The 115,343-nt window shown below is 44.4% G+C and carries 110 protein-coding genes, 2 tRNA genes, 1 riboswitch and 1 other annotated feature (2 of these 114 cut by a window edge); of the genes, 33 read left to right on the top strand and 79 right to left on the bottom strand.

The window, feature by feature from the left end; genetic code table 11:
- Window positions 1-697, top strand: the 3' portion of a protein-coding gene (locus R7Q09_RS03635; RefSeq protein WP_005378126.1) for an oligopeptide/dipeptide ABC transporter ATP-binding protein. The gene continues 299 nt to the left of window position 1, outside the view; the window shows 697 of its 996 coding nt (coding positions 300-996); the start codon falls outside the window, past its left edge; the stop codon is at window positions 695-697.
- Entirely contained in the window at window positions 694-1,485 is a 792-nt protein-coding gene (locus R7Q09_RS03630) for an ATP-binding cassette domain-containing protein (RefSeq protein ID WP_005393308.1), read from the top strand. Before R7Q09_RS03635 ends, R7Q09_RS03630 begins: the two co-directional genes overlap by 4 nt.
- 82 nt (window positions 1,486-1,567) lie before the next feature.
- Here the strand turns inward: R7Q09_RS03630 and R7Q09_RS03625 are convergent, their stop codons facing one another.
- Both R7Q09_RS03625 and R7Q09_RS03620 read right to left on the bottom strand, forming a co-directional pair.
- The gene (locus R7Q09_RS03625) at window positions 1,568-1,957 is read right to left on the bottom strand and encodes a DUF2750 domain-containing protein (RefSeq protein ID WP_005378129.1); all 390 of its coding nucleotides are present in this window, start codon (window positions 1,955-1,957) and stop codon (window positions 1,568-1,570) included.
- 68 nt (window positions 1,958-2,025) lie between these two features.
- Window positions 2,026-2,931: a manganese-dependent inorganic pyrophosphatase gene (locus R7Q09_RS03620; protein WP_017634678.1), complete on the bottom strand. Its 906-nt coding sequence runs from the start codon at window positions 2,929-2,931 to the stop codon at window positions 2,026-2,028.
- Window positions 2,932-3,117: 186 nt separating this feature from the next.
- On the opposite strand from R7Q09_RS03620, the gene R7Q09_RS03615 reads away from it, so the two are divergent.
- Window positions 3,118-4,332, top strand: coding sequence for a putative manganese transporter (locus R7Q09_RS03615; protein WP_171344588.1), 1,215 nt, complete (start codon window positions 3,118-3,120; stop codon window positions 4,330-4,332).
- A 77-nt stretch (window positions 4,333-4,409) separates the two neighbouring features.
- Here the strand turns inward: R7Q09_RS03615 and R7Q09_RS03610 are convergent, their stop codons facing one another.
- The 4 genes from R7Q09_RS03610 to torE form a co-directional block, all read right to left on the bottom strand.
- Window positions 4,410-6,149 carry a glycoside hydrolase family 36 protein gene (locus tag R7Q09_RS03610; protein ID WP_104978980.1) on the bottom strand — a complete coding sequence of 580 codons (1,740 nt, stop codon included), beginning with the start codon at window positions 6,147-6,149 and terminating at the stop codon, window positions 4,410-4,412.
- Between the two features lie 198 nt (window positions 6,150-6,347).
- Window positions 6,348-8,810, bottom strand: a complete 2,463-nt coding sequence (gene torA, locus R7Q09_RS03605) for a trimethylamine-N-oxide reductase TorA (protein ID WP_062730706.1) — start codon at window positions 8,808-8,810, stop codon at window positions 6,348-6,350.
- 26 nt (window positions 8,811-8,836) lie between these two features.
- Complete coding sequence (gene torC, locus R7Q09_RS03600; protein WP_213966532.1) at window positions 8,837-10,021, bottom strand: pentaheme c-type cytochrome TorC; 1,185 nt, start codon at window positions 10,019-10,021, stop codon at window positions 8,837-8,839.
- 50 nt (window positions 10,022-10,071) lie between these two features.
- Window positions 10,072-10,251 carry a trimethylamine N-oxide reductase system protein TorE gene (gene torE / locus R7Q09_RS03595; RefSeq protein WP_005378141.1) on the bottom strand — a complete coding sequence of 60 codons (180 nt, stop codon included), beginning with the start codon at window positions 10,249-10,251 and terminating at the stop codon, window positions 10,072-10,074.
- 462 nt (window positions 10,252-10,713) lie between these two features.
- On the opposite strand from torE, the gene R7Q09_RS03590 reads away from it, so the two are divergent.
- On the top strand, window positions 10,714-11,526 hold the full coding sequence (locus R7Q09_RS03590) for an ABC transporter permease (protein ID WP_017634681.1): 813 nt from the start codon (window positions 10,714-10,716) through the stop codon (window positions 11,524-11,526).
- Window positions 11,527-11,880: 354 nt separating this feature from the next.
- The gene (locus R7Q09_RS03585) at window positions 11,881-12,018 is read left to right on the top strand and encodes a hypothetical protein (protein ID WP_005378145.1); all 138 of its coding nucleotides are present in this window, start codon (window positions 11,881-11,883) and stop codon (window positions 12,016-12,018) included.
- An 85-nt stretch (window positions 12,019-12,103) separates the two neighbouring features.
- On the opposite strand, the gene focA is transcribed toward R7Q09_RS03585, so the two are convergent.
- Window positions 12,104-12,964: a formate transporter FocA gene (focA, locus tag R7Q09_RS03580; protein WP_005378146.1), complete on the bottom strand. Its 861-nt coding sequence runs from the start codon at window positions 12,962-12,964 to the stop codon at window positions 12,104-12,106.
- 299 nt (window positions 12,965-13,263) lie between these two features.
- Between focA and R7Q09_RS03575 the strand changes: the two genes are divergently transcribed.
- Complete coding sequence (locus tag R7Q09_RS03575; RefSeq protein ID WP_005387662.1) at window positions 13,264-13,497, top strand: TIGR02647 family protein; 234 nt, start codon at window positions 13,264-13,266, stop codon at window positions 13,495-13,497.
- Between the two features lie 43 nt (window positions 13,498-13,540).
- Here the strand turns inward: R7Q09_RS03575 and R7Q09_RS03570 are convergent, their stop codons facing one another.
- Window positions 13,541-13,987, bottom strand: a complete 447-nt coding sequence (locus tag R7Q09_RS03570) for a PACE efflux transporter (protein ID WP_154204695.1) — start codon at window positions 13,985-13,987, stop codon at window positions 13,541-13,543.
- Window positions 13,988-14,076: 89 nt separating this feature from the next.
- Here R7Q09_RS03570 and R7Q09_RS03565 point away from each other — a divergent pair, with 89 nt between their 5' ends.
- The 3 genes from R7Q09_RS03565 to R7Q09_RS03555 are packed head-to-tail and all read left to right on the top strand — an operon-like array spanning window position 14,077 to window position 16,436.
- Window positions 14,077-14,955 (top strand): LysR family transcriptional regulator, encoded by an 879-nt coding sequence (locus tag R7Q09_RS03565; protein WP_256901043.1) that lies wholly within the window; start codon window positions 14,077-14,079, stop codon window positions 14,953-14,955.
- A gap of 18 nt (window positions 14,956-14,973) precedes the next feature.
- Window positions 14,974-15,801 carry an NAD-dependent epimerase/dehydratase family protein gene (locus tag R7Q09_RS03560; protein ID WP_318070514.1) on the top strand — a complete coding sequence of 276 codons (828 nt, stop codon included), beginning with the start codon at window positions 14,974-14,976 and terminating at the stop codon, window positions 15,799-15,801.
- A complete protein-coding gene (locus R7Q09_RS03555) occupies window positions 15,798-16,436 on the top strand; it encodes a YdcF family protein (RefSeq protein ID WP_318070513.1) in 639 nt (212 codons plus the stop codon). The genes R7Q09_RS03560 and R7Q09_RS03555 overlap by 4 nt, the downstream gene beginning before the upstream one ends.
- Window positions 16,437-16,497: 61 nt before the next feature.
- On the opposite strand, the gene R7Q09_RS03550 is transcribed toward R7Q09_RS03555, so the two are convergent.
- On the bottom strand, window positions 16,498-17,076 hold the full coding sequence (locus tag R7Q09_RS03550) for a thymidine kinase (RefSeq protein WP_042522050.1): 579 nt from the start codon (window positions 17,074-17,076) through the stop codon (window positions 16,498-16,500).
- 87 nt (window positions 17,077-17,163) lie between these two features.
- Window positions 17,164-18,546 (bottom strand): cysteine--tRNA ligase, encoded by a 1,383-nt coding sequence (gene cysS / locus R7Q09_RS03545; protein WP_005378155.1) that lies wholly within the window; start codon window positions 18,544-18,546, stop codon window positions 17,164-17,166.
- A gap of 202 nt (window positions 18,547-18,748) precedes the next feature.
- Between cysS and R7Q09_RS03540 the strand changes: the two genes are divergently transcribed.
- The 4 genes from R7Q09_RS03540 to R7Q09_RS03525 all read left to right on the top strand — a co-directional run bounded on the left by R7Q09_RS03540 (window position 18,749) and on the right by R7Q09_RS03525 (window position 21,950).
- On the top strand, window positions 18,749-19,243 hold the full coding sequence (locus tag R7Q09_RS03540; RefSeq protein ID WP_005378156.1) for a peptidylprolyl isomerase: 495 nt from the start codon (window positions 18,749-18,751) through the stop codon (window positions 19,241-19,243).
- A gap of 60 nt (window positions 19,244-19,303) precedes the next feature.
- Entirely contained in the window at window positions 19,304-20,041 is a 738-nt protein-coding gene (gene lpxH, locus R7Q09_RS03535; protein WP_005389817.1) for a UDP-2,3-diacylglucosamine diphosphatase, read from the top strand.
- Between the two features lie 98 nt (window positions 20,042-20,139).
- On the top strand, window positions 20,140-21,354 hold the full coding sequence (locus tag R7Q09_RS03530) for an EAL and HDOD domain-containing protein (protein ID WP_318070512.1): 1,215 nt from the start codon (window positions 20,140-20,142) through the stop codon (window positions 21,352-21,354).
- A gap of 80 nt (window positions 21,355-21,434) precedes the next feature.
- Window positions 21,435-21,950 (top strand): YchJ family protein, encoded by a 516-nt coding sequence (locus tag R7Q09_RS03525; RefSeq protein ID WP_262639274.1) that lies wholly within the window; start codon window positions 21,435-21,437, stop codon window positions 21,948-21,950.
- 280 nt (window positions 21,951-22,230) lie between these two features.
- On the opposite strand, the gene hisIE is transcribed toward R7Q09_RS03525, so the two are convergent.
- From hisIE to hisG, 8 genes are all read right to left on the bottom strand, one after another.
- Window positions 22,231-22,866 (bottom strand): bifunctional phosphoribosyl-AMP cyclohydrolase/phosphoribosyl-ATP diphosphatase HisIE, encoded by a 636-nt coding sequence (gene hisIE / locus R7Q09_RS03520; RefSeq protein ID WP_020196969.1) that lies wholly within the window; start codon window positions 22,864-22,866, stop codon window positions 22,231-22,233.
- Window positions 22,863-23,636 carry an imidazole glycerol phosphate synthase subunit HisF gene (gene hisF, locus R7Q09_RS03515; RefSeq protein ID WP_004749837.1) on the bottom strand — a complete coding sequence of 258 codons (774 nt, stop codon included), beginning with the start codon at window positions 23,634-23,636 and terminating at the stop codon, window positions 22,863-22,865. Before hisF ends, hisIE begins: the two co-directional genes overlap by 4 nt.
- Window positions 23,618-24,355 (bottom strand): 1-(5-phosphoribosyl)-5-[(5-phosphoribosylamino)methylideneamino]imidazole-4-carboxamide isomerase, encoded by a 738-nt coding sequence (hisA, locus tag R7Q09_RS03510; RefSeq protein WP_005390889.1) that lies wholly within the window; start codon window positions 24,353-24,355, stop codon window positions 23,618-23,620. Before hisA ends, hisF begins: the two co-directional genes overlap by 19 nt.
- A 12-nt stretch (window positions 24,356-24,367) precedes the next feature.
- Window positions 24,368-24,982, bottom strand: coding sequence for an imidazole glycerol phosphate synthase subunit HisH (gene hisH / locus R7Q09_RS03505; protein ID WP_213896740.1), 615 nt, complete (start codon window positions 24,980-24,982; stop codon window positions 24,368-24,370).
- Window positions 24,983-25,008: 26 nt separating this feature from the next.
- On the bottom strand, window positions 25,009-26,082 hold the full coding sequence (gene hisB, locus R7Q09_RS03500; protein WP_318070511.1) for a bifunctional histidinol-phosphatase/imidazoleglycerol-phosphate dehydratase HisB: 1,074 nt from the start codon (window positions 26,080-26,082) through the stop codon (window positions 25,009-25,011).
- Window positions 26,083-26,151: 69 nt separating this feature from the next.
- Window positions 26,152-27,192, bottom strand: coding sequence for a histidinol-phosphate transaminase (gene hisC, locus R7Q09_RS03495; protein WP_017634689.1), 1,041 nt, complete (start codon window positions 27,190-27,192; stop codon window positions 26,152-26,154).
- Between the two features lie 18 nt (window positions 27,193-27,210).
- The gene (gene hisD, locus R7Q09_RS03490; RefSeq protein WP_033905089.1) at window positions 27,211-28,503 is read right to left on the bottom strand and encodes a histidinol dehydrogenase; all 1,293 of its coding nucleotides are present in this window, start codon (window positions 28,501-28,503) and stop codon (window positions 27,211-27,213) included.
- A 5-nt stretch (window positions 28,504-28,508) separates the two neighbouring features.
- Complete coding sequence (hisG, locus tag R7Q09_RS03485) at window positions 28,509-29,405, bottom strand: ATP phosphoribosyltransferase (protein ID WP_005378180.1); 897 nt, start codon at window positions 29,403-29,405, stop codon at window positions 28,509-28,511.
- Window positions 29,406-29,458: 53 nt separating this feature from the next.
- Window positions 29,459-29,596, bottom strand: a sequence feature (His leader region).
- Window positions 29,597-29,965: 369 nt separating this feature from the next.
- On the opposite strand from hisG, the gene R7Q09_RS03480 reads away from it, so the two are divergent.
- Window positions 29,966-30,919 carry a sigma-54 interaction domain-containing protein gene (locus tag R7Q09_RS03480; protein ID WP_005388056.1) on the top strand — a complete coding sequence of 318 codons (954 nt, stop codon included), beginning with the start codon at window positions 29,966-29,968 and terminating at the stop codon, window positions 30,917-30,919.
- 324 nt (window positions 30,920-31,243) lie between these two features.
- Here R7Q09_RS03480 and tet(35) read toward each other — a convergent pair whose 3' ends face one another.
- Complete coding sequence (tet(35), locus tag R7Q09_RS03475; protein WP_005378182.1) at window positions 31,244-32,845, bottom strand: tetracycline efflux Na+/H+ antiporter family transporter Tet(35); 1,602 nt, start codon at window positions 32,843-32,845, stop codon at window positions 31,244-31,246.
- 109 nt (window positions 32,846-32,954) lie between these two features.
- A riboswitch (Lysine riboswitch) is annotated at window positions 32,955-33,137 on the bottom strand.
- A gap of 582 nt (window positions 33,138-33,719) precedes the next feature.
- On the opposite strand from tet(35), the gene R7Q09_RS03470 reads away from it, so the two are divergent.
- Complete coding sequence (locus R7Q09_RS03470) at window positions 33,720-34,127, top strand: H-NS family nucleoid-associated regulatory protein (protein WP_005378185.1); 408 nt, start codon at window positions 33,720-33,722, stop codon at window positions 34,125-34,127.
- A 125-nt stretch (window positions 34,128-34,252) separates the two neighbouring features.
- On the opposite strand, the gene R7Q09_RS03465 is transcribed toward R7Q09_RS03470, so the two are convergent.
- Window positions 34,253-35,557 carry an inosine/guanosine kinase gene (locus R7Q09_RS03465; RefSeq protein ID WP_005378187.1) on the bottom strand — a complete coding sequence of 435 codons (1,305 nt, stop codon included), beginning with the start codon at window positions 35,555-35,557 and terminating at the stop codon, window positions 34,253-34,255.
- 117 nt (window positions 35,558-35,674) lie between these two features.
- On the bottom strand, window positions 35,675-35,944 hold the full coding sequence (locus tag R7Q09_RS03460) for a hypothetical protein (RefSeq protein WP_005378190.1): 270 nt from the start codon (window positions 35,942-35,944) through the stop codon (window positions 35,675-35,677).
- Window positions 35,945-36,132: 188 nt separating this feature from the next.
- On the opposite strand from R7Q09_RS03460, the gene mnmA reads away from it, so the two are divergent.
- The 3 genes from mnmA (at window position 36,133) to purB (ending at window position 39,427) form a co-directional block, all read left to right on the top strand.
- Window positions 36,133-37,275, top strand: coding sequence for a tRNA 2-thiouridine(34) synthase MnmA (gene mnmA, locus R7Q09_RS03455; RefSeq protein WP_318070510.1), 1,143 nt, complete (start codon window positions 36,133-36,135; stop codon window positions 37,273-37,275).
- Window positions 37,276-37,285: 10 nt separating this feature from the next.
- On the top strand, window positions 37,286-37,903 hold the full coding sequence (gene hflD / locus R7Q09_RS03450; protein WP_005378194.1) for a high frequency lysogenization protein HflD: 618 nt from the start codon (window positions 37,286-37,288) through the stop codon (window positions 37,901-37,903).
- 153 nt (window positions 37,904-38,056) lie between these two features.
- The gene (gene purB / locus R7Q09_RS03445; protein WP_213962621.1) at window positions 38,057-39,427 is read left to right on the top strand and encodes an adenylosuccinate lyase; all 1,371 of its coding nucleotides are present in this window, start codon (window positions 38,057-38,059) and stop codon (window positions 39,425-39,427) included.
- A 133-nt stretch (window positions 39,428-39,560) separates the two neighbouring features.
- Here the strand turns inward: purB and R7Q09_RS03440 are convergent, their stop codons facing one another.
- The 9 genes from R7Q09_RS03440 to htpX form a co-directional block, all read right to left on the bottom strand.
- Window positions 39,561-40,094, bottom strand: coding sequence for a DUF3833 domain-containing protein (locus R7Q09_RS03440; protein WP_137281853.1), 534 nt, complete (start codon window positions 40,092-40,094; stop codon window positions 39,561-39,563).
- Window positions 40,094-40,687, bottom strand: coding sequence for a chalcone isomerase family protein (locus tag R7Q09_RS03435; protein WP_017821712.1), 594 nt, complete (start codon window positions 40,685-40,687; stop codon window positions 40,094-40,096). The genes R7Q09_RS03440 and R7Q09_RS03435 overlap by 1 nt, the downstream gene beginning before the upstream one ends.
- Window positions 40,647-41,159 (bottom strand): DUF2878 domain-containing protein, encoded by a 513-nt coding sequence (locus R7Q09_RS03430; protein WP_318070509.1) that lies wholly within the window; start codon window positions 41,157-41,159, stop codon window positions 40,647-40,649. Before R7Q09_RS03430 ends, R7Q09_RS03435 begins: the two co-directional genes overlap by 41 nt.
- Before the next feature lie 6 nt (window positions 41,160-41,165).
- Entirely contained in the window at window positions 41,166-42,422 is a 1,257-nt protein-coding gene (locus tag R7Q09_RS03425; RefSeq protein ID WP_005388080.1) for an SAM-dependent methyltransferase, read from the bottom strand.
- Window positions 42,416-43,234 carry a DUF1365 domain-containing protein gene (locus R7Q09_RS03420; protein ID WP_025766884.1) on the bottom strand — a complete coding sequence of 273 codons (819 nt, stop codon included), beginning with the start codon at window positions 43,232-43,234 and terminating at the stop codon, window positions 42,416-42,418. The genes R7Q09_RS03425 and R7Q09_RS03420 overlap by 7 nt, the downstream gene beginning before the upstream one ends.
- Before the next feature lies 1 nt (window position 43,235).
- Window positions 43,236-44,546 carry an NAD(P)/FAD-dependent oxidoreductase gene (locus R7Q09_RS03415; protein ID WP_318070508.1) on the bottom strand — a complete coding sequence of 437 codons (1,311 nt, stop codon included), beginning with the start codon at window positions 44,544-44,546 and terminating at the stop codon, window positions 43,236-43,238.
- A 12-nt stretch (window positions 44,547-44,558) separates the two neighbouring features.
- Window positions 44,559-45,284, bottom strand: a complete 726-nt coding sequence (locus tag R7Q09_RS03410; protein WP_054577961.1) for an SDR family oxidoreductase — start codon at window positions 45,282-45,284, stop codon at window positions 44,559-44,561.
- Window positions 45,281-45,700, bottom strand: a complete 420-nt coding sequence (locus R7Q09_RS03405) for a nuclear transport factor 2 family protein (RefSeq protein ID WP_005378211.1) — start codon at window positions 45,698-45,700, stop codon at window positions 45,281-45,283. Before R7Q09_RS03405 ends, R7Q09_RS03410 begins: the two co-directional genes overlap by 4 nt.
- 209 nt (window positions 45,701-45,909) lie before the next feature.
- Window positions 45,910-46,779 carry a protease HtpX gene (gene htpX / locus R7Q09_RS03400; protein WP_005388085.1) on the bottom strand — a complete coding sequence of 290 codons (870 nt, stop codon included), beginning with the start codon at window positions 46,777-46,779 and terminating at the stop codon, window positions 45,910-45,912.
- Between the two features lie 509 nt (window positions 46,780-47,288).
- Between htpX and R7Q09_RS03395 the strand changes: the two genes are divergently transcribed.
- Complete coding sequence (locus R7Q09_RS03395) at window positions 47,289-47,456, top strand: hypothetical protein (RefSeq protein WP_005378215.1); 168 nt, start codon at window positions 47,289-47,291, stop codon at window positions 47,454-47,456.
- Between the two features lie 82 nt (window positions 47,457-47,538).
- Here R7Q09_RS03395 and bioD read toward each other — a convergent pair whose 3' ends face one another.
- Genes bioD through bioB form a run of 4 tightly spaced genes read right to left on the bottom strand, consistent with a single transcriptional unit; the run spans window position 47,539 to window position 51,233 of the window.
- Window positions 47,539-48,225: a dethiobiotin synthase gene (gene bioD / locus R7Q09_RS03390; protein ID WP_005378217.1), complete on the bottom strand. Its 687-nt coding sequence runs from the start codon at window positions 48,223-48,225 to the stop codon at window positions 47,539-47,541.
- On the bottom strand, window positions 48,222-49,043 hold the full coding sequence (bioC, locus tag R7Q09_RS03385; protein ID WP_005388087.1) for a malonyl-ACP O-methyltransferase BioC: 822 nt from the start codon (window positions 49,041-49,043) through the stop codon (window positions 48,222-48,224). The genes bioD and bioC overlap by 4 nt, the downstream gene beginning before the upstream one ends.
- Entirely contained in the window at window positions 49,043-50,194 is a 1,152-nt protein-coding gene (bioF, locus tag R7Q09_RS03380; RefSeq protein WP_318070507.1) for an 8-amino-7-oxononanoate synthase, read from the bottom strand. The genes bioC and bioF overlap by 1 nt, the downstream gene beginning before the upstream one ends.
- Window positions 50,181-51,233, bottom strand: a complete 1,053-nt coding sequence (gene bioB, locus R7Q09_RS03375) for a biotin synthase BioB (RefSeq protein ID WP_005378222.1) — start codon at window positions 51,231-51,233, stop codon at window positions 50,181-50,183. Before bioB ends, bioF begins: the two co-directional genes overlap by 14 nt.
- Before the next feature lie 130 nt (window positions 51,234-51,363).
- Between bioB and bioA the strand changes: the two genes are divergently transcribed.
- Window positions 51,364-52,644, top strand: a complete 1,281-nt coding sequence (bioA, locus tag R7Q09_RS03370) for an adenosylmethionine--8-amino-7-oxononanoate transaminase (protein WP_171344574.1) — start codon at window positions 51,364-51,366, stop codon at window positions 52,642-52,644.
- Between the two features lie 69 nt (window positions 52,645-52,713).
- On the opposite strand, the gene R7Q09_RS03365 is transcribed toward bioA, so the two are convergent.
- The 8 genes from R7Q09_RS03365 to lrp form a co-directional block, all read right to left on the bottom strand.
- Window positions 52,714-52,980: a DksA/TraR family C4-type zinc finger protein gene (locus R7Q09_RS03365; RefSeq protein ID WP_005437185.1), complete on the bottom strand. Its 267-nt coding sequence runs from the start codon at window positions 52,978-52,980 to the stop codon at window positions 52,714-52,716.
- Between the two features lie 137 nt (window positions 52,981-53,117).
- On the bottom strand, window positions 53,118-53,558 hold the full coding sequence (locus R7Q09_RS03360) for a hypothetical protein (protein ID WP_318070506.1): 441 nt from the start codon (window positions 53,556-53,558) through the stop codon (window positions 53,118-53,120).
- Entirely contained in the window at window positions 53,552-54,124 is a 573-nt protein-coding gene (locus R7Q09_RS03355; RefSeq protein ID WP_225455367.1) for an ATPase, read from the bottom strand. Before R7Q09_RS03355 ends, R7Q09_RS03360 begins: the two co-directional genes overlap by 7 nt.
- Before the next feature lie 365 nt (window positions 54,125-54,489).
- Window positions 54,490-55,797: a serine--tRNA ligase gene (serS, locus tag R7Q09_RS03350; RefSeq protein ID WP_005378225.1), complete on the bottom strand. Its 1,308-nt coding sequence runs from the start codon at window positions 55,795-55,797 to the stop codon at window positions 54,490-54,492.
- A 91-nt stretch (window positions 55,798-55,888) separates the two neighbouring features.
- Complete coding sequence (locus R7Q09_RS03345) at window positions 55,889-57,244, bottom strand: replication-associated recombination protein A (RefSeq protein ID WP_318070505.1); 1,356 nt, start codon at window positions 57,242-57,244, stop codon at window positions 55,889-55,891.
- A complete protein-coding gene (gene lolA / locus R7Q09_RS03340) occupies window positions 57,245-57,871 on the bottom strand; it encodes an outer membrane lipoprotein chaperone LolA (protein WP_005388103.1) in 627 nt (208 codons plus the stop codon).
- A gap of 61 nt (window positions 57,872-57,932) precedes the next feature.
- Window positions 57,933-60,980, bottom strand: a complete 3,048-nt coding sequence (locus tag R7Q09_RS03335) for a DNA translocase FtsK 4TM domain-containing protein (RefSeq protein WP_130546643.1) — start codon at window positions 60,978-60,980, stop codon at window positions 57,933-57,935.
- 152 nt (window positions 60,981-61,132) lie between these two features.
- The gene (lrp, locus tag R7Q09_RS03330; RefSeq protein ID WP_005378234.1) at window positions 61,133-61,627 is read right to left on the bottom strand and encodes a leucine-responsive transcriptional regulator Lrp; all 495 of its coding nucleotides are present in this window, start codon (window positions 61,625-61,627) and stop codon (window positions 61,133-61,135) included.
- Window positions 61,628-61,783: 156 nt separating this feature from the next.
- On the opposite strand from lrp, the gene ald reads away from it, so the two are divergent.
- Window positions 61,784-62,908 carry an alanine dehydrogenase gene (gene ald, locus R7Q09_RS03325; RefSeq protein WP_005378241.1) on the top strand — a complete coding sequence of 375 codons (1,125 nt, stop codon included), beginning with the start codon at window positions 61,784-61,786 and terminating at the stop codon, window positions 62,906-62,908.
- 93 nt (window positions 62,909-63,001) lie between these two features.
- Here ald and R7Q09_RS03320 read toward each other — a convergent pair whose 3' ends face one another.
- Both R7Q09_RS03320 and cysB read right to left on the bottom strand, forming a co-directional pair.
- On the bottom strand, window positions 63,002-64,198 hold the full coding sequence (locus R7Q09_RS03320) for a methyltransferase (RefSeq protein ID WP_318070504.1): 1,197 nt from the start codon (window positions 64,196-64,198) through the stop codon (window positions 63,002-63,004).
- 54 nt (window positions 64,199-64,252) lie between these two features.
- Entirely contained in the window at window positions 64,253-65,227 is a 975-nt protein-coding gene (gene cysB, locus R7Q09_RS03315) for an HTH-type transcriptional regulator CysB (protein WP_005388967.1), read from the bottom strand.
- A gap of 313 nt (window positions 65,228-65,540) precedes the next feature.
- Between cysB and R7Q09_RS03310 the strand changes: the two genes are divergently transcribed.
- A complete protein-coding gene (locus tag R7Q09_RS03310) occupies window positions 65,541-66,305 on the top strand; it encodes a hypothetical protein (protein WP_005378247.1) in 765 nt (254 codons plus the stop codon).
- A 97-nt stretch (window positions 66,306-66,402) separates the two neighbouring features.
- A complete protein-coding gene (miaE, locus tag R7Q09_RS03305; protein ID WP_017634952.1) occupies window positions 66,403-67,173 on the top strand; it encodes a tRNA isopentenyl-2-thiomethyl-A-37 hydroxylase MiaE in 771 nt (256 codons plus the stop codon).
- Between the two features lie 125 nt (window positions 67,174-67,298).
- Here miaE and R7Q09_RS03300 read toward each other — a convergent pair whose 3' ends face one another.
- Both R7Q09_RS03300 and R7Q09_RS03295 read right to left on the bottom strand, forming a co-directional pair.
- Entirely contained in the window at window positions 67,299-68,927 is a 1,629-nt protein-coding gene (locus tag R7Q09_RS03300) for a methyl-accepting chemotaxis protein (protein ID WP_047100808.1), read from the bottom strand.
- Window positions 68,928-69,082: 155 nt separating this feature from the next.
- Window positions 69,083-69,349, bottom strand: coding sequence for a hypothetical protein (locus R7Q09_RS03295; protein WP_005388970.1), 267 nt, complete (start codon window positions 69,347-69,349; stop codon window positions 69,083-69,085).
- Window positions 69,350-69,641: 292 nt separating this feature from the next.
- On the opposite strand from R7Q09_RS03295, the gene R7Q09_RS03290 reads away from it, so the two are divergent.
- Together R7Q09_RS03290 and R7Q09_RS03285 are read left to right on the top strand one after the other, a co-directional pair.
- Window positions 69,642-70,970, top strand: coding sequence for a sphingomyelin phosphodiesterase (locus R7Q09_RS03290; RefSeq protein ID WP_318070503.1), 1,329 nt, complete (start codon window positions 69,642-69,644; stop codon window positions 70,968-70,970).
- Entirely contained in the window at window positions 70,967-71,923 is a 957-nt protein-coding gene (locus tag R7Q09_RS03285) for an ATP-dependent dsDNA exonuclease (protein ID WP_253656958.1), read from the top strand. Before R7Q09_RS03290 ends, R7Q09_RS03285 begins: the two co-directional genes overlap by 4 nt.
- 84 nt (window positions 71,924-72,007) lie before the next feature.
- On the opposite strand, the gene trpS is transcribed toward R7Q09_RS03285, so the two are convergent.
- Window positions 72,008-73,030, bottom strand: a complete 1,023-nt coding sequence (trpS, locus tag R7Q09_RS03280) for a tryptophan--tRNA ligase (RefSeq protein ID WP_137281842.1) — start codon at window positions 73,028-73,030, stop codon at window positions 72,008-72,010.
- 601 nt (window positions 73,031-73,631) lie between these two features.
- Between trpS and R7Q09_RS03275 the strand changes: the two genes are divergently transcribed.
- Window positions 73,632-74,588, top strand: coding sequence for an AEC family transporter (locus tag R7Q09_RS03275; RefSeq protein ID WP_318070502.1), 957 nt, complete (start codon window positions 73,632-73,634; stop codon window positions 74,586-74,588).
- Window positions 74,589-74,632: 44 nt separating this feature from the next.
- Here R7Q09_RS03275 and R7Q09_RS03270 read toward each other — a convergent pair whose 3' ends face one another.
- From R7Q09_RS03270 to R7Q09_RS03255, 4 genes are all read right to left on the bottom strand, one after another.
- On the bottom strand, window positions 74,633-75,088 hold the full coding sequence (locus tag R7Q09_RS03270) for a MarR family winged helix-turn-helix transcriptional regulator (RefSeq protein WP_017635039.1): 456 nt from the start codon (window positions 75,086-75,088) through the stop codon (window positions 74,633-74,635).
- A 187-nt stretch (window positions 75,089-75,275) separates the two neighbouring features.
- Window positions 75,276-78,437 (bottom strand): efflux RND transporter permease subunit, encoded by a 3,162-nt coding sequence (locus R7Q09_RS03265; protein ID WP_005378264.1) that lies wholly within the window; start codon window positions 78,435-78,437, stop codon window positions 75,276-75,278.
- Between the two features lie 2 nt (window positions 78,438-78,439).
- Entirely contained in the window at window positions 78,440-79,579 is a 1,140-nt protein-coding gene (locus R7Q09_RS03260; protein ID WP_053349487.1) for an efflux RND transporter periplasmic adaptor subunit, read from the bottom strand.
- Window positions 79,580-80,045: 466 nt separating this feature from the next.
- The gene (locus R7Q09_RS03255) at window positions 80,046-81,683 is read right to left on the bottom strand and encodes a methyl-accepting chemotaxis protein (RefSeq protein ID WP_318070501.1); all 1,638 of its coding nucleotides are present in this window, start codon (window positions 81,681-81,683) and stop codon (window positions 80,046-80,048) included.
- A 774-nt stretch (window positions 81,684-82,457) separates the two neighbouring features.
- On the opposite strand from R7Q09_RS03255, the gene R7Q09_RS03250 reads away from it, so the two are divergent.
- Window positions 82,458-83,447 (top strand): Solitary outer membrane autotransporter beta-barrel domain, encoded by a 990-nt coding sequence (locus R7Q09_RS03250; protein WP_025766900.1) that lies wholly within the window; start codon window positions 82,458-82,460, stop codon window positions 83,445-83,447.
- Between the two features lie 5 nt (window positions 83,448-83,452).
- On the opposite strand, the gene R7Q09_RS03245 is transcribed toward R7Q09_RS03250, so the two are convergent.
- Entirely contained in the window at window positions 83,453-83,701 is a 249-nt protein-coding gene (locus R7Q09_RS03245; protein ID WP_064368010.1) for a hypothetical protein, read from the bottom strand.
- An 816-nt stretch (window positions 83,702-84,517) separates the two neighbouring features.
- Here R7Q09_RS03245 and R7Q09_RS03240 point away from each other — a divergent pair.
- From R7Q09_RS03240 to R7Q09_RS03230, 3 genes are all read left to right on the top strand, one after another.
- Window positions 84,518-85,849 (top strand): cytochrome ubiquinol oxidase subunit I, encoded by a 1,332-nt coding sequence (locus R7Q09_RS03240; protein WP_318070500.1) that lies wholly within the window; start codon window positions 84,518-84,520, stop codon window positions 85,847-85,849.
- Between the two features lie 2 nt (window positions 85,850-85,851).
- Entirely contained in the window at window positions 85,852-86,844 is a 993-nt protein-coding gene (locus R7Q09_RS03235) for a cytochrome d ubiquinol oxidase subunit II (RefSeq protein ID WP_318070499.1), read from the top strand.
- 350 nt (window positions 86,845-87,194) lie between these two features.
- Window positions 87,195-87,323 carry a hypothetical protein gene (locus R7Q09_RS03230; protein WP_017635045.1) on the top strand — a complete coding sequence of 43 codons (129 nt, stop codon included), beginning with the start codon at window positions 87,195-87,197 and terminating at the stop codon, window positions 87,321-87,323.
- A gap of 273 nt (window positions 87,324-87,596) precedes the next feature.
- Here R7Q09_RS03230 and R7Q09_RS03225 read toward each other — a convergent pair.
- Together R7Q09_RS03225 and R7Q09_RS03220 are read right to left on the bottom strand one after the other, a co-directional pair.
- Window positions 87,597-87,671 (bottom strand) — tRNA-OTHER (locus tag R7Q09_RS03225).
- Between the two features lie 484 nt (window positions 87,672-88,155).
- Window positions 88,156-88,521, bottom strand: coding sequence for a hypothetical protein (locus R7Q09_RS03220; RefSeq protein WP_029848594.1), 366 nt, complete (start codon window positions 88,519-88,521; stop codon window positions 88,156-88,158).
- Between the two features lie 247 nt (window positions 88,522-88,768).
- Here R7Q09_RS03220 and R7Q09_RS03215 point away from each other — a divergent pair, with 247 nt between their 5' ends.
- Together R7Q09_RS03215 and R7Q09_RS03210 are read left to right on the top strand one after the other, a co-directional pair.
- Window positions 88,769-89,329, top strand: coding sequence for a recombinase family protein (locus R7Q09_RS03215; protein ID WP_025789109.1), 561 nt, complete (start codon window positions 88,769-88,771; stop codon window positions 89,327-89,329).
- 177 nt (window positions 89,330-89,506) lie between these two features.
- A complete protein-coding gene (locus R7Q09_RS03210) occupies window positions 89,507-90,445 on the top strand; it encodes a hypothetical protein (RefSeq protein ID WP_318070498.1) in 939 nt (312 codons plus the stop codon).
- A 127-nt stretch (window positions 90,446-90,572) separates the two neighbouring features.
- Here R7Q09_RS03210 and R7Q09_RS03205 read toward each other — a convergent pair whose 3' ends face one another.
- From R7Q09_RS03205 to R7Q09_RS03190, 4 genes are all read right to left on the bottom strand, one after another.
- Window positions 90,573-92,276: a site-specific integrase gene (locus tag R7Q09_RS03205; protein WP_025789108.1), complete on the bottom strand. Its 1,704-nt coding sequence runs from the start codon at window positions 92,274-92,276 to the stop codon at window positions 90,573-90,575.
- Window positions 92,277-92,369: 93 nt separating this feature from the next.
- Window positions 92,370-92,457, bottom strand: a tRNA-Ser gene (locus R7Q09_RS03200).
- A 144-nt stretch (window positions 92,458-92,601) separates the two neighbouring features.
- Window positions 92,602-93,051: an L-alanine exporter AlaE gene (locus tag R7Q09_RS03195; RefSeq protein WP_005378276.1), complete on the bottom strand. Its 450-nt coding sequence runs from the start codon at window positions 93,049-93,051 to the stop codon at window positions 92,602-92,604.
- A gap of 502 nt (window positions 93,052-93,553) precedes the next feature.
- The gene (locus R7Q09_RS03190) at window positions 93,554-95,974 is read right to left on the bottom strand and encodes a hybrid sensor histidine kinase/response regulator (RefSeq protein WP_167415677.1); all 2,421 of its coding nucleotides are present in this window, start codon (window positions 95,972-95,974) and stop codon (window positions 93,554-93,556) included.
- 51 nt (window positions 95,975-96,025) lie between these two features.
- Here R7Q09_RS03190 and R7Q09_RS03185 point away from each other — a divergent pair, with 51 nt between their 5' ends.
- The gene (locus R7Q09_RS03185; protein ID WP_005378278.1) at window positions 96,026-96,637 is read left to right on the top strand and encodes a YecA family protein; all 612 of its coding nucleotides are present in this window, start codon (window positions 96,026-96,028) and stop codon (window positions 96,635-96,637) included.
- Between the two features lie 73 nt (window positions 96,638-96,710).
- Here the strand turns inward: R7Q09_RS03185 and R7Q09_RS03180 are convergent, their stop codons facing one another.
- From R7Q09_RS03180 to aspS, 21 genes are all read right to left on the bottom strand, one after another.
- Entirely contained in the window at window positions 96,711-97,877 is a 1,167-nt protein-coding gene (locus R7Q09_RS03180; protein WP_005378279.1) for a glutathionylspermidine synthase family protein, read from the bottom strand.
- 8 nt (window positions 97,878-97,885) lie between these two features.
- Window positions 97,886-98,455: a DUF1190 domain-containing protein gene (locus R7Q09_RS03175; RefSeq protein WP_025766906.1), complete on the bottom strand. Its 570-nt coding sequence runs from the start codon at window positions 98,453-98,455 to the stop codon at window positions 97,886-97,888.
- 8 nt (window positions 98,456-98,463) lie between these two features.
- Window positions 98,464-98,880, bottom strand: coding sequence for a DUF350 domain-containing protein (locus R7Q09_RS03170; protein WP_318070497.1), 417 nt, complete (start codon window positions 98,878-98,880; stop codon window positions 98,464-98,466).
- Entirely contained in the window at window positions 98,880-99,923 is a 1,044-nt protein-coding gene (locus R7Q09_RS03165; protein ID WP_017635053.1) for a potassium channel protein, read from the bottom strand. The genes R7Q09_RS03170 and R7Q09_RS03165 overlap by 1 nt, the downstream gene beginning before the upstream one ends.
- A gap of 118 nt (window positions 99,924-100,041) precedes the next feature.
- A complete protein-coding gene (gene nadA / locus R7Q09_RS03160) occupies window positions 100,042-101,103 on the bottom strand; it encodes a quinolinate synthase NadA (protein WP_064367997.1) in 1,062 nt (353 codons plus the stop codon).
- A gap of 251 nt (window positions 101,104-101,354) precedes the next feature.
- Window positions 101,355-102,107 (bottom strand): tol-pal system protein YbgF, encoded by a 753-nt coding sequence (gene ybgF, locus R7Q09_RS03155; RefSeq protein WP_167415111.1) that lies wholly within the window; start codon window positions 102,105-102,107, stop codon window positions 101,355-101,357.
- 15 nt (window positions 102,108-102,122) lie between these two features.
- Entirely contained in the window at window positions 102,123-102,647 is a 525-nt protein-coding gene (gene pal, locus R7Q09_RS03150) for a peptidoglycan-associated lipoprotein Pal (protein ID WP_005378293.1), read from the bottom strand.
- Between the two features lie 30 nt (window positions 102,648-102,677).
- A complete protein-coding gene (tolB, locus tag R7Q09_RS03145) occupies window positions 102,678-104,030 on the bottom strand; it encodes a Tol-Pal system beta propeller repeat protein TolB (protein WP_005387925.1) in 1,353 nt (450 codons plus the stop codon).
- 15 nt (window positions 104,031-104,045) lie between these two features.
- Window positions 104,046-105,110, bottom strand: a complete 1,065-nt coding sequence (gene tolA, locus R7Q09_RS03140) for a cell envelope integrity protein TolA (RefSeq protein ID WP_053303231.1) — start codon at window positions 105,108-105,110, stop codon at window positions 104,046-104,048.
- 13 nt (window positions 105,111-105,123) lie between these two features.
- Window positions 105,124-105,567, bottom strand: coding sequence for an ExbD/TolR family protein (locus R7Q09_RS03135; protein ID WP_005378298.1), 444 nt, complete (start codon window positions 105,565-105,567; stop codon window positions 105,124-105,126).
- 3 nt (window positions 105,568-105,570) lie between these two features.
- Complete coding sequence (gene tolQ, locus R7Q09_RS03130) at window positions 105,571-106,269, bottom strand: protein TolQ (RefSeq protein WP_005378301.1); 699 nt, start codon at window positions 106,267-106,269, stop codon at window positions 105,571-105,573.
- Window positions 106,259-106,678: a tol-pal system-associated acyl-CoA thioesterase gene (ybgC, locus tag R7Q09_RS03125; protein ID WP_017820044.1), complete on the bottom strand. Its 420-nt coding sequence runs from the start codon at window positions 106,676-106,678 to the stop codon at window positions 106,259-106,261. Before ybgC ends, tolQ begins: the two co-directional genes overlap by 11 nt.
- Before the next feature lie 172 nt (window positions 106,679-106,850).
- Complete coding sequence (gene ybgE, locus R7Q09_RS03120) at window positions 106,851-107,153, bottom strand: cyd operon protein YbgE (RefSeq protein WP_017820043.1); 303 nt, start codon at window positions 107,151-107,153, stop codon at window positions 106,851-106,853.
- Window positions 107,146-107,253, bottom strand: a complete 108-nt coding sequence (gene cydX / locus R7Q09_RS03115) for a cytochrome bd-I oxidase subunit CydX (protein WP_000270284.1) — start codon at window positions 107,251-107,253, stop codon at window positions 107,146-107,148. Before cydX ends, ybgE begins: the two co-directional genes overlap by 8 nt.
- 12 nt (window positions 107,254-107,265) lie before the next feature.
- Entirely contained in the window at window positions 107,266-108,402 is a 1,137-nt protein-coding gene (cydB, locus tag R7Q09_RS03110; protein ID WP_006742909.1) for a cytochrome d ubiquinol oxidase subunit II, read from the bottom strand.
- 17 nt (window positions 108,403-108,419) lie between these two features.
- Window positions 108,420-110,006 (bottom strand): cytochrome ubiquinol oxidase subunit I, encoded by a 1,587-nt coding sequence (cydA, locus tag R7Q09_RS03105; RefSeq protein WP_005378311.1) that lies wholly within the window; start codon window positions 110,004-110,006, stop codon window positions 108,420-108,422.
- Window positions 110,007-110,467: 461 nt separating this feature from the next.
- Window positions 110,468-111,472 (bottom strand): Holliday junction branch migration DNA helicase RuvB, encoded by a 1,005-nt coding sequence (gene ruvB, locus R7Q09_RS03100; RefSeq protein WP_005378312.1) that lies wholly within the window; start codon window positions 111,470-111,472, stop codon window positions 110,468-110,470.
- Between the two features lie 287 nt (window positions 111,473-111,759).
- Entirely contained in the window at window positions 111,760-112,371 is a 612-nt protein-coding gene (gene ruvA, locus R7Q09_RS03095; protein ID WP_017820041.1) for a Holliday junction branch migration protein RuvA, read from the bottom strand.
- A 67-nt stretch (window positions 112,372-112,438) separates the two neighbouring features.
- Window positions 112,439-112,960 carry a crossover junction endodeoxyribonuclease RuvC gene (ruvC, locus tag R7Q09_RS03090; protein WP_005387909.1) on the bottom strand — a complete coding sequence of 174 codons (522 nt, stop codon included), beginning with the start codon at window positions 112,958-112,960 and terminating at the stop codon, window positions 112,439-112,441.
- An 88-nt stretch (window positions 112,961-113,048) separates the two neighbouring features.
- Window positions 113,049-113,795 (bottom strand): YebC/PmpR family DNA-binding transcriptional regulator, encoded by a 747-nt coding sequence (locus R7Q09_RS03085; protein ID WP_005378402.1) that lies wholly within the window; start codon window positions 113,793-113,795, stop codon window positions 113,049-113,051.
- A gap of 142 nt (window positions 113,796-113,937) precedes the next feature.
- Window positions 113,938-115,343: the 3' portion of an aspartate--tRNA ligase gene (gene aspS, locus R7Q09_RS03080; RefSeq protein WP_005378401.1), read on the bottom strand. The gene runs 373 nt beyond the window's last position; the window shows 1,406 of its 1,779 coding nt (coding positions 374-1,779); its start codon lies beyond the right edge, outside the window; the stop codon is at window positions 113,938-113,940.

Genomic DNA, 115,343 nt, shown 5'->3' with positions numbered 1-115,343 from the left:
TTGTCTTGACCCTTCAGAGGAAGTCGGGCGTCAATTGATTGAATCCATTCCATCTCGCGCATTTGAAGGGAAATGGTGGGAGCGATTTAAATGGCGTAAAAAACAGGCCATCGCGCTTTTGCATAAAGTGGGTATTAAAGATCACAAGCGTTTAATGGGTAGCTACCCTTATGAACTGACTGATGGTGAGTGTCAAAAAGTCATGATTGCCATGGCGATAGCGACCAAACCAAAGTTGCTGATCGCAGATGAGCCAACCAACGACTTAGACCCGATTACTCAATCGCAAATTTTGCGTCTGTTGAGCCGCATGAACCAACTTAATAACACAACCATTTTGCTTATCGGCCACGACTTAGCGACCATAACACAGTGGGCAGGACGTATTACGGTAATGTATTGTGGTCAGTCGGTGGAGTCTGCCGATACCAGTAAAATCATTGCGGCACCCAAGCACCCGTACACCGATGCCTTGCTTAAAGCGATGCCTGACTTTAATGATTGGGTACCACACAAGCAAAAACTCCAATCCCTACCGGGCTCGATTCCGCCATTGCAGCATCTGCCTATCGGTTGTCGCCTCGGACCACGTTGCCCGTATGCGCAGAAACAATGTGTAGAAATTCCACACACCAGACGAATTAAGAATCATAAATTTAACTGCCACTTTCCATTGAACACGGAGAAAAAGTCATGAGTGCGTTACTTGAAGTCGATAATTTATCGAAGCAATTTGTTACGCGCTCCCGTCTGTTCAAACGTCAGGTTAATGAGGCAGTTAAACCGGTAAGCTTTACTTTAGAGCCAGGACAAACTATTGGTTTTATTGGTCAAAACGGGTCAGGAAAATCCACACTAGCTCGTATGCTTGCTGGCGTTGTTGAACCAAGCTCCGGAGAGATCCGTGTGAATGGCGAACGATTGGAGCACAAAGATTACGCGACACGCTGCAAGCTCATCCGCATGATTTTCCAAGATCCAAACACATCGTTAAACCCACGTATCCAGATTGGTCGTATTTTAGAAGGTCCGCTAAAGCGAAATACCAACATGCCGCCAGATGCGCGCATGCAGCGTGTAAAGAACACCCTGCTCCGCGTAGGATTGCTGCCTGAGCACGCCTATTTTTATCCACAAATGCTAGCTGCCGGTCAAAAACAGCGCGTGTGTTTGGCTCGTGCACTTATTCTTCAACCTTCCATCATTGTCGCTGATGAGGCGTTAAACGGTTTGGATATGGCAATGCGCTCGCAGATCATTAACTTATTCCTCGAGTTGCAAGAAGAGATGGGATTGTCATTTGTGTACGTGTCTCAGCACATTGGCATTGTTAAGCATATTACTGATAAAGTGATGGTGATGCATGAAGGTGAAGTGGTCGAGTTTGGCGAGACCAACCAAGTACTGACTCATCCCGAGCATCCTATTACTCAACGACTAGTCGAAAGCCACTTTTATAAAGCGCCAAGCCATCAAACAAAATAGCTTATCAAAGATGTAATCGTGCAAATGTAAAGAAGCCTGCTTTAACGCAGGCTTCTTTATTGCATGGGTACTAATCAAAGAACTAACGGCGGCTCGCTTGTTTGCGCAGTTCAAAATCAAACTCGTCAGGAAACAATACGACCCCTTCTTCATTTTGATTTGGGAATACAACAATCGATAGCTCGTCATCCTCTAGACCAGAGGTCCAACGGCTGTGCCACTTGTTTAAAGAGATCGCCTCAGGCTCGCAATCTTCCCAATCACCATTCGCCCATTGCAAAGCAAATTCTTCGTTTGGCCATACTGGTACACAATCATCATCTTCTGTATTTAACATGACACAGCCATGTTCGTCTTTCAGAATCCAAACCTTACGATTCGCCACAATCTCTTTTACGCAGTACTTTAAACGTTGCTCTTCGTTGTAGCGATTAATGGTATCCATCTGCTCTTGGGTCAGTTGCTCAGACATATTCGTCTCCTATTTCCCATAGAAAAATGCCCGCAGCTAGGCGGGCATTTAAAGTATATGCTAGAAAATTAAGCTAGCTCAGTTTGAAGCCAAGGCCAACCTTGCTTCTTACGGCTTAGCGTGTTTTCCATCATTAGCATGCCGTCTTTTTCGTGCTTAACAAGCTTCTCAGCCCACTCACCTTTGTATAGAAGACGAGTTTGAGCAGTCGTGATGTCTGTTAGCATTACAGCAGCGAACGCTAGGTTATCTTTCTCACAACGAGATTCTAGGTCTGCTTCTAGTGCTTCGATCATACCGTCAACTTGCTCAAGAGTTGCAAGTTCAACCTGACCAACCACTACGTCACGACCGTTGAATGGGTAACCTTTAAGGTCTTTCTCAACAAGCTCAGCCGCTGATAGACCTTCGATGTTTGTTTTAGCAATTAGAAGATCTTTAGTGAACGCGTCAACATCTTGTACGTCTGCGATTGCCGCTAGTTCAGCAACGGCATCTTTGTCTTTTTGTGTACAAGTTGGAGAAGCAAAACCTACTGTGTCAGATAGAATTGCTGACATCATTAGCTTAGCAATTTGTGGAGTAATCGCGTGACCTTCAATCTTGAACATGTTGAATAGAACAGTGTTGGTACAACCAACAGGCCAGATCCATGCTTCCATTGGGTTTACTGTCATCACGTCACCTAGACGGTGGTGGTCAACAATACCCGCAATTTCAGCTTCTGCGATATCGTCTGGTGCTTGTGCTAGATCTGAGTAATCTACTAGCCAAACGGTCTCACCCGCAACTGATGTGCGAAGCTCAGGAACTTCAGCGCCAGCAACTTCTAGGATGTGCTGAGTTTCACGGTTGATTTCGCCTTGGCGAATTGGCATAGCTTCAACGCCACGCGCTTTTAGAAGTTCAGTTGCAACGAGTGCACTACAAATACTGTCACTGTCTGGGTTCTTATGACCTACAACTAGAATCATGTTTCTTCCTATTCAAGTCAATTTTATACGCCGCCTAATACAGTTAATTAGGGCGTGTTTGCTCACAAAGGCCGATACTTTACCTGATTTCAGAGAGTTTGACACGAAGAAAAGTTCACAATGCTATTGCGAATAAATCTCACTTACATATAATGATAATTATTCCTATTTGCATTTGAGTAAACGATGAACGCGACCCAATTATTACACTCTGCACAACAGTTGTTTCAGCCTACTCAGTTTCGTTTAGCTTATAAGCGATTGCTGATCCCTATCGTCATGCTCATTTTGCTAGGCAATGAAAATACACGTGACGTTGCCGTACAGACGCTATCCGACTCATTCTGGGCGGTGTCATGCTATGTTGCTGCCACATTGGCTATTTATCATTATCTTTCAAACTTTATGTCGAAAACCAATCGAATTACCGAGCTATATCATCGCTCGCGTAATCATCAGGTTTTCTTTGCTTCTTTGTTGGGTGCTTTGCCTGGCTGTGGTGGCGCTATTGTTGTGACAACGCAATTTATTAGTGGCCGAGTGGGATTTGGTGCGATTGTCGCGGTACTTACTTCAACAATGGGTGACGCTGCCTTTTTACTTCTTGCCGCCAAGCCAAGTGTTGGATTAGGCGTGGTTGGATTAGGCATTATCGTGGGTACTCTTTCAGGGTTAGTCGTTAATGCTTTTCATGCTGATAACTTTCTGCGACCAGAACCAAAAGAAGCACCTCAGACACATGCTTGTTGCCAACACCAGACAGACCGACACACACCCCTTGAACAACGTGCAATCAATCTACAAGGCGCATTTTGGAAATGGCTTATTGTGCCTGCTAGTGTCGTTGCTGTGTTAATGTCTTTCCAAATAGATATTAATCAGCTGTTGTCTTTGCAGACCAATACCATTGAATGGCTAGGCGCTATCTTCGCGGTGATCACAATGTCGTTGTGGGCGATGACAAAAGAGCTCGGCGATTATCAGTCAACGGTCTCTGAAGATGAAAAAATCGTGGACTCACATCCGATTCAAAAAGCAGCACAAGATACGAATTTCGTCAGTGCTTGGGTGATCGTTGCTTTTCTGGCGTTTGAGCTGACAACCTATTTTTCTGGACTCGACCTTGTAGAAACCTTTTCTCATTGGGGAATTTGGATGCCATTAGCTGGCCTAGCCATTGGTATGTTGCCTGGTTGCGGACCGCAAATTTTAGTCACTAGCCTATACATTTCTGGTGCAGCGCCACTTTCTGCGCAACTGGCCAATGCGATTTCTAACGATGGTGACGCCCTATTCCCCGCCATTGCAATGGCACCGAAAGCTGCTTTGGTCGCGACAATTTATTCGTCCATTCCTGCGTTTATTGTTGGATACGGGTATTACTTTTTATTCGAGTTCTAACGCCCAGAGCATCAAAACGAGAAAGGAGCCGCAATAGGCTCCTTTCTTGATCTCGGTATTGGGCGATTTACTTCACGCTATGCTGTAACGATCGCTTTCGCATTGAGCCCTTTATCAACGCTCACCATTAACAACTGGCAAGGTTCTTGGTTTAGCTTTTCCCCTGTCCAGTAATCATACCAGTCCACCGGTTGATCAGACGTCAGCGTAAATTCCATCGCTCCGTAACTCGCATAATTAAACAAACAATGGAGGTCATTCTTCGTCGTTAGTTTTAAAAACGCGTGATTTAAACTCAAAGCGGTAAACTTTGCAGATTGTTGGTTACGTTGTTGACGTAACATGAGCTTAGACAGTGTCTTCTTAGCAAACGGCGTAATCTCAGGGAGCGGGTCACCAGACAGCAGCAAACCACCACTCGCTAATAACACCGTGCGATGAAATTCATACTCTTCTCTGGATGCAGATTGATTAGCTAATGAAGTGAACGTGGCGCAATCCGGGTCAATTTGCCACAATTTTCGATGCTGCCAACTACGGTAAAAGGTTTCTTTGGCTATCTGCTCGAATCGACGACTATGACGCTCTACATCGTCAGAAACACGCATTGCATCCACAAGTCCCAGAGATGGCCACATTGGCGCGTTACAGCCTAACAGCCATGCATCCCCTGCCCCTTTAGCGATCGCTTCCATACCCATGCGGTAGGCTTCTACACCGGTGACACCCGATTGGCTTCGTTTACCTTTTAACGTGCCCCAGTAGTTTGCGTCTAATTTGAATAGCTCAACGCCCCACTCTTGACGCATAACAGAGACCACATGAGTTAGGTGATCTTGCACTTCAGGGTTTGAAGTATCGAGAATGTACCAAGGCGTGCATCGCCAACCACCGTATGTGACATCTTCTGCTTTAAGTAAGCCACCATCCTTGTGGCGAACAAACCAATCTGGATGCTGTTTGAAGATCTCCGACTCAGGCTGTGCAATGAAAGGCGCCATCCAAATCGCCGGCTTTTTGCCTTTTGCACGGATACTATGAATGAGCTCTTTCACACCACCAGAAAACTTATCCGATGGGATTAACCAATCGCCCATAAAGGCTTGATAGCCATCATCCAGAAGTACCCACTCTAGGTCTTCGAGCTTATCTTGCATGCAATCAACGTTCTGCATGATGTTTTGCTCTGTCACGTCTGCGTAGTACGCATACCACGAACACCAACCAACAGGCGCATCTTGTGTCACACCTTGGCGAACAGGATGATGCTCTGCAATCATCTCGCCATAGGTTTGATAAAGCTCGGACAGCGATTGACCACAGAGTACCGCCACGGATTCAAGTTGATTACTTTCCCAATCCGCCACTTGAGTCAACTCACCATCAATTGCGGCTGATAAAACCCAATGCCCATCACGCAGTACAACATCAAAATAGCCAGCAAAGCGATGACATGATGTGAAGCCAAATAATGTGTAGCCCGCTGAACCTTCCACCACTAAATAGTTGTAATAACGCTTAGGGGCATCTTTAGGGTAGATTCGATAAGAAGGATTATTGTCTGGGCAGCGACCAATATCAACGGGGTGATTGATCGTTCCCGCCGTTTGCGCCAACATTTGAAAACCATCCCCAATTACGTTGGCCTCGTGCTCGTACAAAAACGGCATTTCGAGCAACACTTCACGGTCGGTAAAGGTTTTATTGTGGAGACCAGCAAAAGAAAAATGTAATTGATTACCCTCGACTTCAACTTGGAAGTCATTGTTATTCACAGTGATCTCAGTGTGATTTGCCAATTGAATGCTCTGAGCCATAAAGAGTCTACTCACTTAATTATTATTGTTTAGCTTGGCGCATTATCTCCTGCTTGTCTCACCCAATTCGTTACCATCATCACGAATACCAGTCTCGTTTAACGTTATGAAGTTACTATTGAGACAACGCTCACTGAAATTTTGATAAAAAAATACCAGCCCTGAGGCTGGTATTTCGATTTATGCAAACTGCACTAATTAAGCAACTTCGATCGGACCACCAAATGAAGTGACTGGTGGCACTTTACCTGTGAACTTCTCGAAGTCTACGATACATGTGTTCGCAGAAGTCGCCTGTGCAAGCTCAGAAGAACCGATGTCTTGCGTCAGCGTGTTAGGATCACCGTAGGTACAGATTGCGCCCTCTTTCTCGTTTAGAGGACCGTACCATGCACCTTCTTCGATACGAACAACGCCACGTGGGTAGCTGTCAGTCAAAACAGCACCAGCTAACAGCTGACCACGACCGTTGAATACACGTACCAAATCACCATCTTTGATGCCTTTTGCTTTGGCATCCGCTGGGTTGATGTAAACCGGCTCACGACCTTGTACCGCGTAAGTCGCGCGGAACTCTTCAGACTCACACATCTGAGAGTGCAGACGCTTATCAGGGTGGCAAGACTGCAACCAGAATGGGTATTTATCTGAACCAGGACCACCGTGTGAACGCTCTGATTTTTCGAACCACATTGGGTGCTCTTGACAGTGTTCGTAACCGTAACGGCCGATCTTACGAGACGTGATCTCGATGAAGCCAGACGGCGTACCTAGTGGATTCAGCTCAGGGTCTTTACGGAAGTCCGCATGACGAACCCAAGGTTTACCTTCACCGAAGTCTAGTACGCTCTTCTCCCAGAACTCGTTGAATTCTGGCATTTCGAACTTACCTTCGTTCGCTTTTTTACAATCGTTGTAAAGGCTTTCGATCCATTCCATCTCGCTCATACCACGAGTGTATTCTTCGCGGCGACCAAAACGCTGAGTTAGTTCACTCATGATTTGGAAGTCAGGCTTAGATTGGAACAATGGATCAACGAGGCGATGCATTGCAATCAGACCTTTGTTCGAGTATGAACCGTATACGTCGATGTCGTTACGTTCCCATTGCGTACACGCCGGTAGAACGATATCTGAGAAACGACATGTCGCAGTCCAAGCAAACTCGATCGTTACAACCGTTTGAAGTTTGCGGAACGCTTTCTTCATGCGGTTACGATCTTGATGGTGGTGCCATGGGTTACAACCCGAGATAACCATCATCTTGAAGTCTGGCAGTTTCACTTTACCGCCGTTGTAGTTGATCTCTTTGCCAGGTTCTAGCAGACAGTCGATCCAACGTGCAACTGGGATAGTACGACTGTAGCCGTTAAAGTCGTTGTTGTCCCACTTCGGTTTCATACCTTGGTCAAGGTTACGAGGGAAACCACCAGGGCCCGCGAAACCAGTAGAAGGCACACCGATACTTGAGTAGTGGTGACCGTAAGAGATACCACCGCCAGGTAGACCGATTTGACCAACCATTGCAGCAACCACAGCCGCTGCCCAGTATGGCTGCTCACCGTGCTCTTGACGCTGGATACACCACCCCATCAGGATCTGTGTACGACCGCTGACTAGCATGCGTGCGAATTCACGGATCTTGTCCGCTTTCACGCCACAAATCGCTGCTGCCCATTCAGGCGTCTTCTCTACTTTGTCTTTTGTCTTACCTTGAACGTATTGAATGAACTCTTCAAAGCCGAGACAGTAAGTATCAATGAACTTCTTATCGTACAGGTTTTCGTTGTACAACACGTGTGCCACAGCGAGCATGAACGCTACGTCTGTCAGCGGGTTGATGTACAAGTGATCGTTCTCTAAGTAGCGCTGAGTTTTGTTCTTCACTGGGTCTACAGATAGAACGTTGATCTCACCTTTCGCCACTTTTTCTTTTAGTTGTGCAAGGTACTTAAACGACTCATGCGTTTCACAGTTCCAACCTACTTGAAGGTTTTTCACTGGGTCGTTAGCCCAAAGAACGATGTTGTCAGAGTTTTCTAGGATCTCAGACCAAGACGTACCTTGTGCATACACTTCGGTTGAGCCTAGCACGTACGGCATAATGGTTTGACCTGCACCCGTCGAGTAGTCACCTACTTTAGTGATGAAGTTGCCATGCATACCTACTGCACGTTGCATGTGCGCAGTACAGTTGTTAAATGAACCCGTTTGGTTCCAACCTGTTTGACCTGCATGCAGCGCCCATGGGCCGTAGTCTTTTTGAATACGTTCTAGTTCGCGATAAAACAAATCTAGCGCTTCATCCCAAGTTACTCGGATGAAACGGTTGTTACCGCGAGTATCTGCGCTGTATTTATGTTTCTTCAACCAATCTAGACGAACCATTGGGTAACGAACACGTGAAGGGCTGTAGATAATACCCTTGATACCGTTCAACATTTCTGTTGGGTTTTTGTCTAGCTCTAGCGGCTTGATCTCTTGAACTTTACCCGCGTAGATGTGGGCGCGAAACGCGCCCCAGTGAGAACCGGTTACTTTCCAAGTACCTGTCGTCTCAACGGCATTTGCAGAGGCGGACGCCAATAAGCTAGGACCAATTACTGACGCTGCACTTGTGGTTGCTACACCTTTAAGAAAACTTCTTCGTGTAATAGCCATTTAAAATTACTCCAATCCGACGCTTATTAGTGGTGACCTTCAGCATAATCTGAAGAGTGTTTCTGTAGATACTTCAAGATCAGTGCTTCACTGTCTGTATCTAGGTTAACGAACGCCAACATACCGTCGAACATACCTGGCCAGGTGTTCGCGTCGAAGTGCGCTTCCGCAGGTTGAGTGTGACATACAGAGCAATTGGTCTTGTAGGCTTCACGAGATTTTTCCCAAACAGGATTGATGTCGTTCAGCATAGACTCTTTCTTAATCCATACTTTCGCCGCTACTTTTTCCCAAGGAAGGCCTGTTAACTCATCCACTTTTTTCTCACCAGTCGTCACAATGTTGTTGTCTGTTGCTGCTTCTTTCATCAGAGACGCAGTCGCAATGTTCTTACCGAAGTCTTCTTGAATTACACGACCAAAACCTTTTGCTTTGCGCCAACCGTCAATTTCGATCTCAACAAACTCGCCTTTGTCTTCAAGAACTTTAACGGTCGATGCAGGATTAAGAAGACCAGCTTCTTTACTGCCTTGCGCATCAAAGTAAATTGGTAGGTGACGAACGCTCACGAGTTGCTGACCAACGCCGTAATCAGTGTTAGAAGTCATACCCTCTAGATCACCCACGATACCGCCAATGCTGTCCATGCCTGCTGGTAGGTTGTGCGCAATACCCTTGTGACAGTCAACACAGCTTTGATCTTTCTCAGCGGCTTGCTTCATTTGGATACGAGCCGTAGGAGACATTTGCTCGAAATCCATCGATTCGTAGTTGTGACAGTTTTTACACTCCAGAGATTTGTTTGCCGAGAAACGATCCCATTCGTGTTTAGCAAGTTCGATACGACGCTCTTCGAACACCCCCGGTTCGTCGTAGTTGCCAAATACTTGTGCAAATACTTCTTTAGAAGCTTGCATCTTACGAGCGATCTTATCTGTCCAGTTATGTGGAACGTGACAATCAGGGCAGGTAGCACGAACACCAGAGTGGTTTTTCCAGTGCACCGTTTCTTGTAGCTCAACGTACACGTTGTCACGCATTGTGTGACAACTAATACAGAATTCTTCTGTGTTGGTTGCTTCTAGAGCGGTGTTAAAGCCACCCCAAAAGATAACACCAGCAATAAAGCCGCCCATAGTCAGCACACCTAGGCTGATATGTACAGCTGGGCGCGTCATGGTACGCCACAGTTTAATGATTAATGATTTCATTATTTGCTCTCTTAAAATCTTTTCAAAAGTGTGGTTATGAGCTCACTGGCTTACATGCCGTGCGCGCCTGGAGGCCCAAAGAAGAAGACTTGCAACATCCAAACGATGAACCCGTAGCCGCCGACAAAGGCCACACTCAGAATTGGGAAGAGAACAACTGCAATGAAGAGGAACGACTTCCACTCCAGGGAGCGTTTTTCACCACTCTCAATTTTATTAACATCACTCATACATTTGCCTATTTTGTATCTAGTGTTATTGAAAAGCCCGCGTAACCAAGCTTAAGTTTTTTACAATCTCTAATGGAAAATGTTAGACCATACTAATAGTAGGGTTCAATCAAATAAGCGACCTCAGACCTTGTAATTCAACACTTTTTTGAGCTCATCCAGAGATATGATGGATTGATGTTATTTATTAAAAAACATGAACAGATGTGACAAAATAAGTCTTTTAAGGAGTTGTTAAATAACCAACATTTAAGAAACATCGATCACATTTAAATCGTAATTACCATGCCATAAATCGACTTAAAAACTCGGAAAAAGATAACCACTTGTAAACAGAATGCTGCGTATTAATGTCTAAAATAGCACTCAAGGTTTACTTTAAGAACAGCAAAAAGTGCACGTAGTGGTTCATATAAAGGAGAGGCTTAGATACAATTATTCGCGTATTTTCAAGGAGCGATTATGGATAACGTGGTGGATATAAGCTGGGTCAAACTGGCACTGTTTGGTTTGATTTTATTGGTCCCCTTCTTTATCAATGCCCGCTACAAATTAGGGATAGCAAAAGACACCATAATCAGTGTTATCCGAATGACACTTCAGCTCATATTGATTGGCGTGTATTTAGAATATCTTTTTCAATTAAACAGCTTACTTGTCAATATACTTTGGCTTGCCATCATGCTACTGATTGGTGCCAGCTCAATTGCGGGAAAAGCTCACTTACCTAAAAAGCCACTTATGCTTCCGCTACTAACGGGCCTTACCTGTGGTCTAATACCACTTCTGATAGCAATTACAGCAGGCTTAGTGCAACCATCCCCTATTTACAATGCGCAGTACATGATCCCACTTGCTGGTATGTTATTGGGTAACAGCTTGAGTAGTAATATCATCGCTCTTCAGAATTTGTTTACGGCTTTTGAGCAGAGACAAGCAGAATATGAGGCTGCAATCTCACTTGGAGCCTCTCCTCGCTACGCATCCTTCCCCTTCATTCAAGAGGCTCTTAGAAAGTCCCTTGCCCCGACTTTAGCTTCTATGGCCACTACAGGACTGGTTACCTTACCGGGTATGATGACCGGTCAAATTCTAGGTGGCGCGAGCCCGATGGTTGCGATTAAATACCAGTTAGTAATTATGCTGGCTATTTTCGTCATGTTGAGTGCCTCCGTAACCATAACGTTAGAAATGACATTGCGCTGGGTACAAACCAAAGAAGGCCGAATCAAGATAAAAATCGAGCAACCCGAATCGACCAAAACTCACGGTTAGTTGGCGCTTGTGGGTAAAGCCCGTTAAACAACTTATGGTGCCAAGTCGAACGTACTTATAACTGAATAACTCAACTATTCTTCGAGCACTCATCAAGACGCTTTCAGATGAAAAGTCAGGCAGAATTCTTTTTGATATAAGCCTCTAATTTTATGAAATTTTCTTTGCAAGTTTAGATACGCACGACCTTTGATACAGGTTATCCACAGAAAATGTGGATAAGCCCCCAAAACCCATACGCAACCAGAAACATAGCAACATAAGTGATCAATCGAATCGTCATGCATTGATCACGTGACTGACATGTTCTAATTTTATAGTAAAGGCAGTGACCACAAACTTGGAGAGACGTACATGGATGTCTTAATGATCAAAGAAAATTACGATGAACTCCTGTCCGATGCACCTCTGGATTGGCTCGTTCAAGAACCAAAGGAAGTAACTTCTCATTGGCTCCCAACCGATTTTGGCATCAACGAAGAGTTGATTTAGCATGACTCGACTTATTTGACATTTGCAGAGACAAATAAAAAGAAAGGCGAACCATCTGGTTCGCCTTTCTTGTGATCTTCTAAACTTATCGCAAATGGTTATCTTCATCGCGTAGATAAATCATCCAATACCACATGCCAACAAATACGCCACCACCAATAATGTTTCCTATCGTAACAGGAATTAGGTTGTTTACGATGAACCCCATCATGTTTAAGTCCGCGTAGTTTGCAATATCTGCCCCTGTCATTTGCCAAAACGCTTCTGGCGCAAAGTACTTAATACCAATCGCCATAGGTACTTGGAACATGTTCGCAATACAGTGCTCAAAACCTGCCGACACGAACATAGCCACAGGCAAAATCATGACCGCTATTTTATCTGTCAATGTTCGCCCACTAAACGTCATCCAAACTGCAATACAAACTAATACGTTACACATGATGCCAAGCGCAACAGCGGCAAAGAAACCATGATGTAATTTGTGTTGGGAGATCGCCATCGCGTTAAGACCAACTTGGCCATGATCAAACATATATTGCTTGGTAACTAGCATACAGGCCACGAGCAAAATGGCCCCAACCATATTGCCAAAGTAAACCACCAACCAGTTTTTGATAAGTGCTTGCCAAGAGATTTTTCCACTCGCACGCGCAACTAGTGTCAGCACAGAGCTAGTGAAAAGCTCGCCGCCAGTAACCACCACCAAAATCAAACCAAGGCTAAATGCCAGACCACCAATGAGTCGTGTAATGCCCCAAGGCAGCTCGCCTGCGCCTGTCGTCACTGTGGTATAGAAGATGAAAGCAATACCAATATGAAGCCCCGCAGAAATGGCGAGCAGAAAAGATTTGATTGGAGCTTTCGTTGCTTTGCCTACCCCCACTTCAGCCGCGCGTTCCGCAGCTTGTGGCGGTAATAGTGAGTCAAACTGATTAAAGTTCATTCTGGTGTAACATTTAGAAACATTTAAAGAGGCGCGGATAATCGCTCTATTTCCCTATTTTTTCAAGTGCTATTTGGCGTGTTTACTAAAATCGTTGTTATTGGGAGATCAAGCAATAAATAGCGCCTATCATTCGCTACCGTAAGTATCATTGATACTTAACAAGTATTCGACCTTTCGAACAAAGATCCTGCGTTATATCAGCCTGATAGCGCCATACTTAACACTTCTTGTCGTTGAATGTTGCCCAACGCTACTTTTCAGACTAGCTTGGTAAAAAAAGCGCAAAGGAATCATTTATGAAATATTCAGCTGAACATATCGCCGAATTGAATCTACTTCTTCAGTTCGACCTAAGTAGTGCTGCAACTGGTATTAAAGTTCATACAGACGCGTCAGAAGAAATGCAGGCAGCCGTTGCTCGTCTATATAAGAAGCAACTTTGTACACAGCCTGACGGTGGTTATCTAACAGACGAAGGCATTGAAGTTGCAGAACATGCAGATAAGATTTTAAGAGTTCTGTCTGTGTAATTTGAACAAAAAACGCCACCGAACTCGGTGGCGTTTTTTAGTCCTATATTTTTCCTGTCGATGCCTGTGGCAATAATCGCTTTTTCATTTTGCTAAATGGTTGAACCTTGTCATACAACCAGTTAAAACCAGTGGCATAAAATAGGAAGAAAACGAGGAAGCCGGCTTCCAGCATCAGAGCTTGAAGAAGTGTAATTTCTAAGAACCAGGCAATCACAGGTAGAGAGATAAAGATCAATCCTCCCTCGAAACCAACAGTGTGTCCAAGCCGCATCGCTAAACTTCGCTCAGCTCGATTGTCACCAAACCACTTATCAAAATACAAGTTGTAGATGTAGTTCCATATCACGGTATACATGCTCAACCCGACCCCAACCAACGCGAGATCACTAGAACCCTTTCCAGTGATCAATGAAGCCGCTGGTACAATAATCGCGAGTGCGATTAACTCAAAAAGTACTGCATGAAAAATTCGTTCGTTACGAGTCATATTTCTCTGTCCAAATAGTTCTACTCAATGCTTAGAATTTTATCTACTATTTAGATAACCAAAAGTTAGATACCATCGGTTTAAGCGATATGTTTACCATCGAACAACTGCAAGCTTTCATTGCTACATCAGAAGCAGGATCATTTTCAGGAGCAGCTAGAAAACTGGGGCGAGCTCAATCTGTAGTGAGCCAGCACATCATGAATATGGAGATCGACTGTGGCGTTGAGCTTTTCGATCGATCAGGCAGGTATCCTAAATTAACTGAGAATGGCCTCGCGCTCATACCTTATGCACAAGCAACAATCAGCCAACTCGACCGCCTAAACAATAGGGCATCGCAGCTCTTTTCCACGCCAACGAACAAATTAGTCTTAGCTATTGATGAAGGGATTCCTCTGACTCGCTTGCCGGATGTGCTAAAGAAGTTAGAGCAACGCTTTCCACACTTACAAGTTGAATGCTTAACGGCATCAAGCCCTGATATCATTGAATTGGTTAAGTCGGAACGCGCCACGACTGGGATTATTTTGAGTGATTTACAAATGCCAAGGCACATCGATTTCACCAATCTTGGCAATATTGCATTTGATGTCTATGTCTCTTCAACACATCCTTTAGCAAAGCAGCAAATCACTCACATTGATCAACTAAAACAACATCGTCAATTGGTCATACGATCCAAAAGTGCAGAGCCATGTGGTCTCAATCAAGCATTTAGCCCAGATATCTGGTACGCTGATAACTACTATATTTTGTTGGAATTGGCGAATAAAGGGTTTGGTTGGTGCTTTCTACCACAGCATTTAGTCGCGTATTCACCTAATACATTAAAAAAGGTTGGGGATGATTTCACAAAACTGGCTTGGCAAGTCAATGTTGACCTTATTCAGCACCAGAAATGGCATTCAGATCCCCTCCATCAACAAGCCAAAGCAGAACTGCTCAACCTATTCGGGCAGACATAAGTAAGTAGGAAGACCCAAATGGCAAATACATTGATCGTAGGTGCAGGCTGGCTCGGAACTCCGCTAGCAGAAACATTGATGAAAGATGGACACTATGTTGTCGTCACTCGTCGTAGCCAAACTCGATTAAAAGAGTTACCCACCTCATTAACTCACTCCGCATTGTTCGATTTCAATCAATTGAACGCCACAGCACGGCTAGATGAGCTGCTCAAACAGCATCAAATTACGCACGTTATCGGTGCTTTTCCTCCAGGATTTCGTAAAGGACGCGGTCAAGAATATGCCCAGCAATGGCAAATACTTGCCAACGCAGCTAAGCAAAACAACGTTGAAAAACTTCTCATGATCAGCTCTACCACGGTTTACCCTAACCTTGCTTCCGATATGGAAGAAGCTGACGCGTCACTCTCTTTAGCAGCCGAAAGCCCTTATTTCTCTGATAATGCACGTATTATGCTTCAAGCAGAGCAGCATGTTATCGACTCGAATATTAGCTTTGTTATTCTACGTTGTAGCGGATTAATCGGGCCAGATAGACACCCATCTCGCTTTGCAGCAAGGCTTCAACAAGTTAGTCGTAAAGCACCAGCTAATATGCTTCATCAAGATGATGCTGTCTCGGTTGCGAAATTTGCCTTAGGCAATTTAAGCAACCAAGTCATTAACGTTACGACACCTCATACTGTCAGCAAGGCTGAGTTCTACCAAGCTGCCATAAACAAAATCGGAAGTGAGATACCTCTTCCACCCGTCACAGAGCAAGCTGACAAGCGTATTCTTGCTGACAAACTACTCTCACTTGGTTATCGATTTCACTTCAATTCAACTTTGGATGCGCTATGAGACTCTACAGACATATAGAAACGCTTTGGGATTACATGCAACTCAAACATGAACTGAAACCTGCGGACTGTTTGTTTGTGATGTGCAGTAATGATGTGCGTGTAGCGGAGCACGCTGCCAAGCTCTACCACCAAAAGTTGGCACCTTTGATTGTATTTTCAGGGGGTCAAGGTCGCTTCACAGATGGACTGTTTGAAAAAAGCGAGGCAGAAACCTTTGCCGAGATTGCAAAGTTTTCGGGCGTTCCAAGTGAAGCAATTTTGCTCGAAACTGAATCCACAAACAGTGGAGAAAATGTTCGCTTTACTGAGCAACGATTAAAAGAGGAAGGAAAACAGTGTTCCTCGTTTATTCTGGTACAAAAACCGTTTATGGAGCGTAGAGCAATCGCGACATTTGAAAAACAGTGGCAGTCACCCTACACTCAGCTCCAAGTAAGCTCTGCGGCTCTTCCATTTTTTGAATACATTAATGAAGACATGCCATTAATGATGGTGCTAGAAGCACTAATGGAAGATTTCTCTCGCGTAAAAAGCTATCCAGAGAAAGGATTTCAAACCGAGCAGAACATCCCTCAGCAAGTCGAATCTTCTTACCAGGCTTTACTCGAGCGATTTGGTTTTGACTTAGTCTAGCTTTTTCTAACCGACAAACAAAAAGCCACCAAGTACGGTGGCTTTTCTGTATCAATACGGCTTATTTACCGAGCGCTTCTTTGTAATGTTGGCGGCATACGGAGACATACTTATCGTTACCGCCGATCGCAACTTGATCGCCTTCTTTAATTGCCACGCCGTGTTCATCGGTACGAATAACCATATTCGCTTTGCGGCCACAATGGCAGATTGTTTTGAGCTCAACCAGCTTGTCTGCCCAAGATAATAGATACTTACTGCCTTCAAAAAGTTCGCCTAGAAAATCGGTGCGAAGGCCGTAACACAATACTGGAATATGCAACTTATCAACGACTTCAGTAAGTTGATAAACTTGTTCTTTCGACAAGAACTGACACTCATCAACAAGAATACAGTGACGTTTTTCAACCTCATTCAGATCTGCGATCTCTTGATACAAATTGGTATCCTGACGAAATAAATGTGCGTCAGATTGAAGACCAATACGAGAGCTCACTTTACCGACACCAAAACGATCATCTAGCGCAGCCGTAAAAATAACTGGCGTCATGCCGCGTTCTTGATAGTTGAAAGAGGATTGAAGAAGCGTTGTTGATTTACCCGCATTCATTGCTGAGTAATAGAAATACATCTGAGCCACAGAGCATTACCTAAAGTTAAAGTTTTAATTTATGGAAATGGAAAATAAAAGGGCTGAATTATCAGCCCTTTAAAAATGAAAATTCAATTACTTACGACGCCACGTTGTGCCTTCTGGACCATCTTCCAGAACAATGCCCATTTCGGTCAGCTTGTCACGAGCCATATCTGCATTCGCCCAATCTTTCGCAGCGCGAGAGTCATTACGCAGCTTGATCAGAGCTTCAATTTCAGCCACTTCATCATCGTTACCCGCATCACCTTTTAGGAAGGCTTCAGGATCTTGGTGAAGAATACCGATCACGTCAGCTAGTTCACGCATTAGCGCACCGAGTTCGCTCGCTTTCTCTAGGTTTTCTGTCTTCAGACGGTTAACTTCTCGCGCCATGTCGAACAGTACTGAGTAAGCTTCTGGTGTGTTGAAGTCATCGTTCATCGCTGCAGTGAAGCGAGATACGTATTCTTCACCACCAGCAGGCGCAGCGTTTAGGTCTAAACCACGTAGAGATGTGTACAGGCGCTCAAGCGAAGCACGTGCTTGGTTTAGGTTATCTTCGCTGTAGTTTAACTGGCTACGGTAGTGACCAGACATTAGGAAGTAACGCACTGTTTCAGCATCGTAGTGACCAAGAACGTCACGGATAGTAAAGAAGTTACCTAGAGATTTAGACATCTTCTCACGGTCTACCATTACCATGCCGCTGTGCATCCATGTGTTCACGTATTGTGTATCGTGTGCACAGCATGATTGTGCGATTTCATTTTCATGGTGTGGGAACTGAAGGTCAGAACCACCGCCGTGAATGTCGAAGTGGTTACCTAGGATTGAAGAGTTCATTGCTGAACACTCAATGTGCCAACCTGGACGACCTGGACCCCATGGTGACTCCCACGTTGGTTCACCCGGCTTTGACATCTTCCAAAGTACAAAGTCTAGAGGGCTGCGTTTTGCTGTTTCGATATCAACGCGCGCGCCAGCTTGAAGCTGATCAAGGTCTTGCTTGGAAAGCTTGCCGTATTCGTTGAATTTACCTACCTCAAACATTACGTCACCGTTATCTGCAACGTATGCAAAACCGCGCTCGATTAGCTTCTCAACCAATTCGATGATTTCAGCAATAAACTGTGTCGCACGAGGTTCAACGTCCGGACGTTTCATGTTCAGCGCATCAAAATCAGCGTGCATTTCACCAATCAAACGCTCAGTCAATGAATCGCAAGACTCACCATTTTCTGCGGCACGTTTGATGATCTTATCGTCGATATCTGTGATGTTACGTACAAACGTCAGATCATAGCCCAAGTAGCGAAGGTAACGTGATACAACGTCAAAAGAGACGAAAGTACGACCGTGACCAATGTGACAGAGATCGTAGATGGTAACTCCACAGACATACATACCGACTTTGCCAGCTGTAATTGGTTTGAATTCCTCTTTCTGTCTTGTGAGTGTGTTATATATCTTTAACATGATCTCTATCTATGATTGTGAATGAATAAAAGAAGATGAGTATATCAACTCCAACCTAGTTAGGTAATAGCAATTAACCGATAAAACGATAATCGGCTAAACTTCAAGCACAAAACGAAGAATTTCCTCTTCCTGAGTTTTTAAAGCACTAGAACTTAGGCTAGAATCTCGGGCTCAACACAACACAGTAAAGGAAAGTAGCATGATCACCCTTCACACTAATTTTGGTGACATCAAGATTCAACTAAACGAAGAGAAAGCGCCAGAGACAAGCGCAAACTTCCTTCAGTACTGCCGCGACGGTTTCTACGACAACACGCTTTTCCACCGTGTTATTGACGGCTTCATGATCCAAGGTGGTGGTATGGAGTCTGGTCTACGTGAAAAAGCGACTCGTGCACCTATCAAGAACGAAGCAAACAATGGCCTTAGCAACAAAGTGGGTACACTTGCTATGGCACGTACTATGGAGCCGCATTCAGCAAGCTCTCAGTTCTTCATCAACGTAAACAACAACACATTCCTAGACTTCCGTAGCGAAAGCCTAGATGGTTGGGGTTACTGTGTGTTCGGTGAAGTAATCGAAGGCATGGACATCGTAAATAAGATCAAAGGCGTTAGCACTGGTTCTTACGGCATGCACCAAGACGTACCTCTAGAAGACGTAGTAATCACTGGTACAACAATTGAAGAGTAATTCTTAGGAATTATTTTTAAAAGATAAGTTAATGGGGAGGCATAGCTTCCCCTTATTTCTATGACGACATTATTTATTTCCGATCTTCACCTTACCCCATCACGTCCTGATATCACGGAATGTTTTGTGACGTTCATGCGAACAGAAGCAACAAAAGCTGATGCACTTTATGTACTCGGCGATCTGTTTGAATTCTGGATTGGTGACGATGACAACACCCCTTTTGCAGACCAAATCCGTGCAGAATTTAAAGCACTGACGGATGCGGGTGTGCCAACTTTTTTCATCCAAGGCAATCGAGATTTTTTACTCGGCAAACGCTTTTGCAAAGAAACCGGTATGACATTACTCGACGATGTCTGCACGATTGATCTTTATGGTCAAAAAGCCGTAATCCTACATGGCGATACGCTCTGCATTGACGATGTGAAATACCAAGAGTTTAGAAAAACCGTTCACAAGCCATGGCTACAATGGTTGTTTAACCGTATTCCTTGGTTCATTAAGAAGAAAATTGTCTCAAAAGTTCAATCCGATATTCGTGATGATAAAATGAGCAAGTCATTAGATATCATGGACGTCAACCAAAATGAGGTCGAGAAAGTGATGTCTCAGAACTGCGTCAACTTAATGATTCATGGTCACACACATCGCCCGAACACACATTTTTTTGACGTCGATGGCGTTAAAAAGACCCGAATTGTTTTAGGGGATTGGTATACGCAAGGCTCAGTTTTAAAAGTAAATTCTGATAGTTTTGACCTACAAACGAGACCGTTCATACAGAATTTGCGTTAAGCATGTAGAGCGTGTAGAAGATTCACGCTCAAGTCGTAGATATTTTGTAAAAAATCGCTATTATCATAATACTAAGTTAAACAGAACGAAGTACCTAATTGAAGTATTCTTACGTAGCTCGCCAACCGATTCTGGATAGAGAAAAACGAACCATAGGTTACGAACTCCTCTTTCGAGACGGCCCTAAAAATACCTTCCCTGAAGTAGAACCAGAGCTGGCTACTAGTCGACTGCTATCCGATCATTTTTTGTCGACGCATTACAACACATTAGGAAACAAACTTGGCTTTGTTAACTTTCCGCATCAAAGCTTGGTGAACTTGGTCCCAACTTTGTTCCCTAAAGAATCTCTCGTCATTGAAGTCCTTGAAGACTGCGAACCGACAGAAGAACTGTTAGAAGCCATCAAGCACCTTCATGAGTGCGGATACAAAATTGCTCTGGATGATTTTGTTCCGACGAAAGCTTGGAAGCGTTTTCTTCCATACGTTTCCATAATCAAGTTTGATATTAGACTTGTGCCGATCAAGAAAGCTGCCATTTTTATTCAGGCGTTGAGCCCATTTAAAATCGACTTTCTTGCGGAAAAGGTAGAGACCTATGAAGAGTTTGAGCAAGCTCTAGAAGCCGGTTTTAACTATTTTCAAGGGTATTTTTTTAGCAAACCTGAGATGATCCAGAAAAAACGGTTGAACCCCGCGTTTCTTACCGTCATCCAACTTTGTAAAGAGATTGCAGATAAGCCCATCGACTTCAATGAGGTTGAACGTCTGTTTTCGATTGATGTGACGCTGTCATACAAGCTGCTTACTTACGTAAATTCAGGATATACATTAACGACTAAGATCAAATCGTTCAGACAGGCGCTTATTTATCTGGGTGAAGAGCGACTACGACGCTTTATTTCCTTAGTTGCAATTGCGTCCGTTCAAGAAGATAAACCTGACTCTCTTTACTCTTTAGCGATTCAGCGTGCACGAATGTGTGAACTGTTACTTAGTCAAATGAACACTAGGTATGACCCTGGGCAGGCTTTTTTGACAGGCATGTTTTCTTTACTCGGCTCTTTGCTCGATCAACCGCTCTCGGATGTCATTGAAGATATCCCAGTTGACGAAGATATAAAACTCGCATTAACCAGTCGAAAAGGCGTACTTGGTCACTTACTTTCGATGACGATCGCCTATGAACAAGCGGACTGGGAGTTAGCCGAGCGATATTGCACCGTTCTTAAATTAACCGAACCTCAATTAGCGGACGCTTTTAATCAATCTACCGAGTGGGCTCAAGAACTGCTGTCTCAAACGCCCTAAATCGCTATAATGCCTCACCTCCAGCCTCGCAATTGTGAGGTTGTTTGTTTTTACCGCTTAATTAATCGAGATTTCATTTTATGGCTTCTTCTTGCCCTTGCGGATCTAACCGCACCTACCAACAGTGTTGTGAAATGGCCCACAACAACCATGCTGACGTCACCACTCCAGAGCAGTTAATGCGCTCTCGTTACAGTGCGCATGTGTTAGGTCTAGTCGATTACGTGGTGAACACGTACCACCCAAGCTGTAATGCAGAAGAGCAACGTGAAGGCATTGCCCAATCTATCGACAGCGATTGGTGCAAACTTGAAGTTGTAAAAACAGAAGCTGGCAGTAATGACAATGAAGGCTTTGTCGAGTTTAGCGCTTATTTTGATGAAGACGGCAAGCGCTACTGCATGACCGAGCGTTCTCGCTTTGTAAAAGAAAATGGGCTTTGGTACTACATTGACGGCACATTTCCTGAAGAAGAGCCACAAGAAGAGCCAGAACAAGATCCACGCTTAAACCAGCCAGTAAGTAGCCTAAAAGTAGGTCGTAACGACCCGTGTATCTGTGGAAGCGGTAAGAAATTTAAGAAGTGTTGTGGGTAAGATCATCCACTCCTAGCTTATTGAGCTCTCTTTAATGAAATTCCTGATCTCGCCTAGGCTCGTTGGAGTGACGTGAATATATGTACCTGTTTGAAGTAAATAACTCTACTGCAAGCACCATTAGAAAATATACCGTCATTCTGAACAGCGAGGAACGAGTGTGATTCAGAATCTAATCGCTACTAGCACTGTTGCCGGTTTTTACCCCGAATCAAGAACACTAAATTAAAAAAGCCCCTAGGCTCGAGAGCATAGGGGCTTTCACTTATCTATAGCAAGCTTACTTATGACGCTCTTTCAGTTTGTTCACTACGTCATTCATCGATAAGCCTTGGTCTTGAAGCAATACCAGCAAGTGGTAAACCAAGTCTGCTGATTCACACACTAGCTCCGCCTTATCACCCGACGTCGCCGCAAGCGCGACTTCAACGCCTTCTTCGCCCACTTTTTGCGAAATACGCTTGGTGCCACGGGCATAAAGACTGGCAGTATAAGAGGAATCTGGGTCGGCACTTTTGCGGGCAGCCAATAGCTGCTCAAGTTGATGAAGCCACACCATTTGTGACTCCTCTTGAGGGTCCACATCCCAGCAAGTTGTGTTACCCAGGTGACACGTAGGGCCAATGGGATTAACTTTCACCAGTAGCGTATCGTTGTCGCAATCGAGCTGCATGTTCACCAATTGCAATACGTTGCCAGAAGTCTCACCTTTCGTCCAAAGACGTTGCTTGGTTCGAGAGAAAAACGTCACTTGACCAGTTTCGCCCGTTTTTGCCAACGCATCTTGGTTCATGTAACCCATCATCAGCACTTGGCTTGATTGGAAATCTTGTACGATGGCAGGTACCAGACCATCCACCTTTTCCCAGTTGATTCGCTCAGCTAGCGAACTTACTTCGGCGGCTTTCACACTCATAGTCGTACCTCAATGCCTTGTTGTTTCAAATACTGCTTTAATTCACCAATGTTGATGACTTGTTTGTGGAATACCGATGCGGCAAGCGCGCCATCCACATTGGCTTTTTGGTATGCTTCCGCAAAGTGCTCCATAGCACCCGCGCCACCCGATGCAATCAGCGGTACATTACATACTTCGCGCACCATATTCAGTTGTTCGATATCGTAGCCGTTACGCACACCGTCTTGGTTCATCATGTTCAGTACGATTTCACCAGCGCCGCGTTTTTGTACTTCTTGCACCCAATCACGCGTTTCCCATTGGGTCGCTTTGGTGCGTTCTTCATCACCAGTAAACTGGTAAACCTGATACTTGCCCGTCTCTTTGTCGTAGTATGAATCGATACCAACGACGATACATTGCACACCAAACTTATCAGCAAGGTCAGTAATCAATTGCGGGTTCGCTAATGCAGGTGAGTTGATAGACACCTTGTCTGCACCAAACTCAAGAATGCGCGCTGCGTCTTCCGCTGATTTAATACCACCAGCCACACAGAAAGGAATATCAATCACTTCAGCAACGCGAGCAACCCAACTTTTATCGACGACACGACCATCACTTGAAGCAGTAATATCGTAGAACACAAGCTCGTCTGCGCCCTCTTCCGCATAACGCTGCGCCAGAGGAACGATATCGCCAATGATTTCATGGTTACGGAACTGAACGCCCTTTACCACTTGTCCATCACGAACATCAAGACATGGAATTATTCGCTTTGCCAACATGCAAACGCCTCCTCTGCTGTGAACTTACCATCTAACAGTGCACGACCAACAATCACACCAGCCACACCGCTGCCTTTTAGCGCTTCGATATCTGCTAATGAGCCAATGCCACCTGAAGATTGAAACTGCACTTGTGGGTACTGTTTGCATAGGTCAACGTAAAGCTCTACGTTTGAGCCTTCTAGCGTACCGTCACGAGAAATGTCCGTACAAAGCACGTGCTGCAAACCTACCGTTAGGTAATCGTTGATCAGAGCTTCGATAGTCACGCCTGAGTCTTCTTGCCAACCAGAGATCGCCACTTTACGCGTGCCGTCTTGATCGATGTTGATGTCTAGCGCGAGAACGATTTTCTCTGCGCCGTATTTTTCCATCCAACCTTTCACAAGCTCTGGCTGTTTTACTGCTGTCGAACCAACAACAACACGCTGAGCACCAGCTTCTAGCAGGTCAATCACGTCTTGCTCTGTACGTACGCCGCCACCGATTTGGATGTTCGCTGGCGTGCTTGCTAGTAGCTTTGCAATCAAATCAAGCTGGCGTGCTGTCGTGTCTTTCGCGCCAGTTAAATCCACCAAGTGCAGCCAGTTAGCACCAGCTTGGTGGTACAAGTTGAACTGCTCTGCTGGGTCGACTTTGTACTCAGTTACTTGGCCGTAATCACCTTGATAAAGGCGAACCACCTGTCCTTCAATTAAATCAAGAGCTGGAATAATCACACTAAATCCCTTTTATAATTCTAAGAAGTTTTGAATAAGCTTCGCGCCCGCTTTTGAAGAACGCTCAGGGTGGAATTGCACGCCGTAGTAGTTACCGCTTTGTACTGCTGCTGTGAACGGGTTGCCGTACTCGCATTGAGCAATCGTGTAATCCCCAACAGGCATTGCAAAGCTGTGCACGAAGTAGAAATGCTCACCTTCTTCAATATCTTTGAAAAGTGGATTACCTGCTTTTGCAGAGACCGTGTTCCACCCCATATGCGGCAACGGCAAATCGCCAGTTTGTAGTAGCTTCACTTCGCCATCACAAAGTCCAAGACACTCAACTAACTCGTCGGCTTTCTGGCCTTTCTCTTGAGACACTTTGCCCAACAGTTGCATGCCTAAACAGATACCTAACAGCGGCTTTTCTACTTGTTTTACCAAGCTGATCAGATCGCGCTCTTCTAGGTTTTTCATCGCTTCGCTGGCGGTTCCCACGCCCGGTAGGAATAACTTATCTGCCGACAACACAACTTGTGGATCTTTTGAAATTGTTACGTCATAGCCTAGGCGTTCAATGGCAAACTTCACCGAAGAGACGTTGGCACAGCCAGTATCGATAATGACAACTTTCTGTTCTGTCACTGTTTTTCTCCTTGCTAAGGTTAGCCTTAAAGCACGCCTTTACTACTTGGTAGCTCAGTGCCTTCTACTTTGATTGCTTGGCGTAACGTACGACCAAACGCTTTAAATAGACTTTCAATGACGTGGTGATCATTGTTGCCCGCAGAAGAAAGGTGCAACGTACATGCTAATGTGTCAGTCAGAGAGCGGAAGAAGTGAACTACCATCTCTGTTGAAAGATCACCCACTTGCTCACGGCTGAATTGCGCGTCGAACTTAAGGTAAGGACGACCTGATAGGTCTAGTGCGCATTGTGCCAAACACTCATCCATTGGAAGGCTAAAGCCAAAGCGACCAATACCACGCTTGTCACCCAGTGCTTCTTTCAACGCTTGACCTAACGCAAGAGCGGTATCTTCCACTGTGTGGTGATCATCAATGTGCAGGTCACCTTCTACTTTGCACACCATCTGGAACCCGCCGTGTGTCGCGATTTGATCCAGCATGTGGTCGAAGAAGCCAAGACCAGTAGAGATGTCATTGCCGCCTTGTTCGTCAAGATTAACGAATACTTTGATGTCCGTTTCTTTTGTGGTGCGAACCACTTCAGCAACGCGTGCCTTCACCGTGAGATCTTTCAGGATCTGTTTCCAACCCATGGTTTCTGGGTTGTATTGAATGCCACGAATTGCCATGTTTTCTGCAAGTTGAAGATCAGTTTGACGATCGCCAATCACAACAGAATTTTGGAAATCCACTTTGCCACCTTGAAGGTACTCTTTTACCAAGCCCAATTTAGGCTTACGGCAAGAGCAGTTATCTTCATCAAAGTGAGGGCAAATCAGCACATCATCAAACTTCACACCTTGAGATTCAAAGATCTCCATCATCATGTTGTGTGGTGCATCAAAATCTTCTTGTGGGTAGCTGTCGGTACCCAAACCATCTTGGTTCGTGACCATCACTAGACGGTATCCTGCATCCTGCAACGACAACAGGCTTGGGATAACAAATGGCTCTAGCTTTAGTTTGTCTAAACGGTCTACTTGAAAATCAATCGGCGGCTCTACAATTAAGGTGCCATCACGATCAATAAAAAGGATTTTTTGTTGTTTGCTCACTCGAACTTCCTTATTGCTATTCTTTTGGCGCTCCCGCTATTGAGCGAGAGCGATAAATTCTGTCTCTATTTATGCGTAGTAGTTTCTGATAAATCCAAGCGTTTTTTCGCACTCGTCACGGTTACCCACACTGATACGCACACAATTTTCAATTGGCGAGTTACGCAAAATAATGCCCGTATCCCAAGCCGCTTTGAAAAGGTCATCGCCATCTGGGAATTTCACCAATAGGTAGTTCCCCCACCCTTCAAACACTTCCAAGCCCGGAATCATTGAAAGGCCAACTTGCAAGTAAGCACGGTTTGCATTCAAATCGAGAACTTGAAACTTCGCTCGCGCTAAACCAGCTTCCGAAAGAGCCTGAGTCGCAATTTCTGCCACTGGAACTGGGACTGGGTAAGGTGCGATAACTTTAAGAAGTACATTAATCAGCTCTTCGTTCGCAAGCGTAAATCCACAACGCAGACCTGCAAGCGCAAAAGCTTTCGACAGAGTACGCAGAATTGCAAGGTTCGGGTATTGCGCCAGTAGGTCTACCGTTGACGCTTCTGGACAAAAATCGATGTACGCTTCATCCATCACCACGATTGCACGGTCTTTTGTCATCTCAAGCAGAGACACAATGTCCTCACGCTTAACCAAGTTACCTGTTGGGTTGTTTGGCGAACATACAAAAACCAGTTTCACGTTATCCAGATTAGCTTCGATGCCTGCAAGGTCTAGTTGCCAATCTGACGTTAGCGGCACGGTTTTGCGCTCTACACCGATGGTTTCTGCACTGATGGCGTACATACCGTAAGTCGGTGGGCAGTAAAGAATCGCATCTTCACCCGGCTCACAGAATGCACGAATTAACAACTCAATACCTTCATCCGCACCACGAGATGTTAATGTTTGCTCTGGTTTCACACCCGCATAGGCTGCGTAAGCAGAAATCAGTTCTTTAGGCTGACATTCGCTGTAACGATTAAGACGAGCAAAGTCTGTTTTGTATTCATTGTTAAATGGTGATTCGTTGGCATTTAGCCATACGTCACCCGTACCACCGATTCGGCGAGCCGACATATAAGGGGTAAGCTGTTGGACTTGTTTACGCGCTAGCTTTTCCATCTCATTACTCTCTTATTCTTACTTACTTGCTAATTTTTCTACGCGGATAGTAACAGCACGTTTGTGAGCGTCCAGACCTTCTGCTTCAGCCATCGTGACTACCGTTGGTGCAAGGTTCTTTAAACCATCAGCAGAAAGCTCCTGAACCGTCATTCGTTTAGAGAAATCCGCCAAACCTAAGCTTGAATAAGTACGTGTGTAACCGTAAGTAGGAAGGACGTGGTTAGTCCCCGATGCGTAATCTCCCGCAGATTCAGGCGACCAATCCCCAAGGAAGATAGAGCCTGCATTATCAAGTAGAGGTAGAAGCTCACGAGGGTTCTTAGTCTGAACAATCAAGTGCTCAGGACCGTAGTAATTGGAAATAGAAACTGACTGCGTCATCGACTCGGAAATAATGATCAAGCTTGATGCCAGAGCCTTTTCTGCGATGTCTGCACGAGATAGCTCCTTAAGCTGACGTTGAACCGCATCCGTCACTTGATCAGCAATCACAGGAGAAGGAGTCACAAGTACCACTTGAGAATCAGGACCGTGTTCTGCTTGGCTCAAAAGATCCGCAGCGATAAAGTCTGCATCTGCGGTTTCATCTGCAATCACTAACACTTCTGATGGCCCTGCTGGCATATCAATCGCAGCACCGCGGAAATCATTGCTAACCTGTCGTTTTGCTTCGGTCACGTAAGCGTTGCCCGGACCAAAGATCTTATCTACTTTCGATACAGTCTCGGTGCCATAAGCCATTGCAGCAACTGCTTGGCCACCACCGACGTTGTACACTTCATCAATGCCACACAGTTTCGCGACATAAAGGATCTCATCTGCGATTGGCGGTGGAGAACAAAGAACGACTTTACGACAACCTGCAATTTTTGCAGGAACGCCGAGCATCAAAACAGTCGATGGCAAAGGCGCACTGCCACCAGGAATGTACAAACCCACTTTTTGAATTGGGCGTGTTACTTGTTCACAAAGGACACCTGGCTGCGTTTCCACCTTGATCGGTTGCGGCTTTTGCGCTTTGTGGAACTTAGAAATATTGGCGTAAGCTTGCTCTAGTGCGCTCTTCATTGACTCTGACAAACGCTCTGACGCTGCCTTAATTTCCTGAGAGGAAACACGAATGGATTCAGGCTTAACACGGTCAAACTTTTCGGTCAGCTCAATAAGAGCAGAGTCACCTTCTTCTCGAACTTTAGCAATAACTTCGGCCACAGCAGTGGTGATATTGGCACCTTCTGCAATAGCAGGGCGCTCCAAAATAGAGTCTTGCTGATTCTCACTTAATGATTGCCAAACGACTGTTCTCATGATGCTTACTCCATCATTTTTTCAATTGGTAGAACAAGAATTGAACTTGCGCCCAACTCTTTCAGCTGTTCCATTGTTTCCCAGAACAGGTTTTCAGAACTCACCAAGTGAACAGCCATTTTCTGCTTATCTGCAGAAAGAGGAAGAACAGTTGGATCTTCAGCACCTGGCAGTAGTGCTTTAATTTGATCTAACTTCTCTGCTGGGGCGTGAAGCATAATGTACTTAGATTCTTTTGCTTGTTGTACGCCTTGCATGCGAGTTAACAGCTTTTCGATTAGCGCCACTTTGTCTGCGTCGAACTCACCTGTGCGTTGAATCAATGTCGCTTTTGATTTGAAGATAATTTCAGCTTCTTTAAGGCCGTTCGCTTCCAGTGTTGCACCTGTAGAAACCAAATCAGCGATAGCATCAGCGAGACCCGCACGAGGCGCAACTTCTACAGAGCCTGTCAGCATACATGTAGAGAATGGAACGCCGGCTTCATCCATGTACGCTTTTAGAAGTTGAGGATACGTTGTAGCAATACGCTTGCCAGCTAAGTCTTGTGGACCGTTGTACTCTTCGTCCTTGTCGATTGCGATAGATAAACGACAGCCACCAAAATCAAGTCGACGAAGCTGAACAAACTCGCAGGGTTCACCTAATGCTTTGCGGTCAAGGCGAACTTCTTCTAGTTCATTTTCGCCAATAAAGCCAAGGTCAACCACGCCATCCATAATTAAACCTGGGATGTCGTCGTCACGAACCAAGAGTAAATCAATTGGCATATTTTCAGAATGGACAACTAAACGCTCGCCCATTACGTTGAACTTTACGCCGCACTGTTTTAGTAGAGCTTGACTCTCTTTGCTAAGACGACCTTTTTTCTGAATTGCGATTCTTAAACGTTGTGTTTGCATTGCTTTGTCCCTATGCAAGATTTTGATATCTAAGTATTTTTCAAACTAATAAAACTAAAAAACCCTCGGGAGATTGAAGTCTCCCGAGGGTTTAAAATCTGCTTTTACTTTGATTTTACCTCCGGGAGTTTCCTGCCTCCCGGGTATGCGTACATCGCCCGAAAGACTAGATTGGGTGATGATGGTGATGAATGTTCATTACAAAATTACGCATACTTATTTAAGGCTCTTTTTGAGTTGCTTTGTTAGTAACCACACTAACTAAGGATTCTATATTTTTCAATACTCAATTGAATATTTTCTAAATATTTTTCACAAGATATTGATTTAAATGAAATTAAATTCTTTTCCATATTGAATACTCTGGTAGAAAGAACACCTCCAATCAGCTCTACTCTGACGAAGAAAACGAAGAATAGTATGAATATCCACCAAATCAACTATTTAGACCGTACCCAACCCATTAATTGACACTTTTCTCAATAAAGAGACAACAACTCACGTTTGAGACAATTCATTCAAAACTATTATTAGAGCGGGGCAAAAAATAGTGATTAACAATGAAACTGCGTAACGGTAGTAATAAACAAGCTGTAGATTTCGACGATACGGCACTATACCCGTTGATCGGCAATAGTGCCTGTATCCAAGAACTTCGTACTGCAATACAAAAGTACGCTCAATGTGATGCTGAAGTCCTCATTCAGGGTGAAACTGGTGTTGGGAAAGGTCTTTGCGCTCGCCTTATTCATCAATTGTCGAACAGACACTCAGCACCTTTTGTGGAAGTCAACTGTGGAGCCATTCCAAGTGGTCTTATTGCATCCGAGCTTTTCGGCCATGAAAAAGGAGCATTTACAGGCGCAATCTCAGAGCGTATAGGTTTTATTCAAAAGGCACATAAAGGCACCCTATTTCTTGATGAAATTGGTGACATGCCACCAGACCTACAAATCCACCTCCTTCACTTTTTGGAGAGTAAACAAATCCATAAAGTCGGAGCGGATAAATTCATTGACGTGGACTGTAGGGTCATTGCAGCAAGCCACGTGGATTTGAAAAATGAGGTCGTACAAGGAGGATTTCGTGAAGATCTATTCTATCGGCTTAATATATTGCCATTAACTATCCCTCCACTGAGAAAGCGTGGAAAAGACATTATTATTTTATCTGAACACTTCCTAGCAGATCTGTCTCATGGTCAGGTACAAAAAATGTCTGATAAGGTAAAAGCCAAGCTCCTCAAACATCGTTGGCCAGGCAACGTAAGAGAACTGCGTAATGTCATCCAACGAGCAATTGTCATGTGTGAAGATCACACGCTTCTCGTCGCTGACTTGGGCCTTGATAACAATGAGAGGCAATTGCTCCCTTCTGTGGACCAAATTGATCTCGACTACCTACTGCAAGCTATCGAAGAAAATAAACACAATATGAGTGCGGCTGCACGTCACCTCGGCATTTCAAGAACAACGCTTTATCGATTAATAAAGAAATACAACTTAAATGTTTAAATACTGTATAGGTGTAACGTAACACTGTGTAACAGGTAACTCTTTAGATATCATTTAGTTAACTCTGCATCGCAACCATGCGGATTTTGCTGTATTAAAAATCAAAAGCTTAAAATGGGCATAGTCTTTGCTTAGAACTAAGAAGAAGATGGATTGCTTTTCCATTACAGCCCATCAAGGAGAGCTCGGTACACAAACAATTCGCTCTTAACACGAGACTTTTATCCCCAAAAACGCGATTGCCCCCCTCACCTAAGTCGCGTTAAAAAAAAGCTCCGCTAAATTAGCGGAGCTTCCCTCTGTAACGAATCTATTCAAAACAACTTACGCACTCTGGCAAGACGCTATTTTAGACTTTGAAAGCCATGACAAAATAGCGCAAACGATAACGAATGTTATCGACGCTGCAATGAACGAAAACGCAATTGAAGCAGTCATACCAAGGGCAATAAAGCCCACGCATGAAACAAGCGCGACTGATAATGCATAAGGTAGCTGTGTTGATACGTGATCAATGTGGTTACAACGTGCACCCGTCGATGACAAGATAGTCGTATCTGAGATTGGTGAACAATGGTCACCAAATACCGCACCAGCTAAAACCGCACTCAACATCGGTAGCATTAGCGCTACGTCTGTTGCACCAGCCATGTCTCCGGCGATTGGAAGCATGATGCCGAACGTACCCCATGAAGTACCTGTTGAGAACGCCATCAGGCCAGACAGCAGGAATAAGATAACTGGGAGCCAATGAGGGTTGATATTTCCCTGCGCCATTGTCGAAAGGTAAGTACCAGTCTTCATATCACCGATAACAGAACCAATGGTCCAGGCAAATACTAAGATTAGAATCGCACCAAACATAGACTTAGCACCAATCCAAAGTGTACGTGCGATCTCAGCCATTGGTAGACCTTGCTTCACAACAGTAAACAGTGCAACTGCTAAGCCAAGCAAGCTACCGTAGATTAGTGATGTACCTACATCTGTATTTTCAAAAGCACCAAGAAGCGCAAATTCTTTACCATCAGCAGCCAATGCTTGGCCACCCGTGTAAAGCATTGAAGCGATAGTCGCGATAATCAGCGTCACGATAGGAAGTATCAAATCTGACACTTTACCCTTTTCACTTTCACGGATATCTAGCTCTTCATTTAGGTCATGCGCTTCTTGCGAGTCATTTTCTTTGTCTTTATCAAAGCCACGACCTTGCGATGCAGAGATCTCATGCTCACGCATTTTACCAATATCAAGACCAAACCACGCAACAGCGAACACCATTAGCAGCGCAAAAACGGCGTAGAAGTTCATTGGGATAAGACGAACATATGCGCCAAGAGCCGAATACTCTGTGATCCCATGTGAGACTAAGATCCCGCCAATAATAGTAATAATGTAAGCACCCCAGCTAGAAGCAGGCATAATTACACACATTGGAGCAGCGGTTGAGTCTAGAATGTACGCAAGCTTAGCGCGAGACACATAAAAGCGATCGGTTACTGGGCGAGAGATCGCACCAACAGCAAGGCTATTAAAGTAATCATCGACAAAAATGAATACGCCTAAAAAGGCGGCAAGAAGTTTGGAGCCGCGTTTACTCTTCACTCGAGATTGTGCCCATTCAGCAAAAGCACGAGTACCGCCAGAAAGCGTTAATAAAGCTGTTGTCATACCTAATAAGATTAGGAAACCAACAATGCTCATGTTCCAAGTGTTAATTCCGCCATCTTCAATAAAGACAGAAGAAACTTGAGAACTGACGTAACCTGCGGTGTCGCTGATAGACCAGCTATTAAGTAGCACCGCACCTAGCACGATACCTACACCCAAGGAAACTAATACACGTCGAGTCAAAATCGCCAAAGTCAAAGCGACAATAGGTGGCAATAATGAAACAGGAGAACTAGAAAAATCTATTAAATTCATGATCTTCAAAAACCAAAGTTTGGCTAGAGATCTACTGCAGACAAGTCACGTAGCATACGATACGTGCTCATGTTGAACTTAGCGACAGGGAAGCGAACACTCCACCCAACCCTACAGTAGCGCTCCATAGTTTAATGTGAATATATACTATGGCAGTGTTGTTCCTTTCAGATACAACCCCAGCAAGTAACTTTGATGAGTTACTTACTTCGGCAATCTTCGCCTTCCACTATTATTCATTGGCATCACCCCAATAATAGCTACTCTTCGAGACCGCGCCTCTACGGCAACAACAAACAATTAACCACTAACTGTACAAATTAACAACAAATTGTCTGCAATATTGCATCAGGTGGCAGCCATTGTACTTATGATGAGAGTCAATGCAACACATCAAACTAAATTAAACAAATAAATAATGACTGAGATAATTTATAAACCTTGCCTACTTCCATAAGTTTTGTGCAACTGAAATCACATCAATCATGTTATTTATGAAACATTATTACTACCTTAGAAATATCATGGTTTATCTTACATCAATAAATTAAGGATATATGACACACCATTAAAGATGGATGCTTCATATTTTTAAGTAATAACTCAAATTTTTTTATAAAAAACCAAGCTGTCGCTCTCTCTATACAATAATGATTGTTGATTTTAGTTCTCATCTAATAATGATTTATTTCGAGTGTAATAATATTAATTGCTTTAAAAAATAGTCAAATTTAAACAAAATCTTGATTTAGCATTTGCACATAAGGAAAAGATAAAGTTAAATATAAGGACTCTTTGTTTATTTATAGATTGGCATTATTTAATCGTAACGATAAAAAGTGCCCAACACATTAACCTTTTAATAGGAATCGTTATGTCAGAGCTGACTAAAACCCTTCTAAATATCCGTAGCCTTCGTGCATTTTCTCGTGAGCTGACTCTAGAACAATTGGAAGAAGCTCTAGATAAACTCACTACTGTCGTAGATGAGCGTCGTGAAGCAGAAGAAGCAGAACGCGCAGCACAAGCAGAGCAAGAAGCTAAGCTTGCAGAGATTGCTGAGAAAATCGCTCAAGACGGTATTGACGTAGAAGCACTTATTACTGCGCTATCTGGCGAAACTAAGACGAAAGGCAAAGCGAAGCGCGCACCTCGCCCTGCTAAATACAAATACACAGATTCAAACGGTAATGAGAAAACTTGGACTGGCCAAGGTCGTACACCTTCGGCGATTCAAGAGCAACTTGATGCAGGTAAATCTCTGGATGAGTTCCTAATCTAGATCCATGCTATTTTTAAAAGGCTCCCATAGGGAGCCTTTTTTATTTAAACCATTACAAAAAAAAGGCACATTTCTTAATGTGCCTTTTACTTTAGTTACAGAATAGTTAATTAAACCGCTTCGTATTAACGTTCCCAGTATGCTTCTTCTAGGCTATCTTCTCGCTCAGGAAGTCCGCGCGACAATCGTGGTGAATGTTGCACGAGAACTTCGTAGCTAGCACGGTTTGCGTATTTGCAGACTTGAGAAAAAGAAGAGTAAGTTAAATACTCGTTACTGTGCTTGCTTGAATTAGGCACATTTTCTTTATGGTATTTATTTGCTGCCATATCATGAAGAACAGCAGATAACGCAGCATCACCTGCGCCATTTGTATTCTTAATTTTTTCTGGGCCACCCATATATGGCGAGATATGCGAGTACACTTTTATTGGCGTCTCGCATGAGTCTTTTTTCGCCGGACGACTGAATTCATAACGATTAAATTCAGCAATTGACCCTGGAAGTAATGGCAAAGAAGTTTCGCGCTTCGCGCTATCTTCCGTATACCCAGCCATAAATAGACCTACAGGACCCGCCGTGCACAATACTAGATCAGCCCACTCCAATGTTTTATCAGACGCAGCAAGTGGATCAGATTCCCCCGTCAGAGCTTCTGCTTCATCTTCATTCATCGCAACGACTGAAACGTTATCTCGAATGAATTCTTGCCAATATTTAGGGTCATCTTGAATAACAAACTTTGTGCCTAAAGTCAGAACAACAGGCACATCATTCTTTTTCGCGTACTCAATCGCTTTCATTGTTGCTTCCGGCATTGGGTCGCCGTCTTTGCAACGTACTAGATATGACGTCAGTACAAGTGCTGATGCATTTTTAAAGATTTTCTCTGGAATGCTATCAGGATGGAGTTGGTTCATTTGCCCTTCGCTGATAGCAAAAGTACGTTCACCGTCTTCTGTGATAAGAGCAAAACAACGGCCAATTGCACCATCTACACCTTGTAGGTAGTTCAAGTCCATGCGGCTTGATGTATTACAAAGATAACGGTAACCGTAGCTGCCAATCTTAATATCCTGGCTCATCACTCCAAGTAGTGTGGAGCGGTCATCCGCTAGCACGGAGTAGTTATGTAGCGTGTTACCAATTGTACCGCCCGCATACTCATTGGTAATCAAGTTCTCTTCTTTCAGTTGCTGGTATAACTCTTCTGCTCTTTCGTCATCGATAACCAGAGAGTGACCTTTACTCAGACCGTACTTTTCAATCACATCCGTTGTAACTTTTGCTTCAATATCAACCAAGGTTTGGTCAATACCAATGATGTGAGTGCGCGTCATCTTCTTGCTTTCTTGTGCTTGGCTCACCAGCGGGTCACGAGCATGAACAGGAAAATAGTGCTTCGATTTGCGTTGTCCAGGAAATTTCATATTGTCAGTCTGAGTAAGGGGATGAAAAGGAGAGCGGATTCTATACCGCTAATAATAAAGCAGCAATAAAAGCGATTATAGCAAACGTTTGCTGACTACTTTTTTCTTTTAGGTGGCTTATTCACCTTCCATAAAGCTGAGATCTGGTAGTTGCTCAAGGTGCTCGCTATAACGCTTTAGGTTGAACTCACCTTCATTCTTCATCACATCAAAAATCTCAATTGACATCGCACATGCCATCATCGCAACCGCATCTTCACGTGGTGTGCCAGTCATCATTAAACGCATAAGGGTTTCTTTTACTTTAAGCGGGTTGCCATCTTCGAGCTGATTTTCAACAATTTCAATCAACTCACTTTCTTGCATAAATTGGTTTTCTTCTGTCATTTGATGTTTCCTCTTGGATTTTGGCCAACTATGCCATATATACCTCTTCTATACTTGCGAAATTACTCGTTCGAATCTTTTTTGAAGAAAAATTCAGCGAAACGAATTGTGATTTCGATCTCGGATCTGTCACCGGTCTGTGGATTCTGATAGAATCTGCATCCCGTTTATTTAAGTGGTGTTTAGTAATGTCTGATAACAGCCAAAAGAAAGTCATCGTCGGTATGTCCGGCGGCGTTGATTCATCTGTTTCCGCGTATCTTCTAAAGCAGCAAGGCTACCAAGTAGAAGGCCTTTTCATGAAGAACTGGGAAGAAGATGACAACGAAGAATATTGTACAGCAGCAGAAGATCTTGCTGATGCGCAGGCAGTATGTGACAAGCTAGGCATCCACCTACACACTATCAACTTTGCTGCTGAATACTGGGATAATGTATTTGAATACTTCCTTGCGGAATACAAAGCAGGTCGTACACCAAACCCAGACATTCTTTGTAACAAAGAAATCAAATTCAAAGCATTTCTAGAATTTGCGGATGAAGTGCTTGATGCAGATTACATCGCAATGGGTCACTATGTGCGTCGTTCTTTCCCAGAAGACGCTTTACCTGGGGAAGAACAGGAAAAACCACAAATGCTACGTGGTCTAGATGGCAACAAAGACCAGAGCTACTTCCTATACACATTAAGCCACGAGCAGATTGCACGTAGCCTATTCCCTGTTGGTGATTTAGAGAAGCCAGAAGTGCGCCGTATCGCAGAAGAGCAAGACCTGATCACAGCGAAGAAGAAAGATTCTACCGGTATCTGTTTCATCGGTGAACGTAAGTTTACGGAATTCCTAGGTCGTTACCTTCCTGCTCAACCGGGTAATATCGAGACTCCAGAAGGCGAAGTGATTGGTCAACACCAAGGCCTGATGTACCACACACTTGGTCAGCGTAAAGGTCTACACATTGGTGGCCGTAAAGGCGGCGGTGGTAACGAGGACCCATGGTTCGTTGGTGAGAAAGATCTAGAACGTAACGTTTTGATTGCTGTTCAAGGTAAAGACCATCCAATGTTGAAATCAGAAGGTCTACTTGCATCACAACTTCATTGGGTAGATCGTGAGCCAATTCGCGATGTTATGAAGTGCACAGTGAAAACTCGTTACCGTCAGGAAGATATTCCTTGTACAATCATCCCTATCGATGATGAAAACATTAAAGTTATCTTTGACGAGCCACAAATTGCTGTAACTCCAGGTCAATCAGCAGTGTTCTACAAAGGTGACGTGTGCCTAGGTGGCGGCATCATCGAGCAACGCATTAAATATTCTCAAGCTTAGGAGTCGTTACGTGGCGAATACACTTTATGACCGTACTATCGCTTTCGCTGGGATTTGCCAAGCTGTTGCTTTAGTTCAACAGGTAGCGAGAAACGGACATTGTGATCAAGATGCTTTTGAAACATCAATCAACGCTATTTTGAGCACGAACCCTGCTAACACAGTTGGCGTATTCGGTCGCGAAGCCGATCTAAAGCTCGGCCTAGAATGCTTGGTTAAAGGGATTGATAGCACACCATCAGGCAGTGAAATTACTCGTTACATTATTAGTTTAATGGCGTTAGAACGTAAGTTAAGCTCTCGTAACGATGCTATGTCTCAGCTTGGTGATCGTATTCAAATGGCCAAGCGTCAGTCAGAGCACTTTGAGCTACTAGACGATCAAATGATCAGCAATTTAGCGAGCATCTATCTGGATGTCGTTAGCCCTATTGGCCCACGCATTCAAGTAACGGGCACGCCATCTGTACTGCAGCAGACGGCAAGCCAACACAAAGTTCGTGCGCTGTTGTTATCTGGCATTCGTAGTGCAGTTCTTTGGCGTCAAGTTGGTGGTAAGCGTCGCCACCTAATCTTCGGGCGCAAGAAGATGGTAGAGCAAGCACAAATCCTTCTTGCTCGTCTGTAGTAAAATATCAAATAAGCAGCTCGCGTTTATCGCGAGCTCATTTTTTTCGACTAAAACAAATCTCGCGCAAACGTTTGCGCAATATTCGTGACAATTGCCACAGTTATTGGTATAAAGCTCACGAAATTTAGAAACCCAATTCAGGAGAACATCATGGAACTGTCAGCATTGACTGCTGTTTCACCAGTAGACGGCCGTTACGGAAGCAAGACAATTGCGTTACGCGAAATTTTCAGTGAATACGGTCTACTAAAGTACCGTACTATCGTTGAAATCCGCTGGCTACAAAAGCTTGCTGCTACTGCTGAAATTGCAGAAGTGCCAGCGTTTAGCGCAGAAGCAAACCAATTCCTAGACGACCTTGCTGCAAACTTCTCTGAAGAAGATGCACGCCGTATCAAAGAGATCGAGCGTACAACTAACCACGACGTAAAAGCGGTTGAGTACTTCCTAAAAGAGAAAGTAGCAGACGTTCCTGAACTGCACGCAGTAAACGAGTTCTTCCACTTCGCATGTACTTCTGAAGACATCAACAACACATCACACGCTCTAATGCTTAAAGAAGCGCGTGAGAAAGTGATTCTTCCAGAAATCCGTAACCTAATCGACGCTATCAAAGCACTAGCAGTGGAATACCGCGACATTCCTCTTCTATCTCGTACACACGGTCAGCCTGCTTCTCCATCTACTATGGGTAAAGAAATGGCAAACGTGGCGTACCGTATGGAGCGTCAATTCAAGCAAATCGAAAACGTTGAAATCCTAGCGAAAATCAACGGTGCAGTAGGTAACTACAACGCACACCTTTCTGCTTACCCAGAACTAGATTGGCACAAGTTCTCTGAAGAGTTCATCACAGAGTCTCTAGGCGTAACTTGGAACCCTTACACAACTCAAATCGAACCGCACGATTACATCGCTGAGCTGTTCGACGCTATCGCTCGTTTCAACACTATCCTGATTGACTTCGACCGTGACGTTTGGGGTTACATTGCACTAGGCCACTTCAAGCAAAAAACTGTTGCTGGTGAGATCGGTTCTTCAACAATGCCTCACAAAGTTAACCCAATCGACTTTGAAAACTCAGAAGGTAACCTAGGTCTTGCGAACGCTGTATTCGGCCACCTAGCACAGAAACTGCCTATCTCTCGTTGGCAACGTGACCTAACTGACTCAACGGTTCTACGTAACCTTGGTGTTGGTGTTGGCTACGCTATCATCGCTTACACTTCTACGCTTAAAGGCATCAGCAAGCTAGAAGTAAACCGTGAAGCGCTTCTTGCTGAACTAGACAAGAACTGGGAAGTACTAGCTGAGCCAGTACAAACCGTTATGCGTCGTTACGGCATCGAGAAGCCATACGAGAAGCTGAAAGAGCTAACTCGTGGTAAGCGTGTAGACGGCGAAGCAATGCGTAACTTCATCGACGGTCTTGAGCTTCCTGAGCACGAGAAAGCACGTCTGAAAGAGATGACACCAGCGAACTATATCGGTCAAGCAATCGAGCTGACAGATAAGCTGTAATACTCCTGTAACGACCAGATACTTAAAAGGTTGACGCGAAAGCGTCAACCTTTTTTAGTTAGGAGAGTTAGGTCGGGAGAAAATGATTTTAGTTATATGGAATGGATTATTAATTGAAGATCAGCCCCATTTGTTATGGCTGCTTTTGGAAGAACAAGGTTATTGTTCCTACTTCCACACCAAACTTTTTTATTTTCGTTAGATTGAAAACGTGTCTGTCATCCTGACGATAAAGCCAATCATCAAAAGCAACTGTCACTGATGAATCCTCCATTTGTAGCTCAAAGTCATATTGCCACTGTAGCGCATTGCCCTGCTCTTCCCCTGTTGCTACACCTATAATATCGTCTGCCTTACCTTCATAACGACCGTCTTCTAATCTAGTGATAACCCAAATTCGCTGGTCCACCTCTCCGTCATCAAACACGAAGTCTTCCACCAGCGTCAGCGTATCACCCGCTACAGTACCCACTATATCGACCTCAAAGCGACGCGTTTGCTGTCCGGTATAATCTTGCACCATCCCCCACGCCTTTATGTCGCCTTCGAAATAACCGAATACGTCAAAAGTCGGTGTAGAAGAGCGGTAATTATCAATGTCTGCGGAACATGCCGAAAGAAAAACAGCTGCCACTAAAGTCGCTGCTTTAAAAATTCGCTTAAACACTATCTAACCTGCCCTATCAATTGTTTTCGGAGTTTCGGAAATTCTGTGTTGGGTGATAACCATATAGCCAAAAATGCATCGTTCATTCGTTCGTCTTCAATGATGCCAACGTTCTTTACTTGCACGTCCCCAACCTGCTTATAAAACAGCTGACCAGATTTTCCATCTGTTAGATAAGTAAGCTCGTCACCTTTTTGAATATCAGGAAACATACGATCGAGCTCGCTGATCCAAGCTTTTCGATATGAGTCCGTAAAACCCAATTTCGCCCACTGCTCATCCGTCACATCAAGCAGCTGTTGCTTACTGATGTCTCTCTTGTAATTAATTTCCAACGCAAGGGGATGTGGCGATACGTCATCGCTTACGATGAACTTTCCATCAGGCGCTTTTAATCTTGAGTGATAAATATCGAAGATGAACCAAGTAAGTTGGGCTTCTCCAACAGTTTTCCATCCCTTCCAATTCGCAATGTTGCTGGCAGCTTCGCTATTTCCAACAGGTTGAGCTTGCAGAGCAAAAGAGCCAGTTACTATTACCAACGCAAGCAGCCTAGTCAGTCTCTGAGTTAAGTCTCTCTTCAAGCTTTTCATTTCCGTACACCTTGAGTATCAAGAGCATCATGACGCACCATTCGACAAACAACATTGACAGTGTAGCGCCAGTGCTAAATCCAAATTCAACGGCTTGGAGCTTATAGCCAGCAAAGTAGCTCGCTGTTCCTCCGATACCGCCTACTATTGATACGTAGGTTTTTGGGAAACGGTACAAAATTGACTTGAGTTGATAGGCATACCAGGCGAACAGAATCCAAAGGCACAAAAGCCAAAGGGGTAACCATTGAGTGGCAAACATGAAAATTGAAAATTGCTGATTTAATGTATCAAGCACGAGACCAATCGTGGCGATAACACCAATACTTTTGAGCGAAGATGCGTCAGTTTTCAAACAATATAGTAGGGTTGCCAAAGTAAGGAATAACGTCACCCATTGCCATTGATAGGTTCCAAGCACCGCTGCAAACCAGCAGAGTTGGAACCATGTCGAAGCAAGAAACACCTTCATAACGAACTACGGGCGTTGAAACGTCATGTGAACGGCACTGATCGTGCGAGCCAAAAAGCCACCTTCACAGTAGCTCAAATAGTAGCGCCACATACGCACAAAGCGGTCGTCGTAGCCAAATGAGCGCACTTCACCCTCTGCTCGATTAAAACGTAGGTGCCATTCATTCAGCGTCTTAGCGTAGTCCAAACCAATATCGAACAAGTCTCGCGTCACTAAGTCACTGTATTTTGTTGTGGCTTGGGTTAGTGAGGTTACCGACGGTAAAAAACCACCCGGGAAAATGTACTTTTGGATAAAGTCGACGTTGTTACTGTAGTAATCGTAACGCTGATCGGCAATCGTAATCGCTTGAATCGCCATCAAGCCACCGGACTTTAATAAAGACTCACAGACCTTAATGTACGAAGGCAGGAATTGTTTGCCCACAGCTTCAATCATTTCAATAGAAACGAGCTTGTCATAAGTTCCGGTTAGGTTTCGGTAATCTTCTTTGAGTAGAGTGATTTTGTCTTCTAAGCCACGCTCTTTGATTTTTTGCTCCGCGTACGCGTGTTGCTCTTCAGATATCGTTGTTGTGGTGACCTGACAACCGTATTGTTCTGCCATGTAAATCGCCATAGCGCCCCACCCAGTGCCAATTTCAACAACATGATCAGTGGGCTTCAGCTCAAGTTGCTGACATAGACGATCCATTTTGTTGATTTGAGCCTGCTCTAGAGAGTCATCCGCATGATTGTAAAGCGCCGACGAGTACAGCATATTGGTGTCAAGGAACGCTTCGTATAGGTTGTTACCCAAGTCGTAATGCGCATGGATATTTTTACGTGAGTTCTCTTCAGAGTTTCTGTTTGACCAATGACTGAACTTGTACAGTATTTTAGTCAACCAACTGCCTTGCTCTTCGAGTTTATCTAGAGCACGCATGTTAAGGGCCATCAGTTTCATTAATGAGGTTAAATCGGGGCTATCCCACCACCCATCCATATAAGCCTCACCAGCAGCAATACTGCCGCCCTGCAAGATCCGTGAATAAAAGCCTGGATGTTTTACCTCTATAGTAGCGACAACAGGTTGACCACTGTACTCCCCATTTGGCGCACTAAAACGCTCGCTTCGCTCTGTCGTTTCCGTCTTAAAACTTTCAATAACTGTTAAGCAGCCGATTTCCATTTTTTGCAGACATTGAAAAATAACTCCGCGAGCCGCTTTTTGCGTTGTCGTCAATTTACGCGGCAATGTCATAGAACTAGTATTTAACATGCAGAATTCTCCTTGTGCTTTTTATTTTTTTTGTCTGTTTTTTCAGTATCGGCTTCTATTTCTTCATGCGTTGAATATTTAGGATGAGAATAAAAAGGTGCGCCTTTCACCCAAAGTTTTAATGCGTGCCAATAAATACCAACCATTACTTTTACCGTTTGTATTGGTGTAACGATCAAACACCTCAATAAGGTTTTGCTTGAAAGTGGCTTGGCTTTCATAACCATGGTGGCATCAAAGTGTTTCTCTCCTTTGTGACATTCAAGATGAATATTCAACTTGTCTGTCAAAGGTTTAATTCTCCAGCGGTAGAGTTGGTCAATCGGGTTGAATGGTGAAACATGGAATGCTTTAACTTGTTCCCAACCAAACTTTTCTTCTTCTTTATCTGCTGACACCACGTAGTAATGTCGTTCATTCCAAGGAGTGTTACTCACCTCTGCGAGGAGATACTTCCATTCTCCTTCCGCGTTATAAACGTAGTAGAAATTAACGGGACTGAAATAAAGTCCTAGATAACGCAAGTGACAGACTGCGATTACCTTGCCGGTACAGCGAACACCTGTCAGTTCTTCAATTTTGCTGTGCACTGCCGACTTGACGCTACCTTCACCAATGTAATCACTGCGCTTGAAGCGAGCCCAATGCCACCAACGCGAACCAAAACCCCATACTTTTTTCTCTAAAGCATCGATCTCGTCTACATCAATGGCGGGCATAAATAAAGAGTAGTTCAACTCATGATTCACCGGCGTGAATCGACGGTGACGAACGTTGCCTATAAACAATCGGCTGTTCATTTGGCTATCCATATCACGCTGCGCCTTTTTCGAAAGGAACCACATTTTGTTCGCGGTACTTTTCTTCTAGTTCTTTCACAACATCAAGCGCGCTACGCACGCCATCTTCATGAAAACCGTTGTACCAATAAGCGCCGCAGAACCAGGTACTTTGTTTACCCTGTATCTCATTTTTGCGCTGCTGCGCTGCAATAGACTCAGTGGTGAATACTGGATGATGATAAGTGAACGAACGCAAGACTTTATTTGAGTTAATTTGCTCAGTACTATTCAACGTTACACAAAACGTGTGTTCTGATTGAATATGCTGAAGAATGTTCATGTTATAAGTGAGCGAAGGGAGGCGTTGCTGTTGCTCTTCACTGCCTTCCAATAGGTAGTTCCATGATGCCCATGCTGCCTTACGTTTTGGTAGTACGGCAGAGTCGGTATGAAGAACAACTTCATTTGCTTGGTATGTCATATCCCCCAAGATTTCCTGCTCAATTGGGCTGATATCCTCTAGCATTCTCATTGCTTGATCACTGTGACAAGCAAAGATAACGTCATCAAACCAATGCGTTTCTCCGCGAACTTGAACGCCAACCCCTTTTTCGTTGCGAACCACTTTTTCGACAGGACTATTAAGACGAATATTCTCGGCAAAGCCTTTGGTCAATGGTGGAATGTATGAACGTGAACCACCTTTAATCACATACCATTGTGGTCGGTTAGTCACATCTAGCAGACCGTGGTTGAGGAAGAAACGTAAGAAGAACATAAGAGGGAATTCGCGCATGTCAGCTAAAGTCGACGACCAAATCGCAGCACCCATCGGTAATATGTAGTTATCGGTAAAAAAAGCACTGAATTTGTGTTCGTCAAGGAACTCACCTAACGTCTGAGAGTGCGAAGATTGCTCGCTAGCGAAGCGCTTGGCAAGTTTATTGAAACGAAGTATCTCGAAGATAAATCGATAAAATTTAGGGTTTGCCCAGTTACGTTTTTGAGCAAACAATGTCGATACTGTGTGGCCGTTGTACTCTAGTCCGTTCCCATCGTTTCTGACACTGAAGCTCATTTGAGTCGGCAGACCTTCAACGCCAATCTCGCTCATCATTTTAATGAAATTAGGGTACGTACGATCGTTATAGACGATGAACCCAGTGTCTATCGCGTATTCTCTACCATCAAGGCTCACATCAACGGTTGCAGTATGGCCACCGATGTAATCGTTCGCTTCAAAAAGCGTTACATCATGTTCTTTATGCAAGTAATAACCACAAGTAAGGCCAGAGATTCCCGTTCCCACAATCGCTATCTTCTTTCTTCCTGCTGTTTTCATTTTTATTCCTTCTTATGATACGAGTTTAGCAGTTAGGCGAGCTTGCCAACTGTATGGAAGTAACGAGATAAAACGTAAAATACTGGTAAATCTCGCTGGGAAATAGATATAGGTCTTGTTGGCGGCTAACTGCTTCCTGATAGAGTCCGACGCTTGCTGAGTAGAAATGATCATTGGCATTTCAAAGTCGTTTTTGTCAGTCAACGGCGTTTCAACAAAACCAGGAAACACCGTTACCACTTTGATCCCTTTCTTTTTCAAGTCGACGGCGAGCGTGCGTGCAAAATAACTGACTGCCGCTTTGGATGCGCCGTAAGCTTCTGCACGAGGCAGTGCCACTTCTGATGCGATAGAGCCAACAATAACAATGCGGTGCCCTCTCTCTAAATGTACTTGGCAGCCTTCAACGCAGTTGGCAACACCGACAACATTTACGTTCATCACACGCGCCATGAGTTTCGCGTCGACCACTCCCTCATCCATGTACTCACAATCGCCTGCGTTAAAAACCCATGTGTTTGGCGTAAAGGGCAAATTAGAGAGCGCCTGCTGAGTTTCCTCATAATTTGTCACATCAAACTGCAATGTATGAATTTTGGAAGAAACTGCCTCCAGTTCTGCAAGAACATCTTGATTCCGACCACAAGCAATCACATTCCATTCTGAGGTCGCGTAATCTAGGGCAAGCTGTCTTCCTATTCCGGAGGTGGCGCCTGTGATTAAAATGGTGTTGTTCATTGTCCTAACCTCTGCTTGATGGTTTTAACGACTGAACCAAGTAATGGTAAATGCTCATAGAGCATCTCTCCGAGATCAAAATAGTCTCGGTGATAAATGACCTGACCTTCGCTAAATTTGAGGTGCGAAACACCATTGACGAGAATAGGCGCACCCTTCTGAAGTTTGGGATGCTGAAGGTCCATTGTCCAAGTTAGGAAGCCTGTATCTCCGACTTGTTGATGCTCATGGATTACAAAATCACAACTGATGACGTTGGCATATAATGAGGTGAAATAATCCGAAAGTGCTGGCCATCCTTCTAAACGATGCGCTGCGTCCTCAAATACTACATCTTGGTGATATATATCCTTAAGCAGATGTAAGTTCGCTTTGTTGAGCTTTTGATAGATATTGCCAACAGACTGTATGTCCATTTTTTACTCCTACACGCCCATTAAGTTGTACAAAATTATTATATGTACAAAATAGTTCATTCCTCCAAAGTTGTACAAAAATAATTTTGTATAACTTTATTTCTGTAAGTAGTACGTGATGAAGTTCGCACGCGATCAATCGGCGAAAAAAAAGGCTTGGTCAAAACCAAGCCTTTTCAGCAGATTAACAATTATTTAAGTAGGAACAATTAGTATTGCTGGCCTCGCAACGCTGCAATACGTTTATCTAGCGGAGGGTGGCTCATTAGTAGCTCAGTCAGCGACTGCTTGCCATTGATACCAAACGCCATCATGGTGCCATCCAGTTGAGATTCATGACTCACCTTCAAACGCTCTAGAGCCGCAATCATTTTTTCTTTGCCAACGAGGCGCGCAGCACCTGCGTCCGCGTGGAATTCGCGATGACGGCTGTACCACATAGTCAAGAAGCTAGCTAGGAAACCAAATACCAGTTCAAGCACCATGGATACGCCAAAGTAAACCATCATATTTGTACCTTGGCCTTCTTCATCATCGTTCGATGCCACGATATTGGCAATAAAGCGTGATAGGAAGATAACAAACGTGTTCACGACACCTTGCATCAACGTCATCGTGACCATATCACCATTTGCAATATGGCTCACTTCGTGTGCAAGTACTGCCTCTGCCTCATCACGAGTCATATTGTGTAAAAGACCAGTAGAAACTGCGACAAGAGAGTCATCTCGTTTTGCACCTGTCGCAAATGCATTGATATCTGGTGAATCATAAATAGCCACCGTTGGCATACCAATACCCACTTGTTGAGCTTGACGACCCACAGTTTCGACTAACCAATGCTCCGTTTCGTTGCGCGGGCTTTCAATGACCATACCACCAACCGAGCGTAGCGCCATACCCTTTGACATCATCAACGAAATAAATGCGCCACCAAAACCAAATACAGCAGCCATTACAAGTAAACCTGACAGACTGCCTGGTTGCATTCCAGTTACAGCGTAAACAATATTCAGAACAACACTAAGCACTAGCACGACAGCTAGGTTAGTTGCTAGGAATAACATAATTCGCTTCATTACTTTTCTCCGAGGAAGCTTATCGTTTTTTTAAAACGGATTGTTATAAGGAACAAATGGTAATCGCTATAAAAGCCAATTCCGTTGATTTTCATGTTCCGTGCGTTATAGATATAGTCTATCCGCGATAAAAACAAGGTTAAGCAATAAATTGCAACATTTGTTTTCGGGACTGAAATATTTGATTCAAGCGATTTCAAAACATGCTTTGGTAGGAGCTGGAACCTCCGTTCATATACATTTATCAAAATGATAAAATAAGCTCTGAGCTACCCATCATCTATTGATAGATGATCTTGGTGTTAAATCTATCACCTCTTAGCAACTTAGCTAGAAATTTTTTAATAGACCAAAAACAGTACGTTAGCTCTGCTATAGACTTTGGTCTTATTGTGCGGCTACATGGACATGCTAAATTCAAATGAGATGAACAAAACAGAGCCACTCTAAGTACATTGCAAAAAGTGCATTGGGTGAGCTCAAAAACTCCATGTATTGAGGGAAAAACCATGGTAGAAACTAACGACTATCAAATGGCTATTGATTTACTACGTTGTCACCTAGGCATCTCAGAGGACGAGGCAAAGCAACAACTTGGTATTTCAACCGATCATCATATGTCTCAGCGTGTTGCAGAAACACAACAAGCATTGATGGGGCTCAGCCAAGATAAGTAATCTGACTTTTTAGGTTACACCAACAAGAAAGGGCTGCATTGCGCAGCCCTTTGGGTTTTTTAGTCTTTTATCCTAAACACCATTAGTCAGTGTTTAGCAACGGCTCTACATTAATGTACTTGCCTAGCTCTTTGCGTTTAGCACTTGGAATATATGGAATTTCCCCAAGCTTAGGTGCATCGATACGTGCTTCTAGCATCTCGATAATGTCAGCGTAGTGCTCTGTGCCTGGGTTGACGCGGTTTGCCACCCAGCCAACAAGATTCAAACCATCCGCTTTAATACTCTCCGCTGTGAGTAAAGCGTGGCTCAAACAGCCTAATTTAATGCCAACCACCAGTACAACAGGTAACTGCTCTTCTTTTACCCATGTAGATAAACAGTCCGTATCGGATACTGGCACACGCCAGCCTCCAGCACCTTCAACGAGAACAACATCGGCTTGCTGCTTATGTTGAGCCAGTTTTTGACTCAGAACATCGTAACTTATTTCGACATGTTCATGCTTCGCTGCAATGTGGGGAGAAGCAGGCAACTCTAAAGCGTATGGGTTCACATCATCATAGGCCACATCGAGTGTTGCGGCGTCTTGTAAGTGTAAAGCATCAGAGTTACGCCATCCCGCTTCAGTCTTGTCACTCCCTGCTGCCACTGGCTTATAACCAATAGTGTTTAGTCCTTTTGCTGCGATCGCTTGCAAAATGGCTTTAGACGCTACCGTCTTTCCAACATCAGTATCCGTACCAGCAATAAAAAAAGCATCAATCATAGATGTATTACTCCAAAACAAACCTGATAACTTGCAGGTAGAAGACCTTGATCGTTTTTAAACGCTTGGTACGCATGCTCAACTTTTAACAAAGTCTCGCGACTAGTTAAACCGTGTGAGCGCCCGCTTACGTGATTTGCACCTATACCTTTGAGGTCACGCATAACTGAAAATGCAGAGTCGTACCAAACTGTGATGGTGGTCAAGTCTAGTTGATGGCTGTCACATCGAGATTGCGCTAACGCAATTTTTACCTGATTGAGCGTTAGAAAGTTATTGACGTGTTGATATGCATCAATTTTTTCCCATGATGCACGCAGCTCATACAGTGATCCATCAACCAGTGTAGAGAACCACGCTTTCCCACCATTTTTTAGCACGCGGCGCACTTCTTTTAGTGGGTAACTTAAATCTGTACACCATTGCAGCGCTAAACTTGAAAACACGTAATCGAAGCTATCATCGTCAAATGGTAAGTTTTCAGCATCAGCAACTTGGTAGTGCATTCGTACTGCACCACAACGCTGCTCTGCTTTATCTAACATGGCTTGAGAGATATCGCCGCAGACTACTTCCGCACCGCGTTGTTGAAGTAGTTGGGAGAAATAACCCGTGCCACAACCTAAATCCAATACACGTTTTCCCGTCAAGTTTTCAGGAAGTTTATCAAGCAGCTGATGCCCGACATCACGTTGAAAAGCCGCATGTTTATCGTATGTTTCTGCTGCTTTACCAAACGAAGAGGCAATCGCGTCTTTATCTTGATGGAAACTCTCTAACGCGAGCGTTTGCGCTAATGCGGTAGTTGCATTATCCATTACAGCGCTCCTAATGCTTGCTTCAATGCGATTGAAAGCGTTTTAACTTGTTCATTAGTGTGATTGGCAGTGAGTGTTATTCGAAGACGAGACGTTCCTTTAGGCACCGTCGGAGGGCGAATAGCAGTCACCCAAATACCGTTTTGGCGACAAGCACCTGCTACTCGCAAAGCCAATTCAGATTCACCAATCAAAAAGGGCTTAATCGAAGTTTGAGTCTCAACAAACCCCTCAAGGCCGCTAAGGCTATCTCGATACACTTCACTAAGCTCAGAGAGCTTTTCACGTCGCCAAGACTGCTCTTGAACCATCGAGACTGCATGAGTCAACGCATACGCTTGTGCTGGCGGTATCGCCGTGGAATACACATGGTGACGAGCAAACTGAGTTAAAAAGTCCCCCGTTGCGTGGTCACATAAAATAGCTGCGCCAGACGTACCAAACGCTTTACCGAAGGTAACGACCAATAACTCAGGCTTAACCGCGGCATGCTCGCAAGAGCCACCACCGGATTGACCAAGAACGCCAATACCATGAGCGTCATCGACAGCAAGCCAAGCATCATGACTGCGAGTGACTTCAGCTATATCGCTGAGCGGCGCACAATCACCGTCCATGCTGAACACCCCTTCAGTCACAACCAGATGGTTGTCTTCGCTATTAATCAGCGATTTCAGGTGCTCGATGTCATTGTGCTTGAAACGCTTCATCTTAGCTGGTGACAACGTCCCCGCTTCCATCAGTGAGGCATGGTTCAAACGGTCTTGGATCAATACGTCTGATTTTTCTAACAAGGTGAACAACAAGGCTTGATTAGCACTGAATCCAGAACCAAACAGAATTGCTCTGTCGTAGCCCAACCATTCAGTTAGTGCGGCTTCTAAATTGCTGTGTGCTGCACTAAAGCCAGTGACCATTGGCGATGCTCCACTGCCACTCCCATATACGCTTAAACCTTGCTGCCATGCACGAACGAGCGCTTGATCATTGGCTAATCCCAAATAATCATTACTTGAGAAATTAATGTAGCGTCTGCCTTCGTGTTCCAAAACGGACTGGTTACCGGCAAACACCACATTCATAGAACGATTCAACCCTTGCGTTTTACGCTTAGCAAGAGCGGACTCGATACGAGATTTAAACGCTGGCATCGTAGAAAAGGTCGTCTTTTGTCGGACGGGCAGCAACGCGCTCTACGACGCGATCGAGTAACTCGTTTTCTTCGATTTCATCAGGCTTTTGAGACACCTCTTGGCTGTTAATGCCGAGCTTATTGAACAGCATCATGTCTTTGTCTTCAGAAGGGTTTGGCGTTGTCAGAAGCTTGCAGCCGTAGAAGACGGAGTTTGCACCCGCCATAAAACACAGCGCTTGCATTTGTTCGTTCATGTTTTCACGGCCAGCGGATAAACGAACGGCTGATTGAGGCATCATGATTCGTGCAATCGCAATCAGGCGAATGAAATCGAATGGCTCAACATCATCCACTTCTTCCAACGGTGTGCCCTTTACCTTCACGAGCATGTTGATTGGTACACTTTCAGGATGAACTGGCAAGTTAGCCAATTCAACCAACAAGCCCGCTCGGTCATTGGCACTTTCACCCATGCCGATGATGCCACCGGAACAGATCTTCATGCCAGCATCACGAACATGAGACAAAGTGTCTAAACGATCTTGGTAAGTACGTGTGGTAATGATGTTGCCGTAAAACTCAGGAGACGTGTCTAGGTTGTGGTTGTAGTAATCAAGACCTGCGGTTGCCAATTGCTTTGCTTGATCTGGCGTCAGCATACCTAATGTCATACACGTTTCTAAACCCATGCCCTTCACGCCTTTGATCATGTCGGTCAAATGCGGCATGTCACGCTCTTTTGGATTTTTCCATGCTGCTCCCATACAGAATCGAGTAGAACCAGCATTTTTGGCTTTTTGCGCAGCATCGAGTACGCGTTCTACTTCCATCAGACGCTCTTTCTCGATGTCTGTGGTGTAACGAGCACTCTGAGGACAGTACTTACAATCTTCTGGACAAGCACCTGTCTTAATCGACAGAAGCGTGCTTACTTGAACATGGTTGGTTTGTTGATATTGACGATGTACAAGCTGCGCTTCGAATAGGAGATCCATGAATGGTTTTTCCATGAGATCGCGCACTTCAGCATGCGTCCAGTTATGACGAACTTCCACGTGTATTCCTTTAGTCACTTTTGTTGTTGTGTTGACAGTCTACTGAGTCTCGATAAACTGTCAACACAACGCAAAAGAACAAAGTTTACATCTGTCTGTTTTTTAATCTCAATTATTATTGGAATCGCACATGGATCTCGCCTTCGACCGCCAGCATATCTGGCATCCTTACACTTCGACATTGACACCTCTGACCTGCTACCCAGTAGCATCGGCAAATGGTGTTCACATTAAATTGGAAGACGGTACTGAGCTGGTCGATGGCATGTCTTCTTGGTGGTCGACGATCCACGGCTACAACCATCCGCATTTAAATCAAGCCGCTCACCAGCAAATCGATCAGGTCTCTCACGTGATGTTTGGCGGGATTACCCACCAGCCAGCAATCAGTTTGTGTAAGAAGCTATTGTCCCTTGCACCAAATAACCTTGAACATGTATTCCTTGCCGATTCAGGCTCCGTTGCCGTAGAAGTCAGCTTAAAAATGGCACTGCAATATTGGCATGCAAAAGGCGAACGCCGACCGAAGTTTCTTACTTTGCGACACGGTTATCACGGCGATACGTTTGCGGCGATGTCGGTTACCGATCCTGACAACTCAATGCACTCTCTCTACAAAGGCTTTTTACCTGAACATATCTTTGCGGAGTCCCCAACTTGTGGTTATTGGGATGAATGGGATCCAGAAGATCTTACTGACTTCGAGCATAAGATTGATACGCACCATCAAGAACTTGCTGCGGTGATCCTAGAACCTATTGTTCAAGGCGCAGGCGGCATGCGCATCTACCATCCAGAATTTCTCAAAGGCGTGCGTAGGTTTTGCGACAAATACGGCTTGTTATTGATTGCAGATGAGATCGCTACCGGATTTGGTCGTACCGGTAAATTGTTTGCCTGCGAACATGCAGACATTCAACCAGACATTCTGTGTGTCGGGAAAGCACTCACTGGCGGCTACATGACCCTCTCTGCGACCCTGGCGAGCAAACACGTAGCAGACACCGTTTGTGGTGGTGATGCAGGCTGTTTTATGCACGGTCCAACCTTTATGGGGAATCCACTCGCCTGTGCTGTTGCCACCGCAAGTTTGGAATTGATTGAACAAGGTAACTGGCAGCAACAAACCCAACAAATTGAAACGCTGTTTTCTGAGTTACTACCAAAACTTGAAGAATACGAGTTGGTGAAGAACACCCGTTGGCTAGGTGCCATTGGCGTAGTGGAGACGTATCGCCCTGTGAATATGGAAACCATCCAAGCCTTGTTTGTTGAACACGGAGTTTGGATTCGTCCATTTGGTAAACTGATTTATATGATGCCGCCGTTCATCAGCAAGCCAGAAGATATTGAAAAGTTAGTGAATGCGATTGATGCTGCGTTACAACGTAAAGACTGCTTCGCTTCATAGTTCAATTCAATACGAAAACGGTTTGAGTATGAGACTCAAACCGTCTCGTTATTTATTAGAGCAGTAAAGCTATCGAAGTTGACTATCTTTACTCGCTCGTCGATTGAACAATGCTTGGCGTTGAGATACCAATTCGATTGTTGACTGACATTCGATACACAAACGAACGCCTTTCATTGCAAGACGACGCGCTTCTGGAATCTCATCACCACACTCATCGCAGTAATGGGCGCTCTCACCCTTTGTGATACTGCCACGAACACGGGAAATCTCGTCGTCTATTGTGTTTTGAATTTGTTGGCTGACGCTATCGTCATTTGCCCACCCTACGGCCATAAGCCCTCCTCGTTACTTGAATGAGAAAATCTACTTACCGTGGTAAGGTGGATGATTATATCGATTACAAATAACAAGATAATTAGGGTAAATAAGAAAACACTATTACGATCTGGTAATAATCACTCTGTAATCGATTATTCGGCACTCTCATGGAAAAGCAATGCAAGGTTACTCATACTCCCTTCCTCGCATTCAAAATACTGCGTTTGCTCAGGATCTATCAAAGTAACACTGAGTATCTTCTCTACCTCATCAAACTCCTCGCTAAAGTACTCACTGACTAATATGACGCGCTCACCAATACTAAATTCCAGTGACTTCTCATCTACCAACGCTCGATGATAATGTTTGACACGATAATCTTGAGGTTTAATCCACAGTAAAACTGGGGTTTGATTCACAATAGACTTATTAAAGATAAGCCCGCCTTTGCCTTGCTCTATCGAAATACTAAAGTTCATAGTTTGGTTTACTGAGCATTCAAAGACTTTCCTAGGCGAGGTGCTAACAACAGCAAATGTGCTCATAATGGCAATACTTACCCCCCAAGTGACCGCCAATCGTTTCATTACCATTCAGCCAACACCTTAAATAGCGACTGTTCAGACATACGGGTTAATACATATCCGTGTGAAGATGAATACGAGCCACTGAGTACACTATTCTCTTTCTCAATAACGATATCCTCGATGCCGTCAGCGTTGTAATCACCTTTTGCTACAATCGTAATGACTTGAAAGCCATCGGTCGCGTCGAAGTACTCTGCTCTCACTTCACTGGAGACATGAGTTCTTTGGATATGGTCTGCTTCATCCCACGTTGATAGTGTCTTTGCTTTCTCAGCACTTTCGTTAGAAATAACAAAAGCAAGCGCACTTGGGGTTAAATTAGGAAAGTTATCGTCTAACTTAAATTTCGATATAAATGAGCGCTTGGAGGCGGTTAACTTTGCCATCTCACTCCATGTTTGACACTGAGTTAAATACGCTTTAAACACGCCGTATTCATAAGCTTTAGCCGCAGTAAAACCCGCAGAGTTTGCAGTAGCTAAGTCTTTGCAATTAGACACCGATTTCGTATCGCCAGACGCATTTGCCAACTCAAGCCCATATCCCCAGTCGAGTGAATTACGCAGCTGCATACTTTCTTCGGATGGTTGTGCTAATTCGCGCGCAAAAAAGCGTTCGGTTCGCTCACTATCTAAGTATTGAGGTTGAATAAGTTCACTTGCGATAACCCTCCCGAAAACAAGCAAGGTAAGCGCAAAAATAACACGTAATAAAAGATGATTTACTGGCATAACGTTTAACAACAAAGACAAATGAGGACGTTAGCTTGTCACGTGAAAAACCGCTTAGAAAAATATCATTTATCTCCTACTGCCAGATTCTGGGCGAGCTCGTCACTAATGCGCGTGCTAATTACATAACAACGTATTTTCACTCGACGCAGATAACAAAAAACCCAGCACTGAGGCTGGGTTTTGGTGTTCTAGTGGTTAATGAGTTAACCGATGTGCGTTGCGCCTGCCATGTACTTCTGAAGTACTGTAGGGATTGCAATGCGGCCGTCTGCTTCTTGGTTGTTTTCTAGGATAGCAACCATTGTACGACCTACAGCAAGACCAGAACCGTTTAACGTGTGTACAAGCTCAGGTTTCTTCTCGCCTTTACGACGGAAACGCGCTTGCATACGACGAGCTTGGAAGTCCCACATGTTAGAACATGAAGAGATTTCACGGTAAGTTTCTTGAGCAGGAACCCAAACTTCTAGGTCGTAAGTCTTACGAGCGCCAAAGCCCATGTCACCTGTACATAGAACCACTTTACGGTAAGGAAGCTCAAGAAGTTGTAGAACTTTCTCAGCATGACCTGTTAGCTCTTCTAGTGCGTTCATTGAATCTTCTGGCTTAGTGATTTGTACTAGCTCAACTTTGTCGAACTGGTGCATACGGATCAGACCACGAGTATCACGACCGTAAGAACCTGCTTCTGAGCGGAAACATGGCGTGTGCGCTGTCATCTTAATTGGTAGATCCGCTTCGTCAGAAATCGTGTCACGAACTAGGTTCGTTACAGGTACTTCTGCAGTAGGGATTAGAGACAGTTTACGAGGCTCTTCGTCGTTTACTTTTTCCGCTAAAGGCTCAGTGTGGAAAAGATCTTTACCGAACTTAGGAAGCTGACCAGTACCGAATAGGCTGTCAGAGTTTACTAGGTAAGGTACGTACATTTCTGTGTAGCCGTGCTCTTCAGTGTGAAGATCTAGCATAAACTGAGCAATTGCACGGTGTAGACGAGCGAATTGGCCTTTCATCACGATGAAACGTGCGCCAGTGATCTTAACTGCACTTGCGAAGTCTAGACCGTCGCCCATTTCGCCTAGGTCAACGTGATCTTTCAGTTCGAAGTCGTAAGACTTTGGCTCACCCCAACGAGAGATTTCAACGTTGTCGTTTTCATCTTTGCCATCTGGCACTTCATCTGCTGGGATGTTTGGTACAGAAAGCGTGAATTCGTCTAGTTGAGCCATTACTTGCTCAAGTTCAACTTTCTTCGCATCAAGATCGCTACCTAGCGTACCGATTTGTTTCTTGATCTCTTCTGCGCCTTCTTTGTCGCCAGCCGCCATTTTTTGGCCGATTTGCTTGGAGATGGAGTTACGCGTGGATTGTAAATTTTCTACTTCTACTTGAATGGACTTACGTTGTTCTTCAAGTTTACGAATAGTATCTACGTCTAGCTTAAAGCCACGACGCGCCAGTTTAGCAGCTGTTTCATCCAGCTCTGTACGAAGTAATTTAGAATCCAGCATTGTTAATCCTATGCTTTTTGTTGTGAAATCACGCGCACTTTCCAAGCGTACGCGTTAAAAAAATTTACTAAACAAATGTATCCAAAAACGCCTACTTTTCATAGCGCTTTTGTGGGCTATTTGCGTCTAAAGTAGCCAAGTAATCTAACTTTTCGCCGATTTTGGTCTCCAGACCACGATTTGTCGGCTGATAGTACCTACGATCGCCCATTTCAGGCGGCAAATATTGCTCACCTGCTGCGTAAGCACCAGGCTCATCGTGAGCATAACGATACTCAGCCCCATAACCCATGTCTTTCATCAAACTGGTTGGCGCATTTCGAAGGTGATGCGGCACTTCATATTCAGGTAAGTTATGAGCGTCCGTTAGCGCTTGTTTCCAAGCAACGTAAACGGCATTACTCTTTGGAGCGCACGCGAGATAAACAATAGCTTGAGCAATCGCACGTTCACCTTCTGCTGGACCAACGCGTGTAAAACAGTCCCACGCGGAGAGTGCCACTTGCATGGCTCTAGGGTCCGCATTGCCGACATCTTCCGATGCTATCGCAAGTAATCGACGGGCAATATAAAGAGGATCACAACCCGCAGCAATCATACGTGCAGCCCAGTAAAGCGCCGCATCCGGGTTAGAGCCACGAATGGATTTATGGACCGCAGAGATTAAGTCATACCAGATATCACCTTTGTTATCGAAGCGAGAGACCTTCTCCCCTGCTACTTCCGCAAGCAACTTAAGCGTGATCTCTTTTTCACCCTGCACATTGTCTTCTGCCATATCGTAGAGCAACTCAAGATAATTGAGAGACATACGAGCATCACCGTTGACCAGTTCTGCTAGGCGGTCTAATACGTTATCAGCGAAGTGTGCAGGTGTATTGCCCAAGCCACGTTCTTTATCGCTGATCGCTTGGTTCAGCGCCAGTGAGATTTCATCTCTATCAAGAGACGTCAGCTTGTAGACACGTGCACGTGACAGCAATGCGTTGTTTAACTCAAACGATGGGTTTTCTGTCGTCGCACCAATAAAGGTAACCGTGCCATCTTCGATATGCGGTAAAAACGCGTCTTGTTGAGATTTGTTGAAGCGATGCACCTCATCCACAAATAAGATGGTGCGGCGGCCCGCCATTTTGTTCTCACGTGCTTTCTCGATTGCAGCACGGATTTCTTTCACACCAGACGTTACCGCAGACACACGCTCTACTTCAGCATTGGCATAGTTTGCAGCCACTTCCGCTAATGTCGTTTTGCCTGTGCCTGGTGGTCCCCAAAGGATCATAGAGTGAATGTGACCCGCCTCTAGCGCACGGCGCAGTGGCTTACCGGGGCCTAAAATGTGCTGCTGTCCGATGTATTGTTCGATCGTTTCCGGTCTCATACGAGCAGCAAGGGGACGAAAATCTTCGTCCCCCGAGAAATCTAATGTGTAATTACTCACTACCAATTAATTCCTTTGGTCATCCACTTCCACACCTTTTGGAATTGTGAATGTGAATCTGTCTGCTTTTGGTTTACCCAGCTTCACGTTGTTAAAGGTGAACAAACCTTTTTGACCGTCTTGCTCAACCACGTTGAAGCCTTTCACCACACCTTTGGCATCAATATTAATCTGGAATTGACCTTGTGTGGAGTCTACTGCGGTAGGAATGAGAGTAAACTGGTCACCTTTTTGAGATATTTTGTAGTTATTCCAATCACTTGCTCGGTTACGCGTTAGCAAAACAAATGGCGTTTGCTCTGTTGCTTGCTCTTGCCAGTAGATGCTCACTTGCTCGATGAATGGGCTGTAGTACCACAATGTCTTACCGTCAGAGACCAATAGGTTCTCATCAGGAAATGTTGTACTCCAACGGAACAGGCTTGGGCGAGCGATTTCAACCGTACCTTCTCCTTCCATCACCGTTTCGCCTTCAGGGCTGATAACCTGCTGAGAGAAATCTGCACTAAAGCCATCATTCATAGAAAGGCGTTTGTTTAATTCATCTTTAGGAGATGCTGCGTGTGCAGTAGAGAAGAGGGAAAAGCTTAAAACAAGCGCGGAGAAAAGTTTCGCTGAAAATAGTTTTTTCATTCAGATACCTATTATTAGAACCACTCACCTCAGTTGGACTGAGGTGAGTAACACAAGTTCATTAATCTTTTGGTGGCGCAGGTGCCAGTACTTCACGGTTACCATTATGACCCGGAGCACTTACGATGCCCTGCGCTTCAAGCTGCTCTACAATACGGGCGGCACGGTTGTAACCTATCTTAAATCGGCGCTGAACACCGGAAACCGAACCTCGACGTGATTGAACCACGTGCTCAACAACTTGATCGAAGAGCGGGTCTACATCTTCATCCGCTTCCATTTGCTCACCTGGCAATAGACTTTCTGGAGTTTGATCTCCACTGATGATCTCTTCAATGTAGTTCGGTTTACCACGCGCTTTCCAGTTGTTTACAACAGCATGAACATCATCATCTGATGCAAATGCACCGTGAACACGAGTTGTATGACTTGATCCCGGCGGTAGATACAACATATCACCCATACCAAGTAGTGATTCTGCGCCGCCTTGATCTAGGATTGTACGAGAGTCCGTTTTAGTCGATACCGTAAACGCAACACGAGTTGGAATGTTCGCTTTAATTAGACCGGTAATAACGTCAACCGATGGACGCTGAGTCGCAAGAATTAAGTGAATACCTGCCGCACGCGCTTTTTGCGCCAAGCGAGCAATCAGTTCTTCAACTTTCTTACCTACCACCATCATCAGGTCAGCAAATTCGTCAACAACAACGACGATGTAAGGCAGCTTTTCTAGCAATGGCGGTTCAGTATCCATGCTGTCGCCTTCCTGCCAGAACGGGTCATGGATTGGGTGGCCCGCTTCTGCTGCCATCTTCAATTTTTCGTTGAAGCCCTTCACATTACGTACACCTAATGCCGACATCAATTTGTAACGACGTTCCATCTCGCCCACACACCAACGTAGAGCGTTTGATGCGTCTTTCATATCAGTCACAACTTCAGAAAGAAGATGAGGGATACCTTCATAAATAGAAAGCTCTAGCATTTTCGGGTCAATCATGATGAAGCGTACATCTTCTGGACCTGCTTTATACAGCATGCTCAAAATCATCACGTTCACACCCACCGACTTACCAGAACCTGTTGTACCTGCTACTAACACGTGAGGCATCTTCGCAAGATCTGCCACCACAGCTTCGCCCGCAATGTCTTGACCTAACACAACCGTTGTTGGTGACGTTGCTTGCTCAAACTGAGGGCTACTGATGACATCAGATAAATAGACCGTCTGACGACTCATATTTGGCAGTTCCAAACCGATGTAAGGCTTGCCAGGGATTACTTCCACAACACGTACCGCCATCGCAGACAATGCACGCGCTAAGTCAGTTGAAAGACCAGAAATACGACTTACTTTCACCCCCGGCGCCAAATCAAGCTCAAAACGAGTGATCACTGGACCAGGATAAATACCAACCACATCGGCTTTGATTTTGTAGTCAGCGAGTTTGCTCTCTACCAATCGAGCGACCTGCTCTAGCGCATCACGGTCGATAAAGTTTTCACGTTTTTCTGGATGATAAAGCAACTCGAGCGTTGGGAGTGGCTCTTCCGGAACTGGCAAGTTTTCTTCTTTCTGTACCAAAAATGGGTTCTGTGTTGCAGCGACTTTGGCTTGTGCATTGGAAACCATATCTTGGAATGCGGTAACGTCTTGGTCGTTGTCTTGGACCTCTTCTACTTCCACTTTTTGAGGAGCAGGTTCAAATGTTGTTGAAGGTGTTGCTGCTTGCTGATGAGGCGTTGTTGGCTGTACTTGCTGCGCAGGCTGAGACTCCACTTCGTCTTCATCATCTAACACATCAAAGTCAGAGATCGTAGGCTCAATATGTTGGCTCGACTCTGTTTGCGCCGTGATGCTATCTAATACAGCAGAATCAATTGCAGGCTCTTCATGTACAGGATGCTCAATACTTGGCTGCTGTACTTGCTCTGCTTCAAATTGTTCGTACTGCGCATAATCTGGTTCAACACTGATCGGTTCTTCTGTAGCTGTATGTTGCTCTACATAGGAAGAGTAAGTGTCTGCAAATGATGGGGCTGCCTGCTCTTCAGTTCCCCAGTCATCTGCTTGTTGCGCCGCTGCTTCAAGCTCTTCTATCGTAACATTCAGTTGCTTGGTGCGTTCCAAGAGCGGATCAACGTTATCCGTGTTAACCGTATGGATAGGTTGTATTTGAGGCTCAGGTTCAGAATAAACTGGCGCAGCATTAACCGTAGCCTTGCGTTGTGGTGGCGTCGGTTCTACCATCGCCTGTTCCGCAGGCTTATCAGGTTTCGCTTGCGGCATATAAATAGGATACTCATGCGCTGGCGCCGGCTCTTTCGGTTCATCGACATCGTACGCCGTTAAATGAGGAAGCGGCTCATCATCAATTTCATGGTCTACATTGTGTTTAGGCGTAGAGACTTTGTCTTCTACAAACTCATCAAGCTGAGGTTCTAAAACTTCCTGCTCTGAACCTCTTGCCTTATTTGCAAGCGCGGCAATTAGTGCTAACGCACGATCACCAAGCCATTCCACGATGTTAAGCCATGAGATGCCAGTGAAGAGCGTAAAGCCCGCTCCCCACAAGAACAGCAATACCAATGTGGTACCGAGTACATTCAATGTAGGTAAAGCGAGACTAGACAACACATCCCCGACCACACCTCCGGATGAAAAATACCAAATGTCATCAAAATTAATATCGGCAAGACCGCAACTGGTCATAATAAGGACGACCAGACCGAGCAGCCTTGTACCCCATAGCATGAAATCAATGGGCTCATCTTCTCCTCGTTTACGGCAAATCACCCATGCAGCCGCCGCTAGCAAGAAAGGGATTGGGTAAGCGAGAGAGCCAAATGTGAAAAATAGAGTATCGGCTAGCCAAGCGCCGAAAAGGCCACCAGCATTATCGATATCCCCTCCCCATGCGGTTTGGGACCAAGAAGGATCGGCCGGACTGAAGGTAAATAGTGCAACCGCAAGCAATACCGAGCTAAGAACGCCAACGATAAAGCAGCACTCTTTTAAGCGTTGGAAGCCATTTAAGCGTGAAGACTGGGGCTCTTCACTGGTTTTGATAATGGTTTCGACTTTCTTTGCGTTCTCTTTGAACATAAATCAACTTGAATATGGAAATGAAATAGGAAATTGCAAAACATTCCGAGCGGCATCAAGCCGCTCGGTAAATTGATTTAACCATATCAAGGAGAAAAACCCAATTACTCTCTGGCGAAAGCGGAAGCATATACCGCTTTCTTTGCAAGAAATTAACGAGTTTTGATCACAAGCTGGTTAGATTGTTTCACTTCTTCCATAACAACGTATGTGCGAGTGTCATTTACGCCAGGTAGACGTAGTAACGTATCGCCCAATAGTCGGCGGTAAGCACCCATATCTGATACACGGGTTTTAAGAAGATAGTCAAAGTCACCTGAAACAAGATGACACTCTTGTATGTCGTCTAGCTTTTGAACAGCTGAGTTAAACTGCTCAAACACATCCGGCGCACCACGGTTTAGCGTAATCTCAACGAATACTAATAGTGATGCATCCAGGAACTGCGGATTCAATAATGCAGTATACCCTGTGATATAACCCTGACGCTCTAAGCGACGTACACGCTCCAAACATGGCGTTGGAGAAAGTCCCACACGTTTTGAAAGCTCAACGTTTGAAATACGACCGTCTTTCTGCAGCTCATTAAGAATGTTGCGGTCGATACGGTCTAGTTCCTTGGACGGCTTTTTATAGTTGTCTGCCATTTTTTATTCCACCTTATTACTTCCTTGCAAAAAAATATACTACAACTTTTTAATATTTGGTGCCAAATTTTACAAATCTATAACTATACTAGTTATTAATTCGACAATAACACCCTACTAACAGTTAATACAACCATTATAGAAAGAGGATACAGGATGATCATTGGCGTACCTAAGGAAATCAAGAATCACGAATATCGTGTTGGTATGATCCCAGCTAGCGTGAGAGAACTCATCTCACATGGTCACCAAGTTTTAGTTGAGACCAATGCAGGTGCCGGCATTGGTTTTTCAGACGATGATTACATCGCTGTCGGCGCATCCATTCTCCCTCATGCTGCTGACGTATTTGCGCAAGCAGACATGATTGTAAAAGTAAAAGAACCCCAAGCAGTAGAGAGAGCAATGCTCCGCGAAGGGCAAATTTTATTTACTTATTTACACCTAGCACCAGATTTTCCACAAACTGATGAGCTAATCAAGAGCAAAGCTGTCTGTATAGCCTATGAGACTGTAACAGATAATATGGGTCGTTTGCCACTGTTAGCACCAATGTCAGAAGTGGCAGGTCGGATGTCTATCCAAGCTGGCGCGCAAACGTTGGAAAAATCGCACGGCGGTCGTGGTCTACTCCTAGGCGGCGTACCTGGTGTTGAACCTGCAAAAGTCGTTATCGTTGGTGGTGGCGTTGTTGGTGCAAACGCTGCTCGTATGGCGGTTGGCCTTCGCGCTGACGTCACTATTCTAGACCGTAACGTAGACACACTTCGTAAGCTTGACGAAGAATTCCAAGGTCGCGCAAAAGTGGTTTATTCTACTGAAGACGCTATCGAGAAGCATGTTCTAGAAGCGGACCTAGTTATCGGTGCCGTTCTAATTCCTGGCGCAGCAGCACCTAAACTGGTCACTAAAGAGCACATTGCTAAGATGAAGCCTGGTGCGGCAGTGGTTGACGTGGCAATTGACCAAGGCGGTTGTTTCGAAACTTCGCACGCGACAACTCACGCAGATCCAACTTACATCGTTGATGAAGTGGTTCACTACTGTGTAGCAAATATGCCTGGCGCAGTTGCTCGCACTTCAACATTTGCACTCAACAACGCTACACTTCCATACATCGTGAAGTTAGCAAATAAAGGCTACCGCGAAGCACTTCTAGAAGATAAAGGCTTCCTTGAAGGTCTAAACGTTATTCACGGAAAAGTAACGTGTAAAGAAGTAGCAGAAAGCTTTGACTTGGAATACGTTGAACCAACTCAAGCTATCGCTATGTTTAATTAATGACAAAATAAAACATAACTTGTCACGTTTTGTTTACAAAAGCCCACTCATAAGTGGGCTTTTTCATATAGAGCGTTTGGCTATAAAGAATAACTAAATCTTATATGCACAAATTAAAATATTTCTAGGCGTGACCGATTTAGGGCAAAACTCTGACAATCTAACACGGTAACCACGTTCTTCAAGATAAAGCACTTTGTCTAATGCGAGCCAGATCTCCAACGGACGTTGAAAAACAAGTTGCACTAAGCTCATTCTCTCCATTTGCCAGAAGCGTTGTTCGCTTAACTTTTCAAAATGAGAGAAATCGATTTCTTGAGTAAGAACAATGCCTTTTTGCTCCGCTGCCCAGCGACAGAACGATTCAAAACCATCACTTAATTGCGACTTACGGATACTCGGCACAGGCTGATACTCTGCCATTCCCAAAGCTTGTCGCGTGATCAAATCAAACCCAAGACGAAACATCATTTCCTGCTGACGATGACGACGCACGCGCTCTCCTCCCGTCACCGTTTGTTGTAATGGGATACGCAGTTCTTGCTTAGACAATGAGAGAGAAGAAGCCCTGCCCGATTCCGACATCGGCTGGTATTGTTCCGACTGAATCAAGTGGTAACAACAAGGTGATATGGTCATCGCAGCAATCCCATTTTCACTGCCGTACTGCATTAGACGAACGTGAAGGTCACCGCATGCATGCAGTGCTACTGCGTGTTGCGTTGGCTTAAACACGGCTTTCGCTTTGCTATCAAACGCGTCGCCTTGAATAAACGTCATCTTCCAATGATGTTCATTGGCTGCTTGTTGTCCCGAATCGCACAGTGCTTGTTGGTATTCAAAGCTGGTTACAGGCTGATCGGTTTGCGCGGTCAGGATTCGCCCCAAGTAACCTTTACCTGAGCACCATTCTAGCCATTCTTCGCCACAGTGTTGTTGAATTGCAGCTTCACCCATCGAGCTAATTTGCTCCAACTTACGTCCCGGAATACCGTTATCTAAACCACGAGCGAGTTCCAAGCCGTTTAACGACAAAAGCTCTAAATGAGTCAGTTCTGCGAGTTGTTCAAGCTCAGGCAAAAACGGACTAAGTGCTTTTAACGCGAGTTCTGGTGCTGCTTTGTATTCTTCGATTTGAGAGGGAGTAAGAGACGCTAGCCATTGGCACAGTCGAGGATGTTGCTCCTGCCAAGGTAATGACGTGTGAATGCTGCTTTTAAAAGGCTCGAATCGCCACAAAGATTGGTTTTCGATTAAGCAGTCATTAATAAATTGAAATTGCGTTTTCATAGCTACCCCCTACAACGAGCGCATTGTAGAGGGAATCGAAACATCAATGAAGTGTTATCTCACCGGAAGCTCGATGTCTTTAAACATCTCTTCGATTTCTGCATTAGACTTCAACGAAATCGCCTGCTCAACCACTGGACGCGTTAAGTGCGGTGCAAAACGCTCCATAAAATCGAACATGTAAGAGCGTAAGAATGTACCACGGCGGAAGCCGATGCTCGTGGTGCTCGCGCCAAACAAATGGCTCGCATCTATTGCAACCAAGTCACCGTCCTGCTCTTCATCCACAGCCATGCTTGCAATCACACCCACACCAATACCCATACGAACGTAAGTTTTAATGACGTCTGCATCAGTTGCAGTGAACACCACTCGCGGGGTTAAACCTTCGCGGTTGAATGCTGTATCCAGCTCTGAACGGCCAGTAAAACCGAACACGTAAGTGACTAATGGGTAAGCGGCAAGATCACTGATCGTTACTTTGTCTTTCTTCGCTAGTGGGTGGTCTTTAGGCACAACTATTGAACGATTCCAGTGATAACAAGGCAGCATGATGGCATCTTGATATAAGTGAAGAGCTTCTGTCGCAATCGCAAAATTCGCTGTGCCTTTAGCTATCGCCTCAGACATTTGTGATGGTGTACCTTGGTGCATGTGTAACGACACTTTTGGATAACGAGAAGTAAAACCTTTGATGACATCTGGCAGTGCATAACGAGCCTGCGTATGTGTCGTGGTGATATTCAGCGTCCCCATTTCTGGATGGGTGTGCTCTCCAGCCACCGCTTTGATACTTTCTACACGAGCGAGAATTTCTTGAGAGATACGTACAATTTCTTCTCCAGCTGGCGTCACTTGCGTTAAGTGCTTACCGCTACGTTCAAAAATCTGAATGCCTAACTCGTCTTCCAGCAACCGAACCTGTTTACTGATACCTGGCTGAGAGGTATATAAGCTTTCCGCCGTTGCAGATACATTCAGATTATGGTTTACAACCTCAACAATATACTTCAGCTGCTGCAGTTTCATCGTAATCCCTTACTTATTCATGAGAGAGTTTATTGGCCACTCAAGCGAGCGATATAATAATTAGTTATAACGCGTTCAAATCGAAATGAACAGCAATTTCTAACTTATACCTCAATCACATACTAATAATCTTCAAGCAAGAAACAATATGCACAAAGTTGAGCCAATAAATGACCGAAGTTCTATGATGTGACTTCTATCAGTAACTAAAACGTGGGAGAGACAAAATAATCAAACAAATAAGGTGCCGAGTAAGATAAGATTCATGTATTCTTTAACGCTAGCCGCAGAAAAGTAAAGCAGACGCAAAGATATGAATATTGGTTTAATAATCGCTTTGGTAGCCATCCTACTGGTGTTAATCCTAGGCTATAACATTATGTTGCAATATAAGGTTAAAGTTGAAACCGCAAAAAGGCAGGAATCAGCGCGATATGTAGCCTTGATAGATGGTACTGAAGAGTTGATTGGTCATGCACACCATATCCCTTTTAGTAAAGAGCTGTTGCTGTGTCTAAACAATCGTATTCTTGACGCGCTAGAGAGCATGCATGAGCTGGACCCGAAGAACAAGCAACTTGCTCAACGTATCGAAAATATGAAGCAGCAGATTACGCAGCTAAAAGAGAATGGTCCTACTGGCGAGAGTACCACTTTCAAGATGCCGAGTAGTGATAAACAAGCTATCGTCATGCTTAAGCTGGTTAAACGACTTCGCGACACTATCCGTAACGAGCACAACAAAGGCCGATTGGATACCCAGACTTACGTCACTGAAAATGCGCGCTTGGAAACGATGCAAATTCGCATCAACATTGAAAATGTCATCAAAAGAGCAAACGACTCTATCGCTCGTGGCCAACCAGGCACCGCGCTTCAACTGCTGCGTAAAGGTATCGATGCTTTGAGCACTAAGAGCGATCCTTATTCTATTCAAGCGAAACAAAAGCTTGAAGAGATGTTGGGTGACTTAGATAAAAAGCGCCAAGATAAAAGCGATGCCGAAATGCAGCAGATTGCTGACAAAGAGCGTGACAATGACATGGAAGCTCTCTTCGGCGAGAAGAAAAAGTGGTAACATTCACTTCAGGTCAAAAAAGGCTGCAATTGCAGCCTTTTTTCTATCCGCAAGACAACGGATATGCCCAATAAAAATGTGAAGTACTAAAACTAAAATGATGAATCTAGACGCCTATCAAGATCTTCTTGCTCCCATTAACCAATTTCTGCGATGCAGTACACCTGATGAATGGGTAGAGGAAGCAAAGAAACCAGAGAACCTTCAAACCATTTTGTTAGACCACCTACTGTGCGAACTAAAAGCTGGCCAATCTGCCATGTTTTTAATTCGTAAGTATGCCGTTGACCAATCCAGTTCACATGCTCTACTTGACTGGTTTAAGCCCTACGAAGATTTTGCTTACCGTAACGTAGGCTCATTGGAAACTTTAAAAGGCAAGAGCAATATTTCTAAGTCAATCATGGCTAAGTCCGACTCACCATACAGCCAAGATTTGATCGATAAGATGGTGCTTTTGATAAAAGAGGAGTTACACCACTTTTATCAAGTTTTAGAGATCATGGAAAGTCGTGGAATTGAGTATAAAAATATTCCAGCAAGTCGCTATGCTAAAGGACTGATTTCGCATATGAAGACTCATGAGCCGGAAACGCTGATCGATAAACTCATCATTGGTGCGTACATCGAAGCCCGATCTTGTGAGCGTTTTGCCAAACTAGCACCACATATGGATGACGATATCGCAAAGTTCTACATTTCTTTATTACGTTCAGAAGCACGCCATTACCAGGATTATCTTGTATTAGCGGAGCAAATCGCAGGCAAAGATATCAGCGAGCGCATCGCCTACTTTGGACGTATAGAGGCAGATTTAATTTCTACGCCAGATACAGATTTTAAGTTTCACAGTGGTATTCCAGCCTAGCGAGCATATTCTCCCAAGGTTGAGCATACTCTGAACTTATATAGACAGAGAATAAATAAGCCGGACATTTCGTCCGGCTTATTTATTGTAGCAATGAGGTTAGGAATAAAGCTGAAACACAACAACTAGAGCTGGAATGAACCCATTCGAGTTTTCAAGTTGTGCGCTAGGCTACTAATCTGCTGACAAGCCACAGCCGTTTGTGAAGCTCCCTCAGCCATCTCTGTTGAAGCACTATTAATATGCTCCACGCTGCGATTCAGCTCTTCGGATACAGAATTCTGCTCACTGCACGCCGTTGCGATTTGTGTGCTCATTTGCGCTATGTTATCGACAGAATGTTCAATTTCTTTTATCTGGCTATCAGCATCATTAACTTGCTCAACACACTGAGAAATACCCTCCTGACAATCACGGCTTGAATGCCCTATTTTACTGCTGCTCTCTTGTAGCTGATTAACAATTTCCACAATTTGTGAAGTGGAGTCTTGAGTGCGTTGCGCCAGAGAACGAACCTCATCTGCCACAACAGCAAACCCACGTCCTTGTTCACCAGCCCGAGCGGCTTCAATTGCGGCGTTCAGTGCTAACAAGTTTGTTTGCTCGGCAATCCCGCGGATCACATCGACGACCACATTGATATTGTTTGAGCTCGATTCAAGCTCACGTGCTAGTTCATCTGATTCTTGGATCGTATGTGATACACGCTCAATTACTGCGATAGTTTGTTGTAACGTCGCCGTTCCTTGCTTTGCCACTTCCGCAGCCGAATAAGCAGAGGTTGCGCCAACTTCGGTATTTTGTGCCACTTCACTTACAGCAGCTTGCATCTCTGTCATCGCAGAAGCCACCGAGCTAAGTTCAATTTGTTGATTTTGCATACCAGAGGCGGTCTGAGAAGAAATAGCACTCACTTCCTCTACTGCTGCCGTTAGCTGAATCGTTGAGTCATTAATCTCAGAAACCAACGAATGTAAGTTTGTTTGCATACCGACAAGCTCTTTGAGCAACGTTCCTAACTCGTCTTTGCTCAATTCACTTTCGTCGATTTGATTATTCAATTGACCCTTGGCGATTTTGGAAGCGAATTCCAATGCTCGATCAACAGGCCCGCAAATGACTCGAGAAAGCAACATGGCAGACATTACCATGACCAATGCGACGACGAGCGCACCAACAGCAGCGCTGTATTGTGTAAATGCCGCTTCACTTTGTACTTCTTCACCAATCAAATTCACCAACTCATCGTTCAACGCGAGGGTATCATCCAAGCTGCTCAACGCTTTTGAGTAGGTATCGAAACTTGATAAAATTACATCATTTGCACTTTCAGCATCACCTTGGCTTAGCAGTGCGTTGTAAGTCTTCGTTTCTTTGATGTATTGATTCCAAGTTTCTTTAAAAACGCTAAAAGACTGCGTTTCACGCTTATTAAGGTCGAGCTTTTCGTATTCTGCAATACCAGCCTGCACATCAGAACGCCATTGGTCGAGGCCTTTTAACCACTCACCAATTTTGGGGTGATTTGCGTTTGGCAATAAAGAGAACTCATCTTTACGCACTTTAGTAATATCAACTTGGATACCTTTCAAAATCGCAACAGAAGGTAAACTTTTATCTGTTAACACTGAGATGTCTTTATTCAGTGTTAACAAACCTTGCACCAACATTACTGACACTAAACCAAACACGGCAAAAACGGTTAAATAACTAACCGATATTTTCTTTACGACACTTAAGTCTTTAATACGCATGCACTTTCTCCCCGCAGCCTTTCCAAACCTCTCACTTAAGTGAAAGCTTAACCTCTAAAACACACTGTTTTTTGCGCTCGATATCATTGAACGCTCTTATATACATCGGCTTGAGAGATCAAATCTTGACCAGTAATTGATAGTTTTATCACAAGCTATTTTAGAGATAGGCTCGTATGCTCCGTATTGTGTCTACATCTTTTCATGAGCGCTTCTCGGCGCAGATCCAAGATCTCATCGATGAGCTTTTCTTTCGCGTTTATCCCAAAATGCTGGGCATAATTTTTTACTTTTGCTATCTCATTAGGCTGCAAGCGGTACACCTCTTTCTTTAAACGCGCTTCTGCTTCACTTCTAATCAGACCTTGCTCTTGTAACAATTTAATGATGGTTTCATCGGTTGGATTTACTGCTCTAGCCATGGTGCTCCATCTATCAATTTGAGTTCTAGCCATATGGCTAGATGAATGACGCCGCACAACTTATAGAGCAAAGATGACAGCTTGATTGCAGTGAATGCAATTCGTTGACTGTTGGTATTATTTTTCCACCGCTTCAACGGCCACACACTCAATACCCCCATCCTAACCATTGAATAAAGATCACATTCTGATAACAATTTTCAGCGCTGGCTTAGATGTCATCCATATTTAACGTGCAAGTAACATTTATAAACAAGAATGATTGCTCTAGTTCAAATGATGGAAAAATAAGATGAAATTTTCGCAGTGGAGCCTTTTATTAAGTAGCTTGATAGCGTTACCCTGCATTGCAGATACCGACGTTTACCTAACGAATAACTCTGATCAACCGTTAACTATTCAAGTAAAACATGAAGGCAGTGATTTGCTTCAATACGGAGAAGAGTGGCAACAACATGTGCAGGTACTTGGTCCGTGGGAAACTAAATCTGTATTAAGCTTCAACCGCTGGGAGGGCGTGAAATCAAATCAAACTTACCGTTTTGAAACGGTGGTTTCTAGCCCCGAAGGTGAAAGCATAACACTCAATCAAATAATGGAAGGCCATTGGTACAATTCGACCATTGAATACGGCTTGTCCGCAGCCGATGTCGAGTTATCACTCAAAGATGATCGTAACAGTCATCGTGCCAACACTAACGCTTTTGGTGCGAGAGAAACCGAACTGGCATTTAAGTCAGACAGTACCGCTCGATATGATGATCTTTACTACACCATCACGCCAAGCAAGGTAGCGGAGTCTGTCGACAACGAAGAACAAAACCTTAAGTTGATGACTTATAACATCTGGGCGTTGACGGCTATTGCATCGCACATTGGAGATCGTTACGAACTGATTCCTCAACATGTAAAAGGTTACGATGTTTTGGCGCTGCAAGAGGTGTTTGCCAGCGGCCGTGAAGCATTCTTACGTGAGTTAGCCAAGGAATATCCTTACCAAACAAAGATGTTAGATAAAGAAGGCGTTAATATTCATGATGGTGGCGTAATCATAGTTAGTCGCTACCCTATCGTGAACGAAGCGCAATATGTCTTTCCCGATTGCTCTGGTACAGACTGCTTTGCCGATAAAGGCGTAAATTATGCGGAAATAATTAAAGGTGGTCAGGCTTACCATGTGTTTGCTACCCATACCGCATCTTTCGATACAGACACCGCCCGTGAGTATCGTCAGCGCCAGTTCAAACAAATCCGCGCACTCGCCCAATCTCTTAAAATTCCTTCAAGCGAAACTGTGGTATACAGCGGCGACTTTAACGTAAACAAAAGAAAGTTCCCTGGTGACTACCAACAAATGATCGCTAACTTAAGCGCCATCGAACCTCACTACTCTGGTTACACGGAGTCAACCTTTGATCCCCGTATCAATAACTTTGCAGGTGAAGCGTTATCAGGTGGCGAAAACGTGGAATACCTTGACTATGTTATGGTGAGTAGTGAATACGGGGTGAAATCATTCAATGACAACCGTGTAGACGTGCCGCGCACAACCGCAGAGAGTTTATGGAAACACTACAACCTTTCTGACCATTTCCCAGTAAGCGCAACAATCAAGCCATGAAGAAAATCGCTTTGATAATCATGTCCGCCATTATGGCGGGCATGATATTTTTAACTTTCAATCACGATGTTCAAAAAGAAGAGCTCGCTTCCTCTCCTTCCCCTAAGACAAAAAATAAGAGTGTCTCAAGTACATCACCACAAACAAATAGCATCGTGCCCGATACGGATACTTCACCACAAACAACTAAGCTCCCTTCCACAGTTCAAATAACGACTGAGCGATTAACTCAACTCAAAGGCAGGAAACTTGTCGCCCAACTTGAGACGTTTTGGCAAGAGTGTATGTTGAACCGTAGTTGTGAAGAGCAGGTCGCCTTGTTTGAGGCGCATTTATCTTCAGCTCGATTCCAGCTTTTGGCGAACTACCCTCAGCTCAGCAGCCAATGGCAAGAGAGTGTAGGAAATTTGTTATTTGATGAGCAACAATCACTGGCGTCGCGTATTGCACAGCTGAAGAACGAAGCAAGAAGCATCTGGGGAGAATTGGCTGATGTTGTTTTCGCGGATGAGTTCGCGCTGTACGATTTCAACTTAGAAGCCCAAAAGCTGGACACTCAAAGCCCAGATAACTTTTTGCGAGCTTTCAAGCAACTCACCATTGACTGGCAAGAACATGCAGGTGCGATCGGGCTAACAAGCGACCAGGAAAAATATGAGCGTGCGGTCACCCTGATTCCTAATAGTATAAGCCTACCAGATCGCTTGGCGCTCATCGCAGAGCTAGAACGAACTTACTTAACGAAAGAAGAAAGTAAAAACATTCATGCTCGTCAGCAGCAAATTACAGAGCAAAAAAAACGAGTCAAAGATTATCAACAAGCATTACAGCAACTTGAGTCCAAACTAAGAACGCAAAGAGCCTCTAGCCATTCACATTTGTCAGAACCGGAATGGCAAAGCTATTACCAACAAGAAGTCGCGGATTTTCGTCGTGAATTTTTTTCTTCTTAATAATGCGCTTTGACTGACTGGGAACTTAAAAAGGCACGTTGCTAACCAGCCGTCGTGCCTTATGTTCAACTCTCTACTTTTAATTCAGAATAAATTTAAACCAAATACATCTTTCACATCAAATAGCACTTTTTCGGTTTTCTCGCGAGAACGCTCACTACCTTGTTTTAAAATATCAATCAGCTGCGCTTTATCATTCAAATACATAGCGCGCTTTTCTCGAATAGGGCGAAGCATCTCTTGTAAGCATTCTTCTAACACTTTCTTGGTCAAACCATCACCTAACCCACCTCGTCGATAATGGTCTTTTAGCTGTTCGACATAATTTTTATCAGGATGAAAAGCATCGAGGTAGATGAATACAATATTCCCTTCGACTTGGCCAGGGTCCTCAATTTTCAGATGATTGGGATCGGTATACATAGATTTCACTGCCGCGGAAATCTCCTTTTCGGAGGCCCCTAAGTTGATTGCGTTCCCCATGCTTTTAGACATCTTATTTTTACCGTCAGTACTCGGCAAACGAGGTGCATCGCTAAGTAATGGACGGCATTCTCTAAGAACCTCTTTTCCACCCAGATGGTTTATTTTTCTTACGATTTCATTAGTTTGCTCTAACATTGGCAGTTGGTCATCACCCACTGGTACTAGCGTCGCATGAAACCCCGTAATATCAGCAGCTTGAGAAATTGGATACGTTAAAAAGCCTGCGGGAATAGAGCGTTCAAAACCTTTACTCTGAATCTCATTTTTAACCGTAGGGTTTCGCTCTAATCGTGCGATAGAAACTAGATTACTGTAATACATTGTCAACTCGGCTAACGCTGGAATTTGAGACTGCAACGTGATCGTAGTTTGAGCGGGGTTGATACCAACAGCCAAATAATCTGCAACGACATTGAGAATATTAGAGGATACCTTTGATGGATTATGCGCGTTATCCGTCAACCCTTGCATGTCCGCGACCAAGATTGTTTGCTCGTGCTCCGTTTGCAATTTGACTCGTTGTTTCAATGAACCAATATAGTGCCCTAGGTGTAATGGACCTGTTGCTCGATCTCCGGTAAGTATAATTTCACGCTGAGATGTGTTTTTATGGGTATTCATATTTGTCTCCAAGTATTTAATAGATCGCTACTGGAGATAAAAAGATCAAACACTCTTAGCTACCATCCAGCAGCTTAAGAATGTAAGTATTCCGCGCCGCTCTATTTAGAGCGCCACCAAGAGAAGGTTGTTAATGAAGGGCGAACGTGTATTTTCATGTTTTTTAAACTAACAGCACATACCGCAGAACTCAATCTGTTTTGTACTGAATTAGTGTGAGTGTTCCAACAGCCAATTAATAGGATTACATTGGTAAAGACATCGCAATGACCAAAACCGCACCAAATACCGAACCAGAGACAAACGCACACAGTACAGTTTTGTTGTGTTTCCTTTTCATTGATGAACTCCTATCCATAACTACGATGACCAGCCCTCACATCTAATACGCATGTGGATGCATCACGACAACGAGTTAACCAACATATCGCACGTAGGACCAGTACCGCTTTGTTAAATTGGGACCTCGTCCATAACTTGGAGTGTAAATGACTCCGGAACCTACAACAGAAGAAAATTTCATCACGTTACTGTCCTACCCTCCGGGTTTGTGGCTTAATAGGCAACAGGAACACTTTTTTCTTTTGCTGCGGATACTTACATGGAAGCTGTTTTACATCAGTTGCAATTCTCTTTGTCGATAACCGGACCTATCTGTTTGATGTTGGTACTTGGCGTTCTTTTTAAGCGCTTTGGTCTAATCAACGATAATTTTATCGAAGTAGGCTCTAAACTGGTGTTTCAAGTTACCTTGCCTGCAATGTTATTTGTCAGCATTGTGGCTTCAGAACACGACTTTTCCGCGGCAAGTGGATTCGTCAATTTCGGCGTCATCGCTAGTATTTCGTTTTTCATTTTCACCTACCTTTCCGTCAAACTTCTGTTCAAAGCATCGCCTGACCAAGGCGTTCTCATCCAAGGTGGGTTCCGAGCAAATACAGGTATTATTGGTATCGCTTACGTTGCCAATGCGTATGGTTCTCAAGGTGTGGCGCTAGCAGCGCTCTATGTCGCGGTCACCACATTTATTTATAACGTCCAAGCGGTCATTTGCTTATCGCCCAAGGGGGCAACGTCTGCCTCGCAAGCAGCAAAGATGATGAGCCGAACACTGACTAGGAATCCGCTTATAATCTCCATTGTTCTAGGAATGACTTTTTATTTACTCGCTATTCCAGTACCGAATGTGGTTATTGACGCAGGAGACTACTTGTCCAAAATGACATTGCCTTTGGCGCTGTTGTGTACAGGTGGCTCACTTGACTTTAGCTTGATGAGAAAAGAGAAAGGTCCATCTTGGTTTGCGAGCAGTTACAAGCTCATCGTAGCGCCAGTCATCATCACCATGGGAGCTTACTTAGTAGGATTTCGAGGAATTGAGCTAGGTATTCTTTTCTTTATGAACGCCTCTCCAGTCGCTGCTGCCAGCTATGTCATGGCGCGTTCCATGGGAGGCAATGCCACGTTAGCTGCAAATATCATCGCACTCACTACGGTGCTTTCTACCGTGACCTGTACGTTGGGCATCCTATTTCTTAAGTTCTACAGCTTAATATAATTGGTCCGCGATAAAATAAAGACGCTAAACGGCATTGATGTCAGTTACTGGTCGTGATTCGCAAAAGTGAGCTTTCTTACCAGACGAAAAAATTCACTCGCTTCAGATTCCGACAAACAAGAAAAAAACTCTTTCTGTAAATTCGTCATGATTTGATGAACTTGCTTTAAAGCATTTGCCCCCTCTTTTGTCATGCTTAGCATTTTAAGGCGCTGATTCGATTTACTTTTAGAAACTTGAACAAACCCTCTCTTTTCCAGATTGTCCACCATCCGCTTTGCTACACTTCGCTCAGTTCGAACCGCATCAGCTAACGCTTGCTGGCTCATAGGCTGAAATTCTTCTAAAGCGGCCAGTGCACTTGCCATTTCTAGTGTCATCAAATTTTGCCGAGAGAGCTCAGCTTGGGCACGATTGCGGTACATGCGCTGCATCACACCACAAACAAACATAGGACTTTGATCCAAAACGGAAATTGGGGAAATTTTCTGATCTTTCATCGTCGTTTTTCTTCTTTAGGCTTTCATTCGGCCGAAAAGGCTGTGCTGATACTGCACACAACACGCCGTCTTTCAGGCTCGCGTCATAGACGGTAACCACCAAGTGAAAACATAAAATAAAGAGCGCCGAAGCGCCCTTTTATTGTGTTTATTATCACTAGTATAACTCAGTTAACACAACCAAGTCCTACTCGCTTTGCTGAGTGGGTTTAGTGCTGGTCTCAGACAACTCTGCCTCAGACTCTTTTCTCGCACGTCGATCAAACAATCGCTCAACCACTACAAAGAAGATTGGGACGAAGAATATACCCAATATCGTGGCACTGATCATGCCACCAAGTACGCCGGTACCCACTGCGTTTTGACCTGCCGATCCCACACCTGAGCTGATAGCAAGTGGTACCACACCCAAACCAAAAGCAAGCGATGTCATGATAATTGGGCGCAGACGAACGCGAACAGCATGTAAGGTTGCTTCGATAAGCCCAGCGCCTTTCTCATAGTAGTCCTTTGCAAACTCAACAATCAGAATGGCGTTTTTGGTTGCCAAGCCGACCGTCGTTAATAAGCTCACCTGGAAGAACACATCGTTATCCATACTGCGCGTCATTACCGCAAGCACAGCACCAAGCACACCAAGAGGAACAACTAACACCACGGCGAAAGGTACTGACCAACTTTCATACAAAGCGGCAAGAACTAAGAATACGACGAGGATAGATAGCGCATATAGCATTGGCGCTTGGTTTCCGGAAAGGCGCTCTTCATACGAAATACCATTCCAGTTCACCGTGAAGCCTTCCGGTAGCTTTTCTACCATTGCTTCAATTTCTTCCATGGCTTCACCAGTACTTACACCAGGAGCTGCACCGCCTTGAATATTCATTGCTGGCAAACCATCAAAGCGCTGCAAAAGAGGAGACCCATAGGTCCACTCGCCACTCGCAAAAGCAGAGAAAGGCACCATCTCTCCTTTAGCGTTGCGTACGTACCATGAATCGAAGTCTTTTGGCTGCATGCGGTATTCCGCATCACTTTGCACCATCACTTTCTTCACACGACCGCGGTCAATATAATCGTTAATGTAAGCCCCGCCCCATGCAGCTGACAGGATTTGGTTTACGTCATTGATACTGACATCCAAAGCACGAAGTTTGACGTGGTCAATGTTCACTTTGTACATTGGCGCATCTGCCTGACCGTTTGGACGAACACCGACAAGTTTCGGGTTTTGTGCTGCCATGCCCAGAAGTTGCCCTTGAGCCGCAACTAATGCATCGTGCCCTTTATTCAACGAGTCTTGGAGATAGAAATCGAAACCTGTCGAGTTACCTAGCTCTTGAATCGCTGGAGGGGCGAACGCAAACACCAAAGCTTCTTTAATGGTAGAGAAGTACCCCATCGCTCGACCAGTAATGGAAGCGGCATCGGCGCCAGGCGCTTCACGCTCAGACCAATCTTTCAGACCGATAAATGCCATCCCCATGTTTTGGCCTTGGCCTGCGAAACTAAATCCAGCAACGGAGAAGACAGACTTTACATTGTCTTTTTCGTCTACTAGGTAAAAGTCACGCATTTTCTCAAGTGTTTTTTCCGTCTGTTCTTGTGTTGAGTTAGGCGGCAAAATAGCCATTGAGAATACTGTGCCTTGGTCTTCATCTGGCAAAAATGACGTTGGAAGGTTCATAAATAACCAGCCAGCACCTGCACTCATTGCCAAAAATACAACCAACATGCGACCTGTGCGTTTTAGAAGTTTGGCAACGCCGGTTTCATAGCCTGCTGTCATCGCATCAAACTTGCGGTTAAACCAGCCAAAGAAGCCTTTCTTCTCTAGAAGCTCAGCATCGCCTTTTTTCAGCAACGTAGCACACAATGCTGGAGTCAGAATTATCGCAACCAAAACGGAAAGCGTCATAGCCGCCACAATAGTTATTGAAAACTGACGGTAAATAACCCCGGTAGAACCAGACATAAACGCCATAGGGACGAATACCGCTGAAAGCGTCAAACCGACACCAATCAGGGCACCAGTAATCTGTCCCATCGATTTTTTGGTCGCTTCTTTGGGCTCTAAACCATCTTCATGCATCACACGCTCGACGTTTTCTACCACAACGATGGCATCATCCACCAGCAAACCGATAGCCAGAACCATCGCGAACATGGTTAACGTGTTTACGCTAAATCCAGTCGCGTACAAAATAGCGAAGGTTCCGAGCAATACGACAGGCACTGCGATCGTTGGAATGATCGTCGCACGGAAGTTCTGCAAGAACAGGTACATGATTAAGAACACAAGAAGAATAGCTTCTAATAGCGTTTTAACCACTTCTTGAATCGAGGCTTTGACGAATGGCGTTGTTTCAAATGGGTACGCAATCTGCAACCCTTCTGGGAACGTTGCACTCAGTTGTTCTAAGCGCTCTTTTACCGCATTGGCTGTCTCAAGCGCGTTTGCGCCAGTACCTAATGAAATACCTAACCCCGACGCTGGGAAGCCATTATATTGGCCTCGAATATCATAACTTTCTGCACCACGCTCAACGCGAGCTACATCTTTCAAATAAACATTCGAACCACTGGCGTCGGACTTAAGAATGATGTCTTGGAACTCTTCTACACTGCTCAAACGACTTGCAGAAGAAATCGTAGCATTCAACAACTGACCTTCCTGCGCAGGTGCCGCACCCAGTTGACCTGAAGAAACTTGCGCGTTCTGTTCACTGATCGCGTTCGCTACATCGATTGCGGTCAAGTTGAACTGCGTAAGCTTAAATGGATCCAGCCAAACTCGCATCGCATACTGCGCACCAAACGCCTGCACTTGTCCTACGCCAGTTACACGACTTATCGGGTCTTGAATATTCGTTACAACAAAGTCGCCGATATCGTTTTCTGTAAAGTCAGGATCTTCAGAATAAACTGCGACAACCATGAGAAATGCCGTATTGGATTTATTGACGACAATACCTTGGTTTTGTACCTCCATCGGCAATGAAGTCAATGCCAATTGCAGTTTGTTCTGCACCTGTACTTGCGCGATATCAGGATCAGCTTCGCTATCAAACGTCAGGGTAATTGTCGCATTACCAAATGCATCACTGCTCGATGATAGGTAGCGAAGGTAATCTAATCCCGTCATGTTTTGCTCGATAACTTGCGTTACCGAGTCTTCAACGGTTTTTGCTGATGCACCTGGATAGCGAGCACTGATGGTGATCGTCGTCGGTGAAATCGTTGGGTATTGCGAGACGGGTAAATTGAATAATGACATTACCCCCGCCAACATCGTTAGAATCGCGAGAACCCAAGCAAATACCGGACGATCGATAAAAAATCGTGCCATGATTACTCCTGTTCACCGTTTTGGATAGTTACCGAACTGCCTGGCCCTACCTTTTGTAAACCGGCGGTAATGACTTTATCACCCGCGTTCAAACCATCAATAATGCGCCATTGGCTATTGATCGCTTCAGCAGTCTTCACTGGTTTCGCTTCCACTTTGTTCTCGCCATTAACCGTCATCACTGTCGCTTTACCTGTCGCATCACGAGATACCGTATTTTGTGGTATTAGAATCGCATCAGGGTCGACACCAGTAATGACCGTCGCACGAACAAACATTCCAGGTAGCAACAAACCGTCAGGGTTTGGGAATTCGGCACGAAGCGTCACGCTGCCCGTACTTTCGTTCACATTGACCTCAGTAAATTTCATTGTGCCTTTGTGTTCGTAAGTGCTGCCATCTTCAAGCATCAATGTAACTTGCGCAGAGTCATCTTCTTGCATATGGCCTTGGGAGAGTGATGCTTTCAAACGCAGCAGTTGCGCGGATGATTGCACAATATCAACATTGATAGGGTCAAGCTGCTGAATGGTCGCTAATTTGGCAGCTTGGTTAGCCGTAACCAACGCACCCGCTGTCACACTCGATTTACCGATCACCCCGCTAATCGGAGCTTTGACTTGCGTATAATCTAAGTTGATTTTTGCTGTGTTGATCTTGGCTTTTGCGACTAGGACCTGCGCTTTCGCTTCTTTGTATGCCGCTTCTGCTTCATCCAAGTCTTGTTGGCTGATGGATTTTTTGGTGATCAAGGTTCTGTAACGCTTCACCGTGGCATAGGTCGACTCTGCCGCAGCTTGCGCACGGATTAATTCCGCTTCAGCGCTCAGCAAATCCGCCTGAAATGACGAATCATCAATTTGATATAGCGACTGTCCTTGTTCAACAAATCCACCTTCAACAAAATTTCGTTCCGAAATAATGCCAGTAACTTGCGGACGAACTTCTGCTTCTTTGAATGCTCGGCTACGACCCGGCAACTCTACTGTCAATGCTTGGCGCGTTGGCTGCACTGTTAACACTTCTACTTCGGTTGCGGGCGCAGGACCACCACCTTGGCTCGATCCTTCTTCGCTAGGTTGACATCCAACCACAAAAAGGCTCGACGCAATCAGCAGAGATAGCGTGGTTTTACGTCTCATGAATTTTTCTCTCTTATCTACCGACAAGCCTTCAAGATTCCTTATTAAAAGCTTCTAGAATGACTTAATAATGACTAACGGATGTATATCCAGAACAAATTAATTAGGATGATAAATACCCAGTGTTGTACATACAACAAAATTTACAGTTCTATACGCTTACGAAAAACGTTTATGGTAAAGGTGTTATGAAGTTCTCAAATTTGAAGATTTTGGGTTGGAAATCACATTTTCCTGTGTGCAATTGCAATGGTTAAAAAGCAGCAAAAGTGATGATAAAAACATCATCACGCTGTACAGAGTTTGTTACCGCTGTCTAGGGTTATTTGCCCACTCTGGTATACGAACTAAAGTGAGAAAGGAATGTAAATATAGTCGAAATTTCACAAGTCAGGTTCGCCACTTATCTAAAAAATAACCCGCTAAGAAGCGGGTTATTTCGTCAGTGAGATTGCTGTTCTCAAGCTTATACTTTGAACTGACTGACCTGATGATCTAAACGTTGAGTTTGCTCTGACAACATGGCTAAAGAAGCTTGCGCTTGGTTTACGATTTCCACAATTGAAGTGCTACTGTCTGCAATGCCTTGTACGTTGCTATTTACTTCGTCACTTACTGTACTTTGCTGGCTCGCAGCCGTTGCAATGTGTGTATTCATCTCGTTCATACGTGAAATCGCGTTCAAGATTTCAGAAAGGGATTCACTCGCTCGGCCAGCGGACTTGATCGTTTCATCACTGCTATTTTGGCTACCGCGCATCACTTCTACAGCTTGTCCTGCACCAGATTGTAGCTTTTCAATCATGGTTTGGATTTCTCCCGTACTCTGTTGCGTACGACTGGCTAAAGAACGAACCTCGTCCGCTACCACAGCAAAGCCTCGCCCTTGCTCTCCAGCGCGAGCCGCTTCAATGGCTGCGTTAAGCGCTAATAAGTTTGTTTGCTCGGCAATACCACGAATTACATCCAGTACGGACGCAATGTTACTCACATCATGATCCAATGTGTTAATGACGTGGCTTGCGCTTTCGATTTCACTTGCGAGGCTACGAATTGAGCTAACCGTTTGATCCAAAATAACATTGGTATTGGTAAGTTCATCATTCGCTGTTTGGCTCGCAACCGCAGCTTCGTTAGCGCTATCGCTTACATTTCTGCTGGTGACTTGCATTTCATGCACTGCCGCCGCTACCGCCTCGCTATCTTTTTGCTGAGAAACGGTCGAGTTCGCGATGGTCGTGGTCAACGAGCTAAGATTTGCCATTTCGTTACGTAAGGTATTTGAGCTTTCAATTACCTGAGCGACTGTCATTTGAATTTTGGACACAAACTGGTTAAATGCGTCTGCTAAATTGCCAATTTCGTCTTGTGTTTTTACATCGATTCGCTGACTTAGATCACCTTCACCGGACGCAATTTCTGTCATCGCATTTTTAATATCATTGATAGGCTTCACAACCGTTTGTAACAACAAAAAAGCCATCGCGATAGCGGCAAAAATAACAATCACAATGCCAGCCTCAAGAATGAGTTCTGCTCTTGTTGCAGCCGCTGATATTTCGTCCTTCAATTGGCTTTGCTTTTCTTCTATTGCATCTTTTACAACGTTAAGCTGCGCTCTAACCTCGATAAATTGGTCTTCAAAGGTATGTTTGTGCTCATTGTAGTAACCACGCCATTGAGATTGAGGTAAACGTAGCATCGCCTCATAACTTGCTAACCACTTTTCACCCAAAGAGACAAGCGTTCGAACTTCATTACCATGTGTAGAAGGCATCACACCGGCTTGTGATAGCTCAATCATTTGTTCCATACGTGGCAGTGCTTTGTAGGCGTTGTCTTTGTATTCACCGATGTGATGATCAATATCGTTTTGAGTATCAGAAAGTGCAACACCTTGGATTGCAGATGTTGCTTGGTAAAGATCGCGATAAGCATCCTCAATCGTTAATAAGTTCGGCACGATCTCTTCGTTGAGTGTCTCACTCAATTCAGATTGCTTCCAACTTGTCATAACGTTTAATACAGAGCTCACAATAAACAATCCAATAATCAATGACAGCGGGATCACTATCTTCTGCTTGATCGTTAAGTTCTGGAACATGAATAGACTCTCTTTATTTATGGTATACAAACTGCCGGAAATTATATCAAACAAATAGAGTATACTATTAGGTAAAAGAGGCTATTCAACATGAAATCTAATGACTTTTTGACAAGGGTTCTAATTTCAACAATTAGTTGATTTTATACAAAATTTAACAAAGAGATCTTTTCAAAAGATGCAAATTAAAATGCTCTTTCAAAACGAAAAATATGTAACAGAAAGTGAATTAAAAGGGACCACATTTTGAAGAATAGATCGACTCAATGATTTACTGAGAACACATACAAAACACAGTTCTTGGATTGAGCACCACCGCGGAATATGCAAAGGTCCGAACATTTCTTCTAAAGCTCAAAAAAACCATTGTTTATCTGACGTATTTAAGGGTACTCCTTGATGATGTTAGTCGTGATGTTGGCAGACAGGATGCTTACAAGTTTTCGAAGTTAACCAGTAGCACAGTGAACGATTCAGATTTTCTTGAGCGCCAAGGCAATAAAAAAGTTTGCTATTTTCCTCTCAAGAGACGCATTAAAGAAAATAATGCAACCTAGTCACAAAGTCTTGCTACATCTTCAGAAAAGAATGATGTTGCTAAACAAATCTGGTGCAGCATACACATTGAAGCTAAACTCGTTTAAGGAACTTTTTCATATCAATATGAGAAAACATAGATTTCTCAAAGTTACACCGACCATTCAACGATTAAACTAATGTTAGCGTACCGGTACGTCCAAAAACTCCATGCATGAACCATTTGAAAGAGCCAAAATGTTCCAACCCAACTTCGCCTCAGTGGAGTGGCGAGTCGTTTCGCTCGCTCTCCTACTCTCTCTTCCTAACACAGCTCAAGCGGATCCACTAGATAAGGAAATTAGCAACCTTCTCCAACAACGTTTTTCTATCGCGGTTTTGCTGTCCGACACTGACGCAATTGCGTTTGGTATTGGCGACTTTGATCCGAATGCATTATTTGATACCGCCAACCCAGAGTTCGGGACTGACGAGTCAATCAATGAACGTCGAAGCAAATCCGTATATGTTCTCCCTTACACGACTAACTTTGACATAGAGGGCAGCGAGGACTTACATGAGCTGTCGTTTAAGGCATTTACGATACAAACAGAGAATGATCTCAAACTATTCGGCACAAGTAAGGATCTTCTCAAGGAAAGGACATACGGTGCATCGATTGGTTATGGGTATCTATACAAAGCAAGTGAAAACGTCACCCTTAGCACCAGAACGACGACTCACCTTATGCGTTATAAAAACTCATTCTCTACCGATAATAAACTTTCATCCATCATTGGAAGAATCCTAGACGGCCGTGCCGTTAACGTTTCAGCATGGGCGGCAATAGTTCAACCATCCATTAAAGCCAAATACACGTCTCCCACAAGTTGGGGGAAATGGCATGCCAGTTCGACATTGAATTCATTCATTGGGCACAGCTGGGGAAGCGCAAATAACGGCAATATAGGCAACCCTAAAGGTTGGTACCTATCTAATGAAATCACCGGTTACTACAATATTTATCACGGTGAGCAAGCTTTATTTACTGGGATTAAAAGAGTCGACCTTTCGCATGATTTAAGCGACGAACTTGGAAGTCCGCATTACTACGAAGCTTCTATAGGATGGCTATTTTATGCACCAAAGCCCTTTGATTGGTTGGACAATTTCGGCATAGGCGTTAACTTCAACTACGGCTCGACTCTCAGAGGTGGCAGCATTCAACTTTACTACAACAAACAATAAAGCCGTCAGTACATGAACCAGTTGGTAGCATATATAACAAGAAGAACTAGAAGACACAAAAGGAATGGCAGAGTTAGCGTCTTCGCAAACTTTTTCATGAGACTTGGGTTATCAAACACTACACCTTCCGCTTCTCTTACCCTTCGCTCTTCGTCAAAATGCCATTTAATGGCTAAGTAGGCTCCTATCCCTAATACAATAAGCTTAAAAGCTCCAGCAAAGTAAGGAAAGAAATTAGCCCAACTGTCGTTCATTATCCATCTCCATCAAATTCAATATCAGCTTTGCGGTGGCAGAATCCAAAGTTCATGTAGAATGCCCCCCTCAAAGTCAGACTCTCTGGCTAGCGCCAGTCTACTGCTCGAGATAGCTGTCCACAACTCTCTTTACCAGATCGGTATTTATTAATTATTTAATAAATAACAAGAAAGACACTAGCACACTTGCTGAAAAGTAAGTGTCAGTTTGGATTGAAACTCATCAGGAATCGAAAATGGTCCGCAGTCGACTTGTTGATCTAGTGAAAACCGAATTACCTAGCGCCAAATCGTTCGCTAGTATAAAAATGTAGCCTATCGCACTTCTGGTCGAGTGCTAACGAACTTATGATGCACATGTCATTAGCAGTGCAATTTTAAGTTTATCAATTAGCTAAAGTTTCCCACCTTAACTGCCAGTAAGTTTGCTGTGTTTGAGACGATCTCGACATGACTAGTGTATAAATAGTATGGAGGTTCAAAGTGAAGGCAAGGCAAATTTCCTTACTAAAAATATTGTTTCTGTAATTTTATTTCAGGATTATCGAAACCATCATAAGGATAATTCGAACTAATCTTAATCCATGCTCCTTCAGTTACATTTGCTTTCTTTTACTCACTTCTCGCGACTATTAGTGGCATTTTGAGACAATTTCCTACACTCCTTTCTTTCCCTTAGTTGATATAAATCATGGTTAGAAGAAAACAGAATCACCTGTATTTCTCGATACATGAATCCAAACTGCCCGACTTTTCGTAACTAAATTACAGATAGACACGATTTTTAGTATGGCACGTTTTTGAGGAACCAAGATGTTAGATACCCTCATGCTGTCGCGGATCCAGTTCGCGGCCAATATCAGCTTTCACATTCTCTTCCCGACCATCACCATCGCGTTGGCATGGATGTTGGTGTTTTTCAAGTGGCGATATAACCGCACACAAGCCCCCGTATGGCTCGATGTTTATTACTTCTGGGTCAAGATATTCGCTCTTACTTTCGCCTTAGGCGTGGTATCCGGCATTACGATGAGCTTCCAGTTTGGTACCAACTGGCCAGGCTTTATGGAACGAGTCGGAAACGTAGCTGGACCATTGCTCGGGTACGAAGTGATGACCGCCTTCTTTATGGAAGCCACCTTCCTTGGCGTGATGCTTTTTGGACGAGGACGAGTACCGGAGTGGGTTCATACTCTCGCCACCGTTCTGGTTGCTGTAGGGACAAGTATGTCCGCATTTTGGATTCTGGTGCTTAACAGCTGGATGCACACACCAAGCGGCTATGAAGTAATTGACGGTATTGTGCATGTAACCAGTTGGAAGGAAGTTATTTTCAATCCTTCTTTAACGTACCGTCTTCTACACACGCTATTAGCATCGGCGCTGACTGCCAGCTTCTTGATTGCAGGTATCTCGGCTTATCAAATAATGAAAAAGTCAGATCACCGCTCAGCCAAACTTGGCCTAAAAGTCGCGCTGTTCGCGGCGGCTGGGTTCATCCCGGTACAAATCTTTGTCGGTGACCTTCACGGGTTAAACACGCTTGAACATCAACCTGCAAAAATTGCAGCGATGGAAGGTGTGTGGGAGACCGAGCAAGGCGCGCCTCTTCTACTATTTGCGATGCCAAATGAAGAAACTCGCAGCAATGATTTTGAAGTGGGCATCCCTAAGTTGGCGAGTTTGATTCTTACGCATGACTTAGACGGGGAAATCCAGGGACTTAACGAGTTTGCGCCTGACCACCCGCCAGTGAAGCCCTTGTTCTTTGGTTTCCGCGTGATGGTTGGTGTAGGTGTCCTTATGCTGCTGGTTAGTTGGTATGGCGCGGTGAAGCTAGCACGTAAAAAATCGCTACCTAAACCTTACCTGTACACGGTATTAGCCATGACGTTCTCTGGTTGGATAGCCACACTGGCGGGGTGGTATGTTACTGAGATTGGCCGACAGCCTTGGTTGGTCAGCGGTGTATTGCGTACATCAGAAGCCGTCACCACGGTTGCGAGCAGTAGCGTGATGACTTCGCTCATTATGTACTTAGCCATTTACGCTGCATTGCTGGTTGCGTACATCCATACCCTGTTCTATTTGGCGCGCAAAGACGTTGCAGCCCATGAAGTCCCACTGACACAACAAGAGGCCTAATCATGCTCGACTATCTACCAGAAATTTACCTTCTGCTGCTTGGCTTCTCGGTCTTTATGTATGCCGTGCTCGACGGCTACGACCTTGGCGTCGGTATCCTGTTGCCAAGTGATAATGAAGCGCAACGTGACCGAATGATAGCATCTATCGGCCCTTTCTGGGACGCGAATGAAACGTGGTTGGTGTTAGCCGTCGGTATTCTGCTGATTGCCTTTCCTACTGCTCATAGCTTGATCTTGACGGAGCTTTATATGCCGACCGCCATCATGCTTATCGCACTGATCATGCGTGGCGTGGCATTCGACTTCCGAGCCAAAGCCAACTCGGATCATAAGCCTCATTGGGATTGGTGCTTCCGAATTGGCTCGCTAATCACCGCACTAACTCAGGGTTACATGGTGGGTCGTTACATCATGGGATTTGAACAATCAACCGAAGCATTTGGCTTTGCTTGGTTAAGCGCACTTTGTGTAGCGGCGGCGTACGTTTACATCGGTGGCGCATGGTTAGTACTAAAAACGGAAGGTGATTTGCAAATACGCTCGGCCCGTTGGTCTCGCCGTGCTGGTTGGTTAGCGGCCTTAGGAATTTTGGTGGTTAGCGTTGTAAACCCGATTGTAAATCAACAAGTTGCCTTGCGTTGGTTCAGCTTCCCAGAAATCTTGTTGCTTGCCCCAGTTCCGTTAATTGTATTGGCAACCATCTTCCTAGTTGATCGCTATTTGCGTCAGGTTCCAATGGTGAATGATCTGGGTGTGCGCTGGCCTTTCTTTGGTGTCACTGTCATTTTCGCGTTGAGCTTTCTCGGGCTTGCGTATAGCTTCTTCCCAGAAGTTGTGCCGGGATTAATGACCGCAAAAGAAGCCGCCTCCTCGCCTGCGACGTTAATAATCGTGGGCTACGGTGTGATGATTGTTATGCCGGTGATATTGCTTTACACCTTTGTGGTATACCGGATCTTCAAAGGCAAAGCGACAGAACTTAGCTACAAGTAGGAAAGGGAATTCCTCAACAAAGCGCCGCTGCTCATGCGGCGTTTTTTTTGCAGTACTCAACGACTAAAGTATCTACCCAAGGCGACTGAGTGGGAACGCTGAGAGAATGTAGCGGCAGCCAGTAGTTTGTTCCTAACTAGAACGAGATAACCGTTTCTCAACTATAGCGATACAGGCACAAAAACAGAAAGAATATTTGATGTTACAGAAGGTAGACCGCCACTTTAAAACGCTTTGAGTATTTTTTGCGCTCAATGAGGTGCAAGTATACTTATGCTTTTTATGACTTGTGAACACTCAATTGCATGTTATGTTGCTGTTGAAATCGTACATGAAATAAGGACAAGAACATGAAGATAAGATGCAAAACGACGCAAAGCATTGAAAAATTTAACCCTGATGACCTCAATCCAAACACAGATCTCTTTGGTATGATTGCTGTTGTATTCGTGTTCATGGCTGTTTTGCTTAGCATCTAGTAGTGCTACGTTCATTCTTATGGCCGTATTCATACCTCATGTGATATGGGTGCTAAATTCTAGATTAAAGCGGATAGGCTAACCCGCACCAATCAGATTATGGCTGCCTCTGTATAGCATCTTCAATTTTGGCGTTGTATCGAGGTGAGATGTGAATAGTTGGCTTGTAGATAGAATGGCGCTTGCACCTTGAGCACTCTTGTGTACTTTCAATGACGCATTACTTTAGTGTAGATACGAAAAAAGGCCTGATAAATCAGACCTTTTAGAATGTGGCGGTGAGTGAGAGATTCGAACTCTCGATTGCTAGCTACCAAGTTTAAAACATTTAAAATCAACCACTTAAATATATACAACTTCCATTGTTTGTACCAGTTTTTTGTACCTTTTCCTAGACACTCTCAATCGTGATTCCAAACAGGAATACACTTGGTAAATCGACTCCTACAGTAAACATGATGTGAGTGGGCAGCTACCAACCACTACAATGATACTCAGACATACGTAACGCTGGTTATTGAATTTACAATTTAGAATTTTTTTTCATAGAGTTACAAAACTACAGAGAAATAAACAGGACAGTAAATTGCTCAGATAAGAAGTGGAATAATAATGCGTACCGGAAAGGCTATTCTGATAGAAGACTTCATCCTTACAGGAGTTTGGCGAAGCGGTATTAAGAACTATAAGAGCACACTCTGCTCTATGGTTGTGAAGTGGTTGAATCAATATGGGACGCGGAGAGAATCACCACGAGGGATTGGTTAAGCTAAGGTTCATTTACAAAAATATTGGGGAGTACTCAACACACTCCCCATGATATCGCAGCTAATTAACTACTCCAGTTCTCACAACCAGATTTAGACTTGTCGATCACTAAGTCTCCCTCAACCTTGTATGAGATGAAACCCACAAGGAATGAAAAGAACTCTGAATCAGCGGTAACGTCTGTTAGACCTACTGCACATGTATCATTTTCAATCGCTTTATCAGCAGCCTCTTTAACGCTAGGAACACCTAAAGGAACAATGATAATAGGCTTTGCATCCTCACCAGTTACACGAGGGCCTTTGACAAATTCACCGCCATTTAGGTCGACATTTTTGGTCGATGCCAGTGTGAAATCCGCAACACGCTGAGCACAACCCGTAGACAGCAGTGAACCGGCGATAGCAATAGACAATAGTACTTTTTTCATTTCCAGCCTCTGTTGTTATTAATTTTTTTGGGGGGCGGATTATTACATATCATTTGAATTATGTAAGTAACCCACTGAACTGATTGAGTAATATCTAGACGCCTTGTGTGTATATTGCTCAACATACCCATTAGGTATACCCAAACGACTACGGTCAAACCTTGATCAAACAGTACCCAATAGGGTTGAATTTGAATTGTGACCACAATAAAATTTCTAACATCTTAGAGTTAAACGGGTACACCTAATGGCACACATAGCTTATCTACGTGTTTCGACCACAAACCAAAATACAGACCGTCAACTTACAGATTCTGGTATCACCTTTGATAAGAGCTTTACAGATAAATGCAGTGGTGGCTCAACTAAACGACCAGCATTAGAAGCTCTTAAAGACTACGTTCGAGAAGGAGATACAATCCACGTTCATAGCATCGACCGCCTAGCGCGTAATTTGGTTGATTTAAAGCAGCTAATAAACGACTGGACTAACCAAGGTGTTAGCGTGAGATTCCACAAGGAAAACCTAAGCTTTAATGCTGGTGGAAGCGATCATATGTCTGAGCTCATGCTGAACATGCTAGGAGCTGTAGCTCAATTCGAGTTAGCAATGATTCAGGAAAGACGTCAGGAAGGCATTGAGAAAGCTAAAGCAGCAGGGAAATATAAAGGTAGACCAACTAACACAACTAACCACCAGCGTATCGCTGAGCTACGTTCACAAGGAATGTCTTTAAGGAAAATAGCAGCTCAAGTAGGAGTCTCTCTTTCAACAGTACAAAGAGCTCTATCAACAAACCTCAAGTAAGTAAAAATCAAAAAACCAAGCGCACATATTGTGTAAAAATAGCTGGGCAGTGCAATCGTGATGGATTCGCATTACCCCGAACCCTCCCCCCCTCCTAGGGTTCCAATCAAACCAAAAAGAGAAACATTAATAATCAGTCATAGACCTACAGGTACATAACACACTATGAATCAATTCATGGCAGATAGCAGATTTGCGTATTTAGACCCTCGAACTCTCATACTCGATCCCGCGATGCAAGCCCGTGACGTTGAACTCATAAAAGACAAACGAGTACGTTCAGCGCAAGAGATTAAGCAAGAGAGTCAAAGCAAGGAGATTCTTGAAGATCTTCGTAATGGACAGCCTATAAGGCAGCCTATCACTGTTTTTGTGGTTGATGATAAGTATTACGTAGTGGATGGTTTCCACCGCACTGGAGCTTGTTTGAAGTACCTTGAAGAAAACCCCGATGCTGAATTGATGATTAACTCGTTGATCATAGAAAACCGTACTTACGCTGAGGCATTCTCAGCAGCCCAAGATGTCAATCAAGCGCATGGGGTTGGAGTTACTAAAGATGAAGTAATGCAAGCTCAGTTTCGCAAGCTAATTGTTAACCGAGAGTTTGACCTAAGCGTCTCTCAAGTATGTGAGCTTGTTGGATGTAGTCGTGGTCAGGCTGCACACATTGCTAACGGCTTAAAAGCTTGTAAAGAAGCATTAGGGACTGACATCGAGATGAACGACTTAGAGAGCTTTGTTGAAGGCCTCCAGTTTGGCTTGGAGTCACGTTATTACCTACCCCAAAGCTGCTGGGACTCTAAGGGGTTTCCGAAGATTAGACGCCTCTCAGATGCTTTTAAGGGCAAAGATAATATATCTGACAAAGATGATGAGCAGTGGGAGCAAAAGCAAATTAAAGACGTCTCAAATAGCATCAGCCGCCTCATTGAGTTCTTTGGAGAGGATATCTTCAGGGAAGGTTTAAGAAAGGTCACTAGGAGATCTCAATTAGGTATCTCGATATCTCAACGGAGTAAGTGGCTGGAACAAGCTGGGACTATCGAAGGGAGTATTCAAGATAAAAATAGTGGAAATAAAGCCCCTAACGTAACCGAAAACTACGACTTTTAGAAATAACATTGCGAGCTCGTAAGCCTTATACCACAAGGCCTACGGGCTATTTAAGACCAAAGTGTACACGTGTGAACAGTGGGGAGACTTTAGGTGTACACAACAGTGTAAATACATTAACTAAAAGCTACCAAAGACGTGGGACAGCCAACCTAGGCAAACAGTCTATTGCTTTCTTCTTAGCCTTCATATCAACCGTACCGTATGCTGCACCGATATTAGCCGGAGCGTGACCAGTGATAGCATCACTAACAGAATCAACCACTCCTAGACCACGCAAAACTGTTCTCAAAGAGTGCCTAAACGAGTGTGATGGCTGCTTGGTTATGCCTACCGTCTTGACCTGTTTACTCCACCACTTACCAATAGCACCAGACCTTTTACCGTGTTTGTTTGGCTTGTGCTCAGGGAATAGAAACTCTCCACAGGACGCCACATAATCCAAAAAGCCTAAATCAATGAGGTGCTCATGAATCGGTACTTGTCGAACAGACTTAACGTTTTTTACGTTCTGCTCTTCACCCTCACGAACATAAATAAAGTGAATATCTTCGTCTGATCGTTGTATATCTGAACTTCTGAGTTGAACCATTTCTTCAATCCGAGAACCCGTATACCTGCATAGAAGAGGCACCCAATAACAAGCCATGCCATAAGGCTTACTAGCAGTGACATCAGTGAATATATCTAGCTTAAATAACTGATTGATCTCACTAGGAGTAAAACCTTTAGCTTCCGCTACCGCAGACTTATTCTGTACTTTAGGAAGTGTTACGCCTTTGTACGGGTTGACGTCTATCAGACCAAGCTCAACAGCATAGCCAAATACAGGAGAAGTCTTTCTGAGAATAGTCTTAACGGTTGAAGGAGATATTGTCTCAAGCCCTTTTGTTTTAACAAGCTCAAGCTGCTCAGGTACTGATTTGTTTCTAATCTCTTTAGCTTTAGACTTAGGCAATTGTAACAGGGTATCTTTGTATTTTGAGATATGACCTCTCGTTACATCAGCAACATCTAGATCCCCTATTATCTCTATAAGACGCTCTATCTGAGACTCAACCTCTGCCAAGGATTGAGAAGCTTTGCCATTAATAGATGCAGACTCAAGGTAACGCTTCAATAGGCTCGAAATGGAGTTCTGAGATGGTTTCAAAGCCCTAGACGGTATCTTATCAGGCTTAGACACTGAAAGGGACTCACTAGCGATTGGAGTGGTCACTGGCTCATACCCAAAGTCTCGCTTGTGACGAGCCAAACAGAGAGACTCAACTCGACGGGCGTAATCGTAAAAAGCGTAAACCAAACGTCTATATGAAGCGCTTGTCTCACATACAACTAAACCTTCTATGTTTAGCTGTTCTTCAATGAAATCTTTCAAGCCTTCCAAAAGCTCTTGATATTCCTCTTCAGTAGCTTTTGACGCATCTAGACCACTAAACTCAAATGTGTCAGATAAGCCGAATACGTGGAGACGCTTATCGCCCTCAACGCCATACCATTCATATCGAAGATAGCAATCATAGTTACCATTACCATCAACCTCATCTTTGACACGCAGATACCAACGCTCGGCAATGATCGCGCAATCACGGACATTAAGCTCAATATCAGATGAATTAGATAGCTTTAAATTAGCGAAGTCGATTTGCTTGAGCGCATCATCAAGATGCTGAGGAAATCGCTGCTTTGCTTCAGAAAGGTTTTTCGTTTGAAGAGATTTCTTGAAGACTGTCTTACCGATTATAGGAACCAGCTTTTTTGGGACAGCCATTCTAAAGTAGTAAACACCAGTCTGAGGATGCTTATAAGGACTTGCCATGATGTTCGACATTGTACCTACTCTTTGTACCAGTAGGCAGCTTACATTAAAACACCAAACCCCTGTATTATAAGAAGTTCTTACACTACAAGGGCTTATAGAATGTGGCGGTGAGTGAGAGATTCGAACTCTCGATACGTTGCCGTATACACACTTTCCAGGCGTGCTCCTTCAGCCACTCGGACAACTCACCGAATCAAATTTTGGTTAGCATCATTGGCTAACGAGGCGCTAATTTAATGATTATGTGCCTGATGGTCAAGGCTAAACATAAAAAAAAGCGCCCTTTTCGAATCGATTGCTCACTAAGTAACTAAATTGAGCAAAACTGGGGCATTTACATGCTTTGAGAATAACCGGGAACACGGAACCAACGGCGGCACATGTCCAAGAAGTACCCATACAACACACCCATGCCACAAGAAATAACAGCGTTACTTGCCACTGCGGTCACAATTTGATCTGTAGACGCGCCAACTGCGAATAAAATACCCGCATAAACTGGAGATTGAAATAGTACATAAGCGACCAGATCAGAGATGTTCTTCATAAAGGAAGACGGTGACACCTTACTACCTTGATGCAGCACCCAATCACGAAAAACCCCATACGGCCAAGCAATAGCGATATTCACTGGAATCGATAGCGTACGCGATGCTAGAGATTGCTCAAATGTCATCCCTGAAATCAAAATCTCGACAATCATCCCTGTGATAAAGCAAAAAACAACCATAGCAAAGGTATCCGCTGCGGCGTGACGAATACAAAATGGTCCACGAGACTTCATTTACAAAACCCTTAAAATCAAACACTGCAATTAATAAAAATAATAAAACTATTAACCACTAAAAAGACATCAAGCCAGTTAATGATGCAATTAGAACACGCACAAACTAGCTTATGGTTCTGTATTTAAAATTAAGTTGTAAATTTATAACCAACTTTTAAAGTAAAAGTAGTTTTTTTCACCAACGGCGAGTAAAAACGCCTAAAATCACGTAAAAATGGTACAAAAACACGGATTTCACTTACATAAAAAGGGGTTACGATAATTATTTTGACGTAAAGTTAGAACAAAACTCGGACTGTAAACAGTCACTCCTATAGCTTATGCTACCAAGCTGCGAAAATTCAGAGTATTACCGATATAATCACAGTAGAAGGTCTTGCTGTTTTACTCGTAAAAGTAAAACTGCAAGCCTGTTCATTGCGGGTTAGAAGAGTTTGTGACGAAGCTGGATGACGTATGAATAGTAAGAACAATTCACAGTTGCGCCATATTGATTCAGTTATGGTGAGGCCAGCAAAATCGTTAATGTATCGATATCATCTTGGTCTGGGGATTGCTGACGCTTTAAGTTACTTCTTATCCGTTCAGCGACTGAAGAAACGTCGTCACTGAGTTCAAGGGGAGCCTCCGCAATGATCGCTGAAATAGCCTCAAGTGCTTCATTAAGATGTCCATTATCTAGAGCGACATAGAAGTTGAGTAACCACTTTTCAGCATTAAAGCTATCTGCTGCATTTCCATCAAAGTCCGATTGGTACTGATATAACTGTGTCGCATGAAGATACAGTGCATCATTTAATTCAGACTCCACTATTGGTTTCGCTATTATGTGGTCTGCTCCTACATTAATCATACGTTCTTGTGTTTCTTTGAACACATCCGCTGTACAGCCAAAAATCAGTACCGACTTAGCAGGTGAACTCATTGCTCGAATGGCTGATATGGCCCCAACGCCATCTAGAACAGGCATATGATTATCCATCAGTATCAAATCAAATGGTTTGATCGCAACCTCATCGACTGCAAGCTGACCATTTTCGACACTTGTGCACTCAAAGCCCTTGGCTCGGAGGAAAGTTTCCATAATGATCGCATTTGTTCGGTTGTCTTCAACAATGAGTGCTTTCAACCCTTTACAGTTCAATTTATGTGTATTGATTGACTCTACTTTACCTGGCTTGCAAGGTGTAAGGGCAATTTCGACAGTAAAAGTCGTTCCAGCGTCCTCCTGACTCTCTACAACCACTTGCCCACCCATATGTTCCGCGATTTCTTTGACTATTGCTAAACCAAGCCCTGTACCACCAAACCGCCTAGTCGTTGATGACTCCGCTTGCTCAAAAGGACGAAAAATGCGTTTTTGTGCCTCTTTTGAAATACCAATTCCTGTATCTTTTACCTTTAGTATCAGCTTGGTGCCTGCCTTACTCGATTTCTCGGCTAGCTCTACCTCTACGATGCCACGATCGGTGAACTTAACAGCGTTATTGAGTAGATTGAACAGTACTTGACGCAAACGGGCTTTGTCATTGTTGTACCAACGACCCGTTGGTAAATGCGAGACTACTCTAAAGCGAAGACCTTTTTCTGCACATAGAGTTTGATAAACACTCTTGATACTGCCGATAATCGACTCAATTGGGAAAGGCTTATTTTCAAACTCAACATGCCCTTGTTCAATTTTTGAGTAATCTAAAATCTCATTGAGTAATGTCATCATGTGATCACCTGAATCATAAAGTGTTCTCAGGTGCTTACGCTGCTCATCGGTAAGTGGTGTTTTTAACAGTATCTGGGCAGTTCCTAGTACACCGTTCATTGGTGTGCGAATCTCGTGGGACAATGTGGCTAAGAATGCCGTTTTAGCGTTTGTCGAAGCCTGAGCTTTTATTCTCTCCTGCTCTAAATAGATCGTCTTTTCATTGAACTTCTCGATAAGCTGTCCGATTTCGTCATCGCTATCATAGTCAATATCTATGATCCCACCAGTTTTCGAGTCATCAATCTTAGCGGCAATGCGAACAATTGGTTCAACAATATAGCGATTCAGTAAGTAGTAACCGACCAAGACACACAAGAGCAAAAATGGAATGATCCTCCCCTCAACGCTCATCACTTGTTCAAACACTTGATCAGCGACTTTAGCTTTTGCGTTGACAACTTCCATGCGCCAATCGAACTCTCCGAAATCAAGCTCGCTGACATAAATTTCGTCCGTCAGTTGAAAGTTGTGTTCAATAATCACGTTTGAGTCAGCATCGCGAACCACTACCCCCAAAGAATGCTGGTTCGTGTGCTCTCGAATAAACTGAAAAAGTGCATCAAGTGATAGGTCTACCGTTACAACTCCAGCGAATCGACCGTTTTGGTAGTACGGAGAAGACGCGGTAATCATCTGGACCTGAGTAAAGGTATCGATGTAAACCGTAGACCAACTAACAGAACCTACCGGAGCATCGGCGGCAGCGACATACCAGGGTTCATTATCATAACCGCCAGATTCGGGGTTATTGTAGGAGTGAATTTGGTCAATACCACTATCACTGTTTTTATTGAAGAATAGACTTCTATATCTCCATTGTTCTGCTTTGAGCTCGGGTTTAGGCCATACGCCACCACTAACAAGCATCTTGTCACTCAATTGAAGAATATGTGGAATTATTGTGTTGAGAGATTGAATATTTTCAGTCCCTTGGGCTAGCCCTACTAAGCTGCTCAATACACCTGTAGAACTGAGGAGGGGCTCTTTTATCTCAAGAGCCAGGAGTTGGGTACGTAACTCTAGGTTTTGCTCTAGCTTTTGTCTAACCGGTGGCTCAACAACCAAATAGGCGACAGAACCGATAGTGGCGATAAAGAAGCACAGGTAAAGTGTTAGGGCGAGAATGCTTTTTTTTCTAAGTGATGAGCGAATTTCCATAGATGTGTGAATCATTCCCTAATATCGATTTATCACTAATTGATTGGTAAGATGAGCGCAATCAACCAGCCCATTAACAAATGGTATTCTATTTTGAAACTACAAGACATCCTTTCTCTCCCAGAACTTGACGGTAAACTACTAAACCTAGCAAAAACTCAAGGCTTTGTAACAGCGATGGCTGCAGCGCCAAACGTATTAATGCCTCAAGAGTGGTTGCCATTCTTATGGGGTGGAGAAGAAACAGCGCCATTTACTGACGGTGAGCAACTAGAGCAATACATTGACGAGATTGTACAAATGTGGAACCAAACTCGTCCCGCTCTCCTAGAAGGCACTTGGCAGTGGCCTGCAGGGTGCGCGCTAGATGAGCAAGACATTGTAACAAGTCAGGCTCGCGATTTCTGTGAAGGTGTATTACAAGGCTGGCAACTTGCGCGTGATGACTGGGAAACGTTGATGCCTGAGGATAGCGAAGATAATGCCCTACTCGGTGGTGTTTTACTTTCTCTTACTATGCTTTACGACCCAGAAACGACCATTGAAACATTGGCCGAACAAGGTATGGAAGGCTTAGAGCAGTTTGAGGAAATCTTCAATGCAATGCCAGTGATGTTATGTGGTCTTACCCAGCGCGGTGTTGCATTAGCTGAAGAACAATAGACGCAACGCTGTCGACCATCAAGATTGAACGGCTGAATAGACAAAAAGCTCTCCAAATGGAGAGCTTTTTTGATCATGTTAAAATTACATGTGGAATATACCGCGCCATATCTTGAGTCACTAAGCTACTGTCTTCCCTAATCGAAATACCGGCAGCTCTATCATTGACCAACCAACTGCCAATTAACGTATGGTTTTGCCCAAACTTAGGTAGTGGATGGTATTGCTGGACGATATTAAATTTAGATTCATAAGGCCCTGACGTTTTAACAAAACGTTTTCCATCGATGACGATCTCGATGTTCGCGCCCTCTCGAGAAAATAGTGGCTTGATGACATAATCTCTCATAGTGTTCGCTTTTGAATCGTTAGCAAAATAAGCGGGCAAAAGGTTCGGGTGGTTAGGAAAGCGCTCCCACAATAACGGTAAAAGTGCTTTATTGGATAGAATCGACTTCCACATCGGTTCTAACCAGTTTACGTTCGCAGTCGCTAAGTACTTCGCATATTCCTCTTCAAACATAAACTCCCAAGGGTAAAGCTTAAACATCCAACGAATCGCTCTGTCGTCAGCATCCACAAACAGACCATCTTCCGTCACTCCAATATCTTCGACATGCACGAATGCCGTTGCTAACCCTGCCTCTCGCGCGCAATCCTCTAAATACTGGACAGTCCCTTTATCTTCTTCAGTGTACTTGCAGCAGCTAAAGTGAAGTGTTTGTCCTGGTTGGTATTTTGCTATTTCGGCAAAGCGCTCGATCAAAAAGTCTTGAAGAATATTGAATTGATCCGCGCTCTGGTGAACTCGACCTTTATTTACAACATCTTCTAGCCACACCCACTGCCAAAAGCCAGTTTCAAACAAGCTGGTTGGCGTATCCGCATTGTTTTCCAGTAATTTTGCTGGCGAGGTCCCGTTGTACGCGAAATCCAGCCGCGAATAAAGCGAAGGTTCGCTTCGTCTCCATGAAGAAGCGACCTGCTCCCACATAGATTCAGGGATCGCACATTGCGTCAGCAACCGCTCACTCCGAACGACTTCATCCACAATAGCCAGGCACATCTGATGCAGCTCTTCAGTGGGCGCTTCTATATCGCGCTCAATTTGCTCCAGCGTGAATTGATAGTAAGCACTCTCATCCCAATACGGTTGGTCATACATGGTATGGAAACCAAAACCAAACTGGCGTGCTAATTCACGCCAGTTTTCGCGCTCTTGTATTTCTCGTCGAAACATAGTGCTTTTTAACCGCCTCGACTGACCGACACCGCTTTACCAAACCCGCCTCGAGACATCGCCCTGCCAATGGTGCCGCCACCACGTTTATTAAGGCTATTCGTCGCAACTTTGGTCGGCTGATTTCGGTAGGAGCCAAAGAATTGTCCTGCTCCATTATAGAATTTGGATTTATAACGGTACATCGGCTCTGAGTAATAGCTCTTGTTATAACCTTTCAACCCGCTTAATGAGCGACTGTAAAAAAAACCGCCAAAGTTAGGTACATAAGCTCGGGAACTGGAACTGTAGTAACAATCATCCTCGTAGAAATCATTCTCGCATTCGAACTCGCTGCGGTAGCGAGGGGCATTTTGTTCGGCACGAGCTAAAGCTTCTTGGTATGCAATGTCACACTGTTCACTAAACTCAGGCGAGTTAGATTTACACTCATCAGCATCAGAAAAAATGTACCCTTCTGTTTTTGACTCGTACGTAGCAAAGAAGAAAATACCACCAAAGGCAGCAAAGGGAAGAATTTTCCCAAGCTTTAAGCTTTTGTCCATGGAAGAACGTTTAACGTTAGAACTCCGCTTCATCGTTCCTCCTAGTAAGTCATGCAAGCGGCATTCAATACGCCGACCGAAACAGAAACTGCGGCTAATACAATACCGGCTGGCAGTTCATCTTTTTCGATACGCTCTGCCACTTTCGGAAGTAAAATAAAGCGTACAATTGCAAATGCGATAATTTGAGCAAGCATTGCAACAACGCCCCACACCATAAAATCGACGATATTGACCGAGTTTTTTGCCGCCCCCGAAATCGCGAGACAATAACCAAGGAAGGCCCCACTTAGCGCAATCGCTGCTGCTGTATTTTGTTTTTCTTTGATCAGATGCCACTCATCGTATGGCGTCAACTTGACGTAGATGAACTTAAACGCCAATACAAAAATAATAGAAACAGAGAAATAGAGTAAAAAGTTTGGGAAGCCTGCTAACAGGACGGCAATCATGTGCATTATTGTTCCTTGTTCATTTCTTTCCAGGCAAAATCTTCAATACGTTCATCTGCAATGTAAAACAGCTTGGTACTCGCGGGTACTTCAGCATCTAAATCTGGGTTGAGTTGAATACCATCGCCAATATCAAAAGCAATCAGCGTGGCATGATGGCGTCTTTTGAGAAAAACGAAGAGATTCTCAATAGTGGTGGCAGACTGACCCTCGGGATAAATAACTGAGTATTGCGTCATACCTCGTGTTGAAGCCAAAAGCTCCTGATGAAGCGCACTTGAGCCCGGGTCAACCGCCGCTTTTGCCAACATTTCTGCGCCAACAGCAGGTATGCATTCCGCTTTCGGGCAATGCTGACTTAGAAGTCGGCCTAGCGCTTCATCTTTAAAGTAAGCGACCAAATGAGCGGAAGGGTTTACAGATGCGCAGTATAGAGCGGCTGACAAGGTAATGTCGTCCGAGAGATTATCCACAATAATGCAAGCGGCTTCGGCAATATTGGCGTTTTTCATTTCTTGCGAATCGGTATAACTGGTCACTTTGATAAAACTGATTTCGCCAGGTAACGGGTTCTCTATTTCTGAACGGCTGCATAAAACAATCGGACGCTTTCCCTCTTCTTCATGTTGTAACATGCGAATAAGGTGCATCGTTCTCGATCCATTCCAGCCCAACAATACAATATGGTTTTCCACTCTTACTCTCCGTTTTCCTAAAATACCCGCTCGCCAATAGTCCATCGCTGCTCCAGCGACACGCCCCAATAATGCGGCGAATAAGCTCAAACCGCCGGGGATTACAAATAGTACGACAACCCATTTACCCAAATCTGTTACTGGAGAATGGTCGCCATAACCCACCGTACTCGCCGTAACCATGAGGTAATAGATAAAGTTAGCGAAACTGTCTGTTAATGCTGTTTCACCAGCGAGAACCAGCAGCCACCATGAAAGGCTCACATATAAGCCACTAAAGATGAGAAGGCTTCGGTTGCTCAATTTAAAAAGGTGTGAACTAAGCCACTTTTTAACTACTAACCACACCGCCATAAATTTATGACCTCGATATTCATTGATTGCATCAATAGTAACTCATTGATAGTAAGACACAAAAAAACCAGCCATATTCGGCTGGTTTTTGAGATTTACTTTCAGTTACGCCTACTTTTTAAGCATTACCTTTCACTTGCATATTTAGCTGCTCAGCAAAATCTAGCATGCGGTTAAGCGGTATAAGGGATTTAACACGCAGTTCTTCGTCAACAAAAATCTCGTGCTCTTCACCACCTTCACTAAGCGCTTTCTCAATTGCTTTCAAACCGTTCATTGCCATCCAAGGACAGTGTGCACAGCTGCGACATGTTGCGCCTGCACCTGCGGTTGGCGCTTCGATAAGTTCTTTCTCTGGCACAAGTTGCTGCATTTTAAAGAAAATGCCTTTGTCTGTCGCAACGATCATTTGTTTGTGAGGAAGCTCTTTCGCTGCTTTGATCAGCTGACTCGTTGATCCAACGGCATCGGCAAGTTCTACGACGCTTGCTGGTGACTCAGGGTGAACCAAAATAGCCGCATCTGGATACACGCTCTTCATTTTTCGTAGCGCATCAGCAGAGAACTCATCATGAACCACACACTCACCCTGCCAAAGCAGCATATCTGCGCCAGTTTTGTTAGCGATGTACGATCCTAGGTGACGGTCTGGTCCCCAAATAATTGGCTTATCTTCAGCGTCTAAGTGTTCCACGATTTCAAGCGCAATGCTCGATGTAACGACCCAGTCGGCACGGGCTTTAACCGCTGCTGAAGTATTTGCGTAAACTACAACCGTATGATCAGGGTGAGCATCACAAAACTCGCTGAACTTATCCGCAGGACAGCCAAGGTCAAGCGAACATTCCGCTTCCAACGTTGGCATTAGAATGCGCTTTTCTGGTGTCAGAATTTTGGCCGACTCGCCCATAAAGCGAACACCACCAATAATCAATGTACTTGCAGGGTGACGATTACCAAACTTCGCCATTTCCAACGAGTCACCAACAAACCCGCCAGTGTCTTCAGCTAGGGCTTGAATCTCAGGGTCGGTATAGTAGTGCGCGATAAGTACCGCATCTTTTTCTTTGAGTAACTTTTTAATACGCTCAATGTAAGATGCTTTTTCTTCTTCGCTTAATGGAACTGGTTTCGGTGGGAATGGGTAAACAGTGTCGATTTTATCTAATATATGGCTCATTGCTCTTGCTCTACGCAACTTCCTTTAATCCGAGTATTGTAACCTCGTTAATTTTCAAAAACCAACTTGTCGCGGGGATTTCTAGCGGTCTAGCCGTATATCTTTGTTACAGGTAGCATTTCCGAGTAGCGAAATTCGGTGCAACATAAGGTCAGAGGCTCTGCATCATTGCTATCGACTTAGCCGTTCTGCACCAACAGAAAATGGAAAAGAAAAAGGAAGCCGAAGCTTCCTTTTCAAAACATAACGTCTTACAGCTTAGAGCTGGCAAGTTTTGCAGATGCACTACCTGGGTATTCATCAACCACTTGTTGGTAGTACTTTTTCGCTTGAGCTGCATTGTTATTACGCTCAGCGATTTCGCCTAACTTAAGCAACGCATCGGCTCGCTTATTGGAGTCTTTATAAGACACCACAGCGGCAAAACTTTTCACTGCATCCTCATCCTGCTTTTTAGCGAAGTACAACTGACCTAACCAGTAGTGAGAATTCGCTGAATATGTAGAATCAGGATAATCTTTCTGGAACTGCTGGAACGCTGCAATTGCGCCAGTGTAATCACGCTTTTTGAGAATGAGGTCAACTGCATTCTGATATGCCGTTTGCTCATCAACATTTGGAGTGTACTGACCACCTGTTTTCACAGGTTGTGCTTCTTGTGCAGGTGCGGATTTTATCTCTCCACGAACACGATCCAGCTCGACAAACAACTCACGTTGACGTTGCAACATTTGTTTCATTTCGTAGCTATTTCGCTCTAATTGACCACGCAATTCACTGATCTCTTGTGACATTTGGTCAATTTGCTGTTGCATTTGGAGCTGAACGCGATTGCGATTTTGTAGCAAACGTTCTAGACGCTCTACTTCCGTTTCAGATGAACGGCTCTTAGAGACGGATGATGTGCTGTTGAGATCGGATACTGGAGCTGGTGCAGCGAACGCAAAGTTCGCTGCACTTGCCAGTAACGTAAGCGCAACAGCGCGCTTAGTGTTACTGAACATGAGGATTACCTCGAATTAGTATACTAGAACCGCGCGACGGTTCTTAGCGTAAACTTCATCTGATTGACCTAGAAGAAGTGGCTTCTCTTCACCGTAGCTAACGATTGAGATTTGGTCAGCTTGAACACCTAGTGCTTGTAGGTAGTTCGCTACTGCTTGCGCACGACGCTCACCTAGAGCAATGTTGTACTCAGGAGTACCACGCTCATCAGCGTGACCTTCGATAGTTACGTTAAGTGCTGGGTTCTTGCTTAGGTAAGAAGCGTGAGCCGCTAGCATCTCTTCGTAATCTGCTGCAATTGTTGAGTTGTCAAAAGCAAAGTAGATTGTTTGAGTTTCACGTAGCGCTTGCTCTTTTAGCTCTTGCTCTGTCAACTGACCGCTTTGATCAATTGGCGTAGCTACTGTTGTTTCCACTGCGCCATTGTTGTTTGTTGCTGCACCAGTGTTAGAAGCAGCGTCGTCGCTTGAACTACACGCTGTAACAGCCATTACAGGAAGCGCGATTAGTAGCCCTTTTAGAACCTTGTTCAGTTGCATCTTATTTTCCTTTATTAATCAAACTTATTACTACAAAAACGGTGACCATGCAGGCGCTCGAACACGCCCATTTGTTGCCGGTAATCTAGCTTTGAATCGACCATCAATTGACACCATCGATAGTACGTTTTTCTTGTTGTAAATCGAGCTATACACAACCATGCCACCGTTTGGGGCAATACTAGGAGACTCATCAAGCAAGGTCTTAGTTAAGACTTGAAGAGCACCAGTTTCCAAATCTTGTTTCGCCAAATTAAATCCTGCGTTGCTGCGGTTCACCATAACTAGGAATCGCCCATCAGGAGTAATCTGACCACCCAAATTTTGGCTGCCTTGCCAAGTCAAACGGTCAATAGAACCGCTGCCCAAATTTACTTGATAAATCTGTGGTTTACCACCCCTATCCGATGTGAAAATCAACGATTTTCCATCCGGATGCCAGAACGGTTCCGTATTATTTGATCTGCCACGCGTAATTTGCGTCAGCTTACGAGTGTTAAGGTCAAACGTATAAACATGAAGCGAGCCTGTTTTAGAAAGAACAATCGCTAACTTATTGCCATCTGGCGAAAATCTTGGCGCACCATTGTGACGTGGGTATGAAGTAATTTTCTCACGTTCACCGGTGTAGATGTTCATGATGAAGATTTCTGCTTGGCCATTTTGGAAGCTAACATACGCAAGCTTTTTACCATCTGGTGACCACGCTGGTGACATTAATGGTTGCTTAGAACGTAAAACCAGACGCTCATTGTAGCCATCGTAATCAGCGACTCGAAGTTGGTAAGGGAAACGGTCTTTATCGTTCACTACCACATATGCGATACGAGTCATGAAAGCGCCACGGTCGCCAGTTAACTGTTCATACACCAAATCAGAGATACGGTGAGCGTACTCACGCATACGAGGCCCTTGAACAGTGGCTACTTTATTGAACAGCACATGATCTTTTGACAGAACTAATTCACCGTCACTACCAAGCGCCTTACTCTTCCCACCTGTTAACTGACCACGCACAATATCAACAAGTTGATAGTTGATAACGTAGTCACCTTGGTCGTTTTGCTTGATTGAACCAGTCAATAGCGCATCCACACCTAAATTGGTCCAAGCATCAAAATTAACTTCTGATTCACTGAACGGTGTTTGTGGCATTTTGCTCGTTGGAACTGGGCTGAATTTACCACTACGTTGTAAATCCGAGGCGATAACAGCAGAAACATCCGTTGGAAGCGCTTGTGTGCCCTCCCACTTAAACGGAACAACAGCAATTGGTCGTGCTGAATCAATACCATCGGTAATGACCAACTCTAATGCGGCATTCGCCACATTTGTCATACTGCTAAACAGTACAAACATTCCTAGTAAAAGGCGTCTAATCACGTCTTATTCCTTATTCTAGTATTCAACGGTTAAGTTGATATCTCTAACTTTATCAATAACATCTCTATCTTTAGGCATCGGAAAGTTGCCAACTTGGGCTACTGCACTTTTGGCTGCACTACAAAGACGAGAGTCACCGTTTAACACAGTAACATTACTCACAATACCATCAGTCCCAGTTGGAACTAGCTTCACATTAAGCCTACACGACTTTCCCACAAGATAATCGTCCTTAATGATACGACTCTCTATCAATTGTTTGTAAATTGCACCATAGCGGTCAACTTCAGATTGCACATGTTGATTTTTCGCTTGCTGATTCTGTTCTGACTCACTCTCGAGACCCGCAAAAATATCATCTAACGCGGCTTCTTGAGCTTTACGCTCACGCTCGGCACGCTCAGCTGCTTCTCTCGCTTTACGCTCTCGCTCCGCTGCCTCTTTTGCCGCTTTCTCTTTTGCAATGCGCTCTTGTTCAGCTTTTTCAGCAGCTTCACGCTCACGACGTGCTTTTTCTTCCGCTTCTTTTGCTGCTTTTTCACGAGCTAAACGTTCTTGCTCAGCTTTTGCTATAGCCGCTTCTTTTGCTAAACGCTCCTGCTCAGCTTTACGCACGGCTTCTTCTTTTGCCTTGCGCTCTTTTTCTAGCTTAGCAGCTCGCTCTTTTTCTTTGCGAACACGTTCTTCTTCCTGCTTGCGCTCTTGCTCTTTTTTCTTACGTGCAGCTTCTGCTTCTCGTGCCGCTTGAGCATCTTTCGCTTGCTGCTCTTTCAACTTGCGAATTTGCTCTTCTTCAGCTTTGCGGTTTTTTTCTAGCTGCTCTGCTTCGCGTCTCAGTTTATCAAGACGCTCTTGTTCTTTTTTCGCTGCCTTTTCGCGTTGCTGGCGAATTTCTTTCGCTTGTTGCTGCACAAGTTTTGGATCGATGACAACAGCTTGAACCATTTGCCCTGTAGGCTCTGGTTTAGACATGTTGAAGTCAGTCCCCCAAAGCAGGGCTGCAACTAGAATTGCATGCAAACCAACCGATATTGCTATCGGTTTGGCGTATTGGTTGGGTTTCTTCTTGTGATCTTTCATAGATAATTGATGTCTATTCCCTGATATCGGTCATTAGACCTACCTTAGGGATACCAGCTCGACTTAGTTCATCTAGCAATAGAACAACATCGGCATATGGTGTTGCCGCGTCGCCACCTACCGCAACTGGTGAATCCGGCTTAACCTCTCGCTCCGCTTTCACTCGCACAATAACATCTTGCAACGACAAACCTCGCTGAACTTCTTCATCATTTACGCTTAGGCCTAAATTACCCTCGCTATCAATTTCGATGATAATAAAGCTACTGTCAGTCTCGCCAGCAAGGTCTTGCATAGATTCTGCGGTCGATGTTTTCGGAAGATCAACGTCGACGCCTTGAGTCACAAATGGAGCGGTCGCCATAAAAATGATCAACAGTACGAGCATTACGTCGATATACGGAACAACGTTGATCTCCGCTGTCATTTTTCGCTTTTTAGGTTGATAACCCGCCATGCTTTATTCCTTATCCGCGCTGTCTCGGCCAGCCATCGCTTGACGATGAAGGATGCTGTGGAATTCTTCAGAAAATGTTGCGTAAGTGTGCTCTAGTTTACTCACTTTATTGCTTAGGCGGTTGTACGCCATTACTGCCGGAATAGCCGCAAATAGCCCCATCGCTGTCGCGATAAGTGCCTCGGCGATACCCGGTGCAACCATAGACAACGTAGCTTGCTTTACTTCACCCAGCGCAATAAAGGCGTGCATGATGCCCCAAACGGTACCAAATAGGCCGATATAAGGGCTTATAGAACCGACTGTTGCCAAAAACGGTAAGCTTGTTTCTAGCTCATCTACTTCACGAGAAACAGCAACGCGCATTGCGCGGCCAGTGCCTTCCATGATGTAAGCTGGTGAATTTGCGTTGCTCTTACGTAGGCGAGCAAACTCTGTAAAACCTGCGTAGAAGATTTCTTCTGTGCCTTCAATTTCGTCTTTACGCGCTTTTACTTTTTGGTAAAGCTGAGAAAGATCAGTACCCGACCAAAATTTGTCTTCAAACTGCTCTGCATTTTTTGATGCTTGAGAAAGCACTTTGCTGCGCTTGATGATCATTGCCCATGACACAATTGACATGCCAAGCAACGTCAGCATCACAAGCTTTACCAACAGACTGGCCTGAAGAAAGAGATCTAAAATGGAAATATCAGCAGTCACTATTTGTTAGCTCCGAATTTATAAAGGTTGGAATAGCTATTGGTTTCATTTTCTTATTATCGATACATGCTACCTTAACCGAGGCCTTGCACAATATCTTGCCTTGATCATTGACCAACTCTTGACAGAATTGCAGAGAAGCACGTTTTATTTCTGACACTCGGGTTACGACTGTCAGATGCTCGTCCAGCCTAGCCCCTTGGTTAAAATCGATATCCATGTGTCGGACAACAAAGCCGATATTTTGTTCCAGTAACACATGTTGAGAAATGCCTTTAGCACGTAACATCTCTGTCCGTGCGCGCTCAAAGAATTTTAGATAATTAGAATGATATACAACACCGCCCGCATCAGTGTCTTCATAGTACACGGTGATCGGCCAGTGAAAGAGATTTGATGTGCCTTGCAAGGGAGTACCAATATATTCAATTCTTTAAAGTAATTACTATAACTGAAGCGACAGCAATTGGTACCGAGCTAAGGAAATATTTTTGAAATTTGTAGAAAAAATAAAAGCTAGGCGAGATACCTAGCTTTTATTCGATGATTTAGTAACCGACTTTATTACAGCATATTTCAGCCTAAATGAAATAAAGTGCCGTTAGATAAATTAAGATAGCTAACGAGAAATAAGGACTAAACAAAACTTGCCAGTACCAGTTTCTTGGCTTGAAGCCCACCCCATACACCATGCTTGAACATACAGACCAAATCAGTGCTGGTGCGACGATTGAGTTAAAACCACCAATTGCTTGATGGTAAGCTTCAGGGTCCCACATCACCAATCCTACGTGCATAAAGCCAAGGATGAGAGATAAGACTCGTAGCAGAGTCTTATCCATTGGTGCGTGAAGTTTCGCTACCTTATCAGCGAGGTTACTCACTGTCTTTATCCATCATTTCTGAGTGCTCTAGCCAAAGAGCGTTGATGATACCGAATGCACAAGCAAGTAGTACACCTAGAATCCATGCGAAATACCACATAGTAAATGCCCCTTAGTAAAGTGAGTTTTTGTTGTCTTCAATGTACTGGTCATCAAGGCGACCAAACATCTTGTAGTAAGTCCAAGATGTGTAACCAAGGATGATTGGCACCATAACAAACGCAACGCCTGTCATTAGGTTCAGAGTCAGCTCAGATGACGTTGCATCCCACATTGTTAAGCTGTGGCTTGGCATTAAGTCTGAAGGCATGATGAATGGGAACATCGCAAAACCTGCAGTAAAGATAACACCAGCAACACCCAAGCTTGAAGTAATGAACGAAATCGCACATTTTTCAAGACGAGATGCCAATACAGCGAGAAGCGGCATTGCAACACCTAATACAGGAGCAGCCCATAGTAGTGGGTAGTTTTCAAAGTTCTTCATCCACGCACCAGCTTCACGGATAACCTCTTTGTTTAGAGGGTTAGAAGCAGCGTTAGTGTCGATACCGCCAACAATGACGTAGCCATCGATATTTTGGATCCAGAAACCAGCCGCTACAAACGCAGCAACCGTCAGTAAACCAGCTAACTGAGCAACGTTGCGCGCACGCACATGCACTTCGCCCGTTGTTTTCATTTGTAGCCAAGTAGAACCTTGCATCAAAATCATGAACAAGCTTACTAGACCACACAACAGTGCAAATGGGTTTAGTAGACCAAAGAATGAGCCATGGTATGTTGGCATCAAGAACTCACTCAATTGGAATGGTACACCTTGTAGAAGGTTGCCAAACGCTACACCAAAGATGATTGGCGGAACAAAACCACTGATTGAGATACAGATATCCCAGGTATTGCGCCATTTTGGATCTTCGATTTTAGAGCGGTAGTCTAGGCCCAGAGGACGAAGCCATAGCGCTGCTAGTGTCAAAATCATCGCTAAGTAGAAGCCTGAAAATGACGTTGCGTAAACCAAAGGCCAAGCTGCGAACAGTGCACCACCAGCAGTGATAAGCCAAACTTGGTTACCATCCCAGTGAGGAGCAATTGAGTTAATCATGACACGGCGTTGCGTGTCGTTTTTACCGATGATAGGTACAAGCGCGCCTACACCCATATCGAAGCCGTCTGTTACTGCAAAACCAACTAGTAGAACACCGATTAGTACCCACCAGATGAGTCGCAAGATTTCGTAATCAAACATCTTGTTATCTCCTTACCTTACGCTTCTACTTGGCGACTAACTTTGTCTTCAACAGAGTCAGCATTTTGCTCGAAGTGGTAGCGACCCGTTTTCAGGCTACTTGGGCCTTTACGAGCGAATTTCAACATTAGGTAAACTTCTGCAATCAGGAATACCGTGTATAGCGCCAGAATTGCGAAGAGTGAAGTCCAGATTTCACCTGCAGTTAGTGCAGAAGCTGCAACATGCACTGGTAAAATTTCACCTACAGCCCAAGGTTGACGGCCGTACTCAGCGACGAACCAACCCGCTTCAATTGCAATCCAAGGTAGTGGAATGCTAAATAGTGCAGCTTTTAGAATCCATTGTTTCTGCTCAATCTTCTGACGACACGTTTGGATAAACGCCGCACCAAAGACAAACAACATGATGAAGCCACAAGCAACCATGATACGGAATGACCAGAATAGCGGCCATACTGTTGGGATTGAGTCGTCCGCAGCAGCTTGGATTTGCTCTTCTGTTGCATCAACAACATTGTCTGTGTAGCGTTTTAGAAGTAGACCGTAACCTAGGTCACCTTTCACTTCATCAAACGCAGTCATGTTTTCTTCTGACTTATCGCCCGCACGAAGCTTCTCTAGAAGTTCATAAGCGTACATGCCGTCACGAATACGATCGACGTGTTCATCACGTAAATCACGAAGACCTGTTACTTGCTCATCAAAAGAACGTGTCGCGATAATACCCATTACGTAAGGGATCTTAATTGCGTAATCGGTATGCATCGTTTCCTGGTTAGGAACACCAAATAACGTAAATGCGGCAGGTGCAGGTTCAGTGTGCCACTCTGCTTCAATTGCAGCGAGTTTCACTTTTTGAACTTCACCAAGCTCGTAGCCAGATTCGTCACCAAGAACGATGGTAGATAAGATAGCTGCAATACCGAAAGAAGCAGCAATAGCAAACGAACGACGAGCAAACGCAATGTCACGACCTTTTAATAGGTAGTATGAACTGATGCCTAGAATAAACATTGCGCCACAAGTGTAACCAGAAGCAACCGTATGCACGAACTTAACCTGAGCAACTGGGTTTAGTACAACCTCAGAGAAGCTCACCATTTCCATTCGCATGGTTTCGAAGTTGAAATCTGCGCCTACTGGGTTTTGCATCCAGCCGTTTGCGATAAGAATCCAAAGAGCAGAGAAGTTAGAGCCTAGTGCCACAAGCCAGGTAACCGCTAAGTGTTGGCGTTTAGATAGACGATCCCACCCGAAGAAGAATAGACCAACAAAAGTTGACTCCAGGAAGAATGCGACAAGTGCTTCGATCGCTAGCGGTGCACCGAAGATATCACCTACATAGTGGGAGTAGTAAGACCAGTTCGTACCAAACTGGAACTCCATGGTAAGGCCTGTCGCCACACCAAGTGCAAAGTTAATACCGAATAGCTTACCCCAGAACTTGGTCATGTCCTTATAGATTTGCTTGTTCGTCATTACGTACATCGATTCCATAATGGCCAGAAGGAAGGCCATACCAAGGGTCAATGGTACGAATAGGAAGTGATACATCGCTGTCAGTGCAAACTGCAACCGCGATAGATCAACTACGTCAATCATGGTAACTCCTATGTGTCGGCTGAATGACACTCTCTACATATTGCAATCCATATTCAGGTGTTATTTACACTTGAAAAATGTTGAATTATCACAACTCATTGTTGCAAAAATGTGCTTCATTGGTTAGTTAATTGTTAAGCATCAGCTAATATAGCTGGGGCTAATATTACTTGTAAAAACAGATTGTTTCAAAAGGTTTATAGCCGTAACGCGCTTTGATATACATCAATGTTTATGCGCGGAATTTGCACAAAAATCCATCACATTGATCTAGATCAACCAGTATTGGATACGGATGTTAAGAGAGAGTAATCAGGAGAGAAATTAACCAGTTGCAAGCAAACATCGAGTTAACAATCAATGCTTTTTACTTACTAAACCAGTATGAGAAAAAATTCAAAAAATGTGAGTTTGGTCAACTTTAATGAAGCGCTGGGCAACAAAGGCCCAGCGAGGGAATCTTATTTTTCAATTCCGAAATGCAAATACGCACGATCTGTCGCGATTCTTCCACGCGGAGTGCGTTGTAAATAACCTTGCTGAATAAGATAAGGTTCAAGAACGTCTTCAATAGTGTCCTTTTCTTCACCTATCGCCGCTGCCATGTTGTCGAGCCCGACCGGACCACCACCAAATTTTTCCATAATCGCGAGTAGTAGCTTACGGTCCATGTAATCGAAGCCTTCGGCGTCCACATCAAGCATATTCAACGCCTTATCGGCAACATCGGCACAAATGTGACCATTGCCTTTCACTTCCGCATAATCACGAACACGGCGTAGCAAACGGTTAGCAATACGTGGTGTGCCACGCGCACGTCTTGCCACTTCCAATGCACCTTCAGGTTCCATTGATAAACCTAAACAATCCGCGCTTCGCTGCACAATATCTTGGAGGTCTTTTATCTTATAAAACTCAAGGCGCTGAGTAATACCAAAGCGATCGCGCAATGGTGACGTCAAAGAGCCCGCTCGGGTCGTCGCACCAATTAACGTAAATGGTGGTAAATCGATCTTAATAGAACGAGCGGCCGGACCTTCACCGATCATAATATCCAGTTGATAATCTTCCATCGCCGGATACAGCACCTCTTCAACCATCGGGCTCAAGCGGTGAATCTCATCGATGAACAACACATCGTTTTCTTCAAGGTTGGTTAACAGCGCGGCCAAATCGCCTGCTTTCTCAAGTACAGGGCCTGAAGTAGTGCGAATGTTCACTTCCATTTCATTGGCAACGATATTCGCAAGTGTGGTTTTACCCAAACCTGGGGGACCAAAAATCAAAAGGTGATCAAGTGCTTCGCTACGTAACTGAGCAGCTTTAATGAAGATCTCCATTTGGTCACGGACATGGTCCTGACCTTGGTAATCCGCTAATTTTTTTGGCCGAATAGCACGATCAATGACATCTTCATCACGAAAGGCAGGGTTTTCTGGCGCGATTAAACGATCGGCTTCAATCATCTTTTTACCTTGAAAAATGGTTACCTGAGAGAATAATGCCGCTCGTTTAACAGCAAGTGGCATATTTCTATATCTCGTCATCCTGTACAGCGACGAAGGAGCGTGATACAGGATCTTCTATCCGAGCGATTTATGGTCAAATTGTTTCATTAACCGCTCAGCGTGCTGCTATTAGATTCCCAGTCTCGCCAGGCTCGCTGGAATGACACAAAAAAACATCGTTAAGCGATTGGCATTAACCTTAGAGAATGAGTTATCTTGAACAAATGTTCACTGTGCAACCAGCGTTACACCATTGATTTTAGAGCTTCACGGATCATTTGCTCACTGCTCATGTCCGGTTTAGCGATCTGAGATACCACTTTTGACGCTTGAGTCGGCTTGTAACCTAGAGCTAGAAGCGCACTGATTGCTTCTTCTTCCGCGTTGTTGGATGTCGCACTAGAATCCGCAGGAGCAGCATCCGTAAATGGTGTAAATAGATCGCCAGCGCCCCACCCTTTCAAGCGGTCTTTCATTTCAACAACCAATCTCTCTGCGGTTTTCTTGCCAACGCCTGGAAGCTTAACCAGCGTAGAAACGTCTTCATGTTCCACACAAGTAACAAATTGCGTTGCTGTCATACCAGAGAGAATACCAAGACCGAGTTTAGGACCAACGCCATTGGCTTTGATCACTTCACGGAAAAGTGCTCGTTCTTTTACTGTGTTGAAACCGTATAGCAATTGCGCATCTTCACGGACAACAAAGTGAGTATAAATAATGGCTTCTTCGCCAACATTTGGCAGTTCGTAAAAACAGCTCATTGGCATCTGGACTTCATAGCCAATGCCATTAACTTCAATTAATACTTCAGGTGGTTGTTTTTCAATCAGTATGCCACGAAGACGTCCAATCACTATAAATACTCTTTGGAAATGAATTTGCGACAGGATAATAAAGAACTGGATAGACATCCAGTTAATTTTATCGATAGCGCCCTTTTCTGGCACTGGTTGCTTTGCCCGCTAAGGCAACGAGAGTCTTGTTAGTATTGGCATGACAAATCGCCACACCTAAAGCATCGGCCGCATCCGCTTGAGGCTTGGCGGGCAATTTAAGCATCTGCTGAACCATATGCTGAACTTGCGCTTTGTCCGCGCCACCAGTGCCTACGACAGCTTGCTTAATAAGACGAGCCGCGTATTCAAATACCGGCAACTCCGCATTCACCGCAGCAACAATTGCACTGCCACGAGCTTGGCCAAGTTTTAGCGCTGAATCCGCGTTTTTGGCCATAAACACTTGCTCGATCGCGAAAACGTCCGGTTGAAACTGGGTAATGATTTCCGTGACGCCTGCATAAATCTGTTTAAGCCGACCCGGAAGTTCTTTTTCTGAAGTACGAATGCAGCCACTACCAAGGTATTGCAAGTGGCGTCCATTTTGACGAATGACCCCATAGCCGGTAATGCGCGAACCTGGGTCAATGCCCAAAATAATTGACATGAATGTTCCTAAAAATGAGGCCTAATTCGGCCTCAGTTTATTATTACTTGCTAACTTCGGAGCAAATACCGCTCCCGACACCTTGAGTTTAATCTAGCGTAGCCGCAACGTCGTCAGAGATATCACCATTGTGATAAACCTCTTGAACGTCGTCCAGATCTTCCAAAGCGTCAATCAAACGAAGTAGTTTTGGCGCAGTATCCGCGTCCAAATCTGCTTTCGTAGATGGGATCAGCGACACCTCAGCGTTCTCTGCCTCAAACCCTGCGGCATCAAGAGCATCTTTTACGAGTCCAAAATCGCCTGGGGCCGTGTAGACATCAATCGAGCCATCTTCTGCCGTTTCAATGTCATCAGCACCACTTTCTAATGCTACTTCCATTACCGCATCCTCATCTAAACCTGGGCCATATGAAATCACGCCTTTCTTGTCGAAAAGATAGTTGACGCTACCATCCGTCCCCAGATTACCGCCTGACTTTGAGAATGCATGGCGTACGCCAGATACCGTACGATTTCGGTTATCCGTCATACATTCGACCATGACCGCCGTACCACCTGGACCATAACCTTCATAGATCACGGTTTCCATGTTGTCGTCGCCTTCACCACCAGCACCTCGGCTGACAGCGCGGTTGACAGTGTCACGTGTCATGTTGTTAGACAGTGCTTTATCAATTGCTGCTCGCAAACGTGGGTTGTTTTCTGGCTCACCGCCCCCCTCTTTTGCCGCAACAACGATTTCACGGATTAATTTAGTAAAGATTTTGCCGCGCTTCGCATCTTGCGCTGCTTTACGGTGACGAATATTCGCCCATTTACTATGACCAGCCATAATTCACCTTTTAATGTATTTTGACGCTTAATAGCAGACATGTTCTAAAAAGCGTTGCTTGGGAAATTGCTTTGGAAGTTTCTTGGGTTTATTTAAACAAAAACTCCCGCAGTTGCGGGAGTTTTCTTCAAATGTTGTGCGCTTATTCTGCGTCTTTTTCTTTCGCTGCAGTCACTGCGATTGCTAGCTCTTCTAGCGCTGCTGGGTTCGCAATACTTGGTGCGTCTGTTAGTAGACACGCCGCTGCTGTTGTTTTAGGGAACGCGATAACATCACGGATGTTCTCTGTGCCACATAGCAGCATTACTAGACGGTCTAGACCAAATGCAAGACCAGCATGTGGAGGCGTACCGAATTTCAGCGCATCAAGCAGGAAGCCGAACTTAAGCTGTTGCTCTTCAGGTGTGATGCCTAGAATATCAAATACGGCTTCTTGCATATCTGCGTTGTGGATACGAACAGAGCCGCCGCCCACTTCGTAGCCATTTAGAACCATATCGTAAGCGTTAGAATTTGCCGCAGCAGGGTTTGCTTTTAGCTCTTCTGCAGTCACACCTAGAGGCGATGTGAATGGGTGGTGCATCGCGTGTAGGTTGCCTTCGTCATCTTCTTCGAACATTGGGAAGTCAACAACCCATAGTGGAGCCCATGCAGACTCATCCGTTAGCTCTAGGTCTTTACCTAGTTTCAAACGTAGCGCACCCATTGCTTCTGCAACGATACCCGCTTTATCAGCGCCAAATAAGATAATGTCACCAGATTCCGCTTGAGTACGATCTAGAATGCCGTTGATCACGTCTTCATTTAGGAACTTAGCGACTGGAGATTGGATACCTTCCATGCCCGCTGCACGGTCATTAACCTTCATCCAAGCTAGACCTTTCGCACCGTAGATGCCAACGAATTCACCGTAGCCATCAATTTGCTTACGAGTCAGAGAAGCGCCACCTGGAACGCGAATAACGGCAACGCGGCCTTTTTCGTCGTTTGCTGGACCTGAGAATACTTTGAACTCAACGTCTTTCACTAGGTCAGCAACGTCTACTAGTTCCAGTGGGTTACGTAGGTCTGGCTTGTCCGAACCGAAACGACGAATCGCTTCGCTGAACGGCATTACTGGGAATTCACCTAGGTCAACGTTTAGTAGCTCTTGCCACATTTCACGAACCATTTTCTCAGTCGTTGCACGAACTTGGTCAGCCGTCATGAATGACGTTTCGATATCGATCTGAGTGAATTCTGGTTGACGGTCAGCACGCAAGTCTTCATCACGGAAACACTTAACGATTTGGTAGTAACGGTCAAAACCAGACATCATTAGAAGCTGTTTGAATAGCTGTGGAGACTGAGGAAGCGCGTAGAAGCTGCCTTTGTGAACACGGCTAGGTACTAGGTAGTCACGAGCGCCTTCTGGTGTCGCTTTTGTTAGTACTGGTGTTTCGATGTCTAGGAAGCCGTTGTCATCTAGGAAACGACGAACAAAGCTAGACGCTTTAGCACGTAGCTTGATGCGGTCGCTCATTTCTGGACGACGTAGATCTAGGTAAC

It is taken from the genome of Vibrio sp. 2130-1 (genome assembly GCF_033339515.1).
The sequence above is the reverse complement of the archived record's forward strand: the minus strand, read 5'-3'. Positions and strand labels throughout refer to the sequence as shown.

Coding starts and splice junctions, on each gene's coding strand:
- torC (WP_213966532.1), bottom strand. CDS start 10,021: ATGAAATCATTAATCATTAAACTGTGGCGTACCATGACGCGCCCAGCT.
- R7Q09_RS03435 (WP_017821712.1), bottom strand. CDS start 40,687: ATGAAAAGCTTGAAGAGAGACTTAACTCAGAGACTGACTAGGCTGCTT.
- nadA (WP_064367997.1), bottom strand. CDS start 101,103: ATGAGCCATATATTAGATAAAATCGACACTGTTTACCCATTCCCACCG.
- R7Q09_RS03170 (WP_318070497.1), bottom strand. CDS start 98,880: ATGCACATGATTGCCGTCCTGTTAGCAGGCTTCCCAAACTTTTTACTC.
- serS (WP_005378225.1), bottom strand. CDS start 55,797: ATGCTGGATTCTAAATTACTTCGTACAGAGCTGGATGAAACAGCTGCT.
- bioA (WP_171344574.1), top strand. CDS start 51,364: ATGGATCTCGCCTTCGACCGCCAGCATATCTGGCATCCTTACACTTCG.
- R7Q09_RS03430 (WP_318070509.1), bottom strand. CDS start 41,159: ATGAAGGTGTTTCTTGCTTCGACATGGTTCCAACTCTGCTGGTTTGCA.
- R7Q09_RS03620 (WP_017634678.1), bottom strand. CDS start 2,931: ATGATTCTAGTTGTAGGTCATAAGAACCCAGACAGTGACAGTATTTGT.
- R7Q09_RS03470 (WP_005378185.1), top strand. CDS start 33,720: ATGTCAGAGCTGACTAAAACCCTTCTAAATATCCGTAGCCTTCGTGCA.
- R7Q09_RS03335 (WP_130546643.1), bottom strand. CDS start 60,980: ATGTTCAAAGAGAACGCAAAGAAAGTCGAAACCATTATCAAAACCAGT.
- R7Q09_RS03570 (WP_154204695.1), bottom strand. CDS start 13,987: ATGACTCGTAACGAACGAATTTTTCATGCAGTACTTTTTGAGTTAATC.
- R7Q09_RS03270 (WP_017635039.1), bottom strand. CDS start 75,088: ATGAAAGATCAGAAAATTTCCCCAATTTCCGTTTTGGATCAAAGTCCT.
- purB (WP_213962621.1), top strand. CDS start 38,057: ATGGAACTGTCAGCATTGACTGCTGTTTCACCAGTAGACGGCCGTTAC.
- R7Q09_RS03525 (WP_262639274.1), top strand. CDS start 21,435: ATGGCTTCTTCTTGCCCTTGCGGATCTAACCGCACCTACCAACAGTGT.
- pal (WP_005378293.1), bottom strand. CDS start 102,647: ATGCAACTGAACAAGGTTCTAAAAGGGCTACTAATCGCGCTTCCTGTA.
- R7Q09_RS03295 (WP_005388970.1), bottom strand. CDS start 69,349: ATGGCTAGAGCAGTAAATCCAACCGATGAAACCATCATTAAATTGTTA.
- R7Q09_RS03630 (WP_005393308.1), top strand. CDS start 694: ATGAGTGCGTTACTTGAAGTCGATAATTTATCGAAGCAATTTGTTACG.
- R7Q09_RS03355 (WP_225455367.1), bottom strand. CDS start 54,124: ATGCAGCTGCGTAATTCACTCGACTGGGGATATGGGCTTGAGTTGGCA.
- R7Q09_RS03575 (WP_005387662.1), top strand. CDS start 13,264: ATGAAATATTCAGCTGAACATATCGCCGAATTGAATCTACTTCTTCAG.
- R7Q09_RS03220 (WP_029848594.1), bottom strand. CDS start 88,521: ATGAAAAAAGTACTATTGTCTATTGCTATCGCCGGTTCACTGCTGTCT.
- ruvC (WP_005387909.1), bottom strand. CDS start 112,960: ATGTCAATTATTTTGGGCATTGACCCAGGTTCGCGCATTACCGGCTAT.
- torA (WP_062730706.1), bottom strand. CDS start 8,810: ATGGCTATTACACGAAGAAGTTTTCTTAAAGGTGTAGCAACCACAAGT.
- hisG (WP_005378180.1), bottom strand. CDS start 29,405: ATGCAAACACAACGTTTAAGAATCGCAATTCAGAAAAAAGGTCGTCTT.
- R7Q09_RS03175 (WP_025766906.1), bottom strand. CDS start 98,455: ATGAAGCGGAGTTCTAACGTTAAACGTTCTTCCATGGACAAAAGCTTA.
- R7Q09_RS03235 (WP_318070499.1), top strand. CDS start 85,852: ATGCTCGACTATCTACCAGAAATTTACCTTCTGCTGCTTGGCTTCTCG.
- R7Q09_RS03250 (WP_025766900.1), top strand. CDS start 82,458: ATGTTCCAACCCAACTTCGCCTCAGTGGAGTGGCGAGTCGTTTCGCTC.
- bioD (WP_005378217.1), bottom strand. CDS start 48,225: ATGATTGATGCTTTTTTTATTGCTGGTACGGATACTGATGTTGGAAAG.
- R7Q09_RS03425 (WP_005388080.1), bottom strand. CDS start 42,422: ATGTTAAATACTAGTTCTATGACATTGCCGCGTAAATTGACGACAACG.
- lolA (WP_005388103.1), bottom strand. CDS start 57,871: ATGAAAAAACTATTTTCAGCGAAACTTTTCTCCGCGCTTGTTTTAAGC.
- bioF (WP_318070507.1), bottom strand. CDS start 50,194: ATGCCAGCGTTTAAATCTCGTATCGAGTCCGCTCTTGCTAAGCGTAAA.
- R7Q09_RS03210 (WP_318070498.1), top strand. CDS start 89,507: ATGGCAGATAGCAGATTTGCGTATTTAGACCCTCGAACTCTCATACTC.
- R7Q09_RS03415 (WP_318070508.1), bottom strand. CDS start 44,546: ATGAAAACAGCAGGAAGAAAGAAGATAGCGATTGTGGGAACGGGAATC.
- R7Q09_RS03195 (WP_005378276.1), bottom strand. CDS start 93,051: ATGAAGTCTCGTGGACCATTTTGTATTCGTCACGCCGCAGCGGATACC.
- trpS (WP_137281842.1), bottom strand. CDS start 73,030: ATGAATACCCATAAAAACACATCTCAGCGTGAAATTATACTTACCGGA.
- hisD (WP_033905089.1), bottom strand. CDS start 28,503: ATGAGAACAGTCGTTTGGCAATCATTAAGTGAGAATCAGCAAGACTCT.
- R7Q09_RS03205 (WP_025789108.1), bottom strand. CDS start 92,276: ATGTCGAACATCATGGCAAGTCCTTATAAGCATCCTCAGACTGGTGTT.
- R7Q09_RS03360 (WP_318070506.1), bottom strand. CDS start 53,558: ATGGTAATGAAACGATTGGCGGTCACTTGGGGGGTAAGTATTGCCATT.
- R7Q09_RS03460 (WP_005378190.1), bottom strand. CDS start 35,944: ATGACAGAAGAAAACCAATTTATGCAAGAAAGTGAGTTGATTGAAATT.
- focA (WP_005378146.1), bottom strand. CDS start 12,964: ATGAACTTTAATCAGTTTGACTCACTATTACCGCCACAAGCTGCGGAA.
- R7Q09_RS03610 (WP_104978980.1), bottom strand. CDS start 6,149: ATGGCTCAGAGCATTCAATTGGCAAATCACACTGAGATCACTGTGAAT.
- R7Q09_RS03320 (WP_318070504.1), bottom strand. CDS start 64,198: ATGAAAACGCAATTTCAATTTATTAATGACTGCTTAATCGAAAACCAA.
- R7Q09_RS03585 (WP_005378145.1), top strand. CDS start 11,881: ATGGATGTCTTAATGATCAAAGAAAATTACGATGAACTCCTGTCCGAT.
- R7Q09_RS03555 (WP_318070513.1), top strand. CDS start 15,798: ATGAGACTCTACAGACATATAGAAACGCTTTGGGATTACATGCAACTC.
- cysS (WP_005378155.1), bottom strand. CDS start 18,546: ATGTTAAAGATATATAACACACTCACAAGACAGAAAGAGGAATTCAAA.
- R7Q09_RS03240 (WP_318070500.1), top strand. CDS start 84,518: ATGTTAGATACCCTCATGCTGTCGCGGATCCAGTTCGCGGCCAATATC.
- cysB (WP_005388967.1), bottom strand. CDS start 65,227: ATGAAACTGCAGCAGCTGAAGTATATTGTTGAGGTTGTAAACCATAAT.
- ybgF (WP_167415111.1), bottom strand. CDS start 102,107: ATGTTCAGTAACACTAAGCGCGCTGTTGCGCTTACGTTACTGGCAAGT.
- R7Q09_RS03410 (WP_054577961.1), bottom strand. CDS start 45,284: ATGAACAACACCATTTTAATCACAGGCGCCACCTCCGGAATAGGAAGA.
- R7Q09_RS03590 (WP_017634681.1), top strand. CDS start 10,714: ATGGATAACGTGGTGGATATAAGCTGGGTCAAACTGGCACTGTTTGGT.
- R7Q09_RS03285 (WP_253656958.1), top strand. CDS start 70,967: ATGAAGAAAATCGCTTTGATAATCATGTCCGCCATTATGGCGGGCATG.
- R7Q09_RS03255 (WP_318070501.1), bottom strand. CDS start 81,683: ATGTTCCAGAACTTAACGATCAAGCAGAAGATAGTGATCCCGCTGTCA.
- R7Q09_RS03245 (WP_064368010.1), bottom strand. CDS start 83,701: ATGAACGACAGTTGGGCTAATTTCTTTCCTTACTTTGCTGGAGCTTTT.
- R7Q09_RS03265 (WP_005378264.1), bottom strand. CDS start 78,437: ATGGCACGATTTTTTATCGATCGTCCGGTATTTGCTTGGGTTCTCGCG.
- R7Q09_RS03615 (WP_171344588.1), top strand. CDS start 3,118: ATGAACGCGACCCAATTATTACACTCTGCACAACAGTTGTTTCAGCCT.
- R7Q09_RS03215 (WP_025789109.1), top strand. CDS start 88,769: ATGGCACACATAGCTTATCTACGTGTTTCGACCACAAACCAAAATACA.
- R7Q09_RS03085 (WP_005378402.1), bottom strand. CDS start 113,795: ATGGCTGGTCATAGTAAATGGGCGAATATTCGTCACCGTAAAGCAGCG.
- cydA (WP_005378311.1), bottom strand. CDS start 110,006: ATGATTGACGTAGTTGATCTATCGCGGTTGCAGTTTGCACTGACAGCG.
- hisC (WP_017634689.1), bottom strand. CDS start 27,192: ATGGAAAAGCTAGCGCGTAAACAAGTCCAACAGCTTACCCCTTATATG.
- lrp (WP_005378234.1), bottom strand. CDS start 61,627: ATGGCAGACAACTATAAAAAGCCGTCCAAGGAACTAGACCGTATCGAC.
- R7Q09_RS03185 (WP_005378278.1), top strand. CDS start 96,026: ATGAGCGCAATCAACCAGCCCATTAACAAATGGTATTCTATTTTGAAA.
- ald (WP_005378241.1), top strand. CDS start 61,784: ATGATCATTGGCGTACCTAAGGAAATCAAGAATCACGAATATCGTGTT.
- hisF (WP_004749837.1), bottom strand. CDS start 23,636: ATGTTGGCAAAGCGAATAATTCCATGTCTTGATGTTCGTGATGGACAA.
- R7Q09_RS03300 (WP_047100808.1), bottom strand. CDS start 68,927: ATGCGTATTAAAGACTTAAGTGTCGTAAAGAAAATATCGGTTAGTTAT.
- R7Q09_RS03540 (WP_005378156.1), top strand. CDS start 18,749: ATGATCACCCTTCACACTAATTTTGGTGACATCAAGATTCAACTAAAC.
- R7Q09_RS03260 (WP_053349487.1), bottom strand. CDS start 79,579: ATGAGACGTAAAACCACGCTATCTCTGCTGATTGCGTCGAGCCTTTTT.
- hisIE (WP_020196969.1), bottom strand. CDS start 22,866: ATGAGTGTGAAAGCCGCCGAAGTAAGTTCGCTAGCTGAGCGAATCAAC.
- torE (WP_005378141.1), bottom strand. CDS start 10,251: ATGAGTGATGTTAATAAAATTGAGAGTGGTGAAAAACGCTCCCTGGAG.
- R7Q09_RS03310 (WP_005378247.1), top strand. CDS start 65,541: ATGAATATTGGTTTAATAATCGCTTTGGTAGCCATCCTACTGGTGTTA.
- mnmA (WP_318070510.1), top strand. CDS start 36,133: ATGTCTGATAACAGCCAAAAGAAAGTCATCGTCGGTATGTCCGGCGGC.
- htpX (WP_005388085.1), bottom strand. CDS start 46,779: ATGAAGCGAATTATGTTATTCCTAGCAACTAACCTAGCTGTCGTGCTA.
- tolA (WP_053303231.1), bottom strand. CDS start 105,110: ATGAAAGATCACAAGAAGAAACCCAACCAATACGCCAAACCGATAGCA.
- R7Q09_RS03365 (WP_005437185.1), bottom strand. CDS start 52,980: ATGGCCGTAGGGTGGGCAAATGACGATAGCGTCAGCCAACAAATTCAA.
- R7Q09_RS03395 (WP_005378215.1), top strand. CDS start 47,289: ATGGTAGAAACTAACGACTATCAAATGGCTATTGATTTACTACGTTGT.
- R7Q09_RS03180 (WP_005378279.1), bottom strand. CDS start 97,877: ATGTTTCGACGAGAAATACAAGAGCGCGAAAACTGGCGTGAATTAGCA.
- lpxH (WP_005389817.1), top strand. CDS start 19,304: ATGACGACATTATTTATTTCCGATCTTCACCTTACCCCATCACGTCCT.
- R7Q09_RS03290 (WP_318070503.1), top strand. CDS start 69,642: ATGAAATTTTCGCAGTGGAGCCTTTTATTAAGTAGCTTGATAGCGTTA.
- R7Q09_RS03480 (WP_005388056.1), top strand. CDS start 29,966: ATGAAACTGCGTAACGGTAGTAATAAACAAGCTGTAGATTTCGACGAT.
- R7Q09_RS03165 (WP_017635053.1), bottom strand. CDS start 99,923: ATGGCGGTGTGGTTAGTAGTTAAAAAGTGGCTTAGTTCACACCTTTTT.
- R7Q09_RS03625 (WP_005378129.1), bottom strand. CDS start 1,957: ATGTCTGAGCAACTGACCCAAGAGCAGATGGATACCATTAATCGCTAC.
- R7Q09_RS03465 (WP_005378187.1), bottom strand. CDS start 35,557: ATGAAATTTCCTGGACAACGCAAATCGAAGCACTATTTTCCTGTTCAT.
- R7Q09_RS03230 (WP_017635045.1), top strand. CDS start 87,195: ATGAAGATAAGATGCAAAACGACGCAAAGCATTGAAAAATTTAACCCT.
- R7Q09_RS03190 (WP_167415677.1), bottom strand. CDS start 95,974: ATGGAAATTCGCTCATCACTTAGAAAAAAAAGCATTCTCGCCCTAACA.
- R7Q09_RS03420 (WP_025766884.1), bottom strand. CDS start 43,234: ATGGATAGCCAAATGAACAGCCGATTGTTTATAGGCAACGTTCGTCAC.
- R7Q09_RS03405 (WP_005378211.1), bottom strand. CDS start 45,700: ATGGACATACAGTCTGTTGGCAATATCTATCAAAAGCTCAACAAAGCG.
- R7Q09_RS03560 (WP_318070514.1), top strand. CDS start 14,974: ATGGCAAATACATTGATCGTAGGTGCAGGCTGGCTCGGAACTCCGCTA.
- R7Q09_RS03275 (WP_318070502.1), top strand. CDS start 73,632: ATGGAAGCTGTTTTACATCAGTTGCAATTCTCTTTGTCGATAACCGGA.
- bioC (WP_005388087.1), bottom strand. CDS start 49,043: ATGGATAATGCAACTACCGCATTAGCGCAAACGCTCGCGTTAGAGAGT.
- R7Q09_RS03135 (WP_005378298.1), bottom strand. CDS start 105,567: ATGGCGGGTTATCAACCTAAAAAGCGAAAAATGACAGCGGAGATCAAC.
- miaE (WP_017634952.1), top strand. CDS start 66,403: ATGATGAATCTAGACGCCTATCAAGATCTTCTTGCTCCCATTAACCAA.
- cydB (WP_006742909.1), bottom strand. CDS start 108,402: ATGTTTGATTACGAAATCTTGCGACTCATCTGGTGGGTACTAATCGGT.
- ruvB (WP_005378312.1), bottom strand. CDS start 111,472: ATGATTGAAGCCGATCGTTTAATCGCGCCAGAAAACCCTGCCTTTCGT.
- cydX (WP_000270284.1), bottom strand. CDS start 107,253: ATGTGGTATTTCGCATGGATTCTAGGTGTACTACTTGCTTGTGCATTC.
- R7Q09_RS03565 (WP_256901043.1), top strand. CDS start 14,077: ATGTTTACCATCGAACAACTGCAAGCTTTCATTGCTACATCAGAAGCA.